The organism is Mycolicibacterium pallens (genome assembly GCF_019456675.1).
GTDB classification, from domain to species: domain Bacteria; phylum Actinomycetota; class Actinomycetes; order Mycobacteriales; family Mycobacteriaceae; genus Mycobacterium; species Mycobacterium crocinum.
The window spans coordinates 4,215,933-4,331,275 of record NZ_CP080333.1 but is presented as its reverse complement, the minus strand read 5'-3'; the positions used below and the strand labels follow the sequence as shown (position 1 = coordinate 4,331,275).

Genomic DNA, 115,343 nt, shown 5'->3' with positions numbered 1-115,343 from the left:
TCATCGATGAGGCGGCCAAGATGGCTGGTTGCCGGGGAGGTCACGAATGTCAGTCTCCTCGTGCGCAACCTATGGCAAGTGTAAGGTTCCATTTTTGGAAACCGCTACTTTACATAATCTCGTTATCGGCAAAATCAGTTGCGGCGCAGCACTATTCACGGCCGCGTCCTTAAGCAGCTGCCAGAGTTGCCAACAAGGTGCGTGAGCCGGACAAGAAGTGCCCGATGTCGGCGCGGTAGCGTCACGGCGGTGATCAACTCGGGTCGATGGCGTGTGCCAAGAGCGTGCCGGCCATGGAATGGACCCGGCGGCCACCGACAGTAGCAACCGTCCGGCACGAATGGTGCCCGGCAGCGATCCAGTGAAATTTCAGGTGTTCTCTACTCCCGTCACGTCCCCCGGTCGACCACACTGCATATGCTGCGGGTCCGCGGCGTTATTTCGTCACAGTGACAAATTGAGGATGCGGGCCGCTGCACGGAGTGTGGTTGCATCCGGCGGAGCATCCTACTTTTGGTAGGATGATTAGTATGGCGAAAGACAAGGTGTCGATCACACTCGATCAGGACGTGCTGGCAAAGGCCGATGCCGACGCCAAAGCCGCTGGGCTCAACCGGTCCGAATTGGTTGAGCAGGCTTTGCGCCACGAGCACCTTCGGATCGCGCTCAAGAGCTACACATCGACGACCGTCCCCGCGCTGAGCATCGACGATTACGCGCAGAGGATCTACCAGGCGAATCGGGCCTCGGGTCTGTGATCGCTCCCGGTGACATCGCGCCACGTCGCGATACCAGCCATGAGGTCTATGTTGTCGTGCTGTCTAACTCGATTCACCTGGCAGCCGATACCGGCCGAGTCATTACCTGCCCTTTTATTCCAGGCGAAATCCCCGACGCTGCAATGGCGTTGGTCGTTCGAGTCGAACACCCCGAAGGCGTGGCGCTACCCGAGCTTGTTCAGTGGCTTCCCGTAGCAGCACTGGACGAGCCGATCGGCAACATCGGGACGAACGCGCTAGGTGACACAGCGTCTCTCGTAACAGCCCTCGTCACCTGACCGATACGTGTATCCACGTTCGGTGATAATGCCCCAGAGCCAACGAGAACGGAAACATTGTGGACCTTGCCGACTACCTGCGCACACCGGAGGTGGCGCGGCGAGGGGTCGCTGAGCTGGGTTTGCCGGTGTTGCACTTCGAAAGCCTCGACGCTGCGACGGTCAGTTGGTGTCGAGATTGGCGCACCGAGGTGCGGATGACCGATCTGGCTGCTGAGGTGTCCGCACCCCCGGCGGTGGCGGTCGGTGCGGTGGACTTCATGCTGGTACAGCTGGGCGAAGCGCGCTGGCCGGTCGCCGAGCGCCTGACGGAACTCGGCATTCGGGAGGCCGCGTTCGCAGCGCTGTTTGACCGAGGAGAACTCGAACCCAAACTCGACGAACACGACGAGTTCTGCGACGGTATGCCGATCTTCACCACTCTGCTTGTGCTGGACGCGATCGTTGACGACCTCATGCCGGCTTCCCGGCTGCGGCCCTGGGCGGTGGCCGAGGTCATCGATACGATGCTGCCAACACACTCGGGCATGGCGGTGGCTTCTGCCCTAGGTAGTGCCGGCCGGCCTGGTCGTCAGCTAGTGTCGGCGGACCGGCTCGACCGCGACTGGCTCGACGTAGGCCTCACGGGGATTCCCGGCCATCCGGCCCTGGTCGGTCGGGCGACAATGTTCACTTACCTTGGCGATGCGCGTGCCGCGTTAGCCGGCGTCGCCGACGAGGTATTCACCGTTCGCGCTGGCCGTTAAACGGTTCGCATTCAGTTCTGCTGCTACGGATTTCATCATCCTCAGGCCAGCACCTCAGAGGTGCGTAGTCCTTCTCGCTCACGCTGCGCGATCACCCAGGGAATCGCCCGGAGGGCGCCAAAAATGAAGATAGCGAATATGCACAAGATCCCGGTCCATAGCGCCATCTCGTCGCGCAGCTATACCGCGCCGAGGGTCATCCACAGATTCTGATCATTGCTCTTGACGCCAACCGCCTGCTCGGAGTGCACCAGCTTCGCCCCCGCACGAGCAGGCTGAATGCCAATGTAGCTGTGCGGGTTGACGAATCGCGTCATGTAATAGACAGACTGGTACTCCATATTCAACGTCGAAAAGCTGCTATAGCCCAGCCAAACGAACATCGCGTCATAGAACGCGATCGAATCGTCGTAGTCCAACACCGCGAACTCGACGTGATGAACACCGCGCCAGCGCATCATGCCCCCTCAGGCCGCAAAGTACTACAGACGGTAGTACAGAACACGCTCTCAGTGAAGCCCTTCAAGCCTGACGCGAAACCACTACAGGAGCGCAGCCGGGGCCAAAATTCGTGCACAACAGTGAGGCCAAATCACTTGACGAAACCCAGATGGCCGTTGATGGCCCAAGTCGCTACCTCCATCCGAGCAGCCCTGCGCTGCAGCGAGTGTCGTCTACTTGGCCTCGTGCCTGGATGTCCTAGCGCCGCCATGATCTAGGTGGGCAAAGGCTGATTGGTCAACTCCTGCACGATTTCTGCCCGCCGCGACTGGTACTTCTCGAGCGACGCCATTTTGAGGCTTTCATATCCCCGCACCAGATCGGGTAGCCCCGCCAGCTCGAGAACGGCGTCGTAGGTCGCGGGCGAGAGCGCGGTCATGGCAGTAGCCATGGCTTCGGTGTAGTCCTCGATCAGTCGGCGCTCCTCTCGCCGGACACCGTCGTATCCGAAGATGTCAAGGCGTGTACCGCGCAAGGTTCGTAACCGATACAAGATCTGCAATGCCGGCTTGGCCCACCAGGCTTGCAGCCGGATCTTGTTCTTCAATCCCATGGCACGCAGCAGCGGCGGATGCAGCAGGATTGAGTAGGTCGCGCCGTCACCGAACTCGTCGCGGATCTGGCTCGCGAGGATGGGGTCGAGGTGCAGTCGTGCCACCTCGTACTCGTCCTTATAGGCCATGACTTTGAACAGATGTCGTGCGAACGCTTCGGTGATCGCTGTGCTGTCGCCTATTGCCGCTGTCTCCAACCTTCGGATGTCGTCCACGTGATGGGCGTACCGCGCGGCCCATGTGTCGTCTTGATAGGCCGTAAGTTCGTCCACCCTGCGCTGGATGAGAGCATCCAGGGTGCTGGGAGCTGCTGGGGAGGTGTCCACCGCGGAGCCGCCGTCGGCGATGTGCTGACGTCCGAGCCGGAATGCTGCGAGGTTGCGCTCGACCTGGACACCGTTGAGATCTAGCGCCCACTCCACGTTTTCGGGGGAGAGCGGAATTATGCCGGCCTGCACGGCGACACCGAGCAGGAAAATGTTGTCGTATTGGTCTTCGTCCAGAGCTGCGGCCCCGGTCACGGCGTGAGCGTCTACGAAGATATTCTCGGGGCGGGTACCTGACCACTCGATGCGGGCAGTCAGATCGTTGATCGCCGGAAAGAGTGTGGTCGTATCGGTTACCATCTGGCCGGTCGGGGTGATGGAGGTCGACACCACTGCGTAGGTGCGGTCCGGAGCCATCACTGCCAGGTTCGTCTCGGTCGCGGCTACCAGGATGTCGCATCCCAGATAGAGATCACAGCCACCTGGTCCAATTTTGTTGGTGCCAGATATCTTTGACTTCGACATGCGGATATCGGATACGACCGCCCCACCTTTTTGGGCCAGACCGAGTTGGTCGAGTCCCTTGACCTGGAGCCCGGCATGCGATGCGGCGGCGGCAATCACCTGCGCCACGGTCACCACGCCGGTGCCGCCGACGCCCGTGATGCGCATCGAGAAGTCCTCAGCCGTGACGAGCGGCTGAGGCGCGGGCAGTTTCGGCGTCGCCTGTGGTTCGCGTTTTGGTTTTGTTGCCGCGGATGACTGTCGGCGGAAGCGCTTCCGCGATGTCTTCCGCGGAAGGACCTCGATGAAGGAGGGGCAGTCACCTTTGAGACAGGAGAAGTCCAAATTGCAGGAGGCTTGGTGAATTTCGGTCTTTCGGCCGAATTCTGTTTCGGTCGGGCGCACCGACAGGCAGCCCGACTTGTCGCCGCAGTCGCCGCACCCCTCGCACACGCGCTCGTTGATGAAGATGCGACGGTTGGGTGACTCGACAATTCCTCGCTTGCGCTTGCGGCGCAGTTCGGTGGCGCACTCCTGCTGGTGGATCAGTACTGTCACGCCGGCAGTTTGGGCCAGCTCTTCCTGCACCGTGACTATCTCGTCACGGTGACGGATCGACACTCGCGCAGGCAGACGACGGCCAAACGCGCGACGGCTCTGTTTCGGTTGGTCGCTGGTGATGGCGATATGTGCGACACCTTCGGCCAGGAGTTCAGCGACGATCTGCGGGACGGCCATCTTGCCGATCGCCTGTTGACCACCGGTCATGGCGACGGCGTCGTTGTAGAGCAGCTTGTAAGTGATGTGGGCGCCGCTGGCAACGGCGGCGCGAATGGCCAGTGAGCCCGAGTGGTGGTAGGTGCCGTCGCCGAGGTTCTGGAACAGGTGATCACGCGTGACGAATGGAGCCATGCCGATCCAGGCAGCTCCTTCGCCGCCCATTTGAGTGTGCCCGATCGAGTCGCCGATCCGGTCCTCGGGCATGAAGGCAACCAGGGCGTGGCACCCGATGCCCGCACCTACCAACGAGCCGTCAGGAACCTTGGTGGAGCTGTTGTGCGGGCAACCGGAACAGAAAGAGGGACGGCGGGGCAGAATCGGGAGGAGGGTCGGTACCCGCCGCGCGGTCTGTCGCTCAAGCCATTCGGTTACAGAGGTGAGTCCCCCGTGGTCGCGGATGCGCGGGGCCAGTCTCGTGGCGATGTAGTCAGCGGGGAGGTCCCCGTCAGCTCGGAAGAGTTCGCGGCTGTGCTCGTCTCGCTTGCCGACTATGCGCGGCGCCTCGGGCCGCCCGTAGAGCATGTCCTTGAGGGCGAGCTCGATGAAAGCCTTCTTTTCTTCAACGACGATGATGTCGCGCAGGCCTGCGCTGAACGTGTCGATGATGCCCGGTTCGAGAGGGTGGATCATTCCCAACTTCAGGATCTTGACACCGCTGTCGGCGAGGGCGGCGTCGGTGATGCCAATGTCTGAAAGTGCCTGCCGAACATCGAGATAGGTGGCCCCAGCACACACGATCCCGAGCGTTGCCGCCTGATCGCCAGTGATCTGGTTGAGGTGATTGGCTGCGGCATAACGTCGTGCGAGCTCCAGGCGTTGGCGGACCTGTGTCGACTCGAGCTTACTGAGGGTGGGCTGCAGCAGGTGTCCCGTCGGTTCGTGCTCGAAAAACTCGCCATCGAAGGAGGTGTCGGGAGCTACAGGACGGACCCGGGCAGGGTCGAGGCGCACCGTGCCGGAACCGTCGACGACGTTGGTCGCCAGCTTCACGGCAACCCACAATCCGGACGCCCGCGACATCGCGATGCCGTGCAGGCCCAGATCGAGGATGTCCTGTGGATCTGCTGGGGACAGACACGGCATCCCAAGCTCGGCAATGGCCGTTTCCGAACTGCTCGGCACCGTCGATGACTTCGCTATAGAGTCGTCGCCTACCAGGGCGAGGACCCCGCCGCTTCGGTGCGTTCCGCCCAGGTTGCTGTGTCGAATGGCGTCGGTCGCGCGGTCCAGGCCCGGTGCCTTGCCGTACCAGATGCCGACGACACCATCTCCGATTCGGTCCGGCGACGCGGAGGCAATCTGGGTCCCTTGGACCGCATTGGCAGCCAACTCCTCGTTGACGCCGGGCTGAAAGACAACGCGGTGCTCGACAAGACGCTTCTTCTGCCGGGACAGCTGCAGGTCGAGCCCAGCGAGGGGCGATCCTTCGTATCCGGAGACAAAGACGGCGACATCACGACCGTTCTGTTGGTCGAGTCGTCGCTGGTCCAGAGGCAGTCGGACGAGCGCTTGAATGCCGGAAAGGTGCACTTCCCCGTCGATCAGATCGTAGCGGTCATCGAGCCGGTTACCACTGGCAACGGAGGGACCGCCAGCGGTTGCGTGCATCGTCATGAGGAATCCTTCACTGCGCAGTTCTGGGGCTTATCCCTACTATGTGTGATCGGGGGCACGGATAGCTACGGGCATCAACCAGTATTCAGCGTCTAGGAGCGCAAGTGATTAGTGACAATCACGAGTCGGCGATCGAGGGCTGGCAGGCGGTGGAACGCACCTTGGAGGCCATGGTGGACGAGGTGTCCGTAATCGCCGAGACCGTGACGACATCCATCCGCAGCGCCCAGCCCGTGTACGTGGTCATCCCGGAACCGGAACACCGCGCCGCTGTCGCGCTGCAGGTGCTCAACCGACTGCACGCGCTTTCCGAGCAACGAGCACTCAGCTCGTCCGAGCTCGCAGCGGCCACGGATCTGGCTGCTGAGCGGGCCGCGGGTGGGGTACCTATCGATGCGTTGATCGCGGCTTATCAGGTAGCCGATGCCGAGATCTGGCGGATCCTTGTCGGTCGATCAACACCACCGATGATTCCGCTGTTGCCCCGAATCGGCACACTGATGTTCGAGGCGATCCGCGAAACGACCGCGGTGATGGCTGGCGCGCATAGTCGGGTTGCCCGAGCCATCGACGGCGATAGAATCACTTTGGCGCACCAGTTTCTGGAGTGCCTGGAGGATCCCGAGCAACGAGCGGCGGCATCGGTCATCGCAGCGCGGCTACGGCTGGAACCGCGAGGCAATTTCGTCGGGCTGGTCTGGCTGCCCGCGCCGGGCGTCACGAAGCTTTCGGCGCATCGGAGCGTGGTGACGCTACCGCCGCACCTCGCCGCCGATGTGGTGAGTCGAACGGTGGCGGGCGGTCGACAGGAGATGGTCGCGCAGGCGGGGAGGCTCCTGGAAATTGTGACCCAAGGACCGACCGGGGAAATGCTGGCTGGGCGTTGGGGAATCGGATTGGCGCGCCACGGCTTGGCTGGCGCAGCCGAGAGCCTCAGCGATGCTCGCCTAGCGTTCGGCTGCACATCCACCCACCGCCCGGTTCGCATCTTCGAACGCGACTGGCACGAGGCGATCCTGCTGGCTGAACGGGATCGGCTCCAGGCGTTGTTAGCGCCCGTGGTGGAGGTGGCCAAGGCCAATCCCCATCTGGCTGAGACGGTGATGGCCTTCGCGGCGGCAGACATGTCTATCGCGGCGGCGGCGCTGGCCGTCCACTTGCACGCCAACAGCGTCACCTACCGGCTCGACCGCTGGTCTCAGCTCACCAGGCTGGAAGTACGTTCATTCATCGGGCTCTGGCAGTCAGTCATCGCCTGCCGCCTCGTCGCCGTCAATGAACCCAGACAGGAATCTGTTGGGGGATAGCAACGCCGAAGCGGGATTTGTTAAATTTTGCCGGTCCGCTAAGCCCTGAATGCCTCCACCGAGCACATCTGACCGCGGTGTGCGGCGCGACTCGTCGACACCGCGCAGCAAAAGGCAAAAGTGACCGCCATGTGAGCCGGGAGGTCAATGTGATGAGTCACAGCGCGTCGCTCCCGCCGCCGGTGTGCATTTTGCGTAGTACAGCCGGGTTCGGTTGTCTGGACCGCTTAGCGTGTGATGCCCTGCACAAGCATTCTGCGTAAGTGTGGCGTTCAACTCTGAGACTCGCCACTAACCCGTGACGCCCTAGGAGTGACCATGACCACCTTCGAATCCAGCGATGATGCCGCGCCCGCTGTCGACTCGTATGAGGACTCAGCACTCGCCGCTATCGCAGCGAAAGTGCTTTGGTTGTCGACGGCGATGATCCATCACGCCAATCGTGTGCGCCCCAACCCCAGTGGTCTGAAGGTGGGTGGGCATCAAGCGTCCTCGGCCTCCATGGTGGAAATCATGACCTCGCTGTACTTCGAGCACCTGCGGTCCGGGGATCGAGTGTCCGTCAAACCCCACGCCTCACCGGTGCTGCACAGCATCAATTATCTCCTCGGGTCGTTGGACGAGAAGTACATGACCACGTTGCGTGACTTCGGCGGCCTGCAAAGCTACCCCAGCCGGTCCAAAGACCCTGACCCCGTGGACTATTCGACCGGCTCAGTCGGAATCGGCGCAACAGCGCCGATCTGGGGCGCGTTCGCGCGCCGCTACATCGACACGGTCTTTGGTGGCGCCGGCACCGGACGGCAGTACTCGCTGCTCGGCGATGCCGAACTCGACGAAGGTGCGGTGTGGGAAGCCGTGCTGGATCCGTCTGTGCGTGAGCTCGGAGAGATCGTCTGGATCGTCGACCTCAACCGCCAGTCCCTGGACCGGGTGGTGCCCCACATCTCCAGCGATCGGCTGCACGACATGTTTCACGCAGCAGGCTGGCAGGTTCTCACAGTCAAGTTCGGGCGACTGCTCGAAGAACTCTTCACAAGAGCCGGTGGCGAACAGTTGCGCGATCGTATCCTCACCATGCCCAACGCGGAGTATCAACGACTCTTGCGCTGCGACGCAGCGCAATTGCGCACACGGCTTCCCGGCGATGGCGACCACGCAGCAGCCGTTACCGAACTCATCCGCGACCTCGAAGACGACACCCTAATCCGTGCCATCGGTAACCTCGGCGGTCACGACCTGACAACGCTTCGCGAGGCCTTCGCCCAGATCGACGACACCCGCCCCACGGTGATCATCGCCTACACCGTCAAAGGCCGTGGCTTGCCTATTCAAGGGCATCCACAGAACCACTCGTCGCTGCTGACCACCGAACAATTCGCAGAGCTGGCCGCCGCCCACGGAGAAGATTCCGAGCATCCGTTCCGCCGCTTCGCCGACGCCAGCGCGCCCGGGGGGCTCTGCCGCCAAGCCGCTGCACGGCTGCACCGCGAGCCATCAGCTGCCGCTGCGCTGCCTTCGGTGCCGACCGACATCGGACGCACCCCAACAGCAGTCGCCAACACTCAAAGCGCACTGGGCCGGACCCTACTCGATTTAACCCGGCAGGCGCCCGAGGTGGCGCGACGCGTCATCACCGTCAGCCCCGACGTCAGCTCCAGCACCAACTTGGCCGGCTGGCTCAACAAAGCCGGGGTGTGGTCACCGACCGAGCGGCGCAACTGGTTCGACGACGACGCCGAGACGATCATGCACTGGCGAGAACGCCCTACCGGTCAACACATGGAACTGGGCATCGCCGAAACCAACCTCGTCGGCCTGATTGGCGAGCTTGGCGCCACGTGGAGCCGCTGGGGACAACCTTTGTTCCCGATCGGCGTCCTCTACGACCCCTTCGTCGAACGAGCCCTGGAACCCTGGTCCTACGGTATCTACGCCGGTGGGCAATCCATCCTCGTTGGCACGCCGTCAGGAGTCACCTTGGCCGCTGAAGGCGGTGCACACCAGTCGATCAAGACACCCTCAATCGGGCTCGAACAGCCCGGGTGCATCAGCTACGAACCGGCGTTCGCCACCGAGGTGGAATGGATCCTGCTGGACGGCATCAACCGACTCGGCCGACCCGACGGCACCTCCTCCTACCTCCGCCTGTCCACCAGACCGGTCCAGCAGGCGCTGGCGCAGGTGCCCGAAGACCCAGCCGCCAGAGAACGCCGCCGCCGCCACGTCTTGGCCGGGGCATACACGCTCCGGCCCGCAAGTACCCCGGCGGTCTGCATCGTCACCATGGGCGCCCTGGCCACCGAAGCCATCGAGGCCGCTGACCGGCTCGCCGAAATGGGTGTCACCGCCGAGGTGATCTGCGTGACAAGTCCCGGCCAGCTCTACCGCGCCGTCCAAGGACGCGATGGCCTCAGCACGGCGCCGTCGTGGATCCTCGATCAAGTCTTTCCCGCTGAGCGCGCGACCCCAATGGTCACCGTGCTCGACGGCCATCCACACACCCTCGCGTTCCTGGCCACGATCAACCACGTGCGGTGTAAGTCGCTCGGCGTCAGCAACTTCGGGCAGGTGGGTGACCTGGAGGCCGTGTACCGCTACCACGGCATCGACACCGACAGCATCGTGCGTGCCTCGCTCGATGTCGCCAACTAAGACTGGAGAAAATGATGAGCGAAACACACGTCACGATCACCCTGCCCAGCCTCGGCGAAGATGTCACCGAAGCCACCATCACCCGCTGGCTCGTCAGCGTCGGCGACCCCGTCGATGCCGAGGACCCCCTCGTCGAAGTCGCCACCGACAAAGTCGACACCGAAATTCCGTCACCGCATGCCGGCACCCTGGTGGAGATACTTGCCCAGGAGGACGACACCATCGACGTCGGAGCCGATATAGCCATCATCGCTCTTGCGCAGACAGCGCCTCAGGAACCCGCCACGCCGGTCAACGCTCCTCCCGCGGCACCCGCCACACCGGTCAACGCTCCGCCCGCGGCACCCGCCACACCCGTGAACGCGACGACAGCCGCCCCGCCGCCAGAAGCTGTCCACGCGCCCGCGCCCGCGCCCGCGAGCACGAACCCGGGCCCAGCACCCACCCCCACCGTCGCGGAATCGGCAGGAGGCACCCAATCCGTACAGCGACTGCCCAGAATTCGGCAGGTCATCGCCGCCCGCATGATGCAGTCCCTGCAGACCTCAGCACAACTGACCTCCGTCGTCGAGGTCGACGTCACCGGCATCAAACAACTTCGCGCGCAACTCAAAACATCGTTCCACGAACAGACTGGCGTCAAATTGTCCTTCCTGCCGTTCTTCGCCAAGGCGGCCGTCGAAGCCCTCGACACTCACCCGCTGCTCGGAGCCACCGTGAACGCCGAGTGCACCGAAATCACCTACCCCGCAGGCGTAGACCTCGGCATCGCCGTCGATAGCCCCAAAGGTCTGATGGTTCCGGTCATCCGTGACGCGCACCAGCGCAGCATCGCCGACCTCGCGACCGACATTGCCGCACTTGCCGAACAGGTACGTGCTGGGTCCATCAGTCCCGATGCACTCGTCGGTGGCTCCTTCACCATCACCAACACTGGCAGCCGCGGCGCCCTGTTCGATACCCCCATCCTCAACTCCCCCCAATCGGGAATTCTGGGCACCGGAGCCGTCGTCGAGCGCGTCGTGCCGAGGCCCGACAGTGCCGGCGAACTCACCATCGGGGTGCGCGCCATGGTCTACCTAGCCTTGACCTACGATCACCGCGTCGTCGACGGAGCAGACGCCGCCCGCTTCCTGGCCACCATCAAAACTCGGCTCGAAGGCGGATTCAGCACCGACGAAGTGCTTGCCACCCACGCGAGACGCGCATGAGCAGCACCACCTCACCAGCTGACGGGTCCCGTCAGCTGACGGGGCTGCCCGCGACACCCCGGCCGCGCCATAGACAAGCGTCCGATCCCAAAGGATGAGCGGCAATGTGGCCATCTCGTAATCGCAAACCCGACTCCGGATCACGCGAAAGTCGACCTAGCGCAACCCCGCCGGCACGGATCATGCCCGGCGAACTGGCCTGGCGTCTCACCGAGGCGCTGCCCCCACACCTGCCCGTCAGCGACAAGCATCCCATCTACATCGCGTTGGCGTGCCGCGACTTTCGCCAGGCCATCACGCTGTCGCTGCAAGCCATCGCAGCGGCCGACGGCACCCTTGCGGCCGCCCACACCGTGGACCTCACCGCCTGGCTGGACACCTTGAGCGGTGATGCCCAACGCGAACACCTCGCCGCATTGCTCGATGCCCTGGTACGGCGGACCGCCGCCCATAAGGTCCGGCGGCAGCCCTGACCAAAGTGGCAGACAGCGGGAGCCGACCGTCGAGTCAACCGGTGCCAAGCGGTGTAATCGCAGGCTACCGATCCCGCCCGGCACGCCACGCCGTAAGCCCCTACCAGTCAAAGGTCGTACTGCATGAGCGTCACACCTGAGGGCCGCAAGTTGTTGCGTCTGGAGATCCGCAACGCCGAAACGCCCATCGAACGCAAGCCACCCTGGATCAAGACGACGCTAAGAACCGGCCCTGAATACACCGAACTCAAGGCGCTCGTGCGCCGCGAGGGTCTGCACACCGTGTGCGAGGAAGCCGGCTGCCCCAACATCTACGAATGCTGGGAAGACCGCGAGGCCACCTTCCTCATCGGTGGCGAGCAGTGCACCCGACGATGCGACTTCTGCCAGATCGACACCGGCAAGCCCGCCGACCTCGACCGCGACGAACCGCGACGCGTCGCCGAGAGCGTCCAGGCGATGGGGCTGCGGTACTCGACGGTCACCGGTGTCGCCCGCGACGACCTGCCCGACGGCGGCGCCTGGCTGTACGCCGAGACCGTCCGCCAGATCAAGGCACTGAACCCGAACAGCGGCGTCGAGCTCCTAATCCCCGACTTCAACGCCATTCCCGAGCAGCTGGAGACCGTCTTCGAGACGCGGCCAGAAGTATTGGCGCACAACGTCGAAACCGTTCCCAGAATTTTCAAGCGGATCCGCCCTGCGTTCCGCTACGAGCGGAGCCTTGAGGTCATCACGGCCGGCCGCGACTACGGCCTGGTGACCAAGAGCAACCTGATCCTGGGCATGGGCGAGACGCCCGAGGAAGTGCGGACTGCGCTGGAGGATCTGCTGGCGGCGGGCTGCGACATCATCACTATCACCCAATACCTGCGTCCCTCGCCCCGGCACCATCCGGTGGCGCGCTGGGTCAAGCCGGAGGAATTCGCGGAGCACGCCGACTACGCCAAGCGCATCGGGTTCCCCGGCGTGCTCGCTGGACCGCTGGTGCGCTCGTCGTACCGAGCCGGCCGGTTGTATCAGCACGCAGTCCGCGCGCGCATCGAGAGTTCTTGATGCGTTGTCGTTGACTAAGAAGTCTTTCGCAACCTTCGGTTCTGGCAGGTTGACTCGCGATATCTCCTGCTGCCCGCTTGGAATGCACATCGCCTCGGGTGGCGGTCTGTATCGCAAATCATGTTCTGGCGCGACGGCGATCAACGTTCGGGATCGCCGATTAATTCCGCGATGAGCGGTGCAAGCCGATGCTCCACGAACTTACGCATCACCAGTGCTGTCGTGGTCTGCTCCACACCGTCGATGTCGAGGATGCTTCCGGCGATCCGGTAGAGATCGTCGGCGTCGCGCGCGACCACGTGAATCAACATGTCGGTCACGCCGCCAAGTCCGTGCACCTCCACGACCTCGGGAACCTTGCCCAGTGCCGCCGCGATCGGCGCGAGCTTACGTTGAATGACACGGGTCAAGATGAATGCGGTCAGCGGAAAACCCAATGCAGCCGGGTCGATGCGCCGCTCGAACGACCGCAGCACGCCCTGGCTTTCCAGTTTGCTCCACCGCGCCTGCACCGTGTTTCGGGAGAGTCCAGTTCGATCGGCCAAGGCCATCACCGTTGCCCGGGGGTCGTCAGCCAACGCCCGAAGGATCTTGGCGTCAAGCGCATCTATCCGCGACGTAGCGACCACAATGACGACCTCTCTTCATTTCAGCGTGCGACCAATGAGTTCTCAGAATGCGCAGCCGCGCGGCCGTCTGCGCTAACCATGCGCACAGCTGCGCGATATCGCCAGCATTCTGCTCACCCGAACGGTACTCCAGTCACGCGGAGCTGCCCGTTGCAGCCACGTCTGAATCGCACTGGAAATCCCGGAGGCTCCTGACCTTGGAAACGAGGATGCAGGTATGCCCACGGAACCGTCATCGGGAAAGAAGCCGACCAGCCGTCGTTACAGCTCTGAGGAGAAGGCCGCGGCGGTGCGCATGGTGCGTACCTTGCGGTCCGAGCTGGGGGCCGAGCAGGGCACGGTGTCGCGTGTTGCTCGCCAGCTGGGGTATGGGGTGGAGTCGGTGCGCTCTTGGGTGCGCCAGGCCGACATCGACGACGGTTATGCTCCGGGGGTGTCCACCGAGGAGTCGGCAAGGGTCAAGCAGCTCGAGCAGGAGAACCGAGAACTCAAGCGCGCCAATGAGATTCTGAAGCGGGCAGCGAGTTTCTTCGGCGCGGAGCTCGACCGCCAACACAAGAAATAGTCGACTTCGTCGATGCTCACCGCGAGGAGTTCGGGGTCGAGCCCATCATCACCGTCCTGCGTAGCGCAGGGGTGACGATGGCTCCGAGCACCTACTACGACACCAAGACGCGGCGGCCGTCGGCGCGGGAGCGTCGCGACACCGAGATGAGGCCAGCCCTGGTGACGCTCTGGGAGGACAACTACCGGGTCTACGGCGTGCGCAAGCTGTGGAAGGCGGCTCGGCGGGCCGGTAACGACGTCGGTCGTGATCAGGTCGGACGGCTGATGCGGGCCTCAGGCATCGAGGGGGTGCGTCGCGGCAAGCGGGTCCGCACCACCAAGCCCGACCCGGCTACACCGCGGCATCCCGATCTGGTGAAGCGTAAGTTCACCGCCTCCGCGCCGAATCAACTCTGGGTGACGGATCTGACATTCGTACCGACGTGGGCCGGGGTGGGGTATGTCTGCTTCATCACCGACGTGTTCAGTCGGATGATCGTGGGGTGGCGGGTCGCGTCGCACATGCGGACCACCATGGTCCTCGATGCGATCGAGATGGCCCGCTGGTCGCGTGGAAACACGTTGTCGGGCTTGCGATGTCACTCCGATGCCGGGTCTCAGGGCGGATTCAACTGGTCGTCGCAACACCTCGATGATGGAGGTGCGGAGTGGCCAAGCGCAAGGAAGCGAAAGATGTTGGCAGGCGGCGTCAGTGGGCGGCTGATCGTGCGTTGCGGCCCGCGATGCGCTCACCAGGGCGACCGGAGCCCTCGCGTGCGGTGCAGCGCCGGTTCTGGCGGCTGATCGCCCAGGGAGCCTCGACCGACGGTGCTGCCGCAGAAGTTGGCGTGTCATCTCCAGTGGCACAGCGGTGGTTCCGCCACGCTGGCGGCATGTCACCGATTGATTTGGATGAGCCTACGGGCCGGTATCTGTCGTTTGCCGAGCGGGAGGAGATCGCTCTGCTGCGCGCGCAGGGTGCCGGCGTGCGTGAGATCGCCCGCGAGATCGACCGTGACCCCTCGACGGTCTCTCGGGAACTGCGGCGCAACGCGGCCACCCGCAGTGGTCAGCAGGTCTATCGCGCAGGGGTGGCGCAGTGGAAGGCCCAGCAAGCGGCGAAGCGCCCGAAAGCCGCGAAACTCGCGGTCAACCACCGGTTGCGTGAGTATGTGCAGCAGCGACTCGATGGCAGCGTTCGCCGGCCCGACGGCACCATCGTTGCGGGTCCGCAGACCCGAGCCTGGAGGGGGCGCAACAAGCCTCATCGACAAGACCGGCGTTGGGCGACGGCGTGGAGCCCGGAGCAGATTGCACACCGCTTACCGCTGGATTTCCCTGATGATGATTCCATGCGGATCAGTCACGAGGCGATCTATCAATCACTGTTCATCGAAGGGCGCGGGGCGCTCAAACGAGAGTTGGTTGCATGCTTGCGAACTGGCCGTGCGCTGCGGGTTCCGAGAGGCCGGATGCGGAACAAACCGCAGGGGCACGTCAGCGCGGATGTCGTGATCAGCAAGCGCCCTGCCGAAGCTGCCGACCGCGCCGTGCCTGGACATTGGGAAGGTGACCTGATCATCGGCACCGGCCGATCGGCAATCGGCACAGTCGTGGAGCGCAAGAGCCGCTCGGTGATGCTGGTTCATCTTCCCCGCCTCGAGGGGTGGGGGCTGACACCGCCGGTGAAGAATGGGCCGGCGTTGAGCGGATATGGCGCCGAGGCAATGAATGCCGCCCTGGCCGCATCGCTGGCGCAGTTGCCCGCGCAGCTACGTCAAACGCTCACCTGGGACCGCGGCAAAGAGTTGGCCGCCCACGCGCAGTTCACGTTCGATACCGGCACGAAGGTGTTCTTCGCCGACCCCCACTCTCCGTGGCAGCGACCCACCAACGAGAACACTAATGGTGTTCTGCGTCAGTACTTTCCGAAAGGTACTGACCTATCACGATGGTCTGCAGAGGACCTCGAAGCGGTTGCGCTGACGCTCAACAACAGACCGCGCAAGGTCCTCGGGTGGAAGACTCCCGCCGAAGTCTTTGCACAGCAGCTACACTCGCTCCAAAACCCCGGTGTTGCATCGACCGATTGAATTCTCCCAGTTCACCTCGATTCGGTACGGCGAACGCTTGGCAGAGATCGGCGCAGCACCCTCCATCGGGACCGTCGGTGACAGCTTCGACAACGCTTTGGCCGAGACGGTCAACGGCTACTACAAGTCCGAGCTGATCTACGGGGCCGGCCCGCACCGGTCCGTGGAAGACCGTCGAGGACGTCGAGCTGGCCACCCTGGGTTGGGTGCACTGGCACAACAACCGCCGACTCCACGGCTACCTCGGCGACCTACCCCCCGCCGAGTTCGAAGCCGCGTTCTATGCTCCGAAACGGACCGCCCAACCCCTGGTCGGAATCCAATAGTTCGAGCCTCCGGCAGAACCAGTGCGATTCATTGATCGCCACCTGGGCCTTGTCGATGTCCTCGGCATTATAGATCTCCTTCATCGCCGCCAAAGCGCCCGGATGCGCTGATTTCGGAAGTGCGGAAAGCACATTGGACTGTTTGTGAAACCAGCAGCGCTGTTCTTTGGTGGCCGGGAACACCTCGCGTACTGCCTTCCAGAAGCCCAGCGCCCCGTCGCCGACCGCCAGCACCGGAGCGGCCATCCCGCGACGACGACACGATCGCAGCAGATCGGCCCACGATTCGGTCGATTCCCGGTAGCCGTCGGCAAGCGCGACGAGCTCTTTGCGGCCATCGGCGCGCACCCCGATCATCACCAACAAGCAGAGCTTCTCCTGCTCAAGGCGGACCTTGAGGTGGATGCCGTCGACCCACACGTACACGTAATCGCTGCCCGAGAGGTCACGCTCCCCGAACGCCTTCGCCTCGTCCTGCCACTGGGAGGTCAGCCGAGTGATCGTCGTCGCCGAGAGCCCCGCACCCGAGCCCAGGAACTGCTCCAACGCCGGACCGAAGTCACTAGTCGACAAACCGTGCAGATACAACAGCGGCAGCACCTCGGCCATCTGCGGTGACTTGCGTGACCACGCCGGCAAGATCGCCGAGGAAAACCGTTGCCGCTCTGCGGTATCGGCATCGATGCGCTTGTCGTTGACCCGCGGCGCGGTCACCGTGACCGCCCCCGCCGCGGTCAGCACGTCACGCTCGCGGTGGTAGCCGTTGCGGACCACCAGCCGCCGGCCGTGCTCGTCGACCTCACCGGCATGGGCGTCGACGTAGGCGGCGACTTCGGCCTGCAACGCCGCCGCGAGCATCTGTCGGGCACCGTCGCGGACAATCTCATCAAGCAACGACCGACCGAAACCGGCGTCCTTCTCGTTGGAGCATTCTGTGTCGTGAACTACGGTGAGCATGGGCGTACCTTCCCAACCAGCGCGTCAACGCCGGTCGTGATCAGAGAACCTTGGACTTCAGATCATCCTCGGGAAGGTGCGCCCACTTTCACGCCGCCCCGCCGAGGGTCATCCACAGATTCTGATCAATGCTCGAATTCTTCGAGACACGCTTCCCCGCTCGCACCACATTCGGGGTAGCTGCGCTCGCGCTTGGTGCCTCGATAGAGATCGACGCCATCGTCGCCGTGCCTCGGACTCTTCGCTGAAGGACGGAACTGTTGACGAGGCAACTGACTCCGCCGCAGTGCTAAAGCTGGCAGCTTCCCTAGTCTCCCAGTTCTGAACGGCGCGTTCCTGTGCGCCGAGTTTCGCGTTCCACATCCGATCGCTCCTTCGCTGGCCGTTCACGTCTCTGGGGGTGGTGTAAGTAGTGGCGGCGTGTCGGTGCTGACGTAAGAGGGCCATCGCGTGAGTCTCTGTGGTGAAACGACCAAGGATCACTACCGAGAGGAACATCGCGATGGCCCTGGACCAGTCTGCCTTGTTGGAGGTGCTTGATGCACTGCGCACCGCCGATGCCGGGGAGCGGATCAAGCAAGCTGCGGAGACGATCTATCAGGCGCTGATCGAGGCGGAGTTGAGCGCGTACATCGGCGCCGAGCCTCACGAGCGCACCGAGACCCGCACCAACCAGCGCAACGGCTCACGGCTGCGCACGCTGTCCACGACGGCCGGGGATCTGGAGTTACGCATCCCCAAGCTGCGCTCGGGATCGTTCTTCCCCGCTTTGTTGGAGCGCCGCCGCCGGGTCGATCAGTGCCTGTTCGCGGTGGTGATGGAGGCCTACCTGCACGGCACCTCCACCCGCAAGGTCGACGATCTGATCAAGGCGCTGGGCGCCGATACCGGGATCTCCAAAAGCGAGGTATCCCGAATCTGCAAAGACCTTGACACCGAGGTCGGCGCCTTCCGAGACCGGCCACTGGGCGAGCAGCGCTTCCCGTATGTGTTCCTCGATGCCACTTACTGCAAGGCCCGGGTCAATCACCGGGTGGTCTCCCAGGCGGTGGTCATCGCCACCGGGGTGGCCGCCGACGGACGGCGCGAAGTGCTGGGCTTTGAGGTCGGCGACAGCGAGGACGGCGCGTTCTGGACGGCGTTCTTGCGGTCGCTGAAGTCCCGCGGCCTGGCCGGGGTGCAGTTGGTAATCTCCGATGCCCACGCCGGCCTGCGCTCGGCGATCGAGGCGGTCCTGATCGGATCGGCCTGGCAGAGATGTCGGGTGCATTTCCTGCGCAACCTGCTGGCCCAGGTGCCCAAGGGATCGGCGGAGATGGTGGCCGCAGCGATCCGCACGATCTTCGCCCAGCCCGACGCCGAGCATGTCCGTGACCAGCTCGACACCATCGCCGGCATGCTCGGCCGCCAGTTCCCCAAGGTCGAGACGATGCTGCGCCAGGCCGCCGAGGACATCACCGCGTTCGCCGATTTCCCTGTGCCGCACTGGAAGAAGATCTGGTCGACCAACCCCCTGGAACGGCTCAACAAGGAGATCAAACGCCGCACCGACGTCGTCGGTGTCTTCCCCAACCCCGCCGCACTGCTACGTCTGGCCGGCTCGGTCCTGGTCGAGGCCCACGATGAATGGCAGGTCGCCGACAAGCGCTACCTCTCCGAAACCACCCTGGCCCTGCTCAACACCAGCAGCGAGGACAACGCCGAAACAGTTGCCGCCACAGCAGCACTCACGGCATAGTGACTACCGCAGAGCCTCACGCGAACACGCGACCGCTCTTACACCACCCCACGGGACGTGACCCGCTGGCCAGTTCAGCCGCAGATTCTGCGTGGACGGTGGATCTCACGACACCGATTGCCGATAAGTCACGTCGGGGCGCTGTGGTCGTGGGAGCTTCTCAGTCCGCTGTAAGTACCCCTCTGGCCCAACGCCGTGGGTTGCCGGGCGTAGGGCCGCGTATCGCCGTCGCGGCATGGGGGCCGACACAATCACCAAACGCCGTCGACCCGACCCGACCCGGGTAGTTGGACTCAGTCGAACTCTCGGCGGCATCATCACACGCTGTCGGCCAGTGCTGCGTCGCTGACTTGCCATCCCTTCGCGTGCAGAAGACGTTGTACAGAAGACCCGAATCCGGATCTTCAGGGTTCGGCGCCTCGATCCACCGATGAAGTGGCTGGTCATCGGGTGTCGGAATGAGGAAAGTGCCCTTTGAGCTGGGATGATTGGTGTTCTCTAGGCATCAATCGAACCAGTTCAGAAAGGCACTTCCGGTGCAAGTGTCCCATAGGTTCGCTGTGTCGTCGGCGGTGTTCGACGATCAGCATCTCGTGTCGTGCGCTGGCCTGGTACCGGTGATGACGTTGGCCGCTCAGACGGGGCTGGCGGAACTGTTGGCCGGTAAGGTTCGCTTCACCTGCGAGCGGATCAAATCGGGTGCGGCTAATCCGGCGCCCAAGCTGACCACGCTGATCGCCGGGATGTGTGCCGGCGCGGACAGTATCGATGACCTCGACCTCGTGCGCTCAGGTGGGATGAAGACCCTCTTCGACGGCGTGTACGCCTCGTCGACAATCGGAACATTGTTGCGGGAGTTCACCTTCGGCCATGCCCGCCAACTCGATGGGGTGCTGCGAGGACACCTGGTCGCCTTGTGTGAGCGTGTGGCGCTGTTACCCGGTGCTCACCAGCGGGCCTTCATTGACATCGACTCCCTGCTGCGCCCGGTCTACGGCCACGCCAAACAAGGCGCCTCCTACGGACACACCAAGATCGCCGGGAAACAGATCCTGCGCAAAGGTCTGTCCCCGTTGATCGCCACCCTGAGCACCGGTGACAGCGCTCCGGTGATCGCCGGAGCGCGACTGCGTGCCGGCAAGGCCAACTCCGGCAGAGGCGCAGCGAGCATGATCGTCGAGGCGGTCGCCACCGCCCGTGCCGCCGGAGTGACCGGAGAAATCCTCGTCCGTGGCGACTCCGCGTACGGCACCGGCACCGTCATCAGAGCCGCCCGACGCGCCGGGGCCCGTTTCTCGGTGGTGCTGAACAAATCGACCACCGTGGCCGCAGCCATCGATTCCATCGACGAGGACGCCTGGATCCCGGTGTCCTACCCTGGTGCAGTCCGCGACCCCGATACCGGCGCCTGGATCTCCGACGCTGAGGTCGCTGAAATCGCCTACACCGCCTTCAGTTCCACCGACCACCCGATCACCGCCCGGTTGATCGTCCGGCGCGTCAAAGACGCCCGCTATCCCGACACTCTGTTCCCGGTGTGGCGGTATCACCCGTTCTTCACCGACACTGACGAACCCGTTGACGCCGCCGATATCACCCATCGCCGCCACGCCGTCATCGAAACCGTCTTCGCCGACCTCATCGACGGACCCTGGCGCACATGCCCTCAGGACTGTTCGGGGCGAACTCGGCGTGGATCCTGTGCGCGGCGATCGCCCACAACCTGCTGCGCGCCGCCGGAGTGCTCGCCGGCGGTACCCACACCGTGGCCCGTGGTGCCACCCTGCGCCGCAAGATCGTCACCGTCCCCGCCCGACTGACCCGGCCGCAACGCCGACCAGTTTTGCACCTACCCACTCACTGGCCCTGGACTGATCAGTGGCTCACATTGTGGCGCAACACCATCGGCTACAGCCCACCACTACCAGCAACACCCTGACCATTCGGCCGGACAGGCCCCTACCGGAGCACACAGGAAAGCTGGGCAGACCAGCGGCAACCTCCTGCTCACACCCCTACGGAACGAAGAACGGCCCCAACAGACACATCAATCACTCCAGTCCACGGATCGAGGCTTAGTGACCCTGCCCGCGGCGACTGCTTCACTGCCGATGAACACGTCCGCCATGGCTGGAGGGTGTCAAATGTCATTAATGCGCGCCTTCGGCTGTCCACAGGCGCATTGAGACCGCATTGAGAGCGATGGTCCGCCGAAATCTTCGCTCTCAGTGCGCTCTCAACGCGATGGCGCGCCAGCGGCTGCGAGCCCGGCCCGGTAGCCGAACACCATTGCCGGACCGAGTGTTCCGCCGGCCCCGCCGTAGGCGCGGCCGGTCACGCCGGCCATCGCATTGCCTGCCGCGAACAGTGCGGGGATCGGCTCTCCGCTGACGTGCAGCACCCGGCCATCGCGGTCGGTGCGCGGGCCGCCCTTGGTGCCCATGGCACCGATTCCCACCGGCACGGCGTAGTACGGCGGAGTATCGAGCGGCCCGAGCGTCTGCAGCGCCGGGGTGGCCGCCGAGTTGTCACCCCAATAGCCGTCGTATGCGCTTGCCCCACGGCCGAATTCGGGGTCGACCTCCGCGGCGACGTTGTCGTTCCACACTGCCAGGGTGGCGGCCAGCCCGTCGGCGTCGATCCCGGTCTTCTCTTCCAGCTCCGCCAGCGTCGCCGACTTGTTGAACCAATCAGGTGCCTCACCGCCCGGCTCGACACCGAGGAAGCCGTACCGCTTGAGGTGTTGGTCGTCGAACACGATCCAGGCCGGGTCGTTGACGTACCCGTGCCGCGGGTCGAGTTGGTGGAACGGTCCGGACATCGAGTTGTATTCGCCGGCCTCGTTGAGGAAGCGCTTACCGGCCCGGTTGACGATGATGCTGCGCGGACGGGTGCGCTCCAGCCGCACACTGCGGCTGCGCGGCTTGCCGCCCAAGGTGTCGCCGGGGATTTGGATGACCGGCACCCACCAGGCTTCGCCCATGTTGGCCAGATCAGCGCCGTGCGCCATGGCCATCCGCAGGCCGTCGCCGGTGTTGTTCGGTGGCGAGACCGGGCCGCGCAGCGGTCCGCGCAGATAAGCCTCGACCAGGCGCTGATCCCATTCGAATCCGCCGGTGCCGAGGATCACCGCCTTTGCGGCTCGTACCCGGATGTCCTTGCCGCCGTGAGTGATCCGCACTCCGGTGATACCCGACGCCGACCCGATCAGTTCGACGGCGCGCGCCTCGGTGACCGGGGTGACGCCGAGGTCCAGGAGACTCTTCAGCAGGCCGGCGATCAGTGCGGTACCGGCGACGCAATAGTCGCCATCCATATCGTCGACGGCGGCGTGGATACGCGCCCGAGTCTCGGCGTCGATACCGACATTGCTGAAGTCGATGGGGAATGATGTGATGCGCGAGGCCCACTCGCCCAAAGCGGCCAGATCGAACGGTTTGGCGTTCAATGACCGTCCACCGCCGGGCTGCCCGCCCGGCAGTTCGGGCTTGTAGTCGGGGAAGCCTTCGGCGACCTCGAAGTGCAGTGCACTGTGGGCCTCGATGTAATCCAGCATCTCCGGGCCGGTCCGCACGAACGTCTCGACCAGTTCGCGGTCCATCACCCCGAGTGACTGCGCCTCAAGGTATTTCAGCGCATCCTCGACGGTCAGCTCGCCACCGGCGGCCCGATTGTGTGCTGGAATCCAGACGATGCCGCCGGACACCGCGGTGGTACCGCCGACGGTCGTCCCCTTCTCGAACACCGCCACCGAGGCGGCGGTCAGCGCAGCGGTCAGGCCGGCTGCGCCGGTGCCGAGCACCACGACGTCGACCTCACGGTCCCAGGTGGTGTCCGCCATCGCCTTCACTCCTATTGCCGCACACAGGTATTGGTGTGTGCATTTACCGAACGAGCGTGTTCGTTGTTGTCACGCTAACGACGCCGATCGCGCAGTGTCAAGCGGTCCAGACGGCATTTCCGCAGTTCAGCGGGGTGCTTAACTCAGAACGGCCGACAGGCGCTGGGCCGCTGCGATCGCCGACTCGCGGCCGTGCAACACCACATCTTCGCGGTGCGAGATCAGGTTGATGCAGGTGTGCGGGGAGCCGGGAGGACGGTGCACCGGCACCGCCAGGCCGTAGGTGTTCGGCTCGACCTCGCCGTAGGTGATGATCCAGCCCTGCTCGCGCGCGCGGGTTACCAGCGGGCGTTCGCCGGGGCGGGGCGGCATGCTGGCCAGCAGTGCGATCCCGGCCGCGCCCCGGTCGAGGGGATAGCGACTGCCCTCGTGGAAGGACAGCTGATACGACACGCGGGTGGGCACGATGACGGCGATCGCGACCTGCTGATCGCCTTCGGCAACCAGGAGCGAGACCGTGGTGCCGAGCTCGTCGGCGAGATCGCGCAGCGTCGGCATGGACAGCTCGCGGATGTTGTTGTCGAACGACGCGCCCAGGGCGGCCAGGCCGGCGGCGGCGCGGAACCGCCCGTCCTCGGCCTTGGCCACCAGCCGGTAGGACGCCAACGTGCTCAGCAGCCGGTAGGCGATGGTCCGGTGCACCCCGATGTGGTCGGCCACCTGCTGGATGGTCAACCCGCCTTTCGCGGCCGCGACCAGCTGTAACGCGTGCAGGCCGCGGGCCAGGGTCTGTGACCCCGGCGCAGCGCTGACCGGGCTTTCAGTGGGTGTCTGCGTCATGTCGTTCCCGTGTCTGAGGTGCGAGGTCGGGCTCGAGTCACTGCGAAGTGCCTTGACAGACGGCACTCCGAGAGTGATGCTCTTAAACTATCGCACACCATAGTTCAATAATTACACATATCGCTTACAAAAAGCGAGAATCCCATTATCACCGAGGATAGGGGCAGCCGGGTGCCGGAGTTCGAGAGCGTCTGGAGCGATCTGCAGGGCGTTGCGTTCTCGCAGGGTTATCTGGATGCCGGCGGAGTGCGCACCCGCTATCTCCACGCCGGCGATCCGAGTAAACCCACGCTGGTCCTGCTGCACGGTTCGGGTGGCCATGCCGAGGCGTACGTCCGCAACCTCGAGGCACACGCCGAGCATTTCTCCACCTGGTCGATCGACATGCTGGGGCACGGGTACACCGACAAGCCCGGACATCTTCTGGAGATCCCGCACTACGTCGACCACCTCGTCGCCGTCCTGGACACCATCGGTGCGCAGACTGCTCACATCTCGGGTGAATCGTTGGGTGGCTGGGTCGCGTCCCGTTTCGCCGTCGATCACCCGGACCGGCTCGAGCGGCTGGTGCTCAACACCGCAGGCGGTTCGCAGGCCGACCCCGAGGTGATGAAGCGGATCATCACGCTATCGATGGCGGCTGCGGAGAACCCGAGTTGGGAAACCGTGCAGGCCCGGATCAAGTGGCTGATGGCCGACAAGTCCAAGGACTACGACGACATCGTCGCCAGCCGTCAGCGGGTATACCGGCAGCCGGGTTTCGTCAACGCGATGCGCGACATCATGGCGCTGCAAGATCCCGAAATCCGGCAGCGAAACCTGATGACGCCCAGCGACTATGGGGCCATCAAGGCCCCCACCTTGGTGTTGTGGACCAGCGATGACCCAACCGCCGACACGACCGAGGGCAGGCGAATCTCGGAAATGATCCCCGGCGCCCGATTCGAGGTCATGGAAGGCTGCGGGCACTGGCCACAGTACGAGGACCCCAAGACCTTCAACCAGCTGCACATCGACTTCCTGCTGGGCCGGTGACATGACGACCACGGCGAACGGCAACGGCTCGGCTCCCGAGGTCGACGTCGTTGTGGTGGGCGCGGGGCCGGTTGGGTTGACCCTGGCCAATGTCCTTGGCCTGCAGGGCGTCCGAACGCTGGTCGTCGATGAGCGCGATGCACTGATCGATTACCCGCGCGGCGTCGGTCTCGACGACGAAGGCCTGCGGACGTTCCAGGCGATCGGACTGGTGGACGCCGTCCTGCCAAACACCGTGCCCAATCAGATTTTGCGGTTTTACGATGGCAAGCGCCGGCTGCTGGCCGAGATGGCACCCCCCGACGCGCGATTCGGCTGGCCCAAGCGCAACGGGTTCGTGCAGCCGCTGGTCGATGCCGAGCTATACAAGGGACTCGACCGGTTCGACAACGTCGAGGTGGCGTGGGGCCACCCGATGACCTCGATTACCGAGACCGACGACGGCGTCGTCGTCGAGCTGACCCCGGCCGACGGGGGTTCACGAAAGGTGAACGCCCGCTATGTGGTTGGCTGCGACGGCGGACGCAGCGCCACTCGCCGCCTGATGGGAGTCTCCTTCGACGGTACGACGTCGTCGACGCGCTGGCTGGTCGTCGACATCGCCAACGACCCGCTGGGGCATCCCAACAGTGAGGTCGGCGCCGACCCGGTCCGGCCTTACGTCTCGATCGCCATCGCCCACGGCATCCGGCGCTTCGAGTTCCTGATCCACGGCCACGAGACCGACGAGCAGGCCGAAGACCCCGCCTTTGTGGCACAAATGCTGTCGCGGCTGGTCCCGTACCCGGACAAGGTCGACATCATCCGTCGCCGGCTGTACACGCACCACTCCCGGATCGCGAGCTCATTCCGCAAGGGCCGCATCCTGATTGCCGGTGACGCCGCCCATCTCATGCCGGTGTGGCAGGGCCAGGGTTACAACAGTGGCATCCGCGATTCGGCCAATCTCGGGTGGAAGCTGGCAGCGGTGGTCAAGGGCCAGGCCCGCGACGCGCTACTGGACACCTACGACGTCGAGCGCCGCAAGCACGCCCGCGCGATGATCGATCTGTCGACCACGGTCGGCAAGGTGATCTCGCCGACCAACGCGCGTGTCGCTGCCGCCCGCGATGTAGTGATCCGGGCTGCTTCTCTGGTACCGACGCTGAAGCGCTACGTGCTCGAGATGCGGTTCAAGCCGATGCCCCGCTACGAACAGGGTGCGGTGGTGCACAACGAGCCGCGGTCACCGTCCTCGGCGGTGGGTACGTTGTTCATTCAGCCCCGCGTGGACACTCGTGACAAGCAGAACGTGCTGCTCGACGACGTCATCGGCCCGTGGTTCGCATTCGTCTGCTGGAGCAACAACCCCCGACAACTGCTGGGGGAGAAGGCTTTCGCCGATTGGAAGTCACTCGGCGCGGTCTTTGTCGCGCTGCGTCCGATCACCCAGTTGCACTGGACCGGACACGACGACCCCGACGTCATCGTGGTCGGCGACCGGACCGGCGCGCTCAAGGCGTGGTTCGACGCACACGAGGAATCCGTGATGTTCCTGCGCCCCGACCGCTGCATCGCAGGCGCCTGCATCGCCCAGCGCACACCGGAATTGAGCGCGGCCCTGCTCGACAAGCTCACCTTGACCCCGGGAGGAGGCACCGATGCCACTGGCGCTCTGTTGCATGTCGCACAGCCCGCTGCTGAACCTACCCGGCCCGTCGGCGGAACTGCTTGACGACATCAACGCCCGGCTGGTCGAAACCCGCGATTTCGTCGCGGCTTTCGACCCCGAGCTCGTGGTCATCTTCTCCCCGGACCACTACAACGGGTTCTTCTACCGCTTGATGCCACCGTTCTGTATCGGCAGTGCGGCCTCCGGCGTCGGCGATTACGGTACCCACGCCGGACCGCTTCAGGTTCCCGGTGAAATCGCCAACGAAATGGCGGCCGCAGTGTGGGAGGCCGGCGTCGACGTGGCGCTGTCGGCGGCGATGGACGTCGACCACGGGACGGTGCAGCCGCTCGAAGTGCTCTTCGGTGATGCCGCGTCCCGACCGGTCATTCCCGTGTTCATCAACTCGGTTGCCACCCCGCTGGGGCCGCTCAAGCGCACCAGGGCGCTGGGTGCCGCGATCGGCGAGTACCTGGGCGCTCTGGACAAGCGGGTGCTGGTAGTCGGATCCGGTGGGCTGTCGCATGATCCGCCGGTGCCGACGCTGGCGACCGCACCACCGGCCGCGCTGGAACGCATCGTCGGCGGGGCGCCGATGTCTCCCGAAGGCAGGGCGGCGCGGCAGGAGGCGGTCATCGCCGCCGCGCACGATTTCGCGCATGGCCAGAGCCCGCTGCAGCCGCTGAACCCGGACTGGGACCACGCACTACTGGACCTGATCGACACCAACCGCCTGGCCGAGGTGGACGGCTGGACCAACGACTGGATCGCCCGTGAGGCCGGCAACTCGGCGCACGAAATCCGAACCTGGGTGGCGGCTTTCGCCGCGTTGGCATCCCAGGGCGAGTATCAGACGCAGCAGCGCTACTACCGCGCTGCTCCAGAGTTGATCGCGGGCTTCGCGATCCGGACGGCGGTACCGGTATGACGTTCGATCACTCCGTCGATGTCCTCGTCATCGGCTCCGGCGCAGGCGGGATGACCGCCGCGCTGCGCGCCGATGCGGTGGGCCTGGACACCCTGATCGTGGAGAAGGCACCGAAATTCGGTGGTTCGTCGGCACTTTCGGGTGGTGGCATCTGGGTCCCGGGTGCGCCGTCACAACGCAAGGCCGGCTACTCGCCGGACCCCGATGGCGTCTTCGAGTACCTCAAGACCATCACCGGCGGCCTCGTCAGTGACGAACGCCTGCGCGCGTACGTCGACACCGCACCGGAGATGATGGAGTTCCTGGAGAAATCCAGTAACTGGTTCGAGTTCGTCTGGAAGCCCGGCTACGCCGACTACTACCCCGAACTGCCGGGCGGGTCCGAGCGGGGCAGCACCATCAACGTGCCGGAGATCGACCTGCGCAAGCTCGGTGACGAGGAGCAGAACCTGCTGGCTCCGCTGGCGCTGGCGCCGAAGGGAATCTGGTTCGCCCCGAAAGACCTTCGCCTGTTCTACCAGGTCCGGCAGAACTGGCGGGGCAAGGCGGTGCTGCTCAAGCTGATCTGGCGGATGTTCCGGGCACGGGTGTTCGGTGACCGGATGGCCGCGATCGGGCAGTCGCTCATGGCACGGATGCGGCTGGCGCTCAAAGAGAAGGACATCCCGCTGTGGCTGTCGGCCCCGATGACCGAACTCATCACCGATGTGGATGGCAACGTGGTCGGCGCGGTGGTGGAACGGGACGGCACACCGGTGCGGATCGAGGCTCGCCGCGGCGTGATCGTGGCCTCGGGCGGGTTCGACCATGACATGGCCTGGCGTCGTGAGCACCTGCCGGTGCTCGAGAAGGATTGGAGCTTCGGCAACCCCGCGGCAACCGGTGACGGGATCCGGGCGGCTGAAAAGGTCGGCGCCGCTACCGATCTCCTCGACGAGGCGTGGTGGTTCCCCGCCATGTGCTGGCCGGACGGACGCCTGCAGTTCATGCTCAACGAGCGAATGATGCCAGCGCAGTTCGTCGTCAACGGCGCGGGCAAGCGTTTCATCAACGAAGCCGCGCCCTACATGGACTTCGCACACGCGATGATCGAAGGCCACCAGCAGGGCGTCGACCACATCCCGTGCTGGTTGGTCACCGACATCGCGTCCTTCCACCGGTACGTCGTCGGCGGACATCTGCCGATCCCGAAGGTGCCGTTCGCCCCGGTTCCCACCGGCCGCAAGATCCCACAGGCGTGGCTGGACTCCGGGATCGTCAAGGCCGCGGACACCCTCGCCGAGTTGGCGTCCCAAATCGGTGCGCCCGCAGACGAACTGCAGCGCACCGCCGCCCGGTTCAACGAGCTCGCGCACAAGGGCCACGATGATGACTTCAACCGTGGCGACTCTGCCTACGACAACTACTACGGCGACCCCACGCTGCCGAACCCCAACCTGGCTCCGCTGGGCAAGGGGCCGTACCTCGCCTTCCAGATCATCCTCGGCGACCTCGGCACGTCGGGTGGATTGCTCACCGACGAGCACGCCCGGGTGCTGCGCGAGGACGGCTCCGTCATCGGTGGTCTCTACGCCACCGGAAACGCCTCGGCCGCGGTGATGGGCCGCAGCTACGCCGGCGCCGGCGCCACCATCGGACCCGCTATGACGTTCGGATACGTCGCAGCAGAACACATCTCCCACAATTCCAATCGAGAGGTAACCGCATGAAGATCTCGCTGTTCTACGAATTCCCGCTGCCGCGGCCGTGGTCGGAGGACGACGAGCACCAGCTGTTCCAGCATGGCCTCGACGAGGTGGAGCTCGCGGACAAGGCCGGCTTCTCCACCGTGTGGCTCACCGAGCACCACTTCCTCGAGGAGTACTGCCACTCCACCGCACCGGAGATGTTCCTGGCCGCAGCCAGCCAGCGCACCAAGAACATCCGGCTCGGCTTCGGCGTGATGCACCTGCCGCCGCCGATCAACCACCCGGCGCGCATCGCCGAGCGGGTCGCCACCCTGGACCACTTATCCAACGGGCGTGTTGAATTCGGCACCGGTGAAGGGTCGTCGGTTGCCGAACTCGGCGGCTTCGACATCGACCCCGCCGACAAGCGCACGATGTGGGAAGAGGCGCTGAAGGTGTCGATCCGCTGTATGACCGAGGCGCCGTTCACCGGTTTCAAGGGTGAGCACGTCGAGATGCCGGCCCGCAACGTCATCCCCAAGCCGCTGCAGAGTCCGCACCCGCCGGTCTGGGTGGCCTGCACCCGCCCGTCCTCGGTGCAGATGGCCGCTCAGAAGGCCATCGGCGCACTGAGTTTCGCCTACACCGGACCCGAGGCGCTCAAGACCCGCGTCGACGGCTACTACAAGGAGTTCGAGGAGCAGGGCACACCCTGCACGCCGGCGATCAACCCGAACCTGCTCGCCATCGGCGGTGACCTGTCGATGATGGTGGCCAAGACCGACGACGAGGCGATCAAGAAGATCGGCATCGGCGGCGGCTTCTTCTCGTTCGGCATCATGCACTACTACATCAACGGCATGCACACGCCCGGACGCACCGGTGTGTGGGAGCTGTACGAGGACGCCGTCAAGGAGGACCCGACGCTGGCCTACGGTCCCGGCCGCGGTGCCATCGGGTCGCCCGAGACGGTGCGGGAGTTCCTGCGTAGCTACGAGGCCAGCGGGGTCGACGAGATCATCCTGTTGCTCAACCCGCGCAGCCACGAGGGCACGATGGAGTCCATCGAGATCATGGGCAAGGAGATCCTGCCCGAGTTCATCGAGCGCGACGAGAAGGCCGTCAAGGACAAGGCCAAGCGGCTCGCGCCGGTGATCGAGAAGGTTGAGGCACGCCGTCAGCCGTCGGAAGCCCCGTTGTTCGACGAGACCTATTCGTTCGGCGGGCTGCCTACCGGCCGTGGTGGAAAGTTCACTGCCGGTGAGATTCCCGAGGCGATGGCCGAAATCAATGAGGGCCGGGTGAAGGCCGCGCAGTTGGAGAAGGAGAAGCGGGAAGCCAAGTAGACCGTGGCTCGCATCGACGATCTGCTGCGGTACGACGGCCGCCGCGTGGTGGTCACCGGCTGCGCGTCGGGAATCGGCGCGCAGCTGTGTGAACAGTTGATCGATCTGGGTGCCGTGGTGGTCGGCCTCGATGTGCGCCGCCCGGCCGCCGAGCTCAGTGAGTTCGTCGAGATCGATCTGGCCGACGCCGGCTCGATCGATCAGGCGGCGAGCGTGATCAACGGACCCATCGACGCGTTGTTCAACGTGGCTGGCGTCTCCTCGGGAATCGGCAACCCGTTGCTGGTTGTCACGATCAACTTCCTGGGCACCCGGCAGCTCACCGAGGCATTGCTGCCGAAGTTGGGGCCCGGCTCGTCGGTCAATCTCGTGTCCTCACTGGCCGCCGCGAACTACCGTGAGAACCTGCCGCAGGCGGCCGCTCTGCTCGCGACGGGCTCGATGGCCGAGGGCATCGACTGGTGCCACGCCAATCCCGATGCACTGGCCGACGGCGGCTACCGGCTGTCCAAGGAGGCGATCATCGGCTACACGGTGACCAATGCCGTGCCACTGGGCGCCAGGGGTATTCGCATCAACTGCAGCGGACCGGGTGTCACCGAGACGCCGATCCTCGACCAGCTGCGCTCGGCGTATGGGCCGAGCCTGCTCGACGACATTCCCAAACCGCTGGGCCGGGTGTCGAATCCGGCTGAGCAGGCCGCGGTGCTGGTGTTTCTGGGCAGCCAGGCTGCCGGCTATATCACCGGTCAGGTCATCTGGGCTGACGGCGGCAACATCGCGGCGCGGCAAGCAGCCGACTACGAGAAGGGATGACCAGCGTGGCCAGCATGAGCGATTTCCGTCGGGTCGCCGACGACGTCCGGAACTGGGGCCGGTGGGGCGATGACGACGAGCTCGGCACGCTGAACTTCATCACGCCCGAGAAGGTCGCGCAGGCCGCGGCAACCGTCCAGCACGGCAAGGTGTTTCCGCTTGGCGTCGACTTCGGCTCATCGGGGCCGCAGGGTGCATTTCAGTACCGGCAGAACCCGACCCACGTGATGACGATCGACGGTGGTGACGCCAAAACACTGATGGAGTATGGCCCGTCGTGGCTGCGTAATCCCGCGGCCGTGCAGTTGAGCGGGTATTCGACGGCCGGGCCGATGCGGTTCAACGACGACATGATCATCATGCCGCTGCAGGCCGCCACTCAGTGGGATGCGCTGTCACACGTGTACTACGAGGACAAGTTGTACAACGGTTTTCCGGCGGACTCGGTGTCTAGTCTGGGTGCCTACTATCTGGGCATCGACAAGGTCGACAGCAAGGGCATCACGTCCCGCGGTGTGCTGCTGGACATCGTCAAGCTGCGCGGGGTGCCGACATTCTGCGAACTCGGCCAGCCGATCACTCCGGCCGAACTCGACGAGGCGGCCCGCACGCAGGGTGTCACCGTGGAACCCGGTGACATCGTGCTGATCCGAACGGGGTGGTGGGCGCGCTTTTTGGAGACCGGTGACGGGCAGGAGCCCGGGGCTGGACTGGATTGGACGTGCGCGTCCTGGCTGGCCGACCATCAGGTCGCCGCGGTTGCGGCGGACAACTTGATGGTCGAAAACCCGGCGTCCGGCGTCGATGGCGCGATCCTGCCGATGCACATGCTGTGCCTGCGCGATATGGGCTTGATGTTGGGTGAGTACTGGAATCTCACCGAATTGGCACTCGATTGCGCGGCCGACGGCCGTTACGAGTTCCAGCTTGTTGCGCCGCCGCTGAGCGTCACTGGTGCGGTGGGTTCGCCGGTCAACCCGATCGCGATCAAGTGAGCTATCAGCATCGGACTATCGTCGTCGACGGTCTGACGACACACTTCCTGGAGGCCGGGCAAGGCGATCCCGTCGTGCTCCTGCACGGTGGCGAATTCGGCGTGAGTGCCGAAATAGGCTGGGAACGAATCATTCTCGCGTTGGCTGAACGTTACCGGGTGCTCGCGCCGGACATGTTGGGCTTCGGCGACTCGGCGAAGGTCGTCGACTTCACCGATGGTCGCGGCATGCGCATCCGGCACATCGCCCGGTTCTGTGCGCTGCTGGGCATCGACTCGACCCACTTCGTCGGCAACTCGATGGGTGCCATCAATCTGTTGGTCGACATGACGTCGGAGTCGCCGGTACTGCCGGTGCGCAGCGCGGTGACCATCTGTGGCGGCGGCGAGATCCAGAAGAACCGGCACACCACCGCGCTCTACGAGTACGACGCCACGTACGAGGCGATGCGGGCTATTGTGGAGGCGCTGTTCTTCGACCCTGCCTATCCCGCCGACGAGGCGTACGTGCAACGGCGCTATGACTCCAGCATCGCGCCCGGTGCATGGGAATCATTGGCGGCAGCGCGTTTTCGCCGACCTGGATTGGACGCCCCGTCGACCCCGTCGAGCAAGCGGGCGTACGAGCGCATCGATGTACCGGTCCTGGTCGTCGAGGGTGCCGGCGACAAACTGCTGCCCCCGGGCTGGGCCGCCGAGATTGCCGAGCAGATCACCAATGGTCGTTCCGCGGTCATCCAGAATGCCGGACACTGCCCGCAGATCGAGCAGCCCGACGCGACGGCGGAGCTCCTCCTGGCCTTCTTCGCCGAGCAGACGCAGAATCGCACCGATACGGCCTGACTCGTGCGACTCTGTGTCTGCTCGCGATCGACCTAGGGGCCGATCCGCTCGATGCCCACCCACGCCGAACTCAAGGCAGGGGTCTGCGACAGCGGATCGACCGGCGACCCGTCCACCAACAGATTCCTGTTCACACCGAACGAGATCGGCTCCGCACCGCCGCGGGGGTCGAACACCCGCGAACCCCAGCCGTGATCGACGATCACGACGCCGGGCCGGGGCCGGTCACTGACCACGGCGGCGAGTTCGACCGCACCGACATCGGAGAACACCTTGACCCGATCGCCGTTGGCGACGCCCAGCGCGGCAGCGTCTTTGGCGTTGATCACCGCATGGTTGTCTTTGCCCGACGGGTGCAGCCCCGGAATGTCGTTGAGCTAGGAGTTCATCGAATGTCTGCGCCGGCTGTTCGCCAGCTGAAAAGGTCGTCCAGGCGGCGACGTCGGATGGGGCTCCGTCAGCAACTCGCGTGCCCGATCAACGAATTCGGCCGGTGCGACGCGAATTCTCTTGTCCTCGGTGCGCAATGCCTTGCGAAGATGTCCGAATTCGCGCTTGCCGAACACCCAACCGTGTGGATGTTCCATCACCGCACGCCAGCTGATCCCTCGGCTCATCCCGATGATCATCCGGTCGATCCAGTGCGGCCCGAACGCCAGCGACGGATTGCGGGTGGCCTTGGCCACGACGCGGGTCGCCTTGATGAACTGATTGATGCCCCGCATGCCGAGGAAGGGCCGCTTCATCGCGAGCGTGAGATCAAGGAAGAATCGCCATTCCTCGCGCGCCTCACCCGGCGGATCGACTGCCCGCCGCCCGTATTGGACATAGGGCTCGTCGTGCAGACCGCTGGTGAGGGCCAGCAGATCGTCCCGTTCCAGCCAGTGCGCCGCGGGCAACAGCCAGTGCGCGTGACGGTGGCTCTCGCGCTGCAGGAAGTCGATCGCCACCAGCAGGTCGAGCTGACTCAGTGCGGTGTCCAGCCGCGCGCCGTCGGGTCCGGAGACGACGGGGTTACCCGCGTTGATGACCATCGCGCGGATCTCTCCGCGCCCGGGGGTGGTGATCTCGTCGGGCAGTTCGTCGAGTCCGTGATGGCCTGCCACCATCGGCCGGTCCTGCAACCGGCTGCGGTGGTCGACCGGCTTGGCGAACGCCGCCAACTTCAGCGCGTCGACGTACCCGCGTTCGAACCGGCGTCCACCCGGCCGGTCCATTCGTCCGGTGATGACGTTGAGCACGTGGCCGAGCCACTCGCCGATGGTTCCGGCCAGATGCAGCGAGACGCCGGTGCGGGTGATCACCATCGCGCCGGGCGCGGCCGCGAAATCCCTAGCCAGAGACTCGATGTCGGCGCGGGGGATGTCGCAGCGGGCGGCCAGGTCGTCGAGGTCGGCCGCCGAGGCCAGTGAGCGCAACTCGGGCATCCCGACGGCAAGGTCGCCGCAGTCCTCGCGGTGCTCGAGCCCTTCGTCGAGGATCACCTTGACCATGCCGAGCAGCAGTGCCCAATCCTGGCCGGGGCGGATCGACAGGTGCAGGTCGGCCTTCTCGGCGCTTTCGGTGCGGATCGGGTCGACCACCACGATCGTGGCGCCTTGCCGCTGCCGGGCCAGCGCCCGCTTCCAGCCGCCCGGCACGCTCTCCACCCAATTCCATGCGCTCACAGCGGGATTGGCACCCACCAGCAGGAAGAAATCGCAATTGTCGACATCGGAGACGGGGACGAACAGCTGCGACCCATACATGGCCTGAGCGACCACGTGCAGATTGTTTTGGTCGACCGAACCCACGTAGTACCGGTTCTGGCTGCCGATGGCGTCCAGCCAGCCGGTCATGAACAGCAGACTTGACGACGAGAAACCCGCCGGATTGCCGGTGTACGTGGCGACGGCATCGGGGCCGCCGGCGTCGATGATCGCCGACATGCGCGCGGCGATGTCGGCGATCGCCTCGTCCCACGTGGCCTCGACGTAGCCGTCACCCACCCGCCGCATCGGGCGGGTGATGCGGCGCGGATGCTCGACGAGTTGAGCCGCCGTGCGGCCCTTGGCGCAGAAGTCGGTCCAACTGTGCGGATTTTGTTTGTCCGCCGAGATTTTCACCACCCGCCCCGCCTCGACGGTGACGTCGACACCGCACGAGGCAAGGCAGTACCGGCAGAACGTGTGGACGGTCTGCGGCGAAGTGGGGGTTACTTCAAGCAACTGCCGCCGTCGACAGGCAGAGTGACACCGGTGATGTAGCGCGACTCGTCAGACGCCAGGAACAGCACCGCGTTGGCGATGTCCTCGGGCTCGACCCAGCCGATCGGCAGCGTGTGCATGAGTTGTGCGACGACCTTCATGTCGTCGGCCGTCGGGTTCTCCAGGTCGGGGCGGAACAACTTCATCGTGCCCTCGTTCATGTACAACGGGGTGTTCACGTTGGTCGGATGCACCGAGTTGACCCGGATGTTCTGTGCGCCCAGTTCGACGGCGAACGTGCGCATCAGGCCGACGACGCCGTGCTTGGCGGCGATGTAGTGGCCGGTGTGCGGGTAAGCCTTGAGCCCGCCCACTGAACTGGTCAGGATGATCGAGCCGCCGCGGCCTCCCTGGAGGATATGCGGCACACCGGCTTTCACAGTCTTCCACACACCGCTGAGGTTGATGTCGATCATCGCGTTCCAGTCGGCTTCGCTGGTCTTGTCCAGCGTCTCGCCGCCGTTGCCGATGCCGGCGTTCGCGACGATGATGTCGAGCCGGCCGAATTCCTCGACGCCGGCGTCCACCGCCGCCTTCAGTGCGTCGTAGTCACGAACATCGACCTCGGCGGTGAAGATGCGTCCGCCGGCGTTCTTCACCAGATCCGCGGTCTCGGCCAGGTCCTCAGGGGTGGACGCCGCAATCTTGTCCACGGTGTCAATCGGCTTACAGATGTCGACCGCGATGATGTCGGCACCCTCGGACGCCAGCCGCACCGAGTGGGCGCGACCTTGGCCGCGGGCCGCACCGGTGATGAATGCGACCTTGCCTTCTACCCGTCCTGCCATGGTTGTTCAGTCCTCGTGTCGTAGTTGGTGGTTGTCAGGGAACGATCGTCGGCATGGCGTCCCAGCCGCGGACCGCAGTGGTTTGAGACTTGCGGGCATTGGCCCAGTCGACCTCCCAGGTCGGGAAGCGCTTGAGGATTTCTTCGAGCGCGATCCGACCCTCCATGCGGGCCAGTGCGTTACCCATGCAGAAGTGGGTGCCCGCACCGAAGGTCATGTGCGACTTGAGCTCCCGATGGATGTCGAAGACATCGCCGTCGGGTGCGAAGCGGCGATGGTCGCGGTTGGCCGCGCCGACGAGCATCAGCATCGCCGAGCCCGCGGGCACGGTCTGGCCGTAGTACTCGACGTCGCGGGTGACGTAGCGGGCGATCTGTAACGCCGGCGGCTCCCAGCGCAGGATCTCCTCGATCGCCTGCGGAATCAACGCCGGGTTCTCGGCGAGTTCACGTCGTTGGTCGGGGTATTCGGCCAAGGTCTTGCCGGCCCAACCGATCAACCGGGTGGTCGTCTCCGAGCCGGCCGTCGCGATCACCGTCAAGTAGAGCAACAGTTCTTCGCGGTGCAGCCGGCGCACGGTACCGGTCTCGTCGGCGAACTCCGCGTTGAGGAGGTCGGTCATGATGTCGTCGGACGGATGGTCGCGGCGGTAGTCGATGAACTCGGCGAAGATCTCACCGGTGGCCAGCAGATCCACCTTGTCCGACTGCAGCGTCGCCTCGCCGTGGTCGGTGACCGCCCGCTGGCGATCTTCCGGAATGCCGAGCAGCATGCCGATGACGCGCATCGGCATCTGTTCGCCGAGGTCGTTGACGAAGTCGAACCTGCCGGTACCCACCAACGGATCCAGGCAGCGGGTGGTGAACTCGCGGATCTGCGGTTCCAGTGCGGCGACCTTGCGCGGTGTGAAGACCCGCGACAACAGGTTGCGGTGAATGTTGTGGATCGGCGGATCCTCGAAAATCAAAGTGCCGGTCGGGATTTCCATCCCGGACTTGATGATCTCCAGCAGCGCGCCGCGGCCCGAGATGAACGTTTCGTGGTCGATGACGGCCTTGTTGACGTCGTCAAAGCGGCTCAGCGCGTAGAAGTCGAGGTCGGGGTTGTAGTACAGCGGCGCTTCCTCGCGCAGCCGCGCGAACATCGGAAACGGGTTGATGTTTTGGTCGACGTCGTAGGGATCGTAGTGAAGATCCCTGTCGGCACTGACTGTCACCGGAATGTCCTCCCATGGGCCTCGGTGACAGCAACTGTTGCAGTTTCGTTCAAAAGGTGTCAATGCCATGTCCGGAATGCGCAAGGTTTGCTGACCAAGTGAGAGAACATGGTTCTCAACCCGCTCGTTTAGCCGCGCTAATCGCTTGCGGGGCCCCGTCAGGCTGGCGTTATCGACACGCCCACTCGCACGTTTCGCGCGGTAACTACAACTTCGGTGTCAAACCACTTTTAAATCACGCGCTTGACTTAGGTCGGGCGCAGCGATTGACTGCGTACGCGCACCGGATCGGCGTGCGGACGAGAGGGATTGGGCCGTCATGGGCAACGAATTGGCAGGCAAGATCGCGGTCGTCACCGGCGGCGCGTCGGGGCTCGGCGCCGGCATCGTCGAGCGCTTCCTGGCGGAAGGCGCGACCGTCGTGTTCGGGGACATCGACGCCGAACAGGGTGCGGCGCTGGCCGACCGGCACGGCGAGAAGGCGTTGTTTCTGCCGACCGACGTCGCCGACACCGGGCAGCTCACCCGCCTGATCGACACCGCGGCGGAGAAGTTCGGCGGGCTCGACGTGATGGTGAACAACGCCGGGGTTTCGGGGAAGATGCACCGGAGTTTCCTGCACGACGACCTCGACGACTTCGAGCGCATCATGGCCGTCAACGTCAAGGCCGTGATGGCCGGGACGCGCGATGCGGCCAAGCACATGAAGGACAGCGGCGGCGGGTCGATCATCAACCTGACCTCCATCGGCGGGATCCAGGCCGGCGGCGGCGTGATGACCTATCGTGCATCGAAAGCCGCGGTCATCCACTTCACCAAGTGTGCGGCGATCGAACTGGCCAACTACGAGATCCGGGTGAACTGCCTTGCGCCCGGCCATATTAGGACGGCCATCGTGTCGAAGTCCGCGCACGGCATGGACGCCGAGCAGGTCGCCAAGTTCGAGGCGGGGATCCGGGCGACCATGCGGGCCGACCGACCCCTGGAACGGGAGGGGACCGCCGAGGATGTGGCCGAAGCGATCCTCTACTTCGCCGGAGACCGTTCTCCGTACGTCACCGGGACGGTTCTGCCGGTCGACGGCGGGACGGCGGCGGGCAAGCCGGTGCCGAAAAAGAAAAAGCCCGAGATTTCTTAAATCAATCGCTTGACTTAATCACGATCACGGCGTTGACTGGCCTGCGATGACCACCGCGACCACCCCTTCTCGGAACACCCGCACCGATCGGGCGAGCCTGACCCGCGAGGCGATCCTCACCGCCGCCGAGCGGCTGTTCGCCGAACACGGTGTCTTCGCGGTGTCGAACCGCCAGGTCAGTGAGGCCGCCGGGCAGGGCAACAACGCAGCCGTCGGCTACCACTTCGGCACCAAGACGGACTTGGTCCGCGCGATCGAACACAAGCACGCCGTACCGGTGGAGAAGCTGCGCGAAGAGCGGGTCGCAGCGATGGCAGGCAAGGACGCCGGACTGCGCGACTGGGTGGAATGCCTGGTGCTGCCGCTGACCGATCATCTGACGGCGCTGGGCAACCCCACCTGGTATGCGCGGTTCGCCGCGCAGGTGATGGCCGACCCGGCCTACCAGCAGACGGTCACCCGTGATGCGCTGACGCTGCCCGCCCTGATCGTCGTGTTGGAGGGCATCAATCGCTGCTTGCCCGACCTGCCCGGCCACGTGCGCGTGGAACGCAACATCATGGGGCGCAACCTGTTGATCCACACCTGCGCCGAATACGAGCGGGCCCTCGCCGAGGGCACGCCCTTGCCCCTAACCAATTGGCGCACAGCCGCTTCCGGACTTGTCGACGCGCTCGTCGGGCTCTGGCTGGCCCCAGTGACACGATAAGGCTAGAACCACCATGAAGGTCACCGTCGACCAGGACAAGTGCGTCTCCTCAGGCCAATGCGTGCTCAACGCGGCCGAGGTCTTCGATCAGCGTGACGAGGACGGCGTGGTCGTGCTGCTCGAAACCAACCCGCCGGCCGATCAGGAAGACAACGCGCGCCGGGCCGCCGCGGCCTGCCCCGCGCAAGCCATCTACGTCGAGGAGTGAGGCATGTCGGACACGTTGACAACTGAGCCGACCGAGGCGGCGACCGCCCCGGAGTATCCGATGGAGCGGACTGGCCGGTGCCCGTTCGCGCCGCCGGAACAGGTGATGGAGTTGGCCGCGACCGCACCGCTGAGCCGGGTTCGGATCTGGGACGGCAGCACCCCGTGGCTGATCACCGGCTACGAGGAGGCGCGGGCGCTGTTCGCCGACTCCCGGGTCAGTGTCGACGACCGCAGGTCCGGCTTCCCGCACTGGAACGAGCACATGCTCTCCACCGTCAACAAGCGCCCCCGGTCGGTGTTCACCGCCGACGCCGAGGAGCACACCTTCTATCGCCGCATGCTGTCCAAGCCGTTCACCTTCAAACGGGTGGAGGGTCTGCGCCCGGCGATCCAGAAGATCACCGATGACGCCATCGACAAGATCCTGGCCGGGCCGAAGCCCGCCGAGCTGGTCACCGCGCTCGCGCTGCCCGTGCCGACCGAGGTGATCTGCGAAATGCTCGGCGTGCCATACGAAGACCACGGTTTCTTCCAGGAACATGCCAACGTCGGGCTGGCTCGTTATGCCAAGCCCGAGGACAGCATGAAGGGCGCGATGAGCCTGGCGAAGTACCTGTCCAACCTCGTCGAGACCAAAATGGAGAACCCGGCCGAGGACGCGGTCTCCGATATCGCCGAGCGGGTCAAGGCCGGTGAGATCAGCGTCAAGGAAGCCGCGCAGCTCGCCAGCGGCCTGCTCATCGCGGGTCATGAGACCACCGCCAACATGATCGGCATCGGGATCCTGGCGCTGCTCGAGAACCCCGAACAGCTTGCGGTAGTGCGGGATACCGACGATTCGAAGGTCGTCGCGAACGCGGTCGAGGAACTGCTGCGGTACCTGTCGATCATTCAGAACGGGCAGCGGCGCGTCGCGACCGAGGACATCGAGATCGCCGGCGTCACCATCCGCGGGGGAGAGGGCATCATCATCGACCTGTCCCCGGCAGACTGGGATGCCAAGGCATTCCCCAACCCGGAACAGCTGCAGGTGCGGCGGGAGAACGCTCGCGACCACCTCGCCTTCGGCTACGGCCGCCACCAATGCGTCGGGCAACAGTTGGCCCGCGCCGAACTGCAGATCGTGTTCAGCACGCTCTTGCGACGTATCCCGACTCTCACGCTGGCCAAGCCGCTCGACGAGATTCCGTTCAAGAACGACAAATTGGCCTACGGCGTTTACGAACTGCCCGTTACTTGGTGAACGCTCTACCCCGACAGCCTGATTGGAGCTCACATGACAACCGCAACGCTGTACCCCGCCGGCGGCCTGGGTGCACCCAAGGACCGGCAGGGTCACGCCAAAGGTGACACCGGCCTGCCGGCCGGCACCGAGGTGTTCTCCGCCGACAACCACATCTCGCTGTCCGAGGACATCTTCTTCGACAAGTTCCCGGAGGAACTGAAGGAGAAGGCGCCGCGCATCTGGTACGAGGACGGCGCCTACATGGTTGGCCGGGCCAAGGGAAAGACGTTCCTGCCCTTGGACTTCAGCCGGGTGCTCATGCAGTACGACGATCTCGCCGGCGCGGCCACCACCAACATCGATGCCCGCATCCAGGAACTGCATGAGGACGGCGTCGACAAAGAACTCGCGTTCCCCAACGCCGTACTGGCGCTGTTCCACTATCCCGACCTGGAGCTGCGCGAGCGGATCTTCCGGATCTACAACGAGCACATCGCCGAGGTGCAGGCCCGTAGCAACGGCCACTTCTACGGCGTCGGGCTGATCAACTGGTGGAATCCCGATGGTGCGCGCCGCACGCTGGCCGAGGTGAAGTCCCTGGGACTCAAGACATTCCTGATGCCGCTGAACCCGGGCAAGGGTGAGGACGGCGAGATCATCGATTACGGCAGCACCGCGATGAGCCCGATCTGGGACGAGATCGAAGCCGCCGGCCTGCCGGTCACCCACCACATCGGCGAGACACCGCCCAAGACTCCGTGTGAAGTCAACAGCGTGGTCGTCGGCATGATGATCAATGTCGACGGCTTCCGGGAGACGTTCTCCAAGTACCTGTTCTCCGGCATCCTGGACCGTCACCCGGGGCTGAAAGTCGGCTGGTTCGAAGGCGGCATCGCCTGGGTCGCCACCGCGTTGCAGGATGCCGAGCACCTGCTGGCCTCCTACCAGCACATGTTCAACCGCAAGGTGGAGCACGACATCCGCTACTACTGGGACAACCACATGAGCGCATCGTTCATGGTCGACCCGTTGGGGCTCAAGCTGCTCGACGAGATCGGGGTGGACAACGTCATGTGGTCCTCGGACTACCCGCACAACGAGAGCACGTTCGGCTACTCCGAGAAGTCGCTTCGGCAGGTGGTCGACACCGTCGGCCAGGAGAACGCGGTCAAGATCTGCAGCAGCAACATCAAGAAATTCCTGGGTGTGCAGTGACCACATCCACCCATTCCGGCGTCACTCAGATCGCCCGGACCGGGTACACGTGGCTGGACATCCCGCAGGAGCCCGACTTCGCTCGGATGCGCAGCGAAGTCAGCGCTCGCCTGCATGCCGCAATGGCCGATCAGGGCGTGGACGCACTGGTGCTCTTGGGCAACAGCAATGTCATGTACGCCACCGGTATCAGCTGGCCGCTGGCCGACGCCGGGTTGTCGCATGTCGAGCGGCCGGTGGCGGTGATCCTGACCGACGACGAGCACCCGCACCTGTTCCTGCCGTTCCGCGAGGGTGCGGCCATGGAATCCGGCCTGCCCGACGACCATCTGCACGGGCCCGTCTACCTCGAATTCGATGAGGGTGTTACGGAATTCGCGAAGATCCTGGCCGGACAAGTCCCATCGGGTGCGACGGTGGCGACCGATGAGCTGACCGGTGCGATGCGACGAGCCGGCAGTGCGCTGTTCCCCAGCGCGCCGGTGGACGCCGCGTCGACGATCGGTGCGGCGAAACTGGTCAAGACCATCGACCAGATCGCCTGCATCCGGCGAGCCTGCCAGATCACCGAACTGGCCATCGCCGAGATCCAGAAGTCGCTGGCGCCCGGTGCTCGTCAGATCGACCTGTCTGCTGAATTCGTGCGCCGCACTTTCGAACTCGGTGCGACCACGAACATGTTCGACTCGATTTGGCAGGTCATGCCCACCTCGAAGGCCGAGGGAACGTGGACCACTACCGGCGACCTCGCCCTGCCCCTGCTGACGACCGAGCGCGAGTTGGCGCAAGGCGACGTGTTGTGGACTGACGTATCCATCTCCTACCACGGCTACTGCTCGGACCACGGACGCACCTGGATCGTCGGGCAGGAACCGACACAGCTGCAACAGCACCAGTTCGAAAGATGGAGCCGGATCGTCGACGGGGTGCTCTCGGTGACCAAGGCCGGCGCCACCTGTGGTGACCTCGGACGCGCGGCGATCGCCGCGGCCGGCGGGGAGAAGCCATGGCTGCCGCACTTCTACCTGGGTCATGGGATCGGAACGAGTGCGGCCGAAATGCCGATGATCGGAACGGATCTCGGCCAGGAATGGGACGACAACTTCGTCTTTCCGCCCGGAATGCTTCTGGTGTTCGAGCCGGTGGTGTGGCAAGACGGCACCGGCGGCTATCGCGGCGAGGAGATCGTCGTGGTCACCGATGGTGGCTGGATGCCACTGACTGCCTATCCATACGATCCGTACGAGGTGCCCAATGGGAACTGAGATCGAGGCCGATGCCCGGGCTCTGCGGCTCAGCCGTCGCGAGCGCGCCTTGGCGCAGATGGAGGCCCACGACCTCGACGTACTGGTGCTCGGCAGGCAGGCCAATGTTCGCTACATCTCCGGTGCCCCTCAGCTGTGGGTGGTGGGCACCCGCCCGTTCGGGCCGATCTGCGAATTCGTGCGCGCCACCGGTGAGATCCATCTCAACAGCACGTGGGATGAGGGCATACCTGAGGAGATACCGCACGAGAATCTGTATGGGTTCGCCTGGAACCCGATGACGTTGGTCGACATACTGAAGAACATCAAGGGCGCCGATACCGCGCGCCGAGTCGGAACTGATGCCCTGACACCAACTTTCGCGAAACTGTTGCCGATGGCGTTTCCGAACGCGGAATTGGTGGACGCCGAGCAGGCCATGCAGGCTGCCCGCCGGATCAAGACTCCGCAGGAAGTGCAGGCGTTACGGCACGCGCTGGCAATCGCCGAGAAGGGTCTGGCCGCGGGTGTGGCAGCGCTCGCTCCAGGAACCACCGTGAAGTTCCTCACCGCTGCGGTGTTGGAGGCCGAAGCCGCCGGTGGGGTGAGCACGCCGGCAACCCAGGATGCCGCCTGGGTGACCTCCAAAGAGCATCCGTGGCGCCGTGCCGAGGGCGGTGATGTGGTCCACGAGGGTGACCTGGTGGTGCTGTCGGCCGGGGTGCTGGCCGACGGATACGTCGCCGAAGTGACCCGCACGCTCCCGGTGGGCGAACCAACTGATGCCGTGCACGAGCTCTACCGGCGTCGAGATGCCCTGTGGGACAGACTGATCGATGCGTGCCGACCGGGGCGGGCTACGAGCGCGTTGCTCGATGCCTACGCCGACGCCGGCGAGCAGTTGCCGGTCATGCCGGTAGCGCACGGCCTCGGCCTGGGCTTCGACCCGCCGGTCGTCTCGCCGCAGCTGCGGGCGACTGCCGACGCTGAACTGCTGGAGGCGGGAATGGTGCTCGCCGTCACCGCCCACGTCTGGGAGAAGTCGGTCGGATCGGTGATCACCCGCGACGCCGTGTTGATCACCGCCGACGGGTGCGAGGTACTGACGACTAGCCGGGCGTGGAGCGCCGAGGCGAGCGTCGGCACGGGCAATGCCTGAGGCGCGGCGCCCGTCGGCCGAGGAGATCATCCGCTACGAGAAGGACCCGAAGACCAAGATCGCAACGATCACCTTCACCCGGCCGGACTACCTCAACGCCCCGACCGCCGCTGCGCGCCTGCGCTATTCCGATCTGCTCTATCAGGCCGGTGTAGACGATCAGGTGAAAGTCGTCGTCATCCGCGGCGCGGGTGAGGATCTCGGCAGCGGTGCCGACCTGCCCGAGTTCATGGAACTGCAGAACGCCGAGGATGAAGGGCCGCGGCTCGCGGAGTTCCGGATCCCGCCCGGCGCGGTGAAATACCCGCCCCGCGGGACTTATCGGCGCGGTGCCTCGGTCGGCGCCTGGTATGCCAGCCCGCAGTCGGGAATCCGCACCCTGCAGGACTTCAAGAAGATCTCGATCCTCGAGGTCAAGGGGTATTGCTACGGCTGGCACTTCTACCAGGCCGCCGACGCCGACCTGGTGATCTCCTCCGACGACGCGCTGTTCGGCCATCCGTCGTTTCGGTACTACGGCTGGGGACCGCGGATGTGGTGGTGGACCCAGACGATGGGCATCCGCAAGTTCCAGGAGATGGTCTACACCGGCCGGCCGTTCACCGCCGCCGAGATGTATGACTGCAACTTCCTCAACAGCGTGGTACCGCGCGAGGACCTCGAAGCCGAAGTCGACCGGTATGCGCTGGCGTGCGCGCGAAACCGGCCGACGGACACGATCTTTCAGCAGAAGATGTTCTTCGAGGTGTTCAAGCAGTTCCAGGGCGAGTACCTCGGCAGCCTGCTCGGCAGCACCTTCGAGTCCCTCGGCGGTGCGTCCGCCCGCGACGAGGACGAGTTCGACATGCACGAGGGTCTCGACACCGGGCTCGCCGGAGCGGTGAAGGACAACGACAGCAAGTTCCCGCCGGAGTGGCGGCTGTCGAAGTCCGGCCGCGCAAAGGCCACGAAGACGGCGAAGGGTAAGGCCGAGAAGGCCGACGCCAAGAAGACGAAAAAGAAGAAGTAGCGATGGCCGACGCACCACTGAACGGTTTCGTCGTGGTTGACCTGTCGACCGGCATTCCCGGTGCCTACTGCACCAAGCTGCTGTCCGACGGGGGAGCCGACGTCATCAAGGTCGAAGCGCCCGAGGGTGATCCGCTCCGACGCTGGTCGGCCTCTGGTGCGCAGATCGGACCCGACGAAGACGGCGCACTGTTCAGCTTCCTCGCCGGTGGAAAACAGAGCGTGGTCGCCGACCCGCAGACCGACCGCACGTTCGTGGATGACCTGCTTGCCTCGGCCGACGCCGTGGTCTGGTCGCCCGGTTCACCCCTGGCCGACCACTTGGCACCGGTCGCGATGTGCGATGCGCACCCGCACCTGATCGTCGCCGCCATCACCCCGTTCGGCCTCGACGGCCCCTGGAGTGATCGGGCTGCAACGGAATTCACGCTGCAGGCCTGGTCGGGGGGCATCGTCGGACTGGGCCGTGGTGCACCAGACCGGGCGCCGGTCTACGTTGGCGGCCGGGTCGGCGACTACCTGTCGGGCTCGTATGCCAGTGCGGCGATCCTGGCGTCGCGCATGCGGGTGCTGGCCGGTGGCGGTGGTGAACTCATCGACCTGTCCATGCTGGAGAGCCACGTCATGGGCTTGACGTACTACCCGGTGACGTATTTCGACATGCTCGGAAAGCCGTGGCGCGACTCGCGCAAGCTGACCGTGCCCGGTATCGCCCGGGTCAAGGACGGTTTGGTGGACGTCGGATGTGGCACCGCCCAGCAGTGGTTCGACCTGTGCGCGATGACCGGCCACGAGGACTGGATCGACGAGGACGCTCCGCTGACGATCACCGAGCAGGCCAACGAGAAGTCCGCCGAACTCTACGCATGGATGGCGGAGCGCACCGGCGACGAGGTCCGCGATCTCGCCACGGCCTTCCGCATCCCCAACGCCCCGGTCGCCACCCCTGACACCATCGAGTCGCTGGAACACTTCGCCGCCCGCGGGTCGTTCGTCGATCACCCGGCCGGCTTCCGCCAGCCGGCGCACCCTTACCGGATCACCGGCGTCGGGCTGCGGCCGCCGTCGCGGGCGCCGCGGCTCGGCGAGCACACGGATCAGCACCGGCAGGCGTCGCGCACGCCACGCAAGGCCGGTACGGCAGCAGAGCGTCTGCCGCTGAAGGGAATTCGGGTCGTCGACCTGACGACCTTCTGGGCCGGTCCGTCTGCCACCCACCTGATGGCCCTGCTGGGTGCCGAGGTGATTCATGTCGAGTCCGCTCGTCGCCCCGACGGCACCAGGATGATCGCCGGCGTGCCGGTGACCGAAGACCAGTGGTGGGAAAAGCAGCCGATCTTCGCCGCGTTGAACACCAGCAAGAAGGACATCACCCTGGACCTGCGCACGGAACGCGGCCGGGAGCTACTGCACCGATTGATCGCCACTGCCGACGTGGTCGCCGAGAACTACACCCCACGGGTGCTCGACCAGCTCGGCCTGGATTATGCTGCGGTGCAACGAATCAAACCCGATGTGGTGATGTGCCGGATGCCAGGCTTCGGGCTCGACGGGCCGTGGCGGGACAACCCGGCCTTCGCCTATGTGATCGAGGCGGCGGCCGGCATCAGCTGGCTCACCGGCTACCCCGACCGAAACCCGTACGAGCCGTACTCCCTTGGTGATCCGAACGCCGGGCTGCATGCGCTCACCGCGGTGCTGCTCGCCCTCGAGCACCGCAGGCGCACCGGCGAGGGCGCGCTGATCGAGGCTGCGATGGTGGACGCGGCCCTGAACATCGCCGCCGAGCAGATCGTCGAATACAGCGCGTACGGCGCGGTCTTGCAGCGGGCCGGCAACCGCGGCCCGACCGCTTCACCGCAGAACCTGTACCGCAGCAACGAGATCGATGAGTTCGGCCGCGACGACTCGTGGGTGGCGATCGCGGTCGAGACCGACGAGCAGTGGCAGGCACTGCGCGGCGCATTCGGTGATCCGGACTGGGCGGCCGACCCCGAACTCGCCACCGCCGCCGGTCGGCGGGCACGTGCGGATTTCATCGACGAGTTCATCGGCGCCTGGTGTCGCGAGCGCAGCGGCGACGAGATCGTCGACGCGCTCTGGGCGGCCGGCGTCCCGGTCGCCAAGGTCATGCAACCGCACCGTCAGACCGAGCTCGAACAGCTCACCGCCCGGGGGTTCTTCGAAGTGCTGGACCACCCGGTGAACGCGCCGGCCCGATTCACCACGATGCCGTTCCGGCTCTCGCGCGGACCGCGGCCGGTGCACGCCGCGCCGGCGCCGCTGCTCGGCCAGCACAACCACGAACTACTGGCTGAACTCGGACTGTCCGCAGAGGAGGTCGAGGCCCTCGAAGCCGAGGGGGTCATCGGGTCTGGGTATTGCAGTTAGTCCATAATGAGAATATCGTTCTCACGAGCTAACAGGAGGATTCAATGGGGCAATTGTCGCACCGGGTAGACGTCCCGTTTCCGATCTTTGACGCGGACAACCATCTCTACGAGCCGCCGGAAGCGCTGACCAAGTTCCTGCCCAAGGAATACAAGGATTACGTCCAGTACGTGCAGGTCAACGGCCGTACGAAGATCGCGCTGCGCGGTCAGATCAGCAACTACATCCCCAACCCGACGTTCGAGGTCGTGGCCCGTCCGGGTGCGTGGGAGGAGTACTTCAAATACGGCAACCCGGAGGGCAAGACCAAGCGCGAGCTGTTCGGTGAGCCGATGCGCGCGATCCCGGCGTTCTTCGAGCCCGCCCCGCGTCTCGAGGTGATGAACGAGCTCGGTCTGGACAAGACGCTGATGTTCCCGACGCTGGCGAGCCTGCTCGAAGAGCGGCTCTCCGATGACCCGGTGGCCATCCACGTGCTGGTGCATGCGCTCAACGAATGGCTCGACGACGTCTGGGGCTTCAACTACCAGAACCGCATCTTCACCACCCCGGTGATCACGCTCCCGATCGTGGAGAAGGCGATCGAGGAGTTGGAGTGGGTGGTCAAGCGCGGCGCCCGCTGCATCCTGGTGCGTCCGGCGCCGGTGCCCGGTTTCCGCGGTCCGCGTTCGTTCGCGCTGCCGGAGTTCGACCCGTTCTGGGAGCGGGTCGTGGAGTGCGACCTGTTGGTCGGCATGCACTCCAGCGACAGCGGCTATTCGCGGTACACCTCGGAGTGGGATGGTGCGGCCGCGGAGATGCTGCCGTTCCAGACCAACGCGATGGGCATCCTCAACGAGTGGCGCCCGATTCAGGACTCGGTGGCCTCCTGGGTGATTCACGGTGCGCTGTACCGCCATCCGAAGCTCAAGGTCGCGATCGTCGAGGCGGGTTCGAAGTGGATGACCCCGCTGCTGGACGGTTTGGCCGAGGTCTTCCGTAAGGCCCCTGAGGCCTTCCCCAGCGATCCGGTGGAGATGGTCAAAAGCCGCATCCACGTCAGCCCGTTCTTCGAGGACGGCATCGACGATTTGGTCAACCTCGTCGGGGTGGATCAGGTGCTCTACGGCTCGGACTGGCCGCACCCCGAAGGACTGGCGGAGCCCACCTACTACATCGAGGCGCTCGGCCACCTGAAGGCTGAGGACCAGGCGAAGATCATGGGCGGCAACCTGTCTCGCCTCGTCACGGTGTGACGCAACGCAGAGACTGGCAGACCATCCCCGAGATGGTCTTGAGCGCGGCGGACCGATTCGGCGACTCTGAAGCAGTCGTCGACGGTCCGCTGCGTCTCACTTTCACCGAGGTCGTTTACCGGGTGCGCTGTGCGGCAGGAGCATTCGCGGAGCTGGGAGTCGAAAAGGGCGACCGGGTCGCGATCTGGGCGCCCAACTCCGCCGAGTGGATCATCGCCGCGTTCGGATTGCTCACCGCGGGTGGCGTGCTGGTACCGGTCAACACGCGATTCAAGACCGACGAAGCCGGCGACGTGATCGCCCGCAGCGGCGCGAAAGCCGTCCTGGTGCAGAAGGGATTTTTGGACCAGGACTACTCCGCGCCCGCGGGGACTCCCGTCATCGACCTGAAGTCCGACTTCCTCACCAGCGGTTCACCGTTCGAGCGACCCGTCGCCGGGACCGACACCTCGGACATCATCTTCACGTCGGGCACCACCGGTCGCCCGAAGGGCGCGATGATGCATCATCTCCAAACGTTGCGCATGTACGAGGAGTGGGCGACGCTCGCGGACCTGCGCCGAGGCGACCGCTACCTGCAGATCAACCCGTACTTCCACACGTTCGGCCTCAAAGCGGGTCTCATCACCTCCTTCCTGCGCGGTGCGACGATGCTGCCGGTTGCCGTCTTCGACGTCGACACAGTGGTGGATCTCATTGAGCAGGAACGCATCACGATGCTTCCGGGCCCGCCTACGCTCTATCACTCGTTGCTGACCGTGCCGGACAAGGCCAAGCTGTCGACGCTGCGGGCCGGGGTGACCGGTGCCGCCGACATTCCCGTCGATCTGGTCCGTCGCATCCACGACGAGCTGCCGTTCCAAACCCTGATGACCGGCTACGGGCTCACCGAGGCCGGCAATGTCACACTCTCCCTGCCGGGGGATTCCTTCGAAGACGTTGCCACCACCGCCGGCGTGCCGTGCGCCGGCGTCGAGGTCCGCATCGCCGACGACAGCGAGGTGCTGGTACGCGGCTACGGCGTCATGAAGGGTTATCTCGACGACCCGGCGGCTACTGCGCAGGCGATCGACGCCGACGGCTGGTTGCACACCGGTGACCTGGGCAGCTTCACCGAGACGGGCCGCTTGAAGATCGTCGGGCGCAAGAAGGACATGTTCATCGTCGGCGGATTCAACGCCTACCCGGCCGAGATCGAGGGGTTCCTGATGGAACACCCCGCGGTCGCGCAGGCCGCGGTGATCGGAGTGCCCGACGAGCGGCTCGGTCAGGTGGGCAAGGCGTTCGTGGTGCTCAAGGGCGGCAGCGAACTGTCAGCCGACGACCTGATCAGCTGGAGCAAGGACCGGATGGCCGGATTCAAGGTGCCCCGGCTGGTCGTCTTCGTCGACGCCCTGCCGCTCAATGCGACGGGCAAGGTGATGAAGGACCAGTTGCGCTGAAGTCGGTGGAAATATCATTTCCGCACCAAGATCGCGGATTCCGGAGCCTTCTTACGATGGTGCGGCCAGGCTACTTATCGCCTGGTGATAATCTCATTCTCACCGGATGTCGCGCATTGGCCGTGGATGTGACGGACGACTCAGCGCCCGCCCGTACGCTGGCGGGGTGTTTGGACCCAGAGAGGAGTTCGACGTGCGACGCATATTCGTTCACACGCGCCGCGCGCCGAGCTCGAACGACATGTGTGAGTGCCATGGCGGCTGATGTAGATGCAGAGATGCTGGCCGAGCTGGCCGAGGCCGAGGCGACCGAGGCCGAGGCCCGCGCGGAGGCCGCGCGCGCCAAGGCGACAGCGGCCCGCCTGCGGGGCGGTGAACCCGAATCCGAAACCGAATCCGATGCCGAGGGCGACGAGCTCACCGACGATGACGAGGACATCGAACTCGAACCGCGTGGGTGGTGGGCGCGGATCGGTGCCGTCACGGTGGCGGTGGCCGCGACCGTGATCGTGGCCATCGCAGCGCTGGTGGTCACCGGCCTGATGGTCGTTGCGCACCAGAAGGTCACCGCGCAACAGCAGCACCGGGCCGAGCTCGTCGCCGCGGCGCGCCAGGGCGTGATAGCGCTGCTGTCGATCGACTACAACCGGGCGAAGGCCGACGTCCAGCACGTCATCGACCTGTCCACGGGAACGTTCAAGGACGATTTCACCAGAGGTGCAGACGATTTCGTCAAGACCGCTGAGCAGTCCAAGGCGGTCACCGTCGGCACGGTCAAGTCCGCAGCGTTGGAGAAGGAGAACGGCGACACCGGAGTGGTGTTGCTGGCGGCCTCTTCGACGGTAACCAATGCCAATGGGGCACACCAGGATCCGCGCGCGTGGCGAATGAGCGTCACGGTGGCGCGCGATGGAGCCCAGTACAAGATGTCGAATGTGGAGTTCGTGCCATGAGCAGTGACAAGACCAACGAGCCCGTCGAGGGCGACACCAAAGACACCGATGTCACCGTCGTCGACGAGGATTCCAGCGCGACGGAACTCGACACGGCCGGCACGGAAGAGGCCACCGAGAACGACGACGACACCGCGACCGAATCCGACACTCAGGCACCCGCTGCACGGGGTGGCGCCCTGGGTTGGGCCGGCAGGCACTGGGCGGCGATCGTGCTCGTCGTGTTGCTGGTCGCATCGGCCGGCGCCGCCGGCGGCGTCTACTGGTGGCTGTACCGTCCGGATCAACAAGCGCTCGGCCTCTCGCTGTTCTCGATGAACGTCAACAACCAGATCCAGGAACGGCAGAAGCAGGTCACCGACGCCGCGCGGGACGGCACGGTGGCGTTGCTGTCGTACGCTCCGGACACCCTGGACAAGGACCTGGCCAACGCCAAGTCGCACTTGACCGGCGAATTCCTCAAGTACTACAGCCAATTCACCGACCAGATCGTGGCGCCGGCTGCCAAGCAGAAGGGCGTCAAGACCGAGGCGACGGTTGCGCGGGCGGCGGTCTCGGAGCTGCACCCGAACGATGCGACGGTGCTGGTCTTCGTGAACCAGGTGACCACCAGCAAGGACCGGCCCGACCCGGCCCTGGCGACCAGCAGCGTCATGGTGAAGCTGACCAAGACCGACGGTCGTTGGCTGATCTCGGAATTCAACCCGATCTAGGCCAGGGGAGCAGAAGGGGCAATCGATGAGCGTGGCACTGTTGTTGGAGATGGCGGCCTCCGACGCCGAGCGCGTCGGGGTGGTCAGCGATGACCAGCGGTTGACCGTCGGTGAGCTGAGCGCGCTCGCCGACGGCGGGGCAGGCGTCATCGACTCCTCCGGTGCGGGCAGCGTGGTGTACGTCGGTCTCGGCGGCGTCATGCTGCCGCTGCTCATCTTCGCCAGCGCGCGCGCCGCGCGGGCGTTCACACCGTTGAACTACCGGCTGTCGGGGGAGGCCCTGGCCGAACTGATCGAGCGGCTGCCCGAGCCGCTGATCATCTTCGATGCCGAATACGCCGACGTGGTCGCCGGTTTGGGCATGGCGCGCATCGAGTCGCAGGAATTCCTCGCCGCCGCAGCCACCGCCGAACCGGTCGCCGAATTCCCGGACCCCGACGACGTGGCGGTGGTGTTGTTCACCTCCGGCACCACGTCGCGGCCCAAAGCGGTTGAGCTGTCCCACAACAACCTCACCAGCTACGTCACCGGCACGGTCGAGTTCGGCTCCGCCGAGCCGGGTGACGCCGCGTTGATCTGCGTGCCGCCGTATCACATCGCCGGTGTCAGCGCGGCACTTTCGAACCTGTATGCCGGCCGGAAGATGGTGTACCTGCGCAAGTTCGACCCCCGGGAGTGGATCCGGCTGGCGTCCACCGAGGCGGTGACCAGCGCGACCGTGGTGCCGACCATGCTCGATCGCATCATCACCGAGCTGGAGGCCAACCCCACGTCGTTGCCGTCGCTGCGGTCGCTGGCCTACGGCGGCTCCAAGGTCGCCCTGCCCCTGGTGCGTAAGGCGCTCGAGCTGCTGCCCGAGGTGGGCTTCGTCAACGCCTACGGGTTGACCGAAACCAGTTCCACGATCGCGGTTCTCGGGCCAGACGACCACCGCGAGGCCCACCAGGCTGCCGACGAGTCCGCCCGCAAGCGGCTCGGATCGGTCGGGCAACCGGTGCCGGGGATCGAGGTGCAGATCCGTGCCGAGGACGGCACCGTTCTCGGACCCGAGGAGGTCGGCGAACTCTACGTCCGCGGCGACCAGGTATCGGGTCGCTACGCCGAGATCGGCTCGGTGCTCGACGCCGAAGGATGGTTCCCCACCAAGGATGTCGCCTATCTGGACGCCGACGGGTACCTGTTCATCGGGGGACGATCCGACGACACCATCATTCGCGGCGGGGAGAACATCGCCCCGGCCGAGGTGGAAGACGTCCTCGTCGAACACCCGCACGTGCGTGACGTCGCGGTCGTCGGGGTCGAGGACGACGAGTGGGGCCAGATCATGGTCGCCGTCGTCGTACCCGTCGCCGACATCACCCCGGACCCGGAAGACCTGCGCGCCCACGTGCGCACCCAGTTGCGTGGTTCACGCACCCCCGACCGGGTGGTGTTCCGCCACGAACTGCCCACCACGCCGACCGGCAAGGTGCTGCGCCGCCAACTGGCCGACGAGCTCAAGTCGCCGACTGCAACATAATTCCAGGAGGACAACCATGATCAAGACCGGTACCCGACTGCAGAGCCAAGTCTGCGACACCCAGGTGATCGTCGTGCGATCGTCGGACAGCCTCGACGACCTGCGGGCCGGAGGTGTTCCGATGATCCCGCTGGACGGCGAGAAAACCGAAGGCGCTCAACTGGATCCGAACTTCTCCGGTGGCACCGTGATGGGCAAACGCTACGTCGACGAAGGCGGTGCCGAACTCCTGGTCACCAAGGCTGGCGCGGGCAGCCTGAGCGTGGGCACCACTCTGCTGGAGCAGAAGACCGCCAAACCCCTGCCGGCCAGCGACTAGGCAGCCGGTCGGCGTGGACGGCGCGGCGCAGGTGCATACCCACACGCTGGTGCTGGCCATGGACTACCGGGTTCCCGACCCGGGCCGGGTCTGGCCGGTTCTGCAGCGCAGTAGACCGGCGCTCGTCGACCTGGGCGCTCACTACGTCCTCGTGTACACCTCGACGCGCGAGCATGGTCGCGTCATGGTGACAATCTCGTTGCGCAGCAAGGAACCCATCCTGGAAGTTCTGCGCTCGCGGGTGTTCCTCAATTGGTTCGACGCCGTCGGCCTCGACGACATCCCGGCCATCTTCGCCGGCGAGACGGTGGACAAGGTCACCCTGGTCGAGCCGTCCGAGGCGAACCCGCCCGGAGTCATCGTGGGCGCGATCGCGGCAATCGAAGACGTGCCCGCGATGATTGGCCGAGTTCACAAGGGGCTGTCGCGATTTGAAGCCGCCGGTGTGCGTGCGGTCCGAATCTTTCAGGCCTTCGATGACGAGCACGAAGTGATGATCCTGCAAGAACTCGACGACGAAGCCGACGCGTTCGCGTGGGTGGACCACCCGGACGTGGCGGCGGAATGGATGGGGCACACCGGAGTCGGTGCCTATCCACCGGTTTTCGTCGGCCGCCTCCAGCACATCATGCGGCTGGACGAGAGCGTCTGAGGGCCGCCGATGTTCGTCTGCCTCTGCAACGGTGTCACCAGCCAGGTGGTGGCCGACTGCGTCGAGGCGGGGGCCCGGACCTGCAATCAGGTTGCTCAGGTGTGCGGGGCCGGTGCGGAATGCGGCCGCTGCCGCCGAACGGTCCGTGCCATCATCGATGCGGCCGACGGCGCTGAAGCCAAGCGCCACAAGGGTTTCCTACACAAGGGGTGAAGATGGACAGCCAGCGCGTCAGCGACGAACTCGAGATCGCTTCGGTGCTTCACCGCTATGCCCGAGCGGTGGACACCCACGACTGGAACCTGCTGAGGTCGTTGTTCACCGATGACGCCCACCTGGATTACAGCTCCGTCGGCGGTCCGGCCGCCGGCCGCGACGAGGTCTGCACCTGGCTGGAGCGGTCGCTGACGCTGATGCCCATGACGCAGCACTTCGTCACGAACATCGAAGCCGATATCGACGGCGACACCGCGACGGTGCGGGCCATGTTTTACAACCCGATGCTCCTGCCCGGTGCGAGTGAGACAAGTGCGTGCGGCGGCTACTACCACCACGTTATGGTGCGCACCGCGAGCGGATGGCGCAGCAGGCAGCTACGCGAGGAGAACCTCTGGTTCGACAATCCGCCGAGTCCGCGCAGGCGGGCGGAGTTGACCGAGGAGGCGCAGACATGAGCGGTGTCATCGTCACCGGAGCCGCGTCGGGAATCGGCCGCGCCTCTGCCGAGGCACTGATCGCCGACGGACGGCGGGTCGCGTTGTGGGACATCGCACCGGCGGTGGCGGAGGTGGCCGAGGGACTCGGTATGCCGCACGCCGTGATCGACGTCTGCGACGGGGACGCGCTGGGCGCCGCGGTCGCCGCCGCCGCGGCGGCACTGGACGGAATCGACGGACTGGTGCATGCGGCCGGCCGGGTCATTCCCGAACCGGTCGGGGCCTTCACCGAGGAGTCGTGGGACGCGGTTCTCGACGTCAACCTGCGCGCGCAGGCGATCTTGTCGCAGCTTCTGCTACCGCACCTGCAGGAGGCCGCTCGAGCGGGCGCCGCTCCCGCCATCGTCGGGATCTCCAGCATCGAGGGCCTGACCGCCAACCCGTTCATCCCTGCGTACTGCGCCTCGAAGGCCGGCCTGCTCGGGCTGACCCGGTCCATGGCAGCGCAGCTGGGCCCGGAAGGAATCCGGGTCAACGCGGTATGCCCCGGGTTCATCCGCACCCCGATGCTGCAGATCGCGCTCGACGTGGACGAGGTACGCCAAGGGTTCGAAGCGGCCGCGCCGATCGGCCGGCTGGGCAACCCTGACGAGGTCGCCGCGGCAGTGGCCTTCCTGATGTCACCGAAGGCGTCGTTCATCACCGGATCGCACCTGGTCGTTGATGGTGGAGTGACCAGCAGACATCCCTGACCCGGGGATCCGCTGCACAAGTCCCCTGAGCCGAGGACTTACGCCCCTGTCAGCTACCGGCGGGCAGGGCGACAGTAGGTGTATGAGCGCGCAGTTTCCCGACCCCGAGACGATCCGGGCCGCATTAAGCATGGCGATGCGGGCACCGTCGGTGCACAATTCGCAGCCGTGGCACTGGCGGGTCGGCCCGAGCAGCCTGCATCTCTACGCCGACTACAGCCGGCACCTGCCGAACACCGACCCCGACCGGCGCGACATGCTGGTCAGCTGCGGTGCGGCCCTGCACCATTGCACAGTCGCCCTGGCCGCCCTGGGATGGCAGGCCAAGATCCGACGGTTCCCCGACCGGACCGACAACGCTTATCTCGCGTCGATCGAAGTGCAGCCGATGACGGCAAGCGAAGTCGATATCACGCTGGCCGCCGCCATCACCCGGCGTCGCACCGACCGGCGCACCTTCAGCTCGTGGCCGGTTCCCGGCGGCGACATCGCGCTGATGGGTGCCCGCGCCGCCCGAGCCGGAGTGATGCTGCGCCAGCTCGACTTGCTGCCGCACCTGACGGAGATCGTCGCGGAGTCGGTGCGCAGGCACACCGGTGACGTGGACTACCTCTACGAGCTCGGTGCATGGAGCGGCCGGTACGGGTCGCTCGCGGGCGTACCCGCACACAACACGCCGGCACCCGATCAACACGCGGCGCTGCCGGCCCGGGTGTTCGCCGGCCCGGTCCTCGCCCAGCCCTCCGAGACGTTCGCCGCCGAGGACAATGGCGTCCTGCTGGCGCTGGGCACGCAGACCGACGACGACCTGGCGCGGCTGCGGGCCGGGGAGGCCACCAGCCTGGTGCTGCTCTCCGCGACCGCGATGGGCTTGGCGACGTGTCCGGTGACCGAACCGCTCGAGATCAGCGAGACCCGAGAAGCGGTGCGCGAGGACGTGTTCGGCACCAGCGGCTACCCGCAGATGATGGTGCGGATCGGATGGGCGGCGGTGAACGCCGATCCGCTGCCTGCGACGCCGCGTCGTCCGTTCTCCGAGGTGGTCGACGGGTTGGACAGCCGGGTCGCGTGATACGTCGGAAGGAACATCACATGTCAACTTCTGCAACGAAATACGGCATCGTCGCCTGCGTCGACGGATCCCCGGAGTCGAAAGTGGCCGTCGACTGGGCCGCGCGCGACGCGGCGCTGCTCGGACTGCCGGTGCACTTGGTGCATGTGCTCAGCTCTCCTGTGGTGATGACCTTCCCTGAAGTGCCCATACCAGCGGGTTATCTTCAGTGGCAAGAGGATTCGGCCCACGAGGTGCTCGAGCAGGCTAGCAAGGTTGTTGCCGAGGCCACCGTCGATCGCCCCGTGGAGGTAACCACTGAGATCGCCAGCGGCTCGACCGTGCCGACGCTGGTGGATCTGTCCAAAGATGCTCGGCTGATCGTCGTCGGGAGCCGCGGGCGTGGCGCGCTGGCCCGCGGACTGCTCGGTTCGGTCAGCACGGGGCTGGTCCATCACGCGCATTGCCCGGTGGCGATCATCCACGATCAGGACCCGTTGATGGAGCAGCCTTCTCGAGCTCCCGTGGTCGTCGGCGTCGACGGCTCGCCGAGTTCGGACAAGGCGTTGGAGATCGCGTTCGAGCAGGCGTCGTTGCGCGCGGTGGACTTGGTCGCGGTTCATGCCTGGAGCGACACCGGGGTGTTCGAGTTTCCGGGCCTGGACTGGCCGGCTTTGCAATCGATCGCCGAGGTGACGCTCGCCGAGCGGCTGGCCGGTTGGCAAGAGCGCTACCCCGACGTTGTGGTGCGCCGACTCGTGGTCGCCGACCGGCCAGCCCGCCAGCTCATCGAGCAGTCGGAGTCGGCTCAGCTGATGGTGGTCGGCAGTCACGGCCGCGGCGGATTCGCCGGAATGCTGCTGGGATCGGTCAGCACCGCGGTCGTGCATGGCACCCGACTGCCGCTGATCGTCGCGCGCAGCCACTGAAAACCGTTACGGCAGTGGGGCACTCCAGCGCAGGACGGTGCCGCCACCCTCGGCGTCCGCCACGGTGAAATCACCGCCGACTTCGTAGGCGCGGCGGCGCAGGTTGATCAACCCACTGGGCTTGACGTCGGCCGGCATACCGCGGCCGTCGTCGATCACCTCGATCGCGAGTTCGTCTTCCACACGCACCGTGATGCTCAGTGAAGACGCTTCCGCGTGGCGGACTGCGTTGCTCACCGCTTCGCGCACCACGGCTTCAGCGTGGTCGGCCAGACCCGGTTCGACCACCGACAGCGGTCCGACGTACTGGATGGTGATCCGCGGGCCCGAACCGGCGAACCCGTTGACGGCGTTGTCGAGGCGCTGCCGCAGCTGGGTGGTGGTGCCCGTCGAGCCGCCGTGCAGATCGAAGATCGCGGTTCGGATCTCCTGGATGACCTCTTGCAGGTCGTCGACGCTGCTGGTCAGCCGCTGCCGTACTTCCGGCAGCCGGCTGCGTGGGATCGTGCCCTGCAGCGCGAGTCCGATGGCGAACAATCGCTGAATGACGTGGTCGTGCAGGTCGCGGGCGATGCGGTCGCGGTCGGAGAGCACGTCGAGTTCACGCAGATGCCGCTGCGTGGAGGCCAGCTGCCAGGCCAGCGTCGCCTGGTCGGCGAAGCCCGCCATCATGTCGAGCTGCTCAGCGCTGAAGGTCTGTCTGCCCTGGCGGCGCAGGATCACGACGATCCCCGCCACCGTGTCGGTGGTTCGCAGGGGCAACACCATCGCGGCACCGCAGCCGGGAATGGCGGTCAGTTCGTCGCCGATGTCGGCGAACCGCTGAGGTGCCTGGGTGGCGAACGCCTTGCCAATGACGCTGCCCTCCACGGTGATCGGCGGCAAGGAGCCGACCTCGCCGACCTTGCCTGCCGTCTCCACGATCAGGAGCTCGTCGACTTCCTCAACGCGGAGCTGGATGTCGCTGGGCACCGCGACGAGCACCACGTCGGCGGCAGTGAGCTTGAGCGCTTCGTCGGCGATGAGCCGGAAGACCTGGGCTGGGTCCGCACCACCGAGCAGTTCGGTGCCGATATCGCGGGTGGCTTCGATCCACGACTGCCGGGCGCGTGACTGTTCGTAGAGCCGGGCGTTGTCGATCGCGATGCCCGCCGCGGCGGCCAATGCCTCGACCAGAACCTCGTCGTCCTCACTGAACGGCTGGCCGTCCGCCTTGTCGGTGAGGTAGAGGTTGCCGTACACCTCGTCGCGGATGCGCACCGGAACGCCGAGAAAGGTACGCATCGGTGGGTGATTCGGCGGGAAGCCCACCGAGGCGGGGTGTTGGGTGATGTTGTCCAGACGGATCGGCTTCGGTTCATCGATCAGGTGGCCGAGGACGCCGCGGCCCGACGGCAACGGTCCGATCAGTTCGTGGGTCTCGGCGTCGATGCCCTCGTAGATGAACTCGACGAGTTCGTGGTCGTGCCCGCGCACGCCCAGCGCGCCGTAGCTGGCGTCCACCAGGTCGATGGCCGTGTGCACGATGGTCTTCAGCGTGACGTCGAGTTCCAGCCCCGAGGTAACGACGAGCATGGCTTCGACCAGACCGTCGAGCCGATCGCGCCCTTCGACGATCTGCTCGACGCGGTCCTGGACCTCAACGAGCAACTCGCGCAGGCGAAGTTGCGACAACGTGTCACGCAGCGGCGACCCGGGCGTGCGGTTGACATTTGGTCCGACATTGTCGGTCACAGGACCTATGTTGCCACCGGAAGGTAATGGCCGCTTCACTCTTCGGTGTGGTGATTCTGGTCGAGTTTGGAGATGAACACCGCGGCTTGCGTGCGGCGCTCCATACCAAGCTTTGCCAGAAGTCGTGACACGTAGTTTTTCACCGTCTTCTCGGCAAGGAACATTCGCGCGGCGATTTGCTTGTTCGTCAGGCCCTCGCCGAGGAGACCGAGCAGCACCCGCTCCTGTTCGGTGAGACCGGAGAGCGGGTCGGAGCGCTCGGCAGCGCCACGCAGCTTGGCCATCAGTGCTGCGGCCGCGCGATTGTCGAGCAGCGACCGGCCCGCTCCGACGTCCTTGATCGCCTCGGCCAGCTCCATGCCCTTGATGTCCTTGACCACGTAGCCGCTCGCGCCGGCCAGGATGGCGTCGAGCATCGCCTCGTCGGAGGTGAACGACGTCAGCATCAGGCACCGAAGGTCGGGCATCTTGGACAGCAGATCACGACACAGCTCGATGCCGTTGCCGTCGGGGAGGCGCACGTCGAGCACCGCGACGTCGGGATTCAACGCCGGAATCTGCGCCAGCGCGTGGGCGACCGAACCCGCTTCGCCGATGACTTCGAGATCGGGATCGGCGGACAGCAGGTCGATCAGTCCACGGCGAACGACTTCGTGGTCATCGACGAGGAAGACCTTCACCATGGTGCAACGATATCCGGCGATCGCCGCCGTGTGTCACAACAATCGCTGTCGGTCGACCACCAGTACCGAGCAATCGGTGTTGTGCAGGGTGGCCGACCCGGTCGGATCGAGCAATTCCTCGATGCCACGGGCGTTGCGCGCACCCACCACGACGAGCTGGATGGAGTCTGCGTGTTTGGCGAGATAGTGCAGCACGTTGCCGTGGATCGCGACCGGACGCGCGTCGAGATCGGGGTACTGCTTCTTCCAGTGCGACAGCCTGCGGTCGAGTTGCGCACGCACCATGCGGTTGCCGTCGGAGACCGCGTGCGAGTCGTGGACGTCGGTGTAGCGCGACTGCCATGCACCGAGCACCCGCAGCGGTGCGCCGCGCAACCGCGCCTCCTGGACCCCGAACTGCAGCACCGCGGCGCTGTCGGGGGATTCATCGAGCTCGACGACGATCCAGCCCGGGTCGCGTCCGATCCGATCCTCGCCCCGCACGATCGCGACGGGGCAGTGCGCCGCGGTGACCAGTGCGGTGGCGGTCGAACCGATGCGGTCGGAGTCGAAGTGCTTGAGCCCGACCTCGCCGACGCAGATCATCGCCGCCCAGCGCGAGGCGTCGACCAGAGTGGCGATCGGCCGGCCGTGGAGGATGTCGATGTCGAGCTTGACCGGGCGCCAGGTGGCCTCGACGGCCTCGGCGGCGCGGCGGACTGCCAGTTCGGCGGCGGCCAGTAGGTGCGGCTCCTGCTGCGGGTCGACGGGCTCGGCGCCGGATGAGTCGATGGCATAGATCAGACGCAGTGGGAGGTCGCGGCTGACGGCTTCGTCGATCGCCCACAACGCGGCCCGGACAGCGCCGCGGGAACCGTCGACGCCGACGACGATCGACGGCAGTGTGGACGGTGCGGGCATCAGTGGCTCCCCGGGGACGGCGGCCTTCATTGTCGCCGAACGCGACGCCGATGCGCGGAGAAAATGAGTACGCCGCTAGCCGGCGGCGGCTTCGATCTCTGACATCGACGTCGCGAAGATCTGGCTGGCGAGGTTGGACAGCGCCCGGGCGACGGCGACCTCGTCACGCAGTTCCACCGCGTGGTCGGTGTCGGCGTCCATCCGGGCCACCCCCATCCCCACCAGCGCGGTGCTGCGCCAGGACAGCAGGGCGGTGGCCCGGGTCTGGCCGGCATCCTCGTCGACGGCGATCAATATGGCCGAATGCTTGGTCGTGTCGTGATCTTCCATGACGTCCCCCTCAGTCCTATCGATCGGACCACTCGGGCATGGTTGACCGGTAGGGGCTGAAGTCCCATCGCGGCGGGCCGTTCGGCGGACGTCAGCGCTTCGGCTTCGGCGGCGCGAGAACTTTCATGACCATGCGCATCGCGGGATCGGGCACGCGGTCTTTCATTGCGAGCGCGGTCTCGGCGATGCGGCCACGTGCGGGGGTGCCGCGGCCGAACAGCCGGTTGAACGGGCCGCCGGACGGTTCCAGCTCGACGTGCATCGGTGGCCCGCCGTCGGCCGCACCGAGTTTGGACGAGATGACGATCCGCTGAATCTCGCTGGTGCCTTCGAAGATGGTGTACAACTTGGCGTCGCGGTACCACTTCTCGACGGGGTGATCACTGATGTAACCCCAGCCGCCCATCGTCTGGATGGCCCGCTCGGTGGTCTTGACGGCGATCTCGCTGGCCGCGAGTTTGGCCATCGAACCTTCGCCACGTTCGAACGGCACGTTGTTGGCGGCCATCCACGATGCGCGCCAGGTCAGCAGCCGGGCGGCATCGATACCGGTGGCCAGGTCCGCCAGTGGGAAGGCGATGCCCTGATTGTCGATGATCGGCGCGCCGAACGCCTCGCGGCGATTGGCATACGCGGTGACGTACTCCAGTGCGGCACGGGCGATTCCGAGGGCCTGGGCCGCCACCATGGGGCGGGTCTGCTCGAAGGTCCCGAGCGTGGCAGATCCGGAGCGCCGCCCGCCCGTGGCCATGGCCTCTCGGGTCTTGGCGAGCTTGTGCTCGAGCTTGTCCTGCCCGCCCAGCAGATTCTCGCCGGGCACCCGAACACCAGTGAACTTCAGCTCGGCGGTGTGTGAGGCGCGGCAGCCAAGCTTGTCGAGCTTGCGGACAAGCTCCAAACCCGGTGTGCCGCCGGGCACCACGAACAACGCCTGCCCCTTGTGGCCCAGCTCCTCATCGACGACGGCGTTGACGACATGCACATTGGCGATGCCGCCGTTGCCGATCCACATCTTGTGCCCGTCGATGATCCAGTCGTCACCGTCGCGGTGCGCCCGGGTCCGCAGATTGCGGACGTCGCTACCGCCTTCCGGTTCGGAGATCGCCAGCGCGGCCAGCTTCAGATCACCTGGTGTACCGAAACATTCGGGCGCCCACGTCAGCATCTGTTCGGGGGTGGCGGCCTGGCCGATCGCCGAGAGGGCGAGCGCTGGCATCACCACCGCCAAACCGATTCCGGCGCAACCCCAGAACAGCTCCTCCATGAACATCGGCAGCGACAAACCGGTCGGATCGCCGATGAGGTCGCGGTAGAACAGCGGGCTGTAGAAGCCGCGGCGGGCCGCCTCCTCCAGCACCGGCCAGGGAAACTCCTGGCGTCGGTCGTAGTCGGCGGCCACCGGGCGGATGCAGTGCTCGGCGAATTCGTGGGTGCGGCGAGCCAAGTCGTGCTGCGCCGTCGTCGGCGTGAGGTCCAAGCCCATCGTGCGTCCCTTCGACGCTTGGGTGATACCTCGGGTATCGAATGATCAAACGTCGAGCCGACGGGCAGAAAGATTGGAGCCCGGGCTGCCGCGGAGTCGGATTGCACGGCAGCTCGGGGCTGACTGGGATATCGACCACCGACGGGCGCGCGTTACCGACGTTTTTGGCCGCCGGACGCCGGGTAGTCGACCGGTTACGGAGGTGAATCGGTATGCCCAAGACAACCAAGAGCGGCGACGCCAAGAAGAGCGAGCTGCCCAGCACCCTGAAGAAGTCTTCTGCGAAGGCGCAGCGGACCTTCGCCAAGGCCCACGATTCGGCGGCCAAGGAGTACGGCGAAGGCGAGCGGGCCCATCGGGTGGCCTACAGCGCGCTCAAGCACAGCTTCGAAAAGGTCGGCGACCATTGGGAGCCCAAGAGCTCCAAGGGTCCGTCGGATGCCCGCGCGCGCAGCGGAGGCCCGAACGCCAAGGGCAAGACCGCCGAAGGCGTGGACGCCAACGCCAGCAAGAAGCATCTGCTCGACGTTGCCAAGCGGCTGGATATCAGCGGACGGTCGTCGATGAACAAGGACGAACTGGTCGACGCGATCAAGAAGGCCAATCGGCGCGAGAGCAGCCGCAACCGCTGATCAGCGGTCCTGACGAGGGGTGGCCGGTGCCAGCTCGGAGTCACTGAAGAACTCCAGCAGGTACCGGCTTTCCTCGATGTCTCCGATAGTGCGCCGGGCCTTTCTGCGGGTGATGAGAATGCCGGCGATGGCCAAGGCCCACACCACGTACTGCACGCACCAGGCCAGCCGGAACGAGGAGAACGAGTAGCCGCCGGTCGCGCCGATGATCAGGCCCATCGCCTGCATCACCAGCAGCGAGGCCAGGAAGCCGCCCATGTTCACCGCACCCTGCGCGGTGCCCAACGTCGAGCGGGGGTTGAAGGTGCGGGCGAAGTCGAACCCGACCATCGAGCCGGGCCCGCCACACGAGATCACCACGATCAGGACGACCAGCAGCCAGCGTGGCGCGGCCGACGGGAGCGCCAGCACGACGGTCCAGATCAGCGCATTGCTGATGACGATGCCCAGCACGATCCAGGAGCGCCGGTGCGGGTGCCGGCCGGTGACGATGCCGATCAACACCCCGAAGACGATCGCTGCGACCACCGAGATCGTCAGCAGGGTGCCTGCCTCACTACGTGAAAGATTCTGCGCCACCGTCAAATACGGGACACCCCACATCAGCGCGAAGACGGTGACCGAGAACTGGGTGCCCATATGGGTGAAGAACCCCAACCGGGTGCCTGGCCGCATCCAGATCGTCTTCACGCTGGCCAGCGTGTCGCGCAGGCTGATCACCGGATCGTGGACCGTCACCCCGCTCGGGGTGTTCTTGACCAGAAGCAATGTCAGCACCAGAGACAGCACGCCGAACGCGGCGACGGCCGTGTAAGCCCGCGTCCAGCCGGACCCGATCAGCAGGGACAGGAACGGCACCGCCGAAAGTACTTGTCCGAGTTGGCCCGAGATACCGGTCAGCTGGGTCACCAGCGGTATCTGTCGCGGTTTGAACCAGTGCGGCACCAGTCGAAGCACCGAGATGAACGTGAACGCGTCGCCGAGTCCCACGACCGCGCGGGCGGCGATCGCGGTGGGCAGCGAGACCGTGAACGCCAAAGCCAACTGACCGGCGACCATCAGCGTTGCGCCGGACAGGATCATCTTCTTGGACCCGAAGCGGTCCAGCAGCAGGCCGGCCGGAATCTGTGCGGCCGCGTAGACGATGACCTGCAGCACGACGAAGGTCGACAGCACGCCGGGGCTCGCCGAAAACCTCTTGGCCGCGTCCAGTCCGGAGACGCCGAGCGTGGTGCGGTCCAGGACGGCCACGATGTAGGCCAGCGTTCCCGTCGACCACACAATCCAGGCCCGCACTGTCCCTCACCTCTCGTTCGCCGCTTCAATCATCTCCCGGCGATGCAAATTCATTCCCGGCGTGCAGCTATACCCGGGTATAGGCAGGATCACCGCCGAAGCGCTGCGCGAGCCACACCGGAATGATCGCGAGCACGGTCAAGGTGGCGGCGACCACGTTGATCACCGGCGCCTGGTTGGGGCGGAACAGGTTGCCGAAGATCCAGATCGGCAGGGTCTGCACCGTCGGGCCCGCGGTGAACGTGGTGACGACGATCTCGTCGAAGCTCAGCGCGAAGGCCAGGATCGCACCGGCCACCAACGCGCCGCGCATCATCGGGAACGTCACGTAGCGGAAGGTCTGCCAGCCGGACGCGCCCAGGTCTGCGGACGCATCCTCCAAACCGGTGCCCAGCCGGCGCAGCCGGGCCTGGGTGTTGTTGAACACGATCACGATGCAGAACGTGGCGTGGCCGACGATGACCGTCGCCAGTCCCAGCGTCATGCCCAGGGCCGAAGTGAACGTCGCGTTCAGGGCGATGCCGGTGACGATGCCGGGCAGGGTGATCGGCAGCACCACCAGGAAGCTGATGGTCTGCCGCCCGAAGAACTCGTAGCGCTGCACGGCGAACGCCGCCATGCTGCCCAGCAGCAGTGCGATCACCGTCGCGCAGAGGCCCACCACCACTGAGTTCGCCAGCGAATGCCACATACCGTCGCTGGCCCAGGCGTCGGCCCACCACCGAAGCGTGAAACCGCTTGGCGGGAACGCGAATGTCTTCGACGCGTTGAACGCGTTGAGCACCACCAGGAGCAGTGGTGCGTACAGGAAGACCAGAACCAGCACGGTCCATAAGCGGACCAGCCGACGTACCCCGGGCGACAACATCAGACGTTCTCCAATGCGCCGGTGCGCCGCATCGCCAACAGATACAGCACGATCGCGGCCAACGGGATCAGCGACAGCGCCGCCGCCAGCGGCTGGTTGTTGGCGGTCACCAGCTGCCCGTAGATGATGTTGCCCAGCATCTGGGTCTTGCCGCCGACGATCGTCACCGCGATGTAGTCACCCATCGACAGCGAGAACGTGAAGATCGAGCCCGCGGCGATACCCGGAAACACCAACGGCGCCACGATGGTTCGCAACGTGGTGAGATCCGATGCGCCCAGGTCGGCGCTGGCGTCGATCAGTGGGTTCGGTACCCGCTCGAAGGCGGCGAACACGGGGATCACCATGTACGGCAGCCACAGGTAGGCCAACGTCAGCACGGTGGCGATCAGGCCGTAGCCCGGCGTGTAGCCCGCCACCCAGTGCAGCGGGCCCTCCGGCGAGAGCAACATCCGCCAGGCGTAGGCCTTGACCAGATAGCTGGCCCACAGCGGTGTTGTCACCGCGACCACCAGGGCCAGTCGGATCCGGGGCGAGGCGATCTTAGCCATGTACAGGCCCAACGGAACCGCCAGCACGATGCAGATCACGGTGACGCTCAACGCAATTCCGATCGTGCGCAGGGTGGCCGTGCGGAAGACCGCGTCGGTGACCACCCGCACGATGTTGTCACTGGTGTAGGACCGCACCACCGCGCCGGTGAAGGTGTCGGTACCCCAGAACGCTGAAAGCAGCAGTACGCCAAGCGAACCCAGATAGGCCACCACCAGCCAGGCCAGCTGCGGAATCAGCAGGAAGGCGAGGCGGAGGCGCCGGCTCACCGTGAAGGTCAGCCCTTGATCTGCTGCCATTTGTCGACCCACTCGTTGTAGGCCGTGCAGTTGTCACCGCTGCCGTCCACGCATTGCTTCTGCGGCGTCGTCCAGTAGCTGATCTTCTCCGCGTAGGCGGAGTCGGTTGCGTGGTAGGTGTCGCAGAACGTCTTGTCGCTGGTGAACTCGCAGGCCTTGGTCTGAGCCGGGGCCTCGCCGAAGTACTCGGCGACCTGAGCGTTGACCTGTGGCGAGGTGATGTAGTCCATCCACTTGTACATGCAGTTGGGGTTCTTGGCCTTCGACGACACCATCCAGGTGTCCGACCATCCGGTCGAGCCTTCCTTCGGCAGCACGGTGGCGGTCTTGACCTTGTTGTCGCTGGAGATCATGTTCGCGATCACCTGCCAGGTGGTGCCGATCACCGAGGTGCCGGACTCGAAGGCCTGCACCGCTTTGGTGTAGTCCGACCAGTACTCGCCGATGTTGGCGTGCTGCGCCTTGAGCAGGTCCACCGCGGCGTTGAGTTGGTCCTCGGTCAGCGAGTACGGATTCTTGATTCCCAGTTCGGGTTTCGTCTTCGACAGGTAGAGCGCAGCGTCGGCGATGTAGATGGGGGAGTCATAGGCGGTGACCTTGCCCTTGTACTCCGGTGCGCCGGGGAACACCGCGCCCCACGAGTCTGGCGCGTTCTTGACGACGTCGGTGTTGTACATCAGCAGGTTGGCGCCCCACCCGTGCGGAATGCCATACATCTGACCGTTCACCGAGTTCCACGGCTTGTTCTTGAGGAAGTCCGAGATGGTGTCGTAGTTGGGCACCAACTTGGTGTTGACCGGCGCGACGTCGCCGGCGTAGATCAGCCGCAGTGTGGCATCACCGGACGCCGAAACCCCGTCGTACTGACCGGTTCTCATCAGCTGAACCATCTCGTCGGAGGTGTTGCCGATCTTGACGTTGACCTTGCAGCCGGTCTGTTGTTCGAACGGGCCCACCCAATTGACCTTGGGGTCGTTGGTTCCGTTCTCGGCGTAGCCGGCCCAGGCGATCAGGTTGAGCTGTCCTTCGCCGTTGCCCAGAGCAGACAACGGCTCCATCTTGGGCGGTGCGGTGGTGCCGCCGCCCCCGGAGTTGTTGGAGCTCGAACAGGCGGCGACCAGGGCGGCGCACACGGCCAGTGTGACGCCGAGGCGGCGGGTGGCGGTTCTCATGGCAAGCTCCTCGTGTTAGGCGGACAGGGATCGGACGGCGCTGTCTGGCCAGGCCAGTACGACAGTTGAGCCGTGGGCGATGTCGGTGGAGGCTTCCGCCGACAGCAGCGTCGCGGTCAGCCGGACCCCGGAGGCGTCGACGGCCACCCGGGTGATCGGACCCGCGTACACCACTTCGGCGACTTGGGCTGTGACAGTGCGCATTCCGGCCGGGACGGGTTCGTCGGGGGTCAGCAGGACGATGCGCTCGGGGCGGATCGCGACGGTGCCCGCCCGCCCGACGAGCGTTTCGGCCGTGTCGCCGTCGACCACGTTGGAGGTGCCGACGAAGTCGGCGACGAACCGGTTGGCCGGGTTCTCGTAGACCTCACGCGCGGCGCCGACCTGTTCGATGCGGCCGTCGTTGAACACCGCGAGTCGATCGCTCAGGGTGAGCGCCTCGTCCTGGTCATGGGTGACGATCACGAACGTGATGCCGACCTCGCGCTGAATTGCCTTGAGCTCCACCTGCATCTGCTCGCGCAGCTTGAGGTCGAGGGCGCCGAGCGGCTCGTCGAGGAGCAGGACCTTGGGCCGGCCGACCAGTGCGCGCGCCAGGGCGACCCGCTGCTGCTGTCCGCCGGACAACTGTGCGGGCTTGCGCGCGGCGTGTCCGGACAGGCGCACCATCTCCAGCGCCGCGCCGGTCCGCTCGCGGCGCTCGGCTTTGGGCACGCCCTTGACCTTGAGGCCGTATTCGACGTTCTGGGCCACTGTCATGTGGGGGAAGAGCGCGTAGTCCTGGAAGACGGTGTTGGTGTCGCGCTTGGCCGGCGGCAGCGCGGTGACGTCGGCGCCGCCGAGGTGGATTCTGCCGGCCGTCGGTTGTTCGAAGCCGGCGATCATCCGCAGCACCGTGGTCTTGCCCGACCCGGAGGGGCCGAGGATCGCGAACAGCTCGCCGTCGGCGACGGTCAGATCCGCGCCCTCGACGGCGGTCACCTCGCCGAACACCTTCCGCACCCCGCGCAACTCGATCTGCGGGGACCCAGAGGGCGCTGGCGGCATGGGTGGATCCTACGGATTGAGTTGTCCGACCGCAGCGTCATAGGCGACTTCGCCGGTCGCAGCTGGCTGGCGCCACCGGATTCGCGAGCGAGACCCGCTGTCGGAGGGTGATGCAGATGTGACCTATGTCGTTGATGTGGTCAGTGAGGTAGATGTCATATTCTGAGGCGCGTGACCGTGTCACGCCGTGACGTGCTGAAACTGGCCGCTGCGACTCCGGTCGCGCTGGGCCTGGGAGGTCTGGCGCCGACGCTGGCCCCTTCCACCGCGGCCGCCGCCCCGGCCGCCGCGACGACCGGCCCGCTCGGCGTGCTGCTGGACTATGCGGCCGGTGTCATCAGTGCCGCCGATCTGAAGGCGTCTGGAGCCGTCGGCGCGATCCGGTACGTGTCGGACCGCCGGCCCGGCGGGGACTGGATGCTGGGTAAGCCGATTCAGCTCACCGAGGCCCGCGACCTCTACCAGGCCGGACTGAAGATCGTGTCCAACTATCAGTTCGGCAAGCAGGACACCGCGGATTGGCTCGGTGGTCAGCAGGCCGGCATCGTTCACGCCAAGCGCGGCTGGGCCCTGCATACCGCCGCGGGCGGCCCGGTGGCCGCACCCATCTACGTGTCGATCGACGACGACCCCACGCTGGATCAGTACAAGGCGCAGGTCGCGCCCTACCTGCGGGCGTGGGAATCGGTGATCGGTCACCAGCGGGTGGGCGTGTACGGAAACTCCAAAGTCATCGATTGGGCGCTGCAGGACGGCATCGGTTCCTGGTTCTGGCAGCACAACTGGGGATCGCCGAAGGGCTACACCCACCCGGCCGCGCACCTGCATCAGGTTGAGATCGACGCGCGCAAGGTCGCCGGCGTCGGGGTCGACCTGAACAACATCATGAAGCCGCAATTCGGGCAGTGGGACTGAGTCAAAGCGCAAAACTTACCGGCTAGTAAGGATTTGCCAGCAAACTCGACGACGCCATTTTGGTGAACAATTGTGGACTGAAAAACCTAGCAACTGCTTGGCTGAACTTTGCTGTCTGCGAAAACCGGCTCAAAAATCGCAGGTAACGATTCGATAACAATCGTGCTTTGAACAGCGCTGTTGCGCCTACTCAACCGTAACCACCTGCATGCAGGACGTTTGTCCTCCGATGTCTGGGTGCCTGTTTGGCGTCGTGTTATCCATCGTGCTGTTACCCGTCCGTAGAACTCGTCAGTAACCAATCTTGGGCGGAAAATGGTGCTGGTTCTTATGCCACTCTTAGTACAGCCGGGATGCGAGCCGGCGCCCTCGCGGGGGGAACGCGCGGAGGCCGTGATTCGACGGGGAATCGCCGACACCGACATACGAAACGAAGACGCGACGACCGCGACGACGAGCACGACAGGGAGATACACAAGGTGACGATCCACGAGCACGACCGGCTGTCCACGGGCGACGGAGCATGGCGCAAGAGCGCCAAGGAGACCAGCACGCACGCGCTGGTCGACCGTCTGAACGCGGGTGAGCCGTATGCCGTGGCCTTCGGCGGGCAGGGCAGCGCCTGGCTGGAGACCTTGGAGGAACTGGTCACCTCGGCCGGCATCGAATCAGAGCTCGCGACGCTGGCCGGCGAGGCTGAGCTGCTGCTCGAGCCCGTCGCCGACGAACTGGTGGTGGTCCGCCCGATCGGTTTCGAGCCGCTGCGCTGGGTGCGCGCGCTGGCCGCGGAGGAAGCGGTGCCGTCGGCCAAGCAGCTGACCTCGGCCGCGGTGTCCGTCCCCGGCGTGCTGCTGACCCAGATTGCCGCCATTCGCGCTCTGGCGCGTCAGGGCATGGACCTGGCCGCCGCCCCGCCGGTGGCCGTCGCCGGTCACTCGCAGGGCGTGCTGGCCGTCGAGGCGCTGCGCGCCGGCGGTGCCAGCGACGTCCAGCTGTTGGCCTTGGCCCAGTTGATCGGCGCCGCGGGCACGCTCGTCGCCCGTCGTCGCGGCATTTCGGTCCTCGGTGACCGTCCGCCGATGGTCTCGGTGACCAACGCCGAACCGGAGCGCATCTACGAACTGCTCGAGGAGTTTGCTCAGGACGTCCGCACCGTCCTGCCGCCGGTGCTCTCCATCCGCAACGGCCGTCGCTCGGTCGTCATCACCGGCACGCCCGAGCAGCTGTCCCGATTCGAGCTGTATTGCGAGCAGATCGCCGACGCCGAGGCGGCCGACCGCAAGAACAAGAATCGCGGCGGCGCCGTCTTCTCACCCGTGTTCGATCCGGTTCAGGTCGAGGTCGGCTTCCACACCCCGCGGCTGGCCGACGGCATCGACATCGTCGGCCGCTGGGCCGCCGCGGTCGGACTCGACGTCGAGCTGGCCCGCGCCCTGACCGACGCGATCCTGGTTCAGCAGGTCGACTGGGTCGAAGAGGTCACCGCGCTCGGTGACGCGGGTGCCCGCTGGATCCTTGACCTCGGTCCCGGAGACATCCTGACCCGCCTCACCGCGCCGGTCATCCGCGGTCTCGGCATCGGCATCGTCCCGGCCGCCACCCGCGGGGGCCAGCGCAACCTGTTCACCGTCGGCGCCGTTCCCGAGGTGGCCAAGCCGTGGTCGAGCTACGCGCCGTCGGTGGTCACCCTGCCCGACGGCTCGGTGAAGCTGTCGACCAAGTTCACCCGGCTCACCGGCCGCTCGCCGATCCTGCTGGCGGGCATGACGCCGACGACCGTCGACGCCAAGATCGTCGCGGCCGCGGCCAACGCCGGCCACTGGGCCGAGCTGGCCGGTGGCGGACAGGTCACCGAAGCGATTTTCGACAAGCGCATCGCCGAGTTGGAGACGCTGCTCGAGCCGGGCCGCGCCATCCAGTTCAACTCGCTGTTCCTCGACCCCTACCTGTGGAAGCTGCAACTGGGCGGCAAGCGTCTGGTGCAGAAGGCGCGTCAGTCCGGGGCGCCGATCGACGGCGTCGTGGTCAGCGCCGGCATCCCCGACCTGGAAGAAGCCGTCGACCTGATCGATGAGCTGAACACCGTCGGCATCGCCCACGTGGTGTTCAAGCCGGGCACCGTCGAGCAGATCCGCTCGGTCATCCGGATCGCCGCCGAGGTACCCACCAAGCCGGTCATCGTCCACATCGAGGGCGGCCGCGCCGGTGGCCACCACTCGTGGGAGGACCTCGACGACCTTCTTCTCACCACCTACTCGGAGCTGCGTGGCCGCGCCAACATCACGGTCTGCGTCGGTGGTGGCATCGGTACGCCGGAGCGCGCCGCCGAGTACCTGTCCGGCCGGTGGTCGGCGGTATACGGCTACCCGCTGATGCCGGTCGACGGCATCCTCGTCGGCACCGCAGCGATGGCCTGCCTGGAGGCGACCACCTCGCCGGCGGTCAAGCAGCTGCTGGTCGACACCGTCGGCACCGACCACTGGGTCGGCGCCGGAAAAGCCGTCAACGGCATGGCGTCCGGGCGCAGCCAGCTCGGCGCCGACATCCACGAGATCGACAACGCCGCCTCCCGCTGCGGCCGTCTGCTCGACGAGGTCGCCGGTGACGCCGACGCCGTCGCCGCACGCCGCGAGGAGATCATCGCCGCGATGGCGGTCACCGCCAAGCCGTACTTCGGCGATGTCGCGGACATGACCTACCTGCAGTGGTTGCAGCGCTTCGTCGAACTGTCCATCGGCGACGGCGACTCGACCGCTGACACCAAGACCGACGACTCGCCGTGGCTCGACATCACCTGGCGCGACCGCTTCGCCGAGATGCTGCAGCGCGCCGAGGCCCGACTCAACGCCAAGGACACCGGCCCGATCGAGACGCTGTTCGACGCGTCCTCGCCCGACGGCGAGTGGCTGCTGGAGAACCCGGATCAGGCGATTGCGGCCCTGCTGTCCCGGTACCCCGACGCCGAGTCGGTGCTGCTGCACCCGGCCGACGTGCCGTTCTTCATCCAGCTGTGCAAGACGCTGGGCAAGCCCGTCAACTTCGTGCCGGTCATCGACAAGGATGTGCGCCGTTGGTGGCGCAGCGATTCGCTGTGGCAGGCCCACGATGCCCGCTACACCGCCGACGAGGTGTGCATCATTCCCGGCACGCAGGCCGTCGCCGGGATCACCCAGGTCGACGAGCCGGTCGGTGACCTGCTGGACCGCTTCGAGCAGGCCGCCGTCGACGAGGTGCTGGCCTCAGGCGCTCAGCCCGAACAGGTCGCCGCGCGGCTGCGGGTGCGCACCGACGCGACCGGGCCGCTGGCCATCGTGCTCGATTCGCCCGACGTACTGTGGGCCGGTCGTACCGCCACCAACCCGGTGCACCGCATCGCGGCGCCGTCGGAGTGGCTGGTGCACGACAACCGTTCCGCGACAAACCATTCCACCGGTGCCCGCCTCGAGGTGGTTGCACCCGATCGGGTGGTGCTGAGTGTCCCGCTGTCGGGCACCTGGATCGACATCACGTTCAGCCTGCCGGCCACCGTGATCGACGGCGGCATGCCGGTGGTCCGTACCGAGGACGCCGCGACGGCGATGCGTGCCGTGCTGGCGATCGCCGCCGGCGTCGACGGCCCCGACGCGCTGCCGCCGGTCGTCAACGGTTCGACCACGGTCACCGTGGGTTGGGATCCCGAGCGGGTCGCCGACCACACCGGTGTCACTGCGACGTTCGGTTCGCCGCTGGCGCCGACGCTGTCAACGGTTCCCGACGCACTGGTCGGCCGCTGCTGGCCCGCGGTGTTCGCGGCCATCGGCGGTGCGGCCACCGAGACCGGTTTCCCGGTCGTCGAGGGTCTGCTGAGCCTGGTGCATCTGGACCACGCGGCCCGGCTGCTCAAGCCGCTGCCCAAGGAACCGACCCAATTGACCGTCACCGCAACGGCTTCCGTTGCCACCGACACCGAGGTCGGCCGGGTCGTGCCGGTGACGGTCAACGTCACCGACGCCAACGGCATGATCCTGGCGGTCCTCGAGGAGCGCTTCGCCATCCGCGGGCGCACCGGCGCCAAGGAGCTCACCGACCCGGTTCGCGCCGGGGGAGCGGTGTCGGAGAACGCCACCGACACCCCGCGCCGTCGTCGTCGCGACGTCACCATCGGTGCGCCGGTCGACATGCGTCCGTTCGCCGTGGTCTCCGGTGACCACAACCCGATCCACACCGACCAGGCCGCCGCGCTGCTGGCCGGGCTGGAATCGCCGATCGTGCACGGCATGTGGCTCTCGGCCGCCGCTCAGCACGTGGTGACCGCCACCGACGGCAAGCCCGCCCCGCCCGCCAAGCTGATCGGCTGGACCGCCCGCTTCCTGGGCATGGTCATGCCCGGCGATGAGATCGACTTCCGGGTCGACCGCGTCGGAATCGATTTGGGTGCCGAGGTTTTGGAGGTCACCGCCAAGGTCGGCACCGACCTGGTGATGAGCGCGACCGCCCGGCTGGCCGCACCGAAGACGGTGTACGCCTTCCCCGGTCAGGGCATTCAGCACAAGGGCATGGGCATGGAAGTGCGGGCCCGGTCCAAGGCAGCCCGCAAGGTGTGGGACACCGCCGACAAGTTCACCCGCGACACGTTGGGCTTCTCGGTGCTGCACGTGGTTCGGGACAACCCGACCAGCCTGATCGCCTCCGGTGTGCACTACCAGCACCCCGAAGGTGTGCTGTACCTGACACAGTTCACTCAGGTCGCCATGGCCACCGTCGCCGCCGCACAGGTGGCCGAGATGCGTGAGCAGGGTGCGTTCGTCGAGGGCGCGATCGCCTGCGGCCACTCGGTGGGTGAGTACACCGCGCTGGCGTGCGTGTCCGGCGTGTACCCGCTGGAGGCGCTGCTCGAGGTGGTGTTCCACCGCGGCAGCAAGATGCACGACATCGTCCCCCGTGACGAGGCGGGCCGGTCCAACTACCGGTTGGCCGCCATCCGGCCTTCGCAGATCGACCTGCCGGACGCCGACGTCAAGGACTTCGTGGCTGAGATCGCCGAGCGCACAAACGAATTCCTGCAGATCGTCAACTTCAACCTGCGCGGTTCGCAGTATGCGATCGCCGGTACGGTCCGTGGCCTGGAGGCACTGGAGGAAGAGGTCGAGCGGCGCCGCGAGATCAGCGGCGGCAAGCGGTCGTTCATTCTGGTACCGGGCATCGACGTGCCGTTCCACTCGGACGTGCTGCGGGTCGGCGTCGACGACTTCCGTCGGGCGCTCGAACGTGTGATGCCCGAGGATGCCGACCCGGCGTTGCTCATCGGGCGTTACATCCCGAACCTGGTGCCGCGGCCGTTCACGCTGGATCGCGATTTCGTGCAGGAGATCCGCGATCTGGTGCCCGCCGAGCCGCTCGACGAGGTGCTGGCCGACTACGACACCTGGCGCAACGAGAAGTCGCACGAGTTGTGCCGCAAGATCGTGATCGAGCTGCTGGCCTGGCAGTTCGCCAGCCCGGTGCGCTGGATTGAGACCCAGGATCTGCTGTTCATCGAGGAGGCGGCCGGCGGTTTGGGTGTCGAGCGCTTCGTCGAGATCGGTGTGAAGTCCGCGCCGACGGTGGCGGGCTTGGCCAGCAACACGCTGAAGCTGCCCGAATACGCCCACAGCACAGTCGAAGTGCTCAACTCCGAGCGCGACGCCGCCGTGCTGTTCGCCAGTGACGAGGACCCGGCTACCGACGAACTCGACGAACCGGCCGCCGAGGCCGAGGCGCCGGCCGAAGCCGTCGCGGTCGAGGCCGCCCCGGCAGCCGCCCCCGTGGCCGCACCGTCGGGCGGTCCGCGCCCGGACGACATCGGATTCGACGCCGGTGACGCCACTTTGGCGCTGATCGCGTTGAGCGCCAAGATGCGCATCGACCAGATCGAGCCACTGGACTCGATCGAGTCGATCACCGATGGTGCCTCCTCGCGGCGTAACCAGCTGCTGGTCGACCTCGGGTCGGAGCTGAACCTCGGCGCCATCGACGGTGCCGCCGAGGCGGACCTGGCCTCGCTGAAGGGTCAGGTCTCCAAGCTGGCACGCACCTACAAGCCGTTCGGCCCGGTGCTCTCCGACGCGATCAACGATCAGCTGCGCACGGTGCTCGGCCCGTCCGGCAAGCGACCGGCTGCGATCGCCGAACGAGTCAAGAAGACATGGGAATTGGGCGACGGCTGGGCCAAGCACGTCACCGCTGAACTGGCGCTCGGTACCCGCGAGGGCACGAGCGTGCGTGGCGGTGCACTGGGCGGCCTGCACGACGGTGCGCTGGCCGACGCCGCGTCCGTGGACAAGGCGATCGACGCCGCGGTCACCTCGGTGGCCGCCCGCAAGGGCATCGCGGTGTCGCTGCCGTCGGCCGGCGGTGCCGGTGGCGGGGTGGTCGATTCGGCCGCGTTGAACGAGTTCGCCGCGAAGGTGACCGGTCGCGACGGTGTGCTGGCCTCGGCCGCCCGCCTGCTGCTGGGGCAGCTCGGTCTGGACAACCCGGTGACGGCCGCTCCTGCGGCCACCGACGCCGAGCTCATCGACCTGGTCACCGCCGAGCTGGGCTCGGATTGGCCGCGGCTGGTGGCTCCGGCGTTCGACAGCAAGAAGGCGGTGCTGCTCGACGACCGCTGGGCCAGTGCGCGTGAGGATCTGGTCAAGCTGTGGCTGGCTGACGAGGGCGATATCGACGCCGACTGGGTGAGGCTCTCGGAGCGATTCGAGGGTGCGGGCAACGTCGTTGCCACCCAAGCCAACTGGTGGCAGGGCAGGGCCTTGGCGAGCGGTCGCAATATCCACGCGTCGCTGTTCGGCCGGATCGCCGCGGGTGCGGAGAACCCCAACAAGGGTCACTACAGCGACGAGGTCGCGGTGGTCACCGGCGCGTCCAAGGGCTCGATCGCCGCATCGGTGGTCGCCGGCCTGCTCGACGGCGGTGCAACCGTGATCGCGACCACGTCCAAGCTCGATGACGACCGGCTGGCGTTCTACAAGACGCTCTACCGCGACCATGCCCGCTACGGTGCGTCGCTGTGGGTGGTCCCGGCCAACATGGCCTCGTACTCCGACATCGATGCGCTGGCGTCGTGGGTCGGCAGCGAGCAGACCGAAAGCCTTGGGCCGCAATCGATCCACCTCAAGGATGCGTTGACCCCGACGCTGCTGTTCCCGTTCGCCGCGCCGCGGGTGGCGGGCGACCTGTCGGAGGCCGGTTCGCGGTCCGAGATGGAGATGAAGGTCCTGCTGTGGGCCGTGCAGCGGCTGATCGGCGGGCTGTCATCGATCGGCGCCGAGCGTGATATCGCCTCGCGTCTGCACGTGGTGCTGCCCGGTTCCCCCAACCGCGGCATGTTCGGCGGTGACGGCGCCTACGGCGAGTCCAAGTCCGCACTGGATGCGGTGGTCAATCGCTGGAACGCCGAAACTTCATGGGCGCAACGGGTCAGCTTCGCGCACGCGCTGATCGGCTGGACCAAGGGCACCGGGCTGATGGGTCACAACGACGCCATCGTCGGCGCCGTCGAAGAGGCCGGCGTCACCACCTATAGCACCGAAGAGATGGCCTCGATGCTGCTCGACCTGTGCTCGGTGGAGGCCAAGGTCGCCGCGGCCAACGCGCCGCTGAAGGTCGACCTGACCGGTGGCCTCGGCGACGTCCAGCTTGACATGGCCGAGCTGGCCGCCAAGGCCCGCGAGGAAATGACCGCCGAGGCAGCCGGATCCGACGACGAGCCGACACAGGGCACCATTGCCGCTCTGCCGTCGCCGCCACGCGGCTACGTCGCGAACACACCGCCGGCGTGGGCCGACCTCGACGTCGACCCGGCCGACCTGGTCGTGATCGTCGGTGGCGCGGAACTGGGCCCGTACGGCTCGTCGCGCACCCGCTTCGAGATGGAGGTCGACCAGGAGCTGTCGGCAGCCGGTGTGCTCGAATTGGCCTGGACCACTGGGCTTATCAAGTGGGAGGACGATCCCAAGCCGGGCTGGTACGACACGGCGACCGGTGAGCTCGTCGACGAGGCCGAGCTGGTGGAGCGCTACCACGAAGAAGTGGTGCGGCGCTGTGGTATTCGGGAGTTCGTCGACGACGGCGCGATCGATCCCGATCACGCCTCGCCGCTGATGGTCAGTGTCTTCTTGGACAAGGACTTCAGTTTTGTGGTGTCCTCGGAGGCCGATGCCCGCGCGTTCGTGGAATTCGATCCCGAGCACACCGTCGCCCGGCCCGTGCCGGACTCCGGTGACTGGGAGGTGATCCGCAAGGCGGGCACCGAGATTCGCGTACCGCGCAAGACCAAGCTGTCGCGGACCGTGGGGGCGCAGATCCCGACCGGCTTCGATCCGACGGTCTGGGGCATCAGCCCCGACATGGCCAGCTCGATCGACCGGGTGGCGCTGTGGAACATCGTCGCCACCGTCGACGCGTTCCTGTCCTCGGGCTTCACTCCGAACGAGCTGATGCGCTGGGTGCACCCGAGCCTGGTGGCCTCCACGCAGGGCACCGGCATGGGCGGTATGACGTCGATGCAGACGATGTACCACGGCAACCTGATGGGTAAGGCCAAGCCGAACGACATCCTGCAGGAGGTCCTGCCGAACGTCGTTGCCGCGCATGTCATCCAGTCCTACGTGGGCAGCTACGGCTCGATGATCCACCCGGTCGGCGCGTGCGCCACCGCGGCGGTGTCGGTCGAGGAGGGCATGGACAAGATCCGCCTCGGCAAGGCCGAACTGGTGGTCACCGGTGGCTTCGACGACATGACGCTGGAGGCCGTGATCGGCTTCGGTGACATGGCGGCCACGGCCGACACCCAGATGATGCGGGCCAAGGGCATCAGCGACGCGAAGTTCTCCCGCGCCAACGATCGTCGCCGGCTGGGCTTCCTGGAAGCTCAGGGCGGTGGCACCATCCTGCTGGCGCGCGGTGATCTGGCGCTGAAGATGGGTCTGCCGGTGCTGGCGGTGGTGGGTTACGCCCAGAGCTTCGGCGACGGTGTGCACACCTCGATCCCGGCTCCCGGGCTCGGCGCGCTGGGTGCCGGTCGCGGCGGCAAGGATTCACAGCTGGCCCGTTCGCTGGCCAAACTGGGCGTCGGCGCCGACGACATCGCGGTGATCTCCAAGCACGACACCTCGACGCTGGCCAACGATCCCAACGAGACCGAGCTGCACGAGCGGCTCGCCGACTCGATGGGCCGTGCCCCGGGGAATCCGCTGTTCATCGTCAGCCAGAAGAGCCTGACCGGGCACGCCAAGGGCGGCGCGGCGGTCTTCCAGATGATGGGGCTCTGCCAGATCCTGCGCGACGGCGTCATCCCGCCGAACCGCAGCCTGGACTGCGTCGACGACGAGCTGGCCACCTCCGGGCACTTCGTGTGGCCCCGGGAGACCCTGCGCCTGGGCGACAAGTTCCCGCTGAAGGCGGGTCTGGTCACCAGCCTCGGCTTCGGTCACGTGTCGGGTCTGATCGCGCTGGTGCACCCGCAGGCGTTCCTGGCGTCGCTGAGCGAGCAGGAGCGGGCGGACTACACCAAGCGGGCGCACGAGCGGGTGCTGGCCGGTCAGCGTCGACTGGCTTCGGCCATCGCCGGCGGACGGCCGATGTACGAGAAGCCCGCCGATCGCCGGTTCAACCACGACGAGCCGGAGAAGCGCCAGGAGGCGGCGATGCTGCTCGATCCGGCATCACGCCTCGGCGATGACGATGCCTACGTGCGATAAAGTCGCGGCGTGGCAATAGTCGGAGTGGGGATCGATGTGGTCTCCATTCCCGATTTCGCCGAGCAGGTCGACCAGCCGGGAACGGTGTTCGCCGAGACGTTCACGCCAGGTGAGCGCCGCGACGCCGCCGACAAGAGTTCGGTGGCGGCGCGGCACCTGGCGGCTCGGTGGGCCGCCAAGGAGGCCGTCATCAAGGCGTGGTCGGGGTCGCGGTTCGCGCAGCGTCCGGTGCTGCCGGAAGGCATTCACCGCGATATCGAGGTGATCACCGATATGTGGGGCCGGCCGAAGGTTCGGCTCACCGGTGACATCGCCAAGCATCTGGCCGAGGTCACCATCCACGTGTCGCTGACCCACGAGGGGGACACCGCTGCGGCGGTGGCCATCCTGGAGACGGCCTAGCGCTCAGCCGGCCTGGTGGGCGATCTGGATCAGGTTGCCACAGGTGTCGTCGAGGACCGCAGTGGTGACCGGCCCCATGTCGACGGGCTCCTGGGTGAATCGCACCCCGAGCGCCTGCAGCCGGGCGAATTCCGCCGCGACGTCGTCGACGGCGAACGAGGTGAACGGGATTCCGTCGGAGGCCAATGCCTCTTTGAACGGTCTCACCGCGGGATGGCTGTCGGGTTCCAGGACGAGTTCGGTGCCATCCGGGTCGTCCGGCGATACCACGGTGATCCAGCGGTGCTCGCCCATCGGGATGTCGTGCTTGGTCGTGAACCCGAGGACCTCGGTGTAGAACTTCAGCGCCTTGTCCTGGTCGTCGACGAGCACACTGGTCAGATTGATTCGCACCGTCATTCCTCGGCTTTCTTCAGCCACCGCTCGACGATCGGCTCGATCGGTGCGGTGTTGATGTAGTGGTACTTGAAGCGACCTGAACGCTTCGTCTCGACCAGACCCGCGGCCTCGAGAACCTCGAGGTGCTGCGAAATCGCCTGCCGTGACGAGCCCAACCCGTGCTTGGTCGCCAGCCGGGCGCAGATCTCGAAGAGCGTCTGGCCGTTTCGGTCGGTCAGCTCGTCGAGGATCGTCCGGCGCGTGGGGTCCGCCAAGGCCTTGAAGACGTCGCCCACCTCTCGGACAATAGGCAAGCTGTTGCTTGCCTGTCAACGTCCGCAGACCACTGCGGCTAACGTCGTCTCTTATGAGCGATCTCGTCGAACGCGTGCAGGCGGTGCTGCCCTCGGTGCGGGCCGATCTCGAGGATCTGGTCCGCATCCAGTCGGTGTGGGCCGACCCGGCCCGGCGCGACGAGGTGCACCGCAGCGCACAAGCGGTCGCCGATCTGCTGAGCGGCGCCGGGTTCGAACAGGTCGAGATCGTCGCCGAGGGTGGTGCGCCCGCGGTGATCGCGCACCATCCCGCGCCGCCCGGTGCGCCGACCGTACTGCTGTACGCCCATCACGATGTCCAGCCCGAAGGTGAACCGTCGCAATGGGATTCGGACCCCTTCGAACCGACCGAGCGGGACGGCCGCCTGTACGGCCGCGGCACCGCCGACGACAAGGCCGGCATCGCCACCCACCTGGCGGCGTTCCGTGCGCACAACGGCAATCCGCCGGTCGGGGTGACGGTGTTCGTCGAGGGGGAGGAGGAGTCCGGTTCACCGTCGCTCGGCGCGTTGCTGGCCGCCCACAAACACAAGCTGGCCGCCGACGTCATCGTGATCGCCGACTCGGACAACTGGACCGCCGAAATCCCGGCCCTGACAGTGTCATTGCGCGGTCTGGCCGACTGCGTGGTGGAGGTTGCCACCCTGGACCACGGCCTGCACTCGGGGCTCTGGGGCGGCGTCGTGCCCGATGCGCTCACTGTTCTGGTGCGTCTGCTGGCCAGCCTGCACGACGACGACGGCAACGTTGCCGTGCAGGGCCTGCACGAATCGACTGCTGCCGACGTCGACCGCGGACCGCAGTGGGTGCGCACCGAATCCGGACTGCTCGACGGGGTGCGGGAGATCGGCTCGGGCAGTGTGGCACAGCGCATGTGGGCCAAGCCGGCGATCACCGTGATCGGCATCGACACCACACCGGTCGCGAAGGCGTCGAACACCCTGATCCCGCGCGCCCGTGCGAAGGTCAGCATGCGGGTGCCACCCGGCGGGGACGCGGCCGCTCATCTGCATGCGCTGCGCCGCCACCTCGAGCAGCATGCCCCGTGGGGTGCGCACGTCAGCGTCATCCCAGGCGATGTCGGCCAGCCGTACGCGATCGACGCCAGCGGCCCGGTGTACGACGCAGCGCGGGCCGCCTTCCGGGAGGCCTGGGGCACCGACGTCGTCGACATGGGCATGGGCGGCTCGATCCCGTTCATCGCCGAGTTCGCCACCGCGTTCCCCGACGCCACGATCCTGGTCACCGGCGTGGAGGACCCCGGTACCCAGGCGCACAGCATCAACGAGAGTCTGCACCTCGGGGTGTTGGAGCGGGCCGCCACCACCGAGGCGCTGCTGTTGGAAAAGCTGGGCGAACGTTAGACCGAGGGGTCATAACCGACTTCCGTGAAAGCGCAGCCCCCCCGCTCGGCAGTGGACAACTCCTGCCGATCGATGAGGGTCGGTGGCTGTCGGAGGTAGAGGCGGTAACCCGACGCGCGAAACTTCAGATCGAACTCGTGGCCTTCGATGTGCCAAGCCGCCAGGTGGGGCAATCGATCATCGGCCGGCGATCGGAGTACTCGATCGATCGTCAGGCCAGCACTCGGGCTGCTGATCTGACCATCGATGTCATACACGTCGTCGAAGACCAGCGTGGCAGGGGCGACGTAGAACGGTGAGCACACCTTTGACTCTGCCGGTGGCCAAGCAACGATGTAGTCGAGGTCGATCAGGAGCCGCGACACGTAGCTCCCCGGTGGCCCCTCGGCATGAAACGCAATCGCGTGAACGGTCGCGTCGTGCCAGAACATCTGGTCTAAATCGCCGTCGCTCCACACGCTCTTGGTGGGCCCTGACGTCGCGTCGCTACCTTCGGTCATGCCGGTATCGAACCAAGAGAGCGCCACATTATCGAAGGATTAGACCGAGATATCGCGGCGCAGCTTGGCGACGTGACCGGTGGCCTTGACGTTGTACTGGGCCACCTCGATCTTGCCGTTGGCGTCGACCACGAACGTCGACCGGATGACGCCCTGCACGGTCTTGCCGTACATCTTCTTCTCCCCGTAGGCGCCCCACTCGGTGAGGACCTTCTTGTCGGGATCCGACAGCAGCGGGAACGTCAGCTCGTCGCGCTCGGTGAACTTGGCCAGCTTCTCGGGCTTGTCGGGGGAGATCCCGACGACGTCGATGCCTGCGCCGTTGAGCTCGGCCAGGCTGTCCCGGAAGTCGCAGGCCTGTTTGGTGCAGCCGGGGGTCATCGCGGCCGGGTAGAAGTACACGATCACCTTGCGGCCTTTGAAGTCGGACAGCTTCACGGTCTTTCCCTCGGCGTCGAGCAGGCTGAACGCCGGTGCTTTGTCGCCAACTTGGAGGCGTGCTGTCTCGGTCACCTAGTGATCCCTTCATCTACCGGTGCATCGGGGTTAGCCCGGGTTGATCTAGGGTAGTTCGGCAGGGCGGCAGTTTGGAGGACTGAAGTGGCGGACCGGGACCCCGAGGTCATCAAGGCCGAGATCGACCAGGCGCGTGACCGGCTGGCGGTCACGGTGGACTCGCTGGCCGAGCGCGCCAACCCGCAGCGCATCGCCGACGACGTCAAGGCCGCGGTGCTGCGCTTCGTCAAGAAGCCTCCGGTGGCCGCGGCGCTGGCCGGCGTCAGCGTGGTGACCATCATCGTGGTGGTGCGCCGCATCCGTAACGGTTAGTTCCGTCGTAACATCCGCCACAGCCGCAGTGGCAACAGCCCGATCAACGGCGCGCGCTTGCCGATCGCGTCACTGTCGCGCCGATTGAACGCCGTCGCGTAGCGATCGGCATCGGCGGCACTCGTGTAGGTCTTGTGACCCGCTGTGCCGCAGTCTCTTTCGCATGACCAGCGCAGCACCGGACCGTCGGCGACAAAGGCGATCCTGTGGCCCAGGACCCGGCAGGCGGCGCTCACGGCTTCGCCTCATCGGCGGACGTCAGTGGTGCGGCGATGTCCTCGAGTTGACGACCCTCCGCGTTCACACCCCAGACGAGTTCGACCAGCCCGCCGATCGCCATGACCACCGCGCCGATCAGGAACGCCACGGCCACCAGCCCCCGCTCACCCGACCCGATCAGCTGGCCGAACAGCAACGGACCGGTGATCCCACCGATCGCGGTCCCGACGGCATAGAAGAACGCGATGGCCAACGCGCGGGTCTCCATCGGAAAAATCTCGCTGACCGTCAGATATGCCGCGCTCGCCCCCGACGAGGCCAGGAAGAAGGTGACCACGAGTACGGCCATGAAGCCCCATAAGCCGCCGGTCTGCGCGACGAACACTGCCGTGAGAACGACGGTGATCGCCGCCGATCCGAGATAGGACAGCGCGATCATCGGTTTGCGCCCGACGGTGTCGAACAACCGCCCCAGGATCAGTGGCCCGGTGAAATTGCCTGCAGCCCAGACGATGAAGAACGCCGGCACGATTCCGGATGAGACACCGTAGAAGCTGTTGAGCAGGGTGCCGAGGTTGAACGTGACGGCGTTGTACAGGAACGCCTGGCCGACGAACAAGGCGAGGCCGAGGACCGCGCGCTTCGGGTAGCGGGTGAACGCCACATGGGCGATCTCGCGGAAGCCGATGGTGTGGCGTTGATGGATGGTCAGTTCGCGGTCCGGCTCATGGAGATCCGCGCCGGTGCGCTCGACGACATCGCGTTCGATCTCGTCGACGATGCGCTCGGCCTCCTCCTCGCGGCCGTGGATGAACAGCCATCGCGGGCTTTCCGGAACGTTGCGCCGGACCAGCAGCACCACCAGACCGAACGTGGCGCCGATGCCGAAGGCTAGTCGCCAGCCGAGGTTCAGCGGTAGCCAGTCCCCGTTGAGCAGGACCAGTGAGCCCGCGGCGCCCAACGCTGCACCCAGCCAGTAGGACCCGTTGATCGCCAGGTCGACCCGGCCGCGGTTGCGCGCCGGAATCAGTTCGTCCACAGCCGAATTGACCGCTGCGTATTCACCGCCGATGCCGGCCCCGGTGAGGAAGCGGGTGAGGAAGAAATACCAAGGTGCAAACGAGAACGCGGTGGCGACCGTGGCCGCCAGGTACAGCCCGAGTGTGAGCAGGAAGAGTTTCTTGCGGCCGAATCGGTCGGTGAGCTGACCGAACACCAGCGCGCCCACACAGGCGCCGACGACGTAGATCGCGGCCGCGATGCCGATCTGCCCGGCGGTGATGGCCAACCCGCTGCCGGGTTCGGTCAGGCGCGCGGAGACATTGCCGACCATGGTGACTTCGAGGCCGTCGAGCACCCACGCCGATCCCAGGCCGATGACGACTCGCCAGTGAAACCTCGACCAGGGCAGTCGATCCAGCCGCGCGGGGACATTGGTGGTGATCGTCTTGGTCTGTGCGCCTGCGGTCATCGTCGGCTCCCCGGAATTCGTGTGTCGAGCAGGAAGGTGAGCAGCACCTCGGACATCGCCGGGATCGCGTCGACGGCGACGACCTCATAGCCGTGCGTGCTCAACGTTGGTAGGCACAGCAGCCCTGCCCGTGCGGTCTGGCCGGCCGAAAGTGAGTGCGAGGCATCGGATTCGAAGGCTCCCAACACGGCGGCCTGCGGGGAGAGGCCGAGCTCGGTGGCGATGTCCATCAGCCGGTCGGCGACCGACTTGTCGTAGACGCTCTGCTGGTCGCTGTAGCCGACGATCGGGCCACCGGTGACCGATGTCGAGTACTCCTGCTCGGTGGGGCCGACTTCGAGGGCCAGGGTGATCTCGCCGGGCAGTGTGCGGCTGGCGTAGGTGCCGCCGATGCCACCGATCTCTTCGCTGACCGTGGCCACGAAGTAGATGTCACGCGCGGGCCGTCGCTCGCCCTCACAGAGGAGTCGGGCAGTCTCCAGCATTGCGGTCAGGCAGGCGCGGTCATCCATGAAGTAGCAGCCCAGGAACTTGCCGACCTCGAACAGGAGGCGCTTGCCGCCGTCGACGCACACCCGGGTGCCCGGACGCACACCGGCGGCGGTGAGTTCCTCGGTGGTGCGGCCGGTGAACACGTAGACGTGACTCCAGTCCAGGGATTTGTCGCCCTGGTCGGGTTTGGTCTCCCAGATCCGCTGGCTCTCCTGGGTGGTGTGCTCGGAGCCCAACGTCAGCACACCGGGGATCATCTGGTGGTTGCCCAGCACCGCGACGGGCCCGAGCCCGAAGTTCCCCGGATACATCGTGCCCAGCTGGGTCACATGCAGCGATCCGTCGGACTCCACCCGCTTCACGAGCATGGACAGCTCGTCGAGGTGGGCCATCACTCGGATCGGGCCGAGGTCGTCGTCCTCGCCGGTGCCACGCACCAGGCCGACGAGGTTGCCGGCCTCGTCGATCCACACCTCATCCACCAGCGGCTCGAGTTCGCGGCGGCCGATGTCGCGTACGGCGTCTTCCTGGCCGACCGGGCCGTACGCCGATAGCAGTTCTTGCAACAACGGTCGGTTCAGCCGGGCTTCCGAGGTGATTCCGCTGTTGGTCACGGCCCTGATTTACCCCGGAGTTAACCGGTTCATGCCCGTGGGCGAATACACAGGAAGTCATTTACATAGTTAACGAATGTTTTGGCTATCCCTGGATCGGAGCCGAAGGGAAGTCGACAGTGACAAGCACAGACCTGATGACCGATGCGCCGGTCGCCGATACGAAGCACGAGGCGGTTGCCGAGACTGCACGCCGCCGCCAGCGGATGGACCAAGAGCATCCCCGGTACAAATGGGTGGCGCTGTCCAACACCACGCTCGGCGCGCTGTTGGCCTCGATCAATTCCTCGATCGTGTTGATCTCACTGCCGGCAATCTTCCGCGGCATCGGGCTCAACCCGCTGGCGCCGGGCAATGTCGGCTACCTGCTGTGGATGCTGATGGGATATCTCGTCGCGACCGCCGTGCTGGTGGTGCCGCTGGGTCGCCTGGGTGACATCTTCGGCCGCGTCCGGATCTACACCCTCGGCTTCGTGGTGTTCACGATCGCGGCGATTGCCTTGTCGTTCGACCCGTTTCACCTCACCGGCGGCGCGGTCTGGCTGATCGGCTGGCGGGTGGTCCAGGGTGTCGGCGGGGCGATGCTGATGGCGTGCTCGGCGGCGATCCTCACCGACGCCTTTCCCAGCCGCCAGCGGGGCATGGCGCTCGGTGTCAACCAGGTCGCCGCAATCGCCGGGCAGTTCCTGGGCCTGCTGATCGGCGGGCTGTTGTCGCAGTGGGATTGGCGGGCGGTCTTCTGGGTCGGTGTACCGCTTGGACTGGCCGGAACTCTGTGGAGTTTCCGGTCTTTGGTGGAGGTCGGGGTGCGCACCCCGGCGCGACTGGATTGGTCCGGCACGGCGCTGTTCGCGGTGGGATTCACCGTGCTGCTCGCCGGCATCACCTACGGCATCCAGCCCTACGGCGGGCACCCCACCGGCTGGACCAATCCCTGGGTGCTCGGCGCGATCGGCACGGGTGTGCTGCTGTTGGCCGTGCTCTGCCTCGTCGAACTCCGGGTGCGCGCACCGATGCTCGACATCCGCTTGTTCACATCCAAGCCGTTTGCCCTCGGCAACCTCGCCGGCCTGATGGCCGCGGTCGGGCGCGGGGGACTGCAGTTCATGCTCATCATCTGGCTGCAGGGCATCTGGTTGCCGTTGCACGGCTACAGCTTTGAGTCGACGCCCTTGTGGTCGGGCATCTATCTGCTGCCGATGACGCTCGGCTTCCTGGTGGCCGGTCCGCTATCGGGGACGCTGTCCGACAAATTCGGTTCACGACCGTTCGCCATCGGCGGGATGTTGTTGATGGCCGCGACTTTCCTTGCGCTGATGGTCATTCCGGTGAACTTCAGCTTCTGGGTCTTCGGTCTGCTGGTCTTCCTCAACGGCTTGGGTGGCGGCATCTTCACCTCGCCGAACACCGCGGCAATCATGTCCAGCGTGCCGGCCTCGGAGCGGGGTGCCGCCTCCGGGATTCGGGCGACATTCACCAACGCCGGGATGTCGCTGTCGATCGGCATCTTCTTCTCGCTGATGATCGCCGGTCTGGCCAAGACGCTGCCGGGCACCTTGAGCACCGGGCTTCAGCAGCAGGGCGTCTCGATGGCCGAGGCGCACCGCATCGCGGAGCTGCCGCCCGTGGGCAGCCTGTTCGCGGCGTTCCTCGGGTACAACCCGATCGGCGAGCTCATGGGTGACACGGTGCATCAGCCGGGGGTCAACGCCTCGGTGCTGACCGGCAAGGAGTTCTTCCCGCATCTGATTTCGGGACCGTTCCACGCGGGTTTGACGGTGGTGTTCATCGCCGCGGCGGTGATGATGGTGATCGGGGCGGCCGCGTCGTGGGTGAATCCGGGCCGGGTTGTCGACCGCGACTAGCGGCGGCGCAGCCAATCGCCGAACGAGCGGCGGAAACCGGGGGGATTAGCCGTCAGACCGAGCCGGCCGCAGCTGTGCACGTGCAACGGCGTCACCGGTGCGGGTGCCTGCGGAGCTACCTCGCCCTGGTGGTGGGGAACGAGGTTTTCCGGCTTCATGCGGCTAAGTCCTCACTTCGTCACTGGACGGTGTGTCCGTTGGCGACTGCTGGTCAGTGCAGCTAACGCCGACTATAACACCGTGTTCCGAATAAGTGCAGCACAAAGCGGTACTTTTCGTCCGTGACGGCGCTGCCGGTTATCTATTTACGGGTATTCGCGCTGGTCAATCAGCTGCCTTGAGATTTTGCCCAGCAGATTCACAGCGATGCATCTCACAGCCGATGCCACCCGCTGTCCGCGAAGCGCCCGGCAACTTCGCAAATCGGATCAGGGCAGCACGATTGGCAGCCGCTCCCAGCCCCGCACGGTCGAGGTCGGCGCGAGCTTGGCGCCTGCGTAATCGATGTCCCATTCGGGGAAGCGGTTGAGCAACTCGTCGAGTGCCACCCGCCCTTCGAGGCGCGCCAGGTTCGCGCCGAGGCAGTAGTGCACGCCCTTGCCGAACGTGAGGTGGCTGATCGTCTCGCGGTGGATGTTGAACACATCAGGGTTGTCGTAGCGCCGCGGATCGCGGTTGGCGGCCCCGAACAGCAGGAGCATCGCGCTGCCGGCGGGCACCGTCGTGCCGTAGCACTCGAAGTCGGCGATGACGTAGCGCCCGACGTGGGGCCCGGTCGGTTCGAAGCGCAGGGTCTCGTCGATCGTGCGGTTCAGCAACGAGCGGTCGTTGAGTACGTCGCGGCGTTGGTCGGGGTGCTCGGCGAGCACCTTGGCCAGCCAGCCGATCAGCCGGCCCGTGGTCTCGTTACCGGCGCCCGCCACCACTTGGGTGTAGTGCAGCACCTCTTTACGGGTCAGCTTGCGGGTGACGCCGTCGTCGTCGGTGAATTCGACGTTGAGCAGCGCGGTCATCAGATCATCGGACGGGTTGTGCGAGCGCCACTCGACGTAGTCGGCGTAGATCCGGCCGTCGGCGATGCGGTCGGGATCGGCGACTTTCATCGGGGTGCCGGGTTTGGTGCGCAGGTTGGCGTCGTTGGCATCGCGTACCGAAACCTGTTCGGACTCTGGGATTCCCAGCAGCATGCCGATCACCCGCATCGGCATCATCGAGGCCAGCTCGGCGATGATGTCGAAGCCGCCGGAGCCGACCAGCGGATCAAGGCAGCCGACGCAGTACCGCCGGATCTGGTCTTCGATCTCGGCCATCCGCCGAGGAGTGAACACCCGCGACATGAGGCCCCGCAGTTGGGTGTGGGCGGGCGGATCCTGGAACATCATCACGCCGCCGGGCATGTCGAAGTCCGACTTGATCAGCTCGAGGATGTCGCTGCGGCTGTTGGAGAACGTCTCCCAGTTCGACAGCGCGGCCTCGACGTCGGAGTGCCGCGACAGCGTCCAGAAGTCATAGCGCTCGTTGTGGTAGATCGGCGCTTCGTCGCGCAGGCGGGCGTACACCGGATACGGGTTGGCGACGATGTCGACGTCGTAGGGGTCGTAGTAGACGGTGTCATTCGCAATCGCCATGTCCATCCCCAGTCGTGGCTCGTCGGGTGCTGAGCGATCGCTCAAACTCTCGGGTGGTGCCATGTTTAGCAGCCCCGGCGAACACCGGTCAAGGGATGCGGTTAGACGAAAACGACGCCCGGGTTGAGGATGCCGGCCGGGTCGAAGCTGTGCTTGATCCGCTGCATCAACGCCAGCTTGGCCGGATCCTCCAGCTCGCAGAAATAGTCGGCTTTGGCCCGCCCGACGCCATGTTCACCGGAGATCGCACCGCCCAGTGACATAGCAAAAGCGAAGATGTCGGTGAGCAGCTTCTTGCGGAGCTTCCGGTCCTTGCAGAACAGCACGCCGTGCACATTGCCGTCGCCGGCATGCCCGCACCCGCTCATGCCGATGCCCTCGGCCAGGGCGATGTCGCGGGCCCGGCGCAGGAACTCCGGCATCGACGCTCGGGGAACCACGACGTCGATGATGTCGTCGGCGCCGATCGCCTTGGCCGTCCAGAACACGTTCTCCCGGGCCACGATCAATCGGCGAGCCGAATTGCCCTGTAGCACATAGGCATCCAGCGCGCCCCAGTCGCTGAGCAGCCCGCCCAGCGTCGCGGCGTCCTCGTCGAGACGATCGGTGTGGTTGTTCTCCAGAGCGACGACCAGGTAGGCCGCACACGTGTCGCGGATCTGCTCGGGGATGCCCAGTTCCAGTTTCTCGGCGTTGACGATCGCGGCCATCACGATGTTGTCGATGTACTCGACGATCGTGGGGTTCAGTCCGCTCGAGATGAGCTTCGGCACGGCGGCCATGACCTGGTCGAAGTCGTCGAACGGAGCCAGCACGGTCGCGCTGTGCGCCAACCGGGGTACCAGTTTGACGGTGACCTCGGTCGCCAAGGCGAGCGTGCCCTCGGAGCCGATGATCAGCTGGGTGAGGTCGTATCCGGTGGAGATCTTCGACATCTTGCCGCCGGTGCGGATGATCTCGCCGGTGGGCAGGACGGCCTGCAGGCCGAGCACGTTGTGGCGGGTGACGCCGTACTTCACGGCCCGCATGCCGCCTGCGTTGGTCCCGACGTTGCCGCCGACGCTGGAGGACAGCTCGCCGGGGTAGACCGTGTAGCTCAATCCCACCCGGGCGGTCTCGGCATCGAGTTCGGTCAGCGTGACGCCGGGCTGGACCACCGCGACGTGATTGTCGGTGTCGATCTCCAGGATCGCGTTCATCCGCTCGAACGAGATCAGCACGCCGTCGGCCACCGGTTGTGCCGCACCGGACAGGCCGCACCCCGATCCGCGGGCGGTGACCGGGACACGGTGTTCGGTCGCGGTCTTCAGCAGCGCGGCGACTTCCTCGGCGGAGGCCGGCTTCGCGAGATAGGCGGGGCGTTGAGGCGGGATCGTCAACGCCTCGTCGTGGCCGTAGTCGTCGCTGATGGCGTCACCGGTCAGCAGATGGGTCGGTCCGACGATGTCGGCGAAGAGCGTCGCCAGATCAGGCATGAATCTAGACGCTAGCCAGCAGGACTCAGAATGGATAGCTCGCCCGGGAAGATCGTCAGCTGGTAGATGGTGCCGTCAGGTCCTTGAGCCAGCTTGACGGTGCTGCCCGCCGTGTTGTCGAAGCTCCTCACGCCCAGCAGTGTCGAGTAGGTCGAATTGAACGACAGCACCTTGATCCAACCGCGAATGTAGTCGGCGATGAACACCGTGTTCTGGAAGCTCGGACCGAAGGCGTCACCCGTATACAGCAGCACCGAGGTGATGGCCGCGTTCCCGGTGGAGTGGTCGTAGGTGTAGATCGGATTGATGGAAGTGCAACTGGCGCAGGTGCCTTCGGCGTTCGGCCAGCCGTAGTTGCCGCCTTTGGTGATGAGGTCCAGCTCTTCCACGGCGTTGTTGCCGACGTCGCCGGCCAGCAGCCCGCCGTCGGGGGTGAACGCGATACGGAACGGGTTTCGCAGGCCGTAGGCCCAGATCTGCGGCACGGCCCCCGCGGTGTTGACGAACGGATTGTCCTGCGGTGCAGAGCCATCCGTCGGGTTCAACCGCAAGATCTTGCCGTGGATATTGGACAGGTCTTGGGCGTTGGCGCCGACGGTGTTGTCACCGATGCCCCAGTACAGCTTGCCGTCGGGCCCGAACGTCAACTCGCCGCCCTGATGGTTGTTGGCCTCCTCGTCGACCGAACGGAACAGCGGCAGTACCGAGTTGGGGTCGATGCCCTCAGCGGTCACGGTGTACCGGGACAGCTGGTAATGCGCGTCGGTGGTGGTGTACGCGACGTAGACATAGCCGTTGTCGGCGAAGTGCGGGTCGGCCGCGATACCGAGCAGTCCGCGTTCGCCCTCGGTGCGCGTCGGCAGGACCAGGAGTGGGTCGGGGCTCAGCGCGCCGTTCTGGTACACCCGGATCGCGCCGGCTTTTTCGGTGATCAGGATGCGACCGTCGGGTAGGACGACGAAGTCGGTGGGAGTGGACAGACCCGATGCGATTGGTGTGCGCTCGAATACAGGCGCACCGTTGGGCGTCGTCCCGCACGCCATGATCGCGTCGTAGGTCCGTTCGGCGAGGCGTTCCACCGCCCGCACCACCTGCTTGACCACGGGCTGCGCGGCGATCTGCTCGACGGCGTCCTCGGCTTGTTTGCGCACCCAGCCCAGCACTGCCCATGCGCCGAACGGATCCGGTGGCGGCGGCGGAATGTTCGGCGGCCGAAGGTCGGACACGAAGAGCGCGCCGTAGGTCGCCACCGTCTTGAGGAGGTTGCAGGCACACGCGGTGACGTCCGAAATGATCGAGTTGGCCGATCTGGCTGTCGCGACCGGCCTGGCGTTGGCGGGCTGTATGCGGGGGGTCGTGGACGCGGCCGTCTGCGCCGAAGCGGCGGGCATCTTGCGGGCGGTGGCGGCGGATTGCGGTCGAGGTCGCGGCGCAGCCCGACCGGTCCGGGGTGCGTGCGACGCCGTCGAGCCGGAGTCAGAGGTGCTGTCGGCGACCGCGACACCGGGCGAGGACAGCAGCGCCCAACCGAAGATCAGCGCGGCGGCGATGATGCCAATGCGCACAACGTATTTGGCGTGCACCATGGGTGCCCCCCGGGACGGTGGTCAGTCAACTGACGGCGAGGCCAATTCTGTCACCCACGCGCGGTACGCGGAGGCCATTCTGTGAAGTCGCTGCAAACGGCCGGCGGGTGGTGTTGACGACCAGTTGCACGAGTTGGAGGGCGAAAGTCCCTTAACCCGGCCGGAGGCCCTCATGAAGATAGAGGCATGACCGATAAGGCAGTTGAAGTCGTTTCCTGGGACCCCGAGGAGCACAGCGAGCTTCCGGGCTTCGCGCATGGAATCACCCGATACGGTGGCCACTGGTTCGACATCAGTGTGTCGATAGTGCCGGGGGAGACCGACGCGCTGGAGGCGCTGGACAAGGTGTTCGCGCGGCTCAGGGAGATCATCGTCGCCGAAGCGCCGAGCATTCAGTACTTCAGTGTCGACGTTCGCGTTGCATCCAAGACGCCCGTTCTTCATCCGAAGTGAGCGGGGCGAAACGACGAAAACCCCGCCGAGGCAGGGTTTTCGTTCTGAAGTGCGCCGTCAGGGTTTCGAACCCCGGACCCGCTGATTAAGAGTCAGCTGCTCTACCAACTGAGCTAACGGCGCGTGAACCGCGTGAGCGACAATAACAAACACCACTACCGAACATGAAATCCGGCTGGTGGCCCGAGTCGAGCCGCTGATCTGCGTGGTCGTCACCAAGCCGCAGATTCCCTTAGACTATTGCCAATCATTCCCAGCGTTCGCACAGCTAGCACGATTGAGGGCGGTATGTGGCAGGTCGGCACGGTGAACCGGCCGCGGTCTCGGACCCGGCTTGCAGCGTTGGCAATCATTCCCGCCCTGCTGATCGGTCTCAGCGGGTGCAGTAGCAATGACCCGGCTCCCGCCCCGGTGAAGGTCATCGCGGACAAGGGCACGCCCTACGGCGACCTGCTCGTTCCGCAGCTGACGGTGTCGGTCAAGGATGGCGCGGTCGACGTGCCGCTCGACCGCCCGGTCACGGTCAGCGCCACCGGCGGGGTGCTCGGGTCGGTGACGATGGTCAACGAGTCCGGCAAGCAGGTGGCCGGCACGCTGAGCCCGGACGGCGTCACGTGGTCGACCAGCGAACCGCTGGGCTACAACAAGAGCTACACGCTGAGCGCTCAGTCACTGGGCCTCGGCGGCGTGACGACCGAAAAACTGACCTTCGAGACGCAATCCCCGGAAAACCTGACCATGCCGTACCTGCTGCCGGGCGACGGCGAGGTCGTCGGCGTCGGTCAGCCGATCGCGGTGCGCTTCGATGAGAACATCCCGAACCGCCTGGCGGCCGAGCGCGCGATCAAGGTGACCACCAACCCGCCCGTCGAGGGCGCCTTCTACTGGCTGAACGACCGTGAGGTGCGCTGGCGCCCGCAGAACTACTGGAAGCCGGGCACCACCGTCGACGTTCAGGCCAACACCTACGGGGTCGATCTCGGTGATGGGCTGTTCGGCCAGCAGAACCTGTCGTCGCGCTTCACCATCGGTGACGAGGTGATCGCGACCGCCGACGACAACACCAAACAGCTGACCGTCCGGCGCAACGGCGAGGTCGTCAAGACCATCCCGATCTCGATGGGCAAGAACAGCACGCCGACCAACAACGGCGTCTACATCGTCGGCGACCGGCTGTCCCACATGATCATGGATTCGTCGACGTATGGTGTTCCGTCCAACTCGCCCAACGGCTATCGCACCGAAGTGGATTGGGCCACCCAGATGTCCTACAGCGGCATCTACGTCCACTCCGCGCCGTGGTCGGTGGGAGCGCAGGGGTATTCCAACACCAGCCACGGCTGCCTGAACGCCAGCCCGAGCAACGCGCGGTGGTTCTACGACAACACCAAGCGCGGGGACATCGTCGAAGTCCGCAACACCGTCGGTTCGACATTGCCGGGCACCGAGGGACTCGGCGACTGGAACATCCCGTGGGAGCAGTGGAAAGCCGGCAACGCCAACGCTTAGCGACGCTCGTCGAAGGTTCGGACGAACGACAGCACGCGCGGTGACAGGTGCGGGGGAGTCCATGGTTCGTGGATGGACCCGGGCGCGGATTTCACCGCGTCCAAGCCTCGTTGACCGCCGAAGCGGCCGATCAATTCTTTGACGGCCGCAACATCTTCCGCGACGGTCGGGTACATGATCGTGTCGATCTGCGCCTGTACGGCATTCATCTTCGGCTGGATCGCTTTGACCATGTCCAGCACGCTCGGATCGCGGGTCATCACCGCCAGCTCGTCGGGCGCAAGCCACGTCCGGCCCGGCTGATTCGCGCACTCCGCCATCTTCCGGCGGTCGAGGTGGACGTCCACGTGCGGCTCGCCGAGCCGACGGGCGGTGAACTGAAACCGCAGTGCATCAGCGTCGTCGTGCTGCAGCCAGTCGTGCAGCTGGCTCAGCCAGCGGTAGTCGAACGATGATTGCTTCAGGTCGTCGAACAGTGCGCTGACCGCCGTGGCCTGGACGCTGTTGTGGCCGAAGGCTTTCACCGCGTTTGCGACCGATTGCTCACGGTGCCTGTGCAGCGCGCCGGTGACCGAGGACAACGCCGCTCCGATTGTGCGACGGCGCTCCGCGGTGATGCCCTCGTCGAACGTCGACCCGTGGGTGGTCTGCAGATCGAGCACGATCCCGGTTACCACATCTGACAGGGTGTCGCTCTCAATGATGATGTGCTGCAACAAATCTCGGTTCACCATCGTGCGCAGTCGGTCGTATGCCTCGCGGTACCGTCGGTTCTCGGTGTCGGTGAGTGCACACACCTTGTCGAACATGATGCCGGTGTCGTTCGTCGGCCGCGCGCCGGACGCCTGCAGGCTGGCCATCAGCTCGCTGCTGCGAGCCGTGATCTCGTCGGCCGGTGGGGCGCCCCCGTCGAGCCAGCGCCCGCACTCCCGCCGCAGCGCGGCCAGGCAGTGCTTGAGCGAGGCGTGCACCGCCGAGAGGGTCATCCGGTCGCGGACGTCCGCCGTGCGGTAGTAATCGAGCGTCACCGACGTCATCGCATGTGCCAATGCCTGAAGGGCGCCGAGGACGACCAAGACGGCTGGGTCGCCCGCCGGTGGGGGATCGGCGGCCGCGGCGCCCTGCCAGATCTCCCAGGCATCGGCGCAGTAATCGAAGGGATCATCGGCGTCGATCGCGCCGAGGGTGGCGCGGAAGGCGTCGAGTCGGTCTGTCCAGACGCTCAGCTGCGGGGCGTCGGCCGCGAAGTCCCCAGAGTCGGTGATCGTGTCGAGGCCGTCCATCCTGCAACCCTCCCCCAGCTAAGTGGTGCAGTGATTACTCGACGGTAACTCATGTGCGAATAATTATCGCGCTTAACTGCGACGAACAGACGAAATCGCTACCGTTTCGTCGCCTTGAATGAGCAGATGAGCGCTTGTGAGGCACGCGAGGGAGGGAATCGATCCGCTGGTCAGAGTGGACACTTGTCCGGTGTGGGCGGCGGTAAAGACGTGCTGCCAGCGCTACGCCGAAAGCTGGTTGCCGAACTTGGTGGCAACCTGCAATCCGGCCATTGCGGCGGCGCTCCTCGCCTTGACAGCGGCAGGGGCTGGCAAACCTTCATGTTGCCACCGCTGGCATTCTTTGCGCACCGCATCCAACTGGTCGATGAGCGACGCATGGACCCCAGAGAGCGTCGGGTGGACGTCGCGTGTGGTCGAGCTGTGACGATCCCGGGCCGTCAACGTCATCGCCCCGGCCAACACCTCAATTACCCCCAGCACGAGAAGCATTGCCGGATCGGTGGCCGGCGGGGGATCGGAGATTGCTGCGCTCTCCCAGATGTCCCACGCGTCCTCGCAGAAGCTGTAGGGATCGTCGGCGTCGATCGCATCGAGCGCGGTGACGAACGCGTCAAGTCGATCGAGCCATGCAGCTAGTTGCTGCGAACCATCGAATTTAGCGAATCCGTCAACACTCATCCCTCGGGTCCCTTCGCGATATGCGTCCCCCCGACGCCAAGCCGTTGGTCAGGTCTATACCCCGTGGGAAAACTTTTGAATCATCAATCTTTGCCAGGGCGCGACGGCACGTGAACAGTCGGGGAACGCAGCCGATCGCGTGAGTGCTGAAAGCCCGACTCGCGCAGGCCACCGACAAAGCATGCTCCGTGATAAGTGAACTATTAGCTCGCTCTTAGTCCGCCGACCTACGCTGCCGTAACTAGTCGGGTGCGGAGGTGATGGTTGAAGCTCAGCATCGAACCCGCCGGCGTCCCGCTCATCGCCGTGGTCGGCCTGCTGCCCATGGGCACCGCGGTATCGGCGTACCTCACGTGGTCGATGTTCGGGAATGTGTACGGCGGGGGCGCATTCCTCGGCCTGTTCGTCGTGGGTATCGCCGCCGAAAACGTCCGGCAGAAGCACAGCCTCACCCGACAAGCGCTGGCCGACGCCGAGGCCGTGCACTACATCGCACGTCTGCGCGAGGCCGCACGCGAGTCCGGGGTAGATCTGAGCGCGCCGCCGTGGACCGACGAGGCGCAGGGAAGTGAACGGTACGGCGATTGAGACGTTACTCATCCTCACGAATCGGCAATACGCAGCCACGAGACCCGCCACGGTAGGGGGATAAGGGGACCGTGGCGGGCCTCTCCACGTGAACGCACGGAGACACGCGACCGTTCCCGGTCGCGGTCGTGGCACAAAAAAGTCAGGGAGCCGATCGGCTCCCTGACTGGTAGGGGTGGCTGACGGGACTCGAACCCGCGACAGCCAGGATCACAACCTGGTGCTCTACCAACTGAACTACAGCCACCATTGCCGCGAGCCGTCCGGAGGCGGCAGCAGCGTCGTCGATACTAGCCGTTGTCGGTCGCTTCAGCCGAATCCGCGCCACCCACCTCGTCGATCTCGGCGGCCGCAGCGGTAATTTCGCTGGTCGAAGGCCCCGGCTGGGGCACGAACGCGGTGCGCCGGTAGTACTTCAGCTCGCGGATGGACTCTCGGATGTCGGCCAGTGCGCGGTGGGCCAACCCCTTCTCCGGCTGGCCGTAGTAGATCCGCGGATACCAGCGCCGGCAGAGCTCCTTGATCGAGCTGACGTCGATCATGCGGTAGTGCAGGTAGTTGTCCAACGTCGGCATGTCCCGGGCGATGAAGCCGCGGTCGGTGGCGATCGAATTCCCGGCCAGCGGTGCGGTCTTGGCCTGCTTGACGTGGGAGCGGATGTAGTCCATGACCAGTTCCTCGGCGGCCGGCACGTCGATGACCGACGCGCGGACTTCCTCGGTGAGGCCGGACCGGCTGTGCATCTGGGCCACCACCTCGATCATGCCGTCCAGTGCCTCGTCGTCGGCGTGGATCACGACGTCGATGCCCTCGCCGAGAACATTCAGCTCCGCATCGGTCACCAGGGCCGCGATCTCGATGAGCTTGTCGGTCCGCAGGTCGAGCCCGGTCATCTCGCAGTCGATCCACACCAGTTCTTCACGCACAGCGCTCAACCCTAAGCCCATGCTGGCTTGTAGTGTCGTAGCGGCCATCACCCGAGCGACGACGGAGGCGGCCGATGACCAGCGAATCGACAGCGACCCCTGCCCAGCAGATCGCCGCCGGATACGCGACCACCGGGCAGGCGCTCGACCTCGGCTCGATCGTGGTCGATGGTGCGGTCGATCCGGCGGCACAGGTCCGCATCCCGCTGGCGATGATGAATCGGCACGGCCTGGTTGCCGGAGCCACCGGGACCGGCAAGACCAAGACGCTGCAGGTGATCGCCGAGCAGCTGTCCGCCGCCGGGGTGCCCGTCATGATGGCTGACGTCAAGGGTGACCTGTCCGGATTGGCGCGGGCGGGGGAATCCAATGACCGAACCCTGCAGCGCGCCAAGGACACCGGCGATGACGGCTGGACCGGTGCGCCGTTTCCCGTCGAATTCCTCTCGCTGGGCACCGGGGGCGTCGGAGTCCCGGTGCGCGCCACGATTTCCGCGTTCGGTCCGATTCTGTTGTCGAAGGTGTTGGGACTCAACGCTACTCAAGAGTCGACGCTCGGTCTGATCTTCCATTGGGCCGATCAGCAGGGACTCCCGCTGCTGGATCTCAAAGACCTGCGCTCGGTGATCACCTACCTGACCAGTGACGAGGGCAAGGCGACGCTGAAGACCATCGGCGGGGTGTCCTCACAGACCGCTGGTGTCATCCTGCGCGCCCTGGTCAACCTTGAAGCCGACGGCGGTGACACGTTTTTCGGCGAGCCAGAGATCGATCCGGCGGATCTGTTGCGGGTCGACGCGCAGGGGCGTGGCGTGATCACGCTGCTCGAGCTCGGAGACCAGGCGGCTCGGCCGGTGATGTTCTCGACGTTTCTGATGTGGGTGCTGGCCGACCTGTTCACCTACCTGCCTGAGGTCGGTGACGTCGACAAGCCGAAACTGGTGTTCTTCTTCGACGAGGCGCACCTGTTGTTCAAGGATGCGTCCAAGGCGTTCCTGCAGCAGGTCGAGCAGACGGTCAAGCTGATCCGCTCCAAGGGCGTCGGCGTCTTCTTCTGCACCCAGTTGCCCACCGACGTGCCCAATGATGTTCTCTCCCAACTGGGTGCGCGCATCCAGCATGCGTTGCGCGCGTTCACCCCCGACGACCAGAAGGCACTGTCGAAGACGGTGCGCACCTATCCGAAGACTCAGTTCTACGATCTGGAAACGGATCTGACGTCGTTGGGTATCGGCGAGGCCATTGTCACCGTGCTCTCCGAGCGTGGCGCTCCGACCCCGGTGGCATGGACTCGGCTGCGTCCGCCGCAGTCGTTGATGGATACCATCGGTCCCGACGCCATCAAGGCTGCGGCACAGTCGAGTTCGCTGTTCGCCAAGTACGGGCAGACCATCGACCGCCAGTCCGCGTACGAGATGCTCGCGGCGAAACTCGCCCCGCCGCCGGAGCCGGAGCCGGAGCCCGTCGACTTGCCGCCGCTGATGCCGACCGGGATCGACCTGCCGCCGATGCCCCCGCCGCAGAAAGCCGAACCGGGTGTGCTGGATCAGGTGATGAACAGCCCGGCGTTCAAGAGCGCGATGCGTTCGGCGGGCACGGTGATCGGCCGCGAGATCACCCGCAGCATCTTCGGCACTGGCCGCCGCCGCCGGCGCTAGGCGTGCGCCGAGATCGACGAATTGCGGCCTGCCACTCGCACTTTCGCTGCCATATGTCGGTTTGGGTGGAAAGGGCAGTGGCTAGTCGCCGCCCAGCTTCTTGTACACCGCGCCGACGATCGGCGTCACGATCGAGCGCGGCGCGTACCCCGACGCCACCGACATCGCCTTGGAGGTCAGTCCGGGCACCACGCGCATCTTGTTGTGCTCCAAGCCATCCAGCGAGATCCGCGCCGTGTACTCGGTGTTGATCCACAAGAAGTCGGGGATCAGTCGCTCGACCAGTGACTGCTCGTCGGGGTCGGGCAGTTCGGTGCGGACCGGGCCCGGGGCGAGCAACGTCACGTGCACGCCGGAGCTCTTCAGCTCACCGCGCAGTGACTCGCTGAAGGTGTTGGCGAACGCCTTGGTCGCGGCATAGGTGCTGTTGTTCGGGATCGGGGAGTTGCCTGCGGCCGACCCCGAGATCAGGATGCCGCCGGCCTTGCGGGCGACCATCCGCGGCAGCACCGCCAATACCAGATCGTGCACGCCGAGGACGTTGAGCTGAACCTGCGCGCGCTCCGCCGCCGGATCCAACTTGGCGACTGGGCCGAACGTGGCGGTCCCGGCGTTGGCGCACAGGATCGAGATCTCCCGGCCGGCCAGCTCGTCGGCGAACGCGGTCCGGGCCTCCGGGTCGGCGAGATCCACGGCGCGAACCTCGACGTTGACGCGGTACTGCTCGGTCAGCCGCGCGGCGAGCTCGGCGAGCACGTCGCCGCGGCGCGCGGTGATGATCAGGTGGTGCCCGCGGGCGGCGAGTTCGGTGGCCAGCGCCTCGCCGATGCCTTGCGAAGCACCGGTGACGACGGCTCGACTGTCAGGGGAGGGTGCGGGTACTGGCATGCGGCAATCGTAGGGGGAGTCGTTATGGTTGCCGCATGAGCAGGCCGCCGTCGGTTGCCCAGACCGCCGGACGGTCGAAAGTCGTGGCATGGGCGTTGTGGGATTGCGGTTCCACCGGCATGAACGCGATCGTCGCCACCTTCGTCTTCGCGGTGTACCTGACCAGCACGGTCGGCCAAGGCCTGCCCGGTGGCACCTCACCGGCCAGCTGGCTGGGCCGCGCGCTGGCCATCGCCGGGCTGACCGTCGCGGTCCTCGCGCCGCTCACCGGGGTGCTTGTCCAGGCGCCGCAGCGCCGCCGCGCCGCCCTGACGATCCTGTCCGGACTGGCGGTGCTGTCGACGGCCGCGATGAGCCTCATCCACGCCCAGCCGACCTACTTCGCGGCGGGTCTGGTGCTGCTGGCGTTCACCGCGGCGTGCGGCGATCTGGCGAGCGTGCCGTACAACGCGATGCTGCGGCAGCTCACCACTCCGCAGACGTCAGGGCGCATCTCGGGGATCGGCGCGGCCGCCGGCTACTTCGGCAGCGTCGCGCTGCTGATCGTCATTTACACCGGCTTCATCGCGGGGAACGGGCCCGAGCGAGGTCTGTTCGGCGTCCCGGTCGAAGACGGCCAGAATGTGCGCGCAGCGATGCTGATGGCCGCGGCCTGGTTCGTCGTCCTGGCGCTGCCGCTGCTGATCACCGCGCACACCCTCGCGCCGACCGCCGACCTGGAGCCGGCACCCGCCCCGCAGGCCGGCGGCTACCGCCAGCTGTGGAACGACCTGAGATCCGAATGGCGGCGCGATCGCAACCTCGTGTATTACCTGATCGTCAGCGCGATCTTCCGCGACGGCATCGCCGGGGTCTTCGCGTTCGGCGCCGTGCTCGGCGTCAGTGTCTACGGAATCTCGCAGGCCAACGTCCTGATCTTCGGCGTCATCGCCAGCACGATGGCCGCTCTCGGTGCGGTCCTCGCCGGCCCCGTCGACGACCGGATCGGCGGCAAGCCCGTGATTGTCGCCTCGCTGGCACTGATGATCACCGTCGGCCTGACCCTGCTGTCGCTGTCCGGCCCCGTGGTGTTCTGGATCTGCGGGCTGCTGCTGGCGCTGTGCGTCGGGCCCGTGACGACGTCGGCCCGCACGGTGCTCCTACGGATGGTCAGCCACGGTAAGGAAGCGGTCGCCTTCGGCCTCTACACCACGACCGGCCGGGCGGCGTCGTTCCTCGCGCCGTGGCTGTTCTTCGTCTTCGTCGACGCGTTCCACGCCGATCGCGCCGGTCTGGGCGGCTTGTGCGTCGTGCTGGCGGCCGGGCTCTTGGGCATGCTGCTGGTGAAAGTGCCCAACCACCGAACGGATTAGCCGGCGCCGGTGCAAATCGTCAGGCCGCGGCCGGTGCGCTCGCGGACCGACGTGCCGTTCACCGACACACTGCACGTCACGTCGCGTCCGACGTTGACCACCGCCACGCTGGCCGATGTCCGCGCCGGCGACGCCAGGCTGACTTCCTTGCTCCACGGCAGCATCACGTTGAACTCGGTCTGCATGATGCCGCCGGTGTCGACGTAGGTGATGTTGATCGCGCGACCGTCACCGGAGACGGTGTAGACGACGGTGTCGGTGCCCGTCGGGCTGGTGGTCTCGGTGGGTAGCGGCGCCGCGGTACCCGGCACGCTGCTGGTCGTCGGCAGCGTGGGTCGCGTGGTCGACGGCACCAGGGTGGTGGCCCGCGGGGTGGTCGTCTCCGACGACAGCGGAGGCAGCGGCGCCACCACGGTCGACTCCCTGGCCGAACTGGTCACGATCACCAGCGCGATCACCAGTCCCACCACCAGCAAGACCGCGACGGCTGCGGCGATCCACAGCCACTTGGGCGACTTTGGCGGGGGCGGCGGCGCGGGCGGCTCATTGCCCGGCTGGCCCCCGCCCTGGTACCAGTAGGAGGGCAGCTGCTCGGTGGGTTGCATTGTCGGCGGGACGCCGGCCTGACCGTAGTTCGGGGTGCCGTAGCCGGGTCCGTAGTACTGCCCGGCGTAGGCGGGATCGGTGCTCGGCGGATATCCGTTGCCGGCCGACTGCGTCGGGTCAGACCACTCTGGTCGACGCGGATCGTTCATTCCCACCTCATGCTTGCAGGCTACCTGCGAGTGGCAGCCGGGGGTCCTTGCCTGTTGCTCAAGCAACGTGTTTACCACCGGCAGGTGATGTGGAACGTGTTACTGCAGTAAGAGGAACCAAAGAAAGTGAGGTTGCGTGGAACCCGACGTGCGTGCGACGTACGGTGCATCGCTGTCGCCGGATGCGACGGCCTTCGCTCATATCGTCGACGACGGCGGATATCCGCGTGCCGTCCAGCGGTTCCTGCGAGGGTGGCGGGCGAGTTCGTCCCGCGACGTCGAGCTGCCGGTCGAGGGGGCGGTGACCAGAGTCATTCACTCGGCCGACGGGCACTGGCTGGCGTGCCAGGTCGCCCCCGAGGGCAGCACCCGAAGCCAGATCTGGGTGGTCACCACCGACCCAGACGACCGGATGGCCTGGCGCATCGACGGCATGGGCTCCGACGGTATGGCCGGCACCGCGGAGCTGATCGCCTGGGACGGCACGCGGGTCTGCGCGATCCTCACCGGCGAGGACGGGGTCGGCCAGTCCAGCCTGATCGACCCGGCCGACGGCAGCGTGACAGTGCTCGATCGCCGCTCCGGCGGTCGACTGGTGGACGCCTGGGCCGGCTCGGCTCTGATCCGCGTCGGCCCGCGCGGTTACCGCGAGCTGATCATGCTCACCGGTCCGACCGAAATCGCTTTGCTGCCTTCGGATCCCGGCTCATCGACGGATATGGGCGTGATACTGGACGATCACCACCCGCGACGGCTGCGTTCGGGTCCTGATGGGGAGTACACCACGCTGTACCACCCGGCCTACACCTACGGGCCGGACTTCGCCGACGGCTACGTGCGTGCGCTGATCCGCAGCGACAACGGCTCCGACAACAGTCGTCTGCTCGAGGTGACGGTCACTCCCGACGGCGTCGCGTATCACGTGGTCGCCGAGCGCCGCGGTTACGATCTCGACGAATTCGTGGTCAGCGACGACCTGTCGACTGTCGCACTGCTATGGAACATCAACGGCTGCAGTGAATTACAGATCCTCGAGTACGTCGACAACACGCTGACCGAACCGATTCCACTGCCGAATCTGGTGGCCAGTGAACTGTCCATCAGTGCGGGCGGGTCGATGGTGGCGATGACGCTGCAGGGAGCCGACCTGCCGCGCACCGTCGAACTGGTCGATCCTCGGACACGGGAATGGGAGCGGATCGATCGCAAGCCCAGCGTCGGCCCGGTATCGGAGCGGCCGAGGTTGCACTTCGTGACCGCCCGCGACGGTCGTTCGCTGACAGGCTGGTTGTATTGCCCGCCGCCCGGTGTCGAGCAGACCGGGATGATGATCTACCTGCACGGCGGTCCAGAAGGTCAAGCCCGCCCGTCGCACAGTGAGATCTTCCCGGGGTTGCTCGAGGAGGGGATCGCGGTGTTCACGCCGAATGTGCGCGGTTCGGGTGGGCAGGGGCGGGAATTCGTGCATGCCGATGACAAAGACAAGCGCTTCGCCGCGATCGACGACGTCGCCGACTGCGCGCACTATCTCGTGGAGCATGGTCTGGCCGATCCTGATCGAATCGCTTGTGCGGGTTGGTCTTACGGCGGCTATCTGACGATGGCAGCGTTGGCCTTCCATCCCGACCTGTTCGTCGCCGGCGTCAGCATCTGCGGTATGAGCGATCTGGGCACCTTCTACCGCAACACCGAGCCCTGGATTGCGGCGGCCTCCTATGCCGAATACGGCCATCCCATCGCAGATCGGGATCTTCTCGACGCCCTCTCACCGCTGCAGCGGGTGGACAAGCTGACGGCACCGTTGTTGCTGGTACACGGCGGGACCGACACCAATGTTCCGGTCAGCGAGTCCGAGCAAATGGTCGAGGCCTTGCGGGCACGCGGGCGCACCGTGCGCTATCTGCTGTTTGCCGACGACGGCCACGAGATCGTCAAACGTGAAAACCACGCCGCACTGGCCCGAGCGGTCGCCGACTGGCTGGCCATGGCATTCGAGCGTGCCGAAAATTGGGATGTTTAGGAAACTTTCGGACGGGTAAACCCTTGTCCGCCAAGTCCTGCGGACGATCAAGGAGGCCAACCATGCGAGGCCGCGGAATCATAGGCGTGATCGTAATCGTGTGGCTGCTGATCGGAGTTTTCGCTCTCTGGCAGCGCGGTTACTTCTCCAACAGCCAAACCAACTGCGCTACTGCGGGGTCGATCGCCCTGACGGTGGTGGCGGGGCCGCTCAATTACGCCGGGGTCAATCCCAAGGTTGCGAGCTGCAATCTGCCGCAGCCCAGTCAGTAATGGCGAAAACAGTTCAGCAAGTGAGTATCTGGAGGAAGCAATGATCGTTCTCGGAGCAATCCTGCTCATCCTGGGATTCGTTCTGAAGGTTCAGATCCTGTGGACCATCGGAATCATCCTGCTGGTGATCGGCGCGGTGCTGTGGCTGCTCGGCGCAGTCGGCCGCCCGGTCGGCGGCAGACGCTACTGGTATTGACCGACGCGCCCGCGGGCGTGATGGTCGGCGGAGGACAACGCCGCCACCGTCATCGCCCGCAGCACGTCGCGTGAACGCCCCTGGTCGGCTCCCCTTGTCGCCAGGGGCTTCATGCTGTGTGGGGTCGAGTTCAGCAGCCCGAACACCGCGTGGGCCATCAACCGGGCGTCCGCCTCGGCGGTCTCCGGGTGGACCTCGCACAGCACGTCCACCCACACCTCGACGTAGCTGCGCTGCGCCCGCCGGACCTGGCGCTGTGCGGAGGCCGGCAGATGCGCGAGATCACGGTCCTGGATGCGGATCAGGTCGGACTCGCCGAGGGCGAAGTCGAGGTGGAATTCGATGAGGCCGGTCAGTGCCGCGGCCGGGTCATCCGCCTGTGCGACGACCTCACGCGCCCCGGCCAGCAGTCGCGTGCTGATGCCGACCAGAAGTTCGACCAGCAGGGCCTCTTTGTTGGGGAAGTGCCGGTACACCGCCGGGCCGCTGACTCCGGCCGCGGCGCCGATGTCCTCGATGCGGACGGCCTGGAAGCCCTTCTCCGCCATCAACCGTTCCGCAGCCGTCAGCAGGGCAGACCGGCGATCCGACTTCTGCCTGCTTCGACGGGTGGACGTTTCGATGGGGACCCTCCTGCACCAGGTCTGGACGTTTCGGTTAATCTTCACTAACGTTACATCAGTTAGTCGTCATTAACTCAATTTGCGACGGGACATCGACGATGGCATCGCCTCACCGTGAAGCGCATCTGCAGCTTGTCGAGCAGTTGCGCGACAAGTTGGCCACCGCGGCGCTCGGCGGCCCCGAACGCGCCCGGGAGCGGCACGTCGCGCGCGGCAAGCTGTTGCCGCGCGACCGGGTGGATGGGTTGCTGGATCCCGGCAGCGCGCTGCTCGAGGTCGCCCCGTTGGCGGCCGACGGAATGTACGACGACGAATGTCCGGCAGCCGGGATCATCACCGGCATCGGCCGGGTCTCCGGACGGGAGTGCATGGTCGTCGCCAACGACGCGACGGTCAAGGGCGGCACCTACTACCCGGTGACGGTCAAGAAGCATTTGCGCGCGCAGGAGATCGCGCTGCAGAATCGCCTGCCCTGCATTTACCTTGTCGACTCCGGCGGCGCCTTCCTGCCGCGCCAGGACGAGGTGTTCCCCGACCGCGATCACTTCGGCCGGATCTTCTTCAACCAGGCCACGATGAGCGCGGCCGGCATCCCGCAGATCGCCGCCGTGCTCGGCTCGTGCACCGCCGGTGGCGCCTACGTTCCCGCCATGAGCGACGAGGCGGTGATCGTCCGCAACCAGGGCACCATCTTCCTGGGCGGCCCACCGCTGGTGAAAGCTGCGACCGGAGAAGTGGTGACGGCCGAAGAGCTCGGCGGCGGTGACCTGCACTCCAAGACCTCCGGCGTGACCGACCACCTGGCTCACGACGACCGCGATGCCCTGCGCATCGTGCGCCGCATCCTCGCCACACTGGGCCCGCGCGAGCCGCGGCCGTGGGACGTGCTGCCCACTGTCGAACCGATCGCCGACCAGCGCGAGCTCTACGACGTCGTCCCCGTCGATGCGCGGGTGCCCTACGACGTGCACGAGGTCATCACCCGCATCGTCGACGGCGGCGAATTCAGTGAATTCAAAGCCGAATACGGCACCACCCTGGTGACCGGATTCGCGCACATTCACGGTCATCCGGTCGGCATCGTCGCCAACAACGGTGTGCTGTTCGGCGAATCCGCGCTCAAGGGAGCGCATTTCATCGAACTGTGCGACAAGCGGATGGTGCCGTTGCTGTTCCTGCAGAACATCACCGGATTCATGGTCGGCCGCGACTATGAGGCCAGCGGCATCGCCAAGCATGGCGCGAAGATGGTGACGGCCGTGGCCTGCGCCCGGGTGCCCAAACTGACCGTCGTGATCGGCGGGTCGTACGGGGCGGGCAACTATTCGATGTGTGGGCGCGCCTACTCGCCGCGGTTCCTCTGGATGTGGCCCAATGCCCGGATCTCGGTGATGGGCGGCGAACAGGCCGCCTCGGTCCTGGCGACCGTCCGCGGGGAGATGACGCCGGAAGAAGAAGATGCCTTCAAGGAGCCCATCCGCGCCCAGTACGAACACCAGGGCAATCCCTACTACTCGACCGCACGGTTGTGGGACGACGGAGTCATCGATCCGGCCGACACCAGAACTGTTCTGGGACTGGCACTCTCGGTGACCGCCAACGCGCCGGTCGAATCCGTCTCCTACGGCGTCTTCAGGATGTGACGATGTTCAACACTGTGCTTGTCGCCAACCGTGGCGAAATCGCCGTGCGGGTCATCCGCACGCTCAAGGCGATGGGCATCCGTTCGGTGGCCGTCTACAGCGACGCCGATGCCGGCGCACGGCACGTCACCGAGGCCGACGTCGCCGTACGCATCGGCCCGCCGCCGGCCCGGCAGAGCTACCTCGACATCCAGGCGGTCGTCGGCGCCGCTGTCCGCGCCGGTGCCCAGGCCGTCCATCCCGGTTACGGATTCCTCTCGGAGAACTCCGAATTCGCCGCAGCACTGGAACAAGCCGGGCTGGCATTCATCGGACCGCCGTCGGCCGCGATTCGCACCATGGGCGACAAGATCGCCGCCAAGGCGACCGTGTCGAAGTTCGGTGTCCCGGTGGTTCCGGGCATCGCCCGTCCGGGACTGACCGATGCGGAACTCATCGACGCCGCCGGTGACATCGGCTTCCCGATCCTGGTCAAGCCGTCGGCGGGCGGTGGCGGAAAAGGTATGCGCCGCGTCGACGACGCGGCCGACCTGCCTGCCGCGCTGGCCGCCGCGCGACGGGAATCCGGTGCCGCCTTCGGCGATGACACCCTGTTCCTCGAGCGGTTTGTCCTGCGGCCCAGGCATATCGAAGTCCAGGTGCTCGCCGACAGCTTCGGCAACGTCGTGCATTTCGGCGAGCGGGAGTGCAGCTTGCAGCGCCGCCACCAGAAGGTCATCGAAGAGGCGCCGTCACCGCTGCTGGATCCGCAGACCCGGGCCCGCATCGGCGCGGCTGCCTGCGACACCGCCCGCAGCGTCGACTACGTCGGCGCCGGCACCGTCGAGTTCATCGTGTCCGCCGACAGGCCCGATGAGTTCTTCTTCATGGAGATGAACACCCGGCTGCAGGTGGAACATCCGGTCACCGAACTGGTCACCGGTTACGACCTCGTCGAGTGGCAGGTGCGCGTCGCGGCGGGGGAGAAGCTGCCCTTCACCGCGGACGACATCACATTGACCGGGCACGCTATCGAAGCTCGGGTATACGCCGAGGATCCGGGTGCAGGATTCCTGCCGACCGGTGGTCCGGTGCTGGGATTGCTGGAGCCGTCCGGTGACGGTGTCCGGGTGGATTCCGGCCTGGCGCAAGGGATGACGATCGGCAGCGACTACGATCCGATGCTGTCGAAGGTGATCGCCTACGGTGCGGATCGCGCGGCCGCCTTGCGGACCCTGGACCGGGCGCTGTCGCAGACCGCGGTACTCGGTGTGGGCACCAACGTGGAGTTCCTGCGCTTCCTGCTGGCCGACGACGACGTGGCCGCGGGCCGGCTCGACACCGGCCTGATCGACCGGACGCCGTTCACTCCGGAGCCGGCGGGCGATGACGCGTTCATCGCTGCAGCGGCCTACCGCTGGCTGCAGCGCTGGCCGGCAACCCCGGGCGATCTCTGGGATGTGCCGTCGGGCTGGCGGGTCGGCGCGCCCGCACCGACCAGCATCCGGCTGCGCGCCGGTGACCGGACCGACCACGTCCACATCACCGGATCTCCGGCAGATGCCTCGGTGCGCATCGAAGACGGCGAAAGCCAGTCACTGTCAGCACAGTTGGATGGGGACCAGTTGTCGGTCACCATCGGCGGCGTCCGCAGCGGATACACCGTGGTCGCCGACGGCCACCAGATTTGGCTGGCCGGTGGCGGCCGGTCCGTGGTGCTGGAGGAAGTCCGCGAAGCGCCGGTACGCCCGGATGACGAGCACAGCGGCGACGCCGAACTCGTCAGCCCGATGCCTGGTTCGGTTGTCGCGGTGGGTGTTTCCGACGGTGACGAGGTCACCGCAGGAACCGTCGTGGTTGCCGTCGAGGCGATGAAAATGGAGCACTCCCTCGCAGCGCCGGTCGACGGGGTGGTCGAACTGCACGTCGCCGTGGGCGATCAAGTCAAAGTGGGGCAGCTGCTGGCCAAGGTCACAGCGAAAGAAGAGAAGGCACAGTAATGACTGACTATCTGTCCACGGGAACACTTCCCGACGAATACGCACAACTGGCCAAGACCGTGCGCGACTTCGCGACCGCCGTGGTCGCCCCGGTCGCCGCCGAACACGATGCGGCGCACACGTTCCCGTACGAGGTCGTGGCGGGTATGGCCGAGATGGGCCTGTTCGGCCTGCCGTTCCCCGAGGAGTACGGCGGCATGGGCGGCGACTACTTCGCCCTCTGCCTGGCACTGGAGGAGCTCGGCAAGGTCGACCAGAGCGTCGCCATCACCTTGGAGGCCGGCGTCTCGCTCGGCGCGATGCCGGTCTACCGATTCGGTAACGAGGCACAGAAGCAGGAGTGGCTGCCGCAGCTGACGAGTGGGCAGGCACTGGGCGCGTTCGGCCTCACCGAGGCCGGTGGCGGCACCGACGCAGGCGCCACCAAGACCACCGCGAAATTGGACGACGGGCACTGGGTGATCAACGGCTCCAAGCAGTTCATCACCAACTCGGGCACCGACATCACCCGGCTGGTCACCGTCACGGCGGTGACCGGAGGCGATAGCGAAAACCGGGAGATCTCCTCCATCCTGGTGCCGGTACCGACGCCCGGCTTCACCGCCGAACCCGCCTACGACAAGGTCGGCTGGAACGCCTCGGACACTCACCCGCTGAGCTTCGACGACGTTCGCGTTCCGGAGGAGAACCTGCTCGGTCAGCGTGGCCGCGGCTACGCCAACTTCCTGCGGATCCTCGACGAGGGCCGGATCGCGATCGCCGCGCTGTCGGTCGGTGCGGCGCAGGGCTGCGTCGACGAAAGCGTGAAGTACGCCGCCGAGCGCGCGGCCTTCGGCCAGCCGATCGGCAAGTTCCAAGCCATCGAGTTCAAGATCGCCCGCATGGAGGCCCGCGCGCATGCGGCCCGCACCGCCTACTACGACGCGGCGGCGCTGATGCTGGCGGGCAAGCCGTTCAAGAAGGAGGCGGCGATCGCCAAGATGGTCGCCAGCGAGGCCGCGATGGACAATGCCCGCGACGCCACCCAGATTCACGGGGGCTACGGTTTCATGAACGAATACGCCGTCGCCCGGCACTACCGGGACAGCAAGATCCTCGAGATCGGTGAAGGGACAACCGAAGTGCAGCTGATGATCATCGCCCGGCAGATGGGACTGTAGGTGAGCGAGTCGTCGGAGGAGAAGGTCGTCGTCCAGCGCGGCCTGTGGTACGAGGAATTCGAACTCGGGGTGCGCTACGTGCACGCCCCCGGACGCACGATCACCGAGGCCGACAACGTCTTGTTCACCACGCTCACGATGAACACCCAGGCGCTGCACCTCGATGCGGCGTTCTCCGATGCGCTGCCACCGTTCAACCAGCGGCTGGTGAACTCGATGTTCACCCTCTCTACGTTGGTCGGACTGTCGGTGACACAGCTGACGCAGGGCACCATCGTCGGCAACCTCGGATTCTCCGACATCGCTTTCCCCAAACCGCTTTTCCACGGCGACACGATGTATGCCGAGACCGTCGTCACCGACAAGCGGGAGTCCAAGAGCCGTCCCGGCGAGGGCATCGTGACGTTCGCGCACACCGCACGTAACCAGCACGGCGACATCGTCGCCACGGCGTCCCGCAAAACCATGGTCCGGAAGAAGCCCGCCTGATGGCATTGCACAATCCGGGACCGGCCTGGTTGTTCTGCCCCGCCGACCGTCCTGAGCGATTCGAAAAAGCCGCTGCCACAGCCGATGTCGTGATCCTCGATCTGGAGGACGGCGTCGCGGCCAAGGACCGCGAGGCCGCGCGCGAGGCGCTGGTGTCCACCCAGCTCGACCCCGGCCGCACCGTGGTGCGGGTCAATCCGTCGACCACACCGGATCATCCGCTCGACCTGCAGGCGCTGGCCCGCACGCCGTACACCACCGTGATGCTGGCCAAGACCGAATCCGCCGAGCAGGTGGCCGCATTGGCTCCGCTGGATGTTGTGGTGCTGATCGAGACACCGCTGGGCGCCCTCAATGTCGTGGAGTCCTCGCAGCCGGACAACGCGTTCGCCGTCATGTGGGGGGCCGAGGACTTGTTCGCCGTGCTCGGTGGCACCGCCAACCGCTATCCGGACGGTTCGTACCGGGAAGTCGCCAAGCATGTGCGGTCGCAGAGCTTGCTGGCGGCCAAGGCGTACGGCCGGCTCGCGCTGGATTCGGTGTTCCTGGACATCAAGAATCTCGACGGTCTTCGGGCCGAGGTGGACGACGCTGTGGCCGTCGGTTTCGACGCCAAAGTGGCGATCCATCCTAGCCAGATCGCGGTGATTAGGGAGGGCTACCTTCCTAGCGCTGAGCAGGTAGGTTGGGCGCGACACGTGCTCGAGGCGGCCCGCAATGAACGCGGTGTCTTCCAATTCGAGGGCATAATGGTGGATGCCCCGGTGCTACGGCGAGCAGAGCGCATAGTCCAGCTAGCGCCCGACCCCGGTCACTAGCTGGAGCCTGCTACAACAGGTTTGCTCCGACCGCCTCCGCACCGGAAGAGGAGGCGGTTATGGATCAGCCGGTTCAACTCATCGGGCCCGACGGAACGACGACGGCCGAAAGCCGATATCGCCGTGATCTGCCGCCGGAGACCCTCGTCTGGCTATACGAGAATCTGGTTGTCACCCGGGATCTCGACGTCGAGTTCGTCAATCTCCAACGCCAGGGCGAGCTGGCCCTCTACGCCTCATGCCGCGGCCAGGAGGCCGCGCAGATCGGTGCGGCGGCCTGCTTGCGCAAGACCGACTGGCTGTTCCCGCAATTCCGTGAGCTTGGCGTCTTCCTGGTCCGTGGCATCGCGCCCGCCCAGGTCGCCGCCCTATGGCGCGGCGCCTGGCACGGCGGTCTGGACTTCACCAGCAAGTGCTGCGCACCGGTCGCCGTTCCGATCGCCACCAACACCGTGCACGCCGTGGGCGCGGCGATGGCCGCGCAACGGCTGGGCGAGGATTCACTGACCGTGGCCTTCATCGGCGACGGGGCGACCAGCGAAGGCGACACCCACGAGGCGATGAATCTGGCGGCGGTCGAGAAGGCGCCGTGCATCTTCTACATCCAGAACAATCAGTGGGCCATCTCGGTGCCGGCCAGCCGCCAGTACGCCGTGCCCACTCTCGCGCACCGCGCCGACGGATACGGAATGCCCGGAATCAGGGTGGACGGCAACGACATTCTGGCCTGTTACGCGGTGATGAGCGAAGCCGCCGCACGAGCGCGGGCAGGCGACGGCCCGACGCTCATCGAGGCGGTCACCTACCGGATGGAACCGCACACCACCTCCGACGACGCCACCCGCTATCGGACCGCCGAGGAGATCGCCGAATGGTCGGCCCGGGATCCGATCGCCCGGTATCGCACCTATCTACAGCAGAGCGGCGTCCTCACCGAGCGGATCGAGAAGCGGGTGCAGGCTCGGTCGGTCCGGCTTCGTGCCGAACTGCGTGACGCGGTGGTCGGCGCCCCTGACCTCGATGTCGGTGAGCTCTTCGATCATGTCTACGCCGAAATCACTCCCGAATTGTCCGCGCAGCGAGAACAATTGCGCGCCGAGCTGGCGGGAGGCACGCGATGACCCAGATCATCGAACGTCCGCCGATGCGCGGCGACGGCACACCGGAACCCCACGGCCCGATCCTGACCGAACTACCCGCCGTCACCACACTCACCATGGCGCAGGCGATCAACCGCGCCCTGCACGACGCGATGGCCGGTGACGAGCGCGTGCTGGTGTTCGGTGAAGACGTGGCCGCCCTGGGCGGGGTCTTCCGCATCACCGAAGGCCTGGCCGAAACATTCGGCACGCAACGGTGTTTCGACACGCCGCTGGCCGAGTCGGCGATCATCGGCATGGCCGTCGGCCTGGCGATTCGCGGGTTCGTGCCCGTCCCGGAGATCCAGTTCGACGGGTTCTCCTACCCGGCGTTCGATCAGGTCGTCAGCCACCTCGCCAAGTACCGCAACCGCACTCGTGGCCAGGTCGACATGCCGGTGACGGTCCGAATCCCGTCGTTCGGTGGCATCGGCGCCGTCGAGCATCACTCGGAGTCCACCGAATCCTATTGGGTCCACACGGCCGGCCTGAAAGTCGTTGTGCCGTCGACACCGTCGGACGCCTACTGGCTGCTGCGGCATGCCATCGCCGCCCGCGACCCGGTCATCTACCTGGAACCCAAGCGGCGGTACTGGGGCCGCGAGGCCGTCGATCTCACCGCACCCGCACCACCGATCGGCAAGGCCACGGTCCGACGACCCGGTGACGACATCACGGTGCTCACCTACGGCGGGTTGGTCGGGACCGCGCTGAACGCGGCCGAAATTGCCGATTGCAGCATGGAAGTCATCGATCTGCGCTCACTGAGCCCGCTCGACTTCGACACCGTAGCCGCGTCGGTCCGCAAGACCGGCCGCGCGATCGTCATGCACGAAGGACCGCGCACACTGGGCTTCGGAGCAGAACTAGCCGCGCGAATCTCGGAGGAGCTGTTCTACGACCTGGAGTCACCAGTCCTGCGCGCCACCGGATTCGACACCCCGTATCCGCCGGCGCGGCTGGAGAAGCTCTGGCTGCCAGGCGTGGACCGGCTGCTCGACTGCGTCGAGAAAGCGATGCGACGGCCATGAGCGACTTTCTGGTGCCCGACCTCGGTGAGGGCCTCGAGGATGCGACGATCACCAGTTGGGCCGTCGCCGTCGGCGATGTGGTCGAGTTGAACCAGACGCTGTGCACGGTGGAGACCAACAAGGCCGAAGTCGAGATCCCCAGCCCGTACACCGGACGGATCGCGGAGCTCGGCGGCGCCGAGGGCGAAACCCTCGCCGTAGGAACGCTGTTGGTGCGCATCGAGACCGAGGACCGCGCGCCGGTCTTGGTCGGCTACGGAATCGACGATGGCATGGACCGCAGCCGCCGGGCTCGCGCGGCCCCTAAGACGCGCAAGCTGGCCGCCGACCTTGCCGTAGATCTTAACGGGCTCGCGCCGGGTTCGGGCACCGATGGCGTCATCACCCGCGACGACGTGCTCGGCGCGGCCGGCGCGGCATCGTCACAGAACATCCCGGTGCGTGGCGTGCACGCCCGGATGGCCACCCATATGTCGTTGTCGCGCAGCCGAATTCCGGATGCACACGCCAGCGTGCAGGTCGATGGCACGGCGCTGCTTCGGCTTCGTGATCAGCTCGACGTGACGCCCTTTGTGCTGACGTTGCGGTTGTTGGTGATCGCGCTGGGCCGGCATCCGATACTCAACGCCACCTGGGTGGAAGCCGAAGGGGGACCGGAGATCCGGCTGCATCCCGACGTCCGGCTGGGTGTCGCGGTGGCCACCGAACGCGGCCTGGTGGTTCCGGTCGTCGACACGCGCGGATGTTCCACCCGACGCTTGGCTGCGGACGTCGACGACGTCATCCGGCGCGCCAGGGCGGGCACGTTGGCGCCCAACCAGCTGAGCGGGTCGACGTTCACGGTGTCGAACTTCGGTGCGCTGGGCCTGGATGAGGGTGTGCCGGTGATCAATTACCCGGAGGCCGCGATTCTCGGGATGGGGTCGCTGAAGCCGCGGGCCGTCGTGGTCGACGGCGCGGTGGTGGCCCGGCCGACGATGACGTTGACGTGTGCGTTCGACCATCGCATCGCCGACGGGGCGCAGGCCGCGGCGTTCCTGACCGACCTGCGCGGGTTGATCGAGGCGCCGGATACGGCGCTGCTCGATCTCTAAGCCTGCGGGTAGGGCGTGTACCGCCGGTTGTATCCCAGTTGGCGTTCGGCGATCTGATCGGCTCGCTGGTCCGGGGTGACGTAGACCGTGCCTGCCGGCAGCACCGTCGCGAGGTCGGCGATCTTCACCACCTGGGAGCTCACCGTGGGGTCGACGGTGGACAACGGATCGAAGTCCTGGAACCGGATGGAGATCGTGCCCTGATTCAGACCGCCGGTGGACACCCAGTTGGACACCGTCGGATCGCTGGGGGAG

At 65.9% G+C, this 115,343-nt stretch carries 96 protein-coding genes, 2 tRNA genes, 6 pseudogenes and 1 other annotated feature (2 of these 105 cut by a window edge); of the genes and pseudogenes, 65 read left to right on the top strand and 39 right to left on the bottom strand.

Annotation, left to right across the window (positions count from 1 at the left end):
- Positions 1 to 44, bottom strand: partial view of a helix-turn-helix domain-containing protein gene (locus tag K0O64_RS21100; protein WP_174714139.1) — the 5' portion only. 1,252 nt of this gene lie to the left of the window's left edge; only the first 44 of its 1,296 coding nucleotides appear in the window; it begins with the start codon at positions 42 to 44; the stop codon falls past the left edge of the window.
- Between the two features lie 486 nt (positions 45 to 530).
- Here K0O64_RS21100 and K0O64_RS21095 point away from each other — a divergent pair, with 486 nt between their 5' ends.
- The 3 genes from K0O64_RS21095 to K0O64_RS21085 all read left to right on the top strand — a co-directional run bounded on the left by K0O64_RS21095 (position 531) and on the right by K0O64_RS21085 (position 1,803).
- The gene (locus K0O64_RS21095) at positions 531 to 758 is read left to right on the top strand and encodes a type II toxin-antitoxin system CcdA family antitoxin (protein ID WP_096312006.1); all 228 of its coding nucleotides are present in this window, start codon (positions 531 to 533) and stop codon (positions 756 to 758) included.
- A complete protein-coding gene (locus tag K0O64_RS21090) occupies positions 755 to 1,057 on the top strand; it encodes a toxin (protein ID WP_071942669.1) in 303 nt (100 codons plus the stop codon). Before K0O64_RS21095 ends, K0O64_RS21090 begins: the two co-directional genes overlap by 4 nt.
- Before the next feature lie 197 nt (positions 1,058 to 1,254).
- Positions 1,255 to 1,803: a hypothetical protein gene (locus tag K0O64_RS21085; RefSeq protein ID WP_225933504.1), complete on the top strand. Its 549-nt coding sequence runs from the start codon at positions 1,255 to 1,257 to the stop codon at positions 1,801 to 1,803.
- A 200-nt stretch (positions 1,804 to 2,003) separates the two neighbouring features.
- Here K0O64_RS21085 and K0O64_RS21080 read toward each other — a convergent pair.
- Both K0O64_RS21080 and K0O64_RS21075 read right to left on the bottom strand, forming a co-directional pair.
- Positions 2,004 to 2,261: pseudogene (locus tag K0O64_RS21080) on the bottom strand (VOC family protein); the annotation flags it as partial.
- Between the two features lie 257 nt (positions 2,262 to 2,518).
- Positions 2,519 to 6,022, bottom strand: coding sequence for an indolepyruvate ferredoxin oxidoreductase family protein (locus K0O64_RS21075; protein ID WP_198044356.1), 3,504 nt, complete (start codon positions 6,020 to 6,022; stop codon positions 2,519 to 2,521).
- Between the two features lie 104 nt (positions 6,023 to 6,126).
- Between K0O64_RS21075 and K0O64_RS21070 the strand changes: the two genes are divergently transcribed.
- The 5 genes from K0O64_RS21070 (at position 6,127) to lipA (ending at position 12,724) form a co-directional block, all read left to right on the top strand.
- On the top strand, positions 6,127 to 7,329 hold the full coding sequence (locus K0O64_RS21070) for an RsbRD N-terminal domain-containing protein (protein ID WP_071942673.1): 1,203 nt from the start codon (positions 6,127 to 6,129) through the stop codon (positions 7,327 to 7,329).
- A 318-nt stretch (positions 7,330 to 7,647) separates the two neighbouring features.
- Positions 7,648 to 9,984 (top strand): thiamine pyrophosphate-binding protein, encoded by a 2,337-nt coding sequence (locus tag K0O64_RS21065; RefSeq protein ID WP_071949673.1) that lies wholly within the window; start codon positions 7,648 to 7,650, stop codon positions 9,982 to 9,984.
- Between the two features lie 14 nt (positions 9,985 to 9,998).
- Positions 9,999 to 11,195, top strand: a complete 1,197-nt coding sequence (locus tag K0O64_RS21060) for a 2-oxo acid dehydrogenase subunit E2 (protein WP_083542881.1) — start codon at positions 9,999 to 10,001, stop codon at positions 11,193 to 11,195.
- A 182-nt stretch (positions 11,196 to 11,377) separates the two neighbouring features.
- A complete protein-coding gene (locus K0O64_RS21055) occupies positions 11,378 to 11,668 on the top strand; it encodes a hypothetical protein (RefSeq protein ID WP_071942677.1) in 291 nt (96 codons plus the stop codon).
- Positions 11,669 to 11,791: 123 nt separating this feature from the next.
- On the top strand, positions 11,792 to 12,724 hold the full coding sequence (lipA, locus tag K0O64_RS21050) for a lipoyl synthase (RefSeq protein WP_096312005.1): 933 nt from the start codon (positions 11,792 to 11,794) through the stop codon (positions 12,722 to 12,724).
- A 140-nt stretch (positions 12,725 to 12,864) separates the two neighbouring features.
- Here lipA and K0O64_RS21045 read toward each other — a convergent pair whose 3' ends face one another.
- Positions 12,865 to 13,335: an Lrp/AsnC family transcriptional regulator gene (locus K0O64_RS21045; protein WP_071949674.1), complete on the bottom strand. Its 471-nt coding sequence runs from the start codon at positions 13,333 to 13,335 to the stop codon at positions 12,865 to 12,867.
- A gap of 235 nt (positions 13,336 to 13,570) precedes the next feature.
- Here K0O64_RS21045 and K0O64_RS21040 point away from each other — a divergent pair.
- From K0O64_RS21040 to K0O64_RS21030, 3 genes and pseudogenes are all read left to right on the top strand, one after another.
- A pseudogene (locus K0O64_RS21040) lies at positions 13,571 to 14,520 on the top strand (IS3 family transposase); the annotation flags it as partial.
- Positions 13,873 to 14,004 (top strand) — a sequence feature (AL1L pseudoknot). Its footprint overlaps the pseudogene before it by 132 nt.
- 122 nt (positions 14,521 to 14,642) lie before the next feature.
- Entirely contained in the window at positions 14,643 to 15,992 is a 1,350-nt protein-coding gene (locus tag K0O64_RS21035) for an IS30 family transposase (RefSeq protein WP_225933475.1), read from the top strand.
- Between the two features lie 4 nt (positions 15,993 to 15,996).
- Positions 15,997 to 16,318: pseudogene (locus K0O64_RS21030) on the top strand (integrase core domain-containing protein); the annotation flags it as partial.
- Between the two features lie 33 nt (positions 16,319 to 16,351).
- On the opposite strand, the pseudogene K0O64_RS21025 reads toward K0O64_RS21030, so the two are convergent.
- Positions 16,352 to 17,275 (bottom strand): annotated as a pseudogene (locus K0O64_RS21025) (IS256 family transposase); the annotation flags it as partial.
- A gap of 502 nt (positions 17,276 to 17,777) precedes the next feature.
- Between K0O64_RS21025 and K0O64_RS21020 the strand changes: the two are divergent.
- Both K0O64_RS21020 and K0O64_RS21015 read left to right on the top strand, forming a co-directional pair.
- The gene (locus K0O64_RS21020; RefSeq protein ID WP_071942680.1) at positions 17,778 to 19,013 is read left to right on the top strand and encodes an IS256 family transposase; all 1,236 of its coding nucleotides are present in this window, start codon (positions 17,778 to 17,780) and stop codon (positions 19,011 to 19,013) included.
- A gap of 536 nt (positions 19,014 to 19,549) precedes the next feature.
- Positions 19,550 to 20,952: pseudogene (locus tag K0O64_RS21015) on the top strand (IS1380 family transposase).
- Positions 20,953 to 21,249: 297 nt separating this feature from the next.
- On the opposite strand, the gene K0O64_RS21010 reads toward K0O64_RS21015, so the two are convergent.
- Positions 21,250 to 22,854 (bottom strand): FAD-dependent oxidoreductase, encoded by a 1,605-nt coding sequence (locus tag K0O64_RS21010; RefSeq protein WP_096312962.1) that lies wholly within the window; start codon positions 22,852 to 22,854, stop codon positions 21,250 to 21,252.
- A 138-nt stretch (positions 22,855 to 22,992) separates the two neighbouring features.
- Complete coding sequence (locus tag K0O64_RS21005) at positions 22,993 to 23,694, bottom strand: IclR family transcriptional regulator (RefSeq protein WP_071942693.1); 702 nt, start codon at positions 23,692 to 23,694, stop codon at positions 22,993 to 22,995.
- Positions 23,695 to 23,865: 171 nt separating this feature from the next.
- On the opposite strand from K0O64_RS21005, the gene K0O64_RS21000 reads away from it, so the two are divergent.
- From K0O64_RS21000 to K0O64_RS20965, 8 genes are read left to right on the top strand one after another with little or no spacing between them, the layout of a single operon-like run.
- Positions 23,866 to 24,729, top strand: coding sequence for an alpha/beta fold hydrolase (locus K0O64_RS21000; RefSeq protein ID WP_071942695.1), 864 nt, complete (start codon positions 23,866 to 23,868; stop codon positions 24,727 to 24,729).
- Position 24,730: 1 nt separating this feature from the next.
- The gene (locus K0O64_RS20995; protein WP_071942697.1) at positions 24,731 to 26,443 is read left to right on the top strand and encodes a bifunctional 3-(3-hydroxy-phenyl)propionate/3-hydroxycinnamic acid hydroxylase; all 1,713 of its coding nucleotides are present in this window, start codon (positions 24,731 to 24,733) and stop codon (positions 26,441 to 26,443) included.
- Positions 26,391 to 27,308: a 3-carboxyethylcatechol 2,3-dioxygenase gene (locus K0O64_RS20990; RefSeq protein ID WP_230986049.1), complete on the top strand. Its 918-nt coding sequence runs from the start codon at positions 26,391 to 26,393 to the stop codon at positions 27,306 to 27,308. Before K0O64_RS20995 ends, K0O64_RS20990 begins: the two co-directional genes overlap by 53 nt.
- On the top strand, positions 27,305 to 29,017 hold the full coding sequence (locus K0O64_RS20985) for an FAD-binding protein (protein ID WP_096312004.1): 1,713 nt from the start codon (positions 27,305 to 27,307) through the stop codon (positions 29,015 to 29,017). Before K0O64_RS20990 ends, K0O64_RS20985 begins: the two co-directional genes overlap by 4 nt.
- Positions 29,014 to 30,321 carry an LLM class flavin-dependent oxidoreductase gene (locus tag K0O64_RS20980; protein WP_096312003.1) on the top strand — a complete coding sequence of 436 codons (1,308 nt, stop codon included), beginning with the start codon at positions 29,014 to 29,016 and terminating at the stop codon, positions 30,319 to 30,321. Before K0O64_RS20985 ends, K0O64_RS20980 begins: the two co-directional genes overlap by 4 nt.
- A gap of 3 nt (positions 30,322 to 30,324) precedes the next feature.
- The gene (locus K0O64_RS20975; RefSeq protein ID WP_071942703.1) at positions 30,325 to 31,137 is read left to right on the top strand and encodes a coniferyl-alcohol dehydrogenase; all 813 of its coding nucleotides are present in this window, start codon (positions 30,325 to 30,327) and stop codon (positions 31,135 to 31,137) included.
- A gap of 14 nt (positions 31,138 to 31,151) precedes the next feature.
- A complete protein-coding gene (locus K0O64_RS20970) occupies positions 31,152 to 32,132 on the top strand; it encodes a cyclase family protein (protein ID WP_425574762.1) in 981 nt (326 codons plus the stop codon).
- Positions 32,129 to 32,974: an alpha/beta fold hydrolase gene (locus tag K0O64_RS20965; protein WP_096312002.1), complete on the top strand. Its 846-nt coding sequence runs from the start codon at positions 32,129 to 32,131 to the stop codon at positions 32,972 to 32,974. Before K0O64_RS20970 ends, K0O64_RS20965 begins: the two co-directional genes overlap by 4 nt.
- Positions 32,975 to 33,006: 32 nt before the next feature.
- Here K0O64_RS20965 and K0O64_RS20960 read toward each other — a convergent pair.
- From K0O64_RS20960 to K0O64_RS20950, 3 genes and pseudogenes are all read right to left on the bottom strand, one after another.
- Positions 33,007 to 35,181 (bottom strand): annotated as a pseudogene (locus tag K0O64_RS20960) (molybdopterin-containing oxidoreductase family protein).
- Positions 35,169 to 36,008 carry a mycofactocin-coupled SDR family oxidoreductase gene (locus tag K0O64_RS20955; protein WP_071942709.1) on the bottom strand — a complete coding sequence of 280 codons (840 nt, stop codon included), beginning with the start codon at positions 36,006 to 36,008 and terminating at the stop codon, positions 35,169 to 35,171. The pseudogene K0O64_RS20960 and the gene K0O64_RS20955 overlap by 13 nt, the downstream one beginning before the upstream one ends.
- A gap of 34 nt (positions 36,009 to 36,042) precedes the next feature.
- The gene (locus K0O64_RS20950; RefSeq protein WP_164520120.1) at positions 36,043 to 37,224 is read right to left on the bottom strand and encodes a cytochrome P450; all 1,182 of its coding nucleotides are present in this window, start codon (positions 37,222 to 37,224) and stop codon (positions 36,043 to 36,045) included.
- Between the two features lie 319 nt (positions 37,225 to 37,543).
- Between K0O64_RS20950 and K0O64_RS20945 the strand changes: the two genes are divergently transcribed.
- The 21 genes from K0O64_RS20945 (at position 37,544) to K0O64_RS20845 (ending at position 57,744) form a co-directional block, all read left to right on the top strand.
- Positions 37,544 to 38,362 (top strand): SDR family NAD(P)-dependent oxidoreductase, encoded by an 819-nt coding sequence (locus K0O64_RS20945; protein ID WP_096312001.1) that lies wholly within the window; start codon positions 37,544 to 37,546, stop codon positions 38,360 to 38,362.
- Between the two features lie 46 nt (positions 38,363 to 38,408).
- Positions 38,409 to 39,071, top strand: coding sequence for a TetR/AcrR family transcriptional regulator (locus K0O64_RS20940; RefSeq protein ID WP_071942713.1), 663 nt, complete (start codon positions 38,409 to 38,411; stop codon positions 39,069 to 39,071).
- A 13-nt stretch (positions 39,072 to 39,084) separates the two neighbouring features.
- A complete protein-coding gene (locus tag K0O64_RS20935; protein ID WP_071942715.1) occupies positions 39,085 to 39,279 on the top strand; it encodes a ferredoxin in 195 nt (64 codons plus the stop codon).
- A gap of 3 nt (positions 39,280 to 39,282) precedes the next feature.
- Positions 39,283 to 40,524 carry a cytochrome P450 gene (locus K0O64_RS20930; protein WP_096312000.1) on the top strand — a complete coding sequence of 414 codons (1,242 nt, stop codon included), beginning with the start codon at positions 39,283 to 39,285 and terminating at the stop codon, positions 40,522 to 40,524.
- A gap of 33 nt (positions 40,525 to 40,557) precedes the next feature.
- Positions 40,558 to 41,721 carry an amidohydrolase family protein gene (locus tag K0O64_RS20925; RefSeq protein ID WP_096311999.1) on the top strand — a complete coding sequence of 388 codons (1,164 nt, stop codon included), beginning with the start codon at positions 40,558 to 40,560 and terminating at the stop codon, positions 41,719 to 41,721.
- Positions 41,718 to 42,986 carry a M24 family metallopeptidase gene (locus K0O64_RS20920; RefSeq protein WP_096311998.1) on the top strand — a complete coding sequence of 423 codons (1,269 nt, stop codon included), beginning with the start codon at positions 41,718 to 41,720 and terminating at the stop codon, positions 42,984 to 42,986. Before K0O64_RS20925 ends, K0O64_RS20920 begins: the two co-directional genes overlap by 4 nt.
- On the top strand, positions 42,976 to 44,124 hold the full coding sequence (locus tag K0O64_RS20915) for a M24 family metallopeptidase (RefSeq protein ID WP_071942723.1): 1,149 nt from the start codon (positions 42,976 to 42,978) through the stop codon (positions 44,122 to 44,124). Before K0O64_RS20920 ends, K0O64_RS20915 begins: the two co-directional genes overlap by 11 nt.
- On the top strand, positions 44,117 to 45,133 hold the full coding sequence (locus K0O64_RS20910; protein WP_096311997.1) for an enoyl-CoA hydratase/isomerase family protein: 1,017 nt from the start codon (positions 44,117 to 44,119) through the stop codon (positions 45,131 to 45,133). Before K0O64_RS20915 ends, K0O64_RS20910 begins: the two co-directional genes overlap by 8 nt.
- A gap of 2 nt (positions 45,134 to 45,135) precedes the next feature.
- Positions 45,136 to 47,523, top strand: a complete 2,388-nt coding sequence (locus K0O64_RS20905; protein WP_096311996.1) for a CaiB/BaiF CoA transferase family protein — start codon at positions 45,136 to 45,138, stop codon at positions 47,521 to 47,523.
- Positions 47,524 to 47,567: 44 nt separating this feature from the next.
- Positions 47,568 to 48,758 carry an amidohydrolase family protein gene (locus K0O64_RS20900; protein ID WP_096311995.1) on the top strand — a complete coding sequence of 397 codons (1,191 nt, stop codon included), beginning with the start codon at positions 47,568 to 47,570 and terminating at the stop codon, positions 48,756 to 48,758.
- Entirely contained in the window at positions 48,755 to 50,200 is a 1,446-nt protein-coding gene (locus K0O64_RS20895; protein WP_096311994.1) for a FadD3 family acyl-CoA ligase, read from the top strand. The genes K0O64_RS20900 and K0O64_RS20895 overlap by 4 nt, the downstream gene beginning before the upstream one ends.
- A gap of 254 nt (positions 50,201 to 50,454) precedes the next feature.
- Positions 50,455 to 51,153 (top strand): Rv1363c family protein, encoded by a 699-nt coding sequence (locus K0O64_RS20890; RefSeq protein ID WP_096311993.1) that lies wholly within the window; start codon positions 50,455 to 50,457, stop codon positions 51,151 to 51,153.
- A complete protein-coding gene (locus tag K0O64_RS20885) occupies positions 51,150 to 51,866 on the top strand; it encodes an Rv1363c family protein (protein WP_096311992.1) in 717 nt (238 codons plus the stop codon). Before K0O64_RS20890 ends, K0O64_RS20885 begins: the two co-directional genes overlap by 4 nt.
- A 25-nt stretch (positions 51,867 to 51,891) precedes the next feature.
- Complete coding sequence (locus tag K0O64_RS20880) at positions 51,892 to 53,385, top strand: class I adenylate-forming enzyme family protein (RefSeq protein WP_096311991.1); 1,494 nt, start codon at positions 51,892 to 51,894, stop codon at positions 53,383 to 53,385.
- Between the two features lie 16 nt (positions 53,386 to 53,401).
- Positions 53,402 to 53,704 (top strand): hypothetical protein, encoded by a 303-nt coding sequence (locus K0O64_RS20875; RefSeq protein WP_071942741.1) that lies wholly within the window; start codon positions 53,402 to 53,404, stop codon positions 53,702 to 53,704.
- Positions 53,705 to 53,762: 58 nt separating this feature from the next.
- Positions 53,763 to 54,356, top strand: coding sequence for a fatty-acid--CoA ligase (locus tag K0O64_RS20870; RefSeq protein WP_071949679.1), 594 nt, complete (start codon positions 53,763 to 53,765; stop codon positions 54,354 to 54,356).
- Positions 54,357 to 54,365: 9 nt separating this feature from the next.
- Positions 54,366 to 54,569 carry a (2Fe-2S)-binding protein gene (locus K0O64_RS20865; protein WP_071942743.1) on the top strand — a complete coding sequence of 68 codons (204 nt, stop codon included), beginning with the start codon at positions 54,366 to 54,368 and terminating at the stop codon, positions 54,567 to 54,569.
- Between the two features lie 2 nt (positions 54,570 to 54,571).
- Positions 54,572 to 55,030, top strand: coding sequence for a nuclear transport factor 2 family protein (locus tag K0O64_RS20860; protein WP_096312961.1), 459 nt, complete (start codon positions 54,572 to 54,574; stop codon positions 55,028 to 55,030).
- Complete coding sequence (locus K0O64_RS20855; protein WP_096311990.1) at positions 55,027 to 55,764, top strand: SDR family NAD(P)-dependent oxidoreductase; 738 nt, start codon at positions 55,027 to 55,029, stop codon at positions 55,762 to 55,764. Before K0O64_RS20860 ends, K0O64_RS20855 begins: the two co-directional genes overlap by 4 nt.
- Before the next feature lie 82 nt (positions 55,765 to 55,846).
- Positions 55,847 to 56,836, top strand: coding sequence for an Acg family FMN-binding oxidoreductase (locus tag K0O64_RS20850; RefSeq protein ID WP_096311989.1), 990 nt, complete (start codon positions 55,847 to 55,849; stop codon positions 56,834 to 56,836).
- A 20-nt stretch (positions 56,837 to 56,856) separates the two neighbouring features.
- The gene (locus tag K0O64_RS20845; RefSeq protein WP_096311988.1) at positions 56,857 to 57,744 is read left to right on the top strand and encodes a universal stress protein; all 888 of its coding nucleotides are present in this window, start codon (positions 56,857 to 56,859) and stop codon (positions 57,742 to 57,744) included.
- Positions 57,745 to 57,750: 6 nt separating this feature from the next.
- Here K0O64_RS20845 and K0O64_RS20840 read toward each other — a convergent pair whose 3' ends face one another.
- The 5 genes from K0O64_RS20840 to K0O64_RS20820 form a co-directional block, all read right to left on the bottom strand.
- Positions 57,751 to 59,478 carry a sensor histidine kinase gene (locus K0O64_RS20840; RefSeq protein WP_096311987.1) on the bottom strand — a complete coding sequence of 576 codons (1,728 nt, stop codon included), beginning with the start codon at positions 59,476 to 59,478 and terminating at the stop codon, positions 57,751 to 57,753.
- 35 nt (positions 59,479 to 59,513) lie between these two features.
- Positions 59,514 to 60,161, bottom strand: a complete 648-nt coding sequence (dosR, locus tag K0O64_RS20835) for a hypoxia response regulator transcription factor DosR/DevR (RefSeq protein WP_071942755.1) — start codon at positions 60,159 to 60,161, stop codon at positions 59,514 to 59,516.
- A gap of 33 nt (positions 60,162 to 60,194) precedes the next feature.
- A complete protein-coding gene (locus K0O64_RS20830) occupies positions 60,195 to 61,061 on the bottom strand; it encodes a universal stress protein (RefSeq protein ID WP_096312960.1) in 867 nt (288 codons plus the stop codon).
- Between the two features lie 75 nt (positions 61,062 to 61,136).
- A complete protein-coding gene (locus K0O64_RS20825) occupies positions 61,137 to 61,391 on the bottom strand; it encodes a dsRBD fold-containing protein (protein ID WP_096311986.1) in 255 nt (84 codons plus the stop codon).
- A gap of 91 nt (positions 61,392 to 61,482) precedes the next feature.
- The gene (locus K0O64_RS20820) at positions 61,483 to 62,874 is read right to left on the bottom strand and encodes an acyl-CoA dehydrogenase family protein (protein WP_096311985.1); all 1,392 of its coding nucleotides are present in this window, start codon (positions 62,872 to 62,874) and stop codon (positions 61,483 to 61,485) included.
- Between the two features lie 212 nt (positions 62,875 to 63,086).
- Between K0O64_RS20820 and K0O64_RS20815 the strand changes: the two genes are divergently transcribed.
- Positions 63,087 to 63,506 (top strand): ChaB family protein, encoded by a 420-nt coding sequence (locus K0O64_RS20815; protein WP_071942761.1) that lies wholly within the window; start codon positions 63,087 to 63,089, stop codon positions 63,504 to 63,506.
- Here K0O64_RS20815 and K0O64_RS20810 read toward each other — a convergent pair whose 3' ends face one another.
- The 5 genes from K0O64_RS20810 to K0O64_RS20790 form a co-directional block, all read right to left on the bottom strand.
- The gene (locus tag K0O64_RS20810) at positions 63,507 to 64,802 is read right to left on the bottom strand and encodes an MFS transporter (protein WP_096311984.1); all 1,296 of its coding nucleotides are present in this window, start codon (positions 64,800 to 64,802) and stop codon (positions 63,507 to 63,509) included.
- A 67-nt stretch (positions 64,803 to 64,869) separates the two neighbouring features.
- A complete protein-coding gene (locus tag K0O64_RS20805) occupies positions 64,870 to 65,670 on the bottom strand; it encodes an ABC transporter permease (RefSeq protein WP_096311983.1) in 801 nt (266 codons plus the stop codon).
- A complete protein-coding gene (locus tag K0O64_RS20800) occupies positions 65,670 to 66,521 on the bottom strand; it encodes an ABC transporter permease (RefSeq protein ID WP_096311982.1) in 852 nt (283 codons plus the stop codon). The genes K0O64_RS20805 and K0O64_RS20800 overlap by 1 nt, the downstream gene beginning before the upstream one ends.
- Positions 66,500 to 67,693, bottom strand: coding sequence for an ABC transporter substrate-binding protein (locus K0O64_RS20795; RefSeq protein ID WP_096311981.1), 1,194 nt, complete (start codon positions 67,691 to 67,693; stop codon positions 66,500 to 66,502). The genes K0O64_RS20800 and K0O64_RS20795 overlap by 22 nt, the downstream gene beginning before the upstream one ends.
- 15 nt (positions 67,694 to 67,708) lie before the next feature.
- Positions 67,709 to 68,740 (bottom strand): ABC transporter ATP-binding protein, encoded by a 1,032-nt coding sequence (locus K0O64_RS20790; protein ID WP_096311980.1) that lies wholly within the window; start codon positions 68,738 to 68,740, stop codon positions 67,709 to 67,711.
- A gap of 171 nt (positions 68,741 to 68,911) precedes the next feature.
- Here K0O64_RS20790 and K0O64_RS20785 point away from each other — a divergent pair, with 171 nt between their 5' ends.
- The 3 genes from K0O64_RS20785 (at position 68,912) to acpS (ending at position 79,776) form a co-directional block, all read left to right on the top strand.
- On the top strand, positions 68,912 to 69,655 hold the full coding sequence (locus tag K0O64_RS20785; protein ID WP_096311979.1) for a glycoside hydrolase domain-containing protein: 744 nt from the start codon (positions 68,912 to 68,914) through the stop codon (positions 69,653 to 69,655).
- A gap of 479 nt (positions 69,656 to 70,134) precedes the next feature.
- Entirely contained in the window at positions 70,135 to 79,374 is a 9,240-nt protein-coding gene (locus tag K0O64_RS20780; RefSeq protein ID WP_220045733.1) for a type I polyketide synthase, read from the top strand.
- 9 nt (positions 79,375 to 79,383) lie between these two features.
- Positions 79,384 to 79,776 carry a holo-ACP synthase AcpS gene (gene acpS / locus K0O64_RS20775; RefSeq protein WP_071942777.1) on the top strand — a complete coding sequence of 131 codons (393 nt, stop codon included), beginning with the start codon at positions 79,384 to 79,386 and terminating at the stop codon, positions 79,774 to 79,776.
- A 3-nt stretch (positions 79,777 to 79,779) separates the two neighbouring features.
- Here acpS and K0O64_RS20770 read toward each other — a convergent pair whose 3' ends face one another.
- Together K0O64_RS20770 and K0O64_RS20765 are read right to left on the bottom strand one after the other, a co-directional pair.
- Positions 79,780 to 80,169 carry a VOC family protein gene (locus tag K0O64_RS20770; protein ID WP_220045732.1) on the bottom strand — a complete coding sequence of 130 codons (390 nt, stop codon included), beginning with the start codon at positions 80,167 to 80,169 and terminating at the stop codon, positions 79,780 to 79,782.
- 2 nt (positions 80,170 to 80,171) lie between these two features.
- The gene (locus K0O64_RS20765; protein ID WP_220045731.1) at positions 80,172 to 80,450 is read right to left on the bottom strand and encodes an ArsR/SmtB family transcription factor; all 279 of its coding nucleotides are present in this window, start codon (positions 80,448 to 80,450) and stop codon (positions 80,172 to 80,174) included.
- A 71-nt stretch (positions 80,451 to 80,521) separates the two neighbouring features.
- Between K0O64_RS20765 and K0O64_RS20760 the strand changes: the two genes are divergently transcribed.
- Positions 80,522 to 81,853 carry a dipeptidase gene (locus K0O64_RS20760; protein WP_220045730.1) on the top strand — a complete coding sequence of 444 codons (1,332 nt, stop codon included), beginning with the start codon at positions 80,522 to 80,524 and terminating at the stop codon, positions 81,851 to 81,853.
- On the opposite strand, the gene K0O64_RS20755 is transcribed toward K0O64_RS20760, so the two are convergent.
- Together K0O64_RS20755 and bcp are read right to left on the bottom strand one after the other, a co-directional pair.
- Positions 81,850 to 82,353 carry a hypothetical protein gene (locus K0O64_RS20755; RefSeq protein ID WP_220045729.1) on the bottom strand — a complete coding sequence of 168 codons (504 nt, stop codon included), beginning with the start codon at positions 82,351 to 82,353 and terminating at the stop codon, positions 81,850 to 81,852. The two genes, K0O64_RS20760 and K0O64_RS20755, sit on opposite strands and share 4 nt — an antisense overlap.
- Positions 82,354 to 82,392: 39 nt before the next feature.
- Positions 82,393 to 82,866 carry a thioredoxin-dependent thiol peroxidase gene (gene bcp / locus K0O64_RS20750; RefSeq protein WP_220045728.1) on the bottom strand — a complete coding sequence of 158 codons (474 nt, stop codon included), beginning with the start codon at positions 82,864 to 82,866 and terminating at the stop codon, positions 82,393 to 82,395.
- 87 nt (positions 82,867 to 82,953) lie between these two features.
- Here bcp and K0O64_RS20745 point away from each other — a divergent pair, with 87 nt between their 5' ends.
- On the top strand, positions 82,954 to 83,181 hold the full coding sequence (locus tag K0O64_RS20745; RefSeq protein WP_071942785.1) for a DUF3618 domain-containing protein: 228 nt from the start codon (positions 82,954 to 82,956) through the stop codon (positions 83,179 to 83,181).
- Here K0O64_RS20745 and K0O64_RS20740 read toward each other — a convergent pair.
- The 3 genes from K0O64_RS20740 to K0O64_RS20730 are packed head-to-tail and all read right to left on the bottom strand — an operon-like array spanning position 83,178 to position 85,977.
- Positions 83,178 to 83,417 carry a hypothetical protein gene (locus K0O64_RS20740; protein ID WP_220045727.1) on the bottom strand — a complete coding sequence of 80 codons (240 nt, stop codon included), beginning with the start codon at positions 83,415 to 83,417 and terminating at the stop codon, positions 83,178 to 83,180. The genes K0O64_RS20745 and K0O64_RS20740 overlap by 4 nt on opposite strands.
- Positions 83,414 to 84,871 carry an MFS transporter gene (locus K0O64_RS20735; protein ID WP_220045726.1) on the bottom strand — a complete coding sequence of 486 codons (1,458 nt, stop codon included), beginning with the start codon at positions 84,869 to 84,871 and terminating at the stop codon, positions 83,414 to 83,416. Before K0O64_RS20735 ends, K0O64_RS20740 begins: the two co-directional genes overlap by 4 nt.
- Complete coding sequence (locus K0O64_RS20730; RefSeq protein WP_225933503.1) at positions 84,868 to 85,977, bottom strand: M42 family metallopeptidase; 1,110 nt, start codon at positions 85,975 to 85,977, stop codon at positions 84,868 to 84,870. The genes K0O64_RS20735 and K0O64_RS20730 overlap by 4 nt, the downstream gene beginning before the upstream one ends.
- A 137-nt stretch (positions 85,978 to 86,114) precedes the next feature.
- On the opposite strand from K0O64_RS20730, the gene K0O64_RS20725 reads away from it, so the two are divergent.
- Positions 86,115 to 87,842 carry an MFS transporter gene (locus K0O64_RS20725; protein WP_225933769.1) on the top strand — a complete coding sequence of 576 codons (1,728 nt, stop codon included), beginning with the start codon at positions 86,115 to 86,117 and terminating at the stop codon, positions 87,840 to 87,842.
- A gap of 428 nt (positions 87,843 to 88,270) precedes the next feature.
- On the opposite strand, the gene K0O64_RS20720 is transcribed toward K0O64_RS20725, so the two are convergent.
- From K0O64_RS20720 to K0O64_RS20710, 3 genes are all read right to left on the bottom strand, one after another.
- On the bottom strand, positions 88,271 to 89,470 hold the full coding sequence (locus tag K0O64_RS20720) for a cytochrome P450 (protein WP_220045725.1): 1,200 nt from the start codon (positions 89,468 to 89,470) through the stop codon (positions 88,271 to 88,273).
- Between the two features lie 101 nt (positions 89,471 to 89,571).
- Entirely contained in the window at positions 89,572 to 90,945 is a 1,374-nt protein-coding gene (locus K0O64_RS20715; protein WP_220045724.1) for an FAD-binding oxidoreductase, read from the bottom strand.
- Positions 90,946 to 90,956: 11 nt separating this feature from the next.
- Complete coding sequence (locus K0O64_RS20710) at positions 90,957 to 92,531, bottom strand: PQQ-dependent sugar dehydrogenase (RefSeq protein ID WP_225933502.1); 1,575 nt, start codon at positions 92,529 to 92,531, stop codon at positions 90,957 to 90,959.
- A gap of 186 nt (positions 92,532 to 92,717) precedes the next feature.
- On the opposite strand from K0O64_RS20710, the gene K0O64_RS20705 reads away from it, so the two are divergent.
- A complete protein-coding gene (locus K0O64_RS20705; RefSeq protein WP_220045723.1) occupies positions 92,718 to 92,984 on the top strand; it encodes a hypothetical protein in 267 nt (88 codons plus the stop codon).
- Between the two features lie 50 nt (positions 92,985 to 93,034).
- Here K0O64_RS20705 and K0O64_RS20700 read toward each other — a convergent pair.
- Positions 93,035 to 93,107: transfer RNA gene (locus K0O64_RS20700), tRNA-Lys, on the bottom strand.
- A gap of 165 nt (positions 93,108 to 93,272) precedes the next feature.
- Here K0O64_RS20700 and K0O64_RS20695 point away from each other — a divergent pair.
- On the top strand, positions 93,273 to 94,493 hold the full coding sequence (locus tag K0O64_RS20695; protein WP_220045722.1) for a L,D-transpeptidase: 1,221 nt from the start codon (positions 93,273 to 93,275) through the stop codon (positions 94,491 to 94,493).
- On the opposite strand, the gene K0O64_RS20690 is transcribed toward K0O64_RS20695, so the two are convergent.
- Positions 94,490 to 95,776, bottom strand: a complete 1,287-nt coding sequence (locus K0O64_RS20690; RefSeq protein ID WP_220045721.1) for a hypothetical protein — start codon at positions 95,774 to 95,776, stop codon at positions 94,490 to 94,492. The two genes, K0O64_RS20695 and K0O64_RS20690, sit on opposite strands and share 4 nt — an antisense overlap.
- A 222-nt stretch (positions 95,777 to 95,998) precedes the next feature.
- Entirely contained in the window at positions 95,999 to 96,457 is a 459-nt protein-coding gene (locus K0O64_RS20685; protein ID WP_220045720.1) for a hypothetical protein, read from the bottom strand.
- 264 nt (positions 96,458 to 96,721) lie between these two features.
- Between K0O64_RS20685 and K0O64_RS20680 the strand changes: the two genes are divergently transcribed.
- Complete coding sequence (locus tag K0O64_RS20680; RefSeq protein WP_220045719.1) at positions 96,722 to 97,045, top strand: hypothetical protein; 324 nt, start codon at positions 96,722 to 96,724, stop codon at positions 97,043 to 97,045.
- Between the two features lie 174 nt (positions 97,046 to 97,219).
- Here K0O64_RS20680 and K0O64_RS20675 read toward each other — a convergent pair.
- A tRNA-His gene (locus K0O64_RS20675) sits at positions 97,220 to 97,292 on the bottom strand.
- Between the two features lie 43 nt (positions 97,293 to 97,335).
- A complete protein-coding gene (orn, locus tag K0O64_RS20670; protein ID WP_220045718.1) occupies positions 97,336 to 97,971 on the bottom strand; it encodes an oligoribonuclease in 636 nt (211 codons plus the stop codon).
- A 74-nt stretch (positions 97,972 to 98,045) separates the two neighbouring features.
- On the opposite strand from orn, the gene K0O64_RS20665 reads away from it, so the two are divergent.
- Positions 98,046 to 99,629, top strand: coding sequence for a helicase HerA-like domain-containing protein (locus K0O64_RS20665; RefSeq protein WP_220045717.1), 1,584 nt, complete (start codon positions 98,046 to 98,048; stop codon positions 99,627 to 99,629).
- Between the two features lie 81 nt (positions 99,630 to 99,710).
- On the opposite strand, the gene cmrA is transcribed toward K0O64_RS20665, so the two are convergent.
- Positions 99,711 to 100,517, bottom strand: coding sequence for a mycolate reductase (gene cmrA, locus K0O64_RS20660; RefSeq protein WP_220045716.1), 807 nt, complete (start codon positions 100,515 to 100,517; stop codon positions 99,711 to 99,713).
- A 35-nt stretch (positions 100,518 to 100,552) separates the two neighbouring features.
- Between cmrA and K0O64_RS20655 the strand changes: the two genes are divergently transcribed.
- Positions 100,553 to 101,869 (top strand): MFS transporter, encoded by a 1,317-nt coding sequence (locus K0O64_RS20655; protein ID WP_220045715.1) that lies wholly within the window; start codon positions 100,553 to 100,555, stop codon positions 101,867 to 101,869.
- Here the strand turns inward: K0O64_RS20655 and K0O64_RS20650 are convergent.
- A complete protein-coding gene (locus tag K0O64_RS20650) occupies positions 101,866 to 102,624 on the bottom strand; it encodes an MmpS family transport accessory protein (protein WP_071942843.1) in 759 nt (252 codons plus the stop codon). The two genes, K0O64_RS20655 and K0O64_RS20650, sit on opposite strands and share 4 nt — an antisense overlap.
- Before the next feature lie 136 nt (positions 102,625 to 102,760).
- Here K0O64_RS20650 and K0O64_RS20645 point away from each other — a divergent pair, with 136 nt between their 5' ends.
- From K0O64_RS20645 to K0O64_RS20635, 3 genes are all read left to right on the top strand, one after another.
- Positions 102,761 to 104,644 (top strand): alpha/beta hydrolase family protein, encoded by a 1,884-nt coding sequence (locus tag K0O64_RS20645; RefSeq protein ID WP_096311947.1) that lies wholly within the window; start codon positions 102,761 to 102,763, stop codon positions 104,642 to 104,644.
- A gap of 62 nt (positions 104,645 to 104,706) precedes the next feature.
- Positions 104,707 to 104,916 (top strand): hypothetical protein, encoded by a 210-nt coding sequence (locus tag K0O64_RS20640; protein WP_220045714.1) that lies wholly within the window; start codon positions 104,707 to 104,709, stop codon positions 104,914 to 104,916.
- Positions 104,917 to 104,956: 40 nt separating this feature from the next.
- Positions 104,957 to 105,112 (top strand): DUF6131 family protein, encoded by a 156-nt coding sequence (locus K0O64_RS20635; RefSeq protein WP_096311946.1) that lies wholly within the window; start codon positions 104,957 to 104,959, stop codon positions 105,110 to 105,112.
- On the opposite strand, the gene K0O64_RS20630 is transcribed toward K0O64_RS20635, so the two are convergent.
- Positions 105,100 to 105,735 carry an SACE_7040 family transcriptional regulator gene (locus tag K0O64_RS20630; protein WP_174714201.1) on the bottom strand — a complete coding sequence of 212 codons (636 nt, stop codon included), beginning with the start codon at positions 105,733 to 105,735 and terminating at the stop codon, positions 105,100 to 105,102. The genes K0O64_RS20635 and K0O64_RS20630 overlap by 13 nt on opposite strands.
- Positions 105,736 to 105,833: 98 nt before the next feature.
- Between K0O64_RS20630 and K0O64_RS20625 the strand changes: the two genes are divergently transcribed.
- The 8 genes from K0O64_RS20625 to K0O64_RS20590 are packed head-to-tail and all read left to right on the top strand — an operon-like array spanning position 105,834 to position 115,088.
- Positions 105,834 to 107,378, top strand: a complete 1,545-nt coding sequence (locus K0O64_RS20625) for a carboxyl transferase domain-containing protein (RefSeq protein WP_096311944.1) — start codon at positions 105,834 to 105,836, stop codon at positions 107,376 to 107,378.
- A gap of 2 nt (positions 107,379 to 107,380) precedes the next feature.
- A complete protein-coding gene (locus K0O64_RS20620) occupies positions 107,381 to 109,357 on the top strand; it encodes an acetyl-CoA carboxylase biotin carboxylase subunit (protein ID WP_096311943.1) in 1,977 nt (658 codons plus the stop codon).
- Positions 109,357 to 110,517 (top strand): acyl-CoA dehydrogenase family protein, encoded by a 1,161-nt coding sequence (locus K0O64_RS20615; RefSeq protein ID WP_096311942.1) that lies wholly within the window; start codon positions 109,357 to 109,359, stop codon positions 110,515 to 110,517. Before K0O64_RS20620 ends, K0O64_RS20615 begins: the two co-directional genes overlap by 1 nt.
- Positions 110,518 to 111,006 (top strand): MaoC family dehydratase, encoded by a 489-nt coding sequence (locus K0O64_RS20610; protein WP_096311941.1) that lies wholly within the window; start codon positions 110,518 to 110,520, stop codon positions 111,004 to 111,006.
- Entirely contained in the window at positions 111,006 to 111,824 is an 819-nt protein-coding gene (locus tag K0O64_RS20605) for an HpcH/HpaI aldolase/citrate lyase family protein (protein ID WP_096311940.1), read from the top strand. Before K0O64_RS20610 ends, K0O64_RS20605 begins: the two co-directional genes overlap by 1 nt.
- Positions 111,825 to 111,883: 59 nt before the next feature.
- The gene (gene pdhA / locus K0O64_RS20600) at positions 111,884 to 112,945 is read left to right on the top strand and encodes a pyruvate dehydrogenase (acetyl-transferring) E1 component subunit alpha (RefSeq protein WP_096311939.1); all 1,062 of its coding nucleotides are present in this window, start codon (positions 111,884 to 111,886) and stop codon (positions 112,943 to 112,945) included.
- Positions 112,946 to 112,968: 23 nt separating this feature from the next.
- Positions 112,969 to 113,994 carry an alpha-ketoacid dehydrogenase subunit beta gene (locus K0O64_RS20595; RefSeq protein WP_225933768.1) on the top strand — a complete coding sequence of 342 codons (1,026 nt, stop codon included), beginning with the start codon at positions 112,969 to 112,971 and terminating at the stop codon, positions 113,992 to 113,994.
- Positions 113,991 to 115,088 (top strand): dihydrolipoamide acetyltransferase family protein, encoded by a 1,098-nt coding sequence (locus tag K0O64_RS20590; protein ID WP_220045713.1) that lies wholly within the window; start codon positions 113,991 to 113,993, stop codon positions 115,086 to 115,088. The genes K0O64_RS20595 and K0O64_RS20590 overlap by 4 nt, the downstream gene beginning before the upstream one ends.
- On the opposite strand, the gene K0O64_RS20585 is transcribed toward K0O64_RS20590, so the two are convergent.
- On the bottom strand, positions 115,085 to 115,343 hold the 3' end of the coding sequence (locus tag K0O64_RS20585; protein ID WP_220045712.1) for an Ig-like domain-containing protein. It continues 1,817 nt past the right edge of the window; only the last 259 of its 2,076 coding nucleotides appear in the window; its start codon lies off the right edge, out of view — the gene reads right to left on this strand; the stop codon is at positions 115,085 to 115,087. The two genes, K0O64_RS20590 and K0O64_RS20585, sit on opposite strands and share 4 nt — an antisense overlap.

Bases quoted from the DNA above. Each gene is read 5' to 3' on its own strand.
- K0O64_RS21095 (WP_096312006.1), top strand. From the start codon at position 531: ATGGCGAAAGACAAGGTGTCGATCACACTCGATCAGGACGTGCTGGCA.
- K0O64_RS21085 (WP_225933504.1), top strand. From the start codon at position 1,255: ATGACCGATCTGGCTGCTGAGGTGTCCGCACCCCCGGCGGTGGCGGTC.
- K0O64_RS21075 (WP_198044356.1), bottom strand. From the start codon at position 6,022: ATGACGATGCACGCAACCGCTGGCGGTCCCTCCGTTGCCAGTGGTAAC.
- K0O64_RS21065 (WP_071949673.1), top strand. From the start codon at position 7,648: ATGACCACCTTCGAATCCAGCGATGATGCCGCGCCCGCTGTCGACTCG.
- K0O64_RS21060 (WP_083542881.1), top strand. From the start codon at position 9,999: ATGAGCGAAACACACGTCACGATCACCCTGCCCAGCCTCGGCGAAGAT.
- K0O64_RS21055 (WP_071942677.1), top strand. From the start codon at position 11,378: ATGCCCGGCGAACTGGCCTGGCGTCTCACCGAGGCGCTGCCCCCACAC.
- lipA (WP_096312005.1), top strand. From the start codon at position 11,792: ATGAGCGTCACACCTGAGGGCCGCAAGTTGTTGCGTCTGGAGATCCGC.
- K0O64_RS21035 (WP_225933475.1), top strand. From the start codon at position 14,643: ATGCGCTCACCAGGGCGACCGGAGCCCTCGCGTGCGGTGCAGCGCCGG.
- K0O64_RS21020 (WP_071942680.1), top strand. From the start codon at position 17,778: ATGGCCCTGGACCAGTCTGCCTTGTTGGAGGTGCTTGATGCACTGCGC.
- K0O64_RS21010 (WP_096312962.1), bottom strand. From the start codon at position 22,854: ATGGCGGACACCACCTGGGACCGTGAGGTCGACGTCGTGGTGCTCGGC.
- K0O64_RS21005 (WP_071942693.1), bottom strand. From the start codon at position 23,694: ATGACGCAGACACCCACTGAAAGCCCGGTCAGCGCTGCGCCGGGGTCA.
- K0O64_RS20995 (WP_071942697.1), top strand. From the start codon at position 24,731: ATGACGACCACGGCGAACGGCAACGGCTCGGCTCCCGAGGTCGACGTC.
- K0O64_RS20990 (WP_230986049.1), top strand. From the start codon at position 26,391: ATGTCGCACAGCCCGCTGCTGAACCTACCCGGCCCGTCGGCGGAACTG.
- K0O64_RS20985 (WP_096312004.1), top strand. From the start codon at position 27,305: ATGACGTTCGATCACTCCGTCGATGTCCTCGTCATCGGCTCCGGCGCA.
- K0O64_RS20980 (WP_096312003.1), top strand. From the start codon at position 29,014: ATGAAGATCTCGCTGTTCTACGAATTCCCGCTGCCGCGGCCGTGGTCG.
- K0O64_RS20970 (WP_425574762.1), top strand. From the start codon at position 31,152: ATGAGCGATTTCCGTCGGGTCGCCGACGACGTCCGGAACTGGGGCCGG.
- K0O64_RS20955 (WP_071942709.1), bottom strand. From the start codon at position 36,008: ATGGCAGGACGGGTAGAAGGCAAGGTCGCATTCATCACCGGTGCGGCC.
- K0O64_RS20945 (WP_096312001.1), top strand. From the start codon at position 37,544: ATGGGCAACGAATTGGCAGGCAAGATCGCGGTCGTCACCGGCGGCGCG.
- K0O64_RS20940 (WP_071942713.1), top strand. From the start codon at position 38,409: ATGACCACCGCGACCACCCCTTCTCGGAACACCCGCACCGATCGGGCG.
- K0O64_RS20935 (WP_071942715.1), top strand. From the start codon at position 39,085: ATGAAGGTCACCGTCGACCAGGACAAGTGCGTCTCCTCAGGCCAATGC.
- K0O64_RS20930 (WP_096312000.1), top strand. From the start codon at position 39,283: ATGTCGGACACGTTGACAACTGAGCCGACCGAGGCGGCGACCGCCCCG.
- K0O64_RS20925 (WP_096311999.1), top strand. From the start codon at position 40,558: ATGACAACCGCAACGCTGTACCCCGCCGGCGGCCTGGGTGCACCCAAG.
- K0O64_RS20915 (WP_071942723.1), top strand. From the start codon at position 42,976: ATGGGAACTGAGATCGAGGCCGATGCCCGGGCTCTGCGGCTCAGCCGT.
- K0O64_RS20910 (WP_096311997.1), top strand. From the start codon at position 44,117: ATGCCTGAGGCGCGGCGCCCGTCGGCCGAGGAGATCATCCGCTACGAG.
- K0O64_RS20905 (WP_096311996.1), top strand. From the start codon at position 45,136: ATGGCCGACGCACCACTGAACGGTTTCGTCGTGGTTGACCTGTCGACC.
- K0O64_RS20900 (WP_096311995.1), top strand. From the start codon at position 47,568: ATGGGGCAATTGTCGCACCGGGTAGACGTCCCGTTTCCGATCTTTGAC.
- K0O64_RS20890 (WP_096311993.1), top strand. From the start codon at position 50,455: ATGGCGGCTGATGTAGATGCAGAGATGCTGGCCGAGCTGGCCGAGGCC.
- K0O64_RS20885 (WP_096311992.1), top strand. From the start codon at position 51,150: ATGAGCAGTGACAAGACCAACGAGCCCGTCGAGGGCGACACCAAAGAC.
- K0O64_RS20880 (WP_096311991.1), top strand. From the start codon at position 51,892: ATGAGCGTGGCACTGTTGTTGGAGATGGCGGCCTCCGACGCCGAGCGC.
- K0O64_RS20875 (WP_071942741.1), top strand. From the start codon at position 53,402: ATGATCAAGACCGGTACCCGACTGCAGAGCCAAGTCTGCGACACCCAG.
- K0O64_RS20870 (WP_071949679.1), top strand. From the start codon at position 53,763: ATGGACTACCGGGTTCCCGACCCGGGCCGGGTCTGGCCGGTTCTGCAG.
- K0O64_RS20865 (WP_071942743.1), top strand. From the start codon at position 54,366: ATGTTCGTCTGCCTCTGCAACGGTGTCACCAGCCAGGTGGTGGCCGAC.
- K0O64_RS20860 (WP_096312961.1), top strand. From the start codon at position 54,572: ATGGACAGCCAGCGCGTCAGCGACGAACTCGAGATCGCTTCGGTGCTT.
- K0O64_RS20855 (WP_096311990.1), top strand. From the start codon at position 55,027: ATGAGCGGTGTCATCGTCACCGGAGCCGCGTCGGGAATCGGCCGCGCC.
- K0O64_RS20850 (WP_096311989.1), top strand. From the start codon at position 55,847: ATGAGCGCGCAGTTTCCCGACCCCGAGACGATCCGGGCCGCATTAAGC.
- K0O64_RS20845 (WP_096311988.1), top strand. From the start codon at position 56,857: ATGTCAACTTCTGCAACGAAATACGGCATCGTCGCCTGCGTCGACGGA.
- dosR (WP_071942755.1), bottom strand. From the start codon at position 60,161: ATGGTGAAGGTCTTCCTCGTCGATGACCACGAAGTCGTTCGCCGTGGA.
- K0O64_RS20830 (WP_096312960.1), bottom strand. From the start codon at position 61,061: ATGCCCGCACCGTCCACACTGCCGTCGATCGTCGTCGGCGTCGACGGT.
- K0O64_RS20825 (WP_096311986.1), bottom strand. From the start codon at position 61,391: ATGGAAGATCACGACACGACCAAGCATTCGGCCATATTGATCGCCGTC.
- K0O64_RS20820 (WP_096311985.1), bottom strand. From the start codon at position 62,874: ATGGGCTTGGACCTCACGCCGACGACGGCGCAGCACGACTTGGCTCGC.
- K0O64_RS20815 (WP_071942761.1), top strand. From the start codon at position 63,087: ATGCCCAAGACAACCAAGAGCGGCGACGCCAAGAAGAGCGAGCTGCCC.
- K0O64_RS20805 (WP_096311983.1), bottom strand. From the start codon at position 65,670: ATGTTGTCGCCCGGGGTACGTCGGCTGGTCCGCTTATGGACCGTGCTG.
- K0O64_RS20800 (WP_096311982.1), bottom strand. From the start codon at position 66,521: ATGGCAGCAGATCAAGGGCTGACCTTCACGGTGAGCCGGCGCCTCCGC.
- K0O64_RS20795 (WP_096311981.1), bottom strand. From the start codon at position 67,693: ATGAGAACCGCCACCCGCCGCCTCGGCGTCACACTGGCCGTGTGCGCC.
- K0O64_RS20790 (WP_096311980.1), bottom strand. From the start codon at position 68,740: ATGCCGCCAGCGCCCTCTGGGTCCCCGCAGATCGAGTTGCGCGGGGTG.
- K0O64_RS20760 (WP_220045730.1), top strand. From the start codon at position 80,522: ATGAGCGATCTCGTCGAACGCGTGCAGGCGGTGCTGCCCTCGGTGCGG.
- K0O64_RS20755 (WP_220045729.1), bottom strand. From the start codon at position 82,353: ATGACCGAAGGTAGCGACGCGACGTCAGGGCCCACCAAGAGCGTGTGG.
- K0O64_RS20735 (WP_220045726.1), bottom strand. From the start codon at position 84,871: ATGACCGCAGGCGCACAGACCAAGACGATCACCACCAATGTCCCCGCG.
- K0O64_RS20725 (WP_225933769.1), top strand. From the start codon at position 86,115: ATGACCGATGCGCCGGTCGCCGATACGAAGCACGAGGCGGTTGCCGAG.
- K0O64_RS20720 (WP_220045725.1), bottom strand. From the start codon at position 89,470: ATGGCGATTGCGAATGACACCGTCTACTACGACCCCTACGACGTCGAC.
- K0O64_RS20715 (WP_220045724.1), bottom strand. From the start codon at position 90,945: ATGCCTGATCTGGCGACGCTCTTCGCCGACATCGTCGGACCGACCCAT.
- K0O64_RS20710 (WP_225933502.1), bottom strand. From the start codon at position 92,531: ATGGTGCACGCCAAATACGTTGTGCGCATTGGCATCATCGCCGCCGCG.
- K0O64_RS20705 (WP_220045723.1), top strand. From the start codon at position 92,718: ATGACCGATAAGGCAGTTGAAGTCGTTTCCTGGGACCCCGAGGAGCAC.
- K0O64_RS20695 (WP_220045722.1), top strand. From the start codon at position 93,273: ATGTGGCAGGTCGGCACGGTGAACCGGCCGCGGTCTCGGACCCGGCTT.
- K0O64_RS20690 (WP_220045721.1), bottom strand. From the start codon at position 95,776: ATGGACGGCCTCGACACGATCACCGACTCTGGGGACTTCGCGGCCGAC.
- K0O64_RS20685 (WP_220045720.1), bottom strand. From the start codon at position 96,457: ATGAGTGTTGACGGATTCGCTAAATTCGATGGTTCGCAGCAACTAGCT.
- K0O64_RS20665 (WP_220045717.1), top strand. From the start codon at position 98,046: ATGACCAGCGAATCGACAGCGACCCCTGCCCAGCAGATCGCCGCCGGA.
- cmrA (WP_220045716.1), bottom strand. From the start codon at position 100,517: ATGCCAGTACCCGCACCCTCCCCTGACAGTCGAGCCGTCGTCACCGGT.
- K0O64_RS20655 (WP_220045715.1), top strand. From the start codon at position 100,553: ATGAGCAGGCCGCCGTCGGTTGCCCAGACCGCCGGACGGTCGAAAGTC.
- K0O64_RS20650 (WP_071942843.1), bottom strand. From the start codon at position 102,624: ATGAACGATCCGCGTCGACCAGAGTGGTCTGACCCGACGCAGTCGGCC.
- K0O64_RS20640 (WP_220045714.1), top strand. From the start codon at position 104,707: ATGCGAGGCCGCGGAATCATAGGCGTGATCGTAATCGTGTGGCTGCTG.
- K0O64_RS20635 (WP_096311946.1), top strand. From the start codon at position 104,957: ATGATCGTTCTCGGAGCAATCCTGCTCATCCTGGGATTCGTTCTGAAG.
- K0O64_RS20625 (WP_096311944.1), top strand. From the start codon at position 105,834: ATGGCATCGCCTCACCGTGAAGCGCATCTGCAGCTTGTCGAGCAGTTG.
- K0O64_RS20620 (WP_096311943.1), top strand. From the start codon at position 107,381: ATGTTCAACACTGTGCTTGTCGCCAACCGTGGCGAAATCGCCGTGCGG.
- K0O64_RS20615 (WP_096311942.1), top strand. From the start codon at position 109,357: ATGACTGACTATCTGTCCACGGGAACACTTCCCGACGAATACGCACAA.
- K0O64_RS20605 (WP_096311940.1), top strand. From the start codon at position 111,006: ATGGCATTGCACAATCCGGGACCGGCCTGGTTGTTCTGCCCCGCCGAC.
- pdhA (WP_096311939.1), top strand. From the start codon at position 111,884: ATGGATCAGCCGGTTCAACTCATCGGGCCCGACGGAACGACGACGGCC.
- K0O64_RS20595 (WP_225933768.1), top strand. From the start codon at position 112,969: ATGCGCGGCGACGGCACACCGGAACCCCACGGCCCGATCCTGACCGAA.
- K0O64_RS20590 (WP_220045713.1), top strand. From the start codon at position 113,991: ATGAGCGACTTTCTGGTGCCCGACCTCGGTGAGGGCCTCGAGGATGCG.